We start from the raw sequence: 115,343 nt of genomic DNA, 5'->3' as shown, positions 1-115,343 counted from the left end.
CGTCCAGCCGGGCAAGATGTTCCTGGTCGACACCGCCGAGCACCGCATCATCGAGGACGACGAGATCAAGTCCGAGCTCGCCGCGGAGCACCCCTACGACGAGTGGCTCCACGCCGGTCTCGTACGCCTCGAGGACATCCCCGAGCGCGAGCACATCGTCCACACCCACGCGAGCGTGACTCGCCGCCAGCAGGTCTTCGGCTACACCGAGGAGGAGCTCCGGATCCTGCTCGCGCCGATGGCCAACACCGGCGCCGAGCCGATCGGGTCGATGGGCACCGACAGCCCGATCGCGGCGCTGAGCGACAAGCCGCGGATGCTGTTCGACTACTTCGCCCAGCTCTTCGCGCAGGTCACCAACCCGCCGCTGGACGCGATCCGCGAGGAGCTCGTCACCAGCCTCGCCGGCACCATCGGCGCCGAGTCCAACCTGCTCAACCCCGGTCCGGCGTCGTGCCGCCAGATCGTGCTGCCCTTCCCGGTCATCTCCAACGACGACCTGGCCAAGATCCGCCACATCAACCGTGACGGCGACATGCCGGGATTCGCGGTCCACGTCGTCCGCGGCCTCTATGAGGTCGACGGCGGTGCCGAGGCGCTCCGCACCCGCCTGGACGAGATCTCCGCCGAGGTCTCCCAGGCGATCGAGGACGGCGCCCGGATCATCGTGCTCTCCGACCGCCACTCCACCCAGGAGATGGCGCCGATCCCGTCTCTGCTGCTCACCGGCGCCGTCCACCACCACCTGGTCCGCGAGCGCACCCGCTCGCAGGTCGGCCTGCTGGTCGAGGCCGGCGACGTACGCGAGGTCCACCACGTCGCCCTGCTGATCGGCTACGGCGCGGCCGCGGTCAACCCCTACCTGGCGGTCGAGTCCGTCGAGGACCTCGCCTACGAGGGCTACTACGTGAAGGCCGACGCCGAGCAGGCGATGGCCAACACCATCAAGGCGCTCGGCAAGGGCGTCCTCAAGGTGATGTCGAAGATCGGCGTCTCCACGGTCGCCTCCTACACCGGCGCGCAGATCTTCGAGGCCGTCGGCCTGTCCAAGGAGGTCGTGGACCGCTACTTCACCGGCACCACCTCCAAGCTCGGCGGCGTCGGCCTCGACGTGATCGCCGAGGAGGTCGCCAAGCGCCACGCCACCGCCTACCCGCGCGACGGCGTCGCCAACGCCCACCGCGCGCTGCCCATCGGCGGCGAATACCAGTGGCGCCGCGAGGGCGAGCCGCACCTGTTCGACCCGGAGACCGTCTTCCGGCTCCAGCACGCGACCCGCACCGGCCGCTACGACGTGTTCAAGCAGTACACAGACCGCGTCAACGAGCAGTCCGAGCGGCTGATGACGCTGCGTGGCCTCTTCAAGCTCAAGAGCGCCGAGGAAATGGGCCGCCAGAAGGTCTCGATCGACGAGGTCGAGCCCGTGGAGGCGATCGTCAAGCGCTTCTCGACCGGCGCGATGTCGTACGGCTCGATCTCCAAGGAGGCTCACGAGACGCTCGCCGTCGCGATGAACATCCTGGGCGGCAAGTCCAACACCGGTGAGGGCGGCGAGGACCCGGAGCGTCTCTACGACCCCGAGCGTCGCTCGTCGATCAAGCAGGTCGCGTCGGGTCGCTTCGGCGTCACGAGCGAATACCTCACCAACGCCGACGACATCCAGATCAAGATGGCCCAGGGCGCCAAGCCCGGTGAGGGCGGTCAGCTGCCCGGCCACAAGGTCTACCCGTGGGTGGCCAAGACGCGTCACTCGACGCCGGGCGTGGGGCTCATCTCCCCGCCGCCGCACCACGACATCTACTCGATCGAGGATCTCGCCCAGCTGATCCACGACCTGAAGAACGCCAACCCGAGCGCTCGCGTCCACGTGAAGCTCGTGGCCGAGGTCGGCGTCGGCACCGTCGCCGCGGGCGTCTCCAAGGCCCACGCCGACGTGGTCCTGATCTCCGGTCACGACGGCGGCACCGGCGCCTCCCCGCTGACCTCGCTCAAGCACGCGGGCGGTCCCTGGGAGCTCGGCCTCGCCGAGGCGCAGCAGACGCTGCTCCTCAACGGCCTGCGCGACCGGATCGTGGTGCAGACCGACGGCCAGCTCAAGACCGGCCGCGACGTGGTCATCGCCGCGCTGCTCGGCGCCGAGGAGTTCGGCTTCGCCACCGCGCCGCTGGTCGTCTCCGGCTGCGTCATGATGCGGGTCTGCCACCTCGACACCTGCCCGGTCGGCGTCGCCACCCAGAACCCGGTCCTGCGCGAGCGGTTCACCGGCAAGGCGGAGTACGTCGTCAACTTCATGCGCTACGTCGCCGAGGAGGTCCGCGAGCTCCTCGCCGAGCTCGGCTTCCGGAGCATCGACGAGGCCGTCGGCCACGCCGAGGCGCTCGACGCCCGTGACGCGATCGACCACTGGAAGGCCTCCGGGCTCGACCTGTCGCCGATCTTCGCCCGGGTCGAGTCGCCGGAGCAGTTCGCCGACCAGGACCTCTACAACACCAAGGGCCAGGACCACGGCCTGGAGAAGTCTCTGGACGTCAAGGAGCTGGTGCCGCTCGCGGCTCCGGCGCTCGAGCGCGGCGAGCCCGTGCGCGCCCAGCTGCCGATCCGCAACGTCAACCGCACCGTCGGCACGATCCTCGGCCACGAGATCACCAAGCGCTACCGCGGTGAGGGCCTGCCCGAGGGCACGATCGACATCACCTTCACCGGCTCCGCGGGCCAGTCCTTCGGGGCCTTCATCCCGCGCGGGCTCACGCTCCGCCTCGAGGGTGACGCCAACGACTACGTCGGCAAGGGTCTCTCCGGCGGTCGCGTGGTGATCCGCCCGGAGCGTACGGCCGGGTTCAAGGCCGAGGAGCACATCATCGCCGGCAACACGCTGGCCTACGGCGCCACCAGCGGGCGGATCCACATCCGCGGTGGCGTGGGGGAGCGGGCCGCGGTCCGCAACTCCGGTGCCAGCATCGTCACCGAGGGTGTCGGCGACCACGGCTGCGAGTACATGACCGGTGGTCGTGTCGTCGTGCTCGGCCCGACCGGGCGCAACTTCGCCGCCGGTATGTCCGGCGGTATCGCCTGGGTCCTCGACTTCGCGGAGCAGCGGCTCAACGGCGAGCTGGTCGACGCCACCGGTGTCGAGGAGAAGTACGCCGGCGAGCTCGAGCAGCTCGTCCGCGACCACCTCGAGGAGACCGGCTCGGCCGTCGCCGAGGCGCTCCTGGCCGACTGGCCGAACTCTCTGACCCGCTTCACGCAGGTCATGCCCAGTGACTACAAGCGCGTGCTCGAAGCCCAGGAGGAGGCCCTCGAGGAGGGCCTCGACGAGGACGAGGCCGCTGCTCGGATTATGGAGGTACTTCATGGATGAGCTTGCGAAGTCCATGAAAATTCAGCACAGCATGGCTGACCTTGCCAAGTGGATGAAGGAGGCCAACTGTGGCTGACCCAAAGGGCTTTCTGAAGAACGGCCGTGAGGTCGCGACGCGTCGTCCCGTCGAGGAGCGGGTCAAGGACTGGCACGAGGTCTACCCCGGCAAGGTCGGCAAGACCCTGCTGCCGATCATCAACACCCAGGCCTCGCGCTGCATGGACTGCGGCATCCCGTTCTGCCACCAGGGCTGCCCGCTGGGCAACATCATCCCCGAGTGGAACGACCTGGTCTGGCGCAACGACTGGGAGGGCGCCTCGGAGCGCCTGCACGCGACCAACAACTTCCCGGAGTTCACCGGTCGTCTCTGCCCGGCTCCGTGCGAGGCCGCCTGCGTGCTGGGGATCAACCAGCCCGCGGTGACCATCAAGAACATCGAGGTCTCGATCATCGACAAGGCCTGGGACGCCGGCCACGTCAAGCCGCAGCCGCCCGAGTGGCTCTCCGGCAAGGCGGTCGCCGTCATCGGCTCCGGCCCTGCGGGCCTGGCCGCCGCCCAGCAGCTCACCCGGGCGGGCCACACCGTGGCCGTCTACGAGCGGGCCGACAAGATCGGCGGGCTGCTGCGCTACGGCATCCCGGAGTTCAAGATGGAGAAGTCGCAGGTCGACCAGCGCCTGGCGCAGATGCGTCGCGAGGGCACGGTCTTCCGTGCGGGCGTCGACGTCGGCACCGACATCACCGGCGCGCAGCTCCAGGACCGCTACGACGCCATCGTGCTGGCCAACGGCTCGACCGTCGGCCGCGACCTGCCGGTCCCCGGGCGCGAGCTCGACGGGATCCACCAGGCGATGGAGTACCTCCCGCAGGCCAACCGGGCCTCGCTCGGCGAGGCGGTCCCCGACCAGATCCTGGCCGAGGGCAAGCACGTCGTCATCATCGGTGGCGGTGACACCGGCGCCGACTGCCTCGGCACCGCGATCCGCCAGGGCGCGGAGTCGATCACCCAGCTCGAGATCATGCCGCGTCCGCCGGAGGACCGCCCCGAGGGCCAGCCGTGGCCGACCTACCCGATGACCTACCGGGTCGCGTCCGCGCACGAGGAGGGCGGCGAGCGGGTCTACTCCGTGTCCACCAAGGAGTTCCTCGGCACCGGGGACGGCCGCGTACGCGCGCTGCGGCTCGTCGAGGTCGAGTTCGTCGACGGCAAGCTGGTCGAGAAGGAGGGGACCGAGAAGGAGATCCCCGCCGACCTGGTACTGCTGGCGATGGGCTTCACCGGCCCGGAGAAGGATGGTCTCCTCACCCAGCTGGGTGTCGAGTACGACGCTCGCGGCAACGTCGCCCGCGACGACTCCTTCGCCACCTCCGTCCCCGGCGTGTACGTCGCCGGCGACGCGGGTCGCGGCCAGTCGCTGATCGTGTGGGCGATCGCCGAGGGCCGCGCCGCCGCGGCCGCGGTCGACACCTACCTCACCGGCTCGACCAACCTGCCCGCGCCGATCCGCCCGACGGACCGGCAGCTCACGGCCTGAGGCCGACGCACCGAGGCTGAGCACCCAGGCACAACGGCGTGCCGACCACTGGCCCGGCATCCCTTCGGGGGGTGCCGGGCCAGTCGGGTCTTCGGCCACAGGTTTGGGGCGAGGACCGGCGAGCGGGAGACTGGCGGCATGCCGGACGTACCTGCCGTCGCGAGCCCCCGCGAGTGCACGATCGCCGACGCGCTGGAGATCGTCGGGGACCGCTGGAGCCTGCTCGTCGTACGCGAGCTCTTCTACGACCAGCTCCGGTTCTCCCAGATCGCGCGCAACACCGGCGCGCCGCGCGACGTGCTCACCGTGCGGCTGCGCAAGCTGGTCGAGCACGGGGTGATCGCCCGGGAGCAGTACAGCGACCGTCCGGTCCGCTACGAGTACCGGCTCACCGCGGCCGGTCGTGCGCTCTCCCCGGTGCTGCTCACGCTCAAGCGCTGGGGGAGCGACCACGCCCGTCCAGGGGCCGATCCGGCCCCGTTCGTACACAGTTGTGGCGAGGAGTTTGTCGCACACGTGCATTGCCGCGCCTGTGGGGAGCCGCTAGCCGCCGGCGGCCTCACGCCGGGCCCAGCGCGACGCACCGACGGCTGACTCCGATCGGGCCGTAAACATTGGACGAACGGCCTGATCAGGACGTGGTCCGGGTGCTGGTTTGAACGATCCAGAGGGGTAGTCTGGGCTCCCGTGAGAAGAGCGAAGATCGTCTGCACCCTGGGCCCCGCCGTCGCGACGGAGCGTCGCATCCGCGAGCTCGTCTACGCAGGCATGGACGTGGCCCGGATGAACATGAGCCACGGTTCCCACGACGACCACTCCAGCAACTACGCGCTGGTGCGGGAGGCGGCTGCGGCGAGCGGGCACAGCGTCGGCATCTTCGCCGACCTGCAGGGGCCCAAGATCCGCCTCGAGCGCTTCGAGGAGGGGTCGGCCACCCTCCACCGGGGCCAGGCCTGGACGATCACCACCCGGGACGTGACCGGCACCGACAAGATCTGCGGGACGACCTACAAGGGTCTGCCGGGCGACGTGAAGGTCGGCGACCCGATCCTCATCGACGACGGCAAGCTGCGCCTGCGGGTCACCGCGGTCGACGACACCGACGTCCACACCGAGGTGCTGGTCGGCGGCCCGGTGTCGAACAACAAGGGCATCAACCTGCCCGGCGTCGCCGTCTCCGTGCCGGCCCTGTCCGAGAAGGACGAGGAGGACCTCCGGTTCGCGCTCCGGCTCGGCGTCGACATGGTCGCGCTCAGCTTCGTACGCAACGCGAAGGACTACGAGGACGTCCGCCGGATCATGGACGAGGAGGGGCGCGTCGTCCCGGTCATCGCCAAGATCGAGAAGCCGCAGGCGATCGACAACCTCGACGAGGTCATCGCCGCCTTCGACATGTTCATGGTCGCCCGCGGCGACCTCGGCGTGGAGTGCCCGCTCGAGGAGGTGCCGTTCCTGCAGAAGCGGATCATCGAGCTCGCCCGCCTCAACGCCAAGCCGGTCATCGTCGCCACCCAGATGCTCGACTCGATGATCTCCAACCCGGCGCCCACCCGCGCCGAGGCCAACGACGTCGCCAACGCCGTCCTCGACGGCGCCGACGCGGTGATGCTCTCCGCCGAGACGAGCGTCGGGGACTATCCGATCCACACCGTCGAGACCATGGCGCGCATCATCGCCGCCACCGAGCGTCACGCCTTCTCCCGCGACGGCTCCGCCGCCGCCGAGCTCAGCCGTATCGAGTGGGACCCGCACACCCGCTCCGGCGTCATCGCCAAGGCCGCCGCCGAGGTGGCCGACCGGGTCGACGCGAAATACCTCGTCGCCTTCACCACCTCCGGTGACTCCGCCCGCCGTCTCTCCCGGCTGCGCAACCCGATCCCGCTGCTCGCCTTCACTCCCTCCGATGCCGTACGCAGCCAGCTCGCGCTCAGCTGGGGCACCGAGACCTTCCGCACCGACGAGGTCGAGCACACCGACGAGATGGTCCGCCAGGTCGACGAGAACCTGCTCAAGCTGGGCCGCGTCGAGGAGGGCGAGCTCGTCGTCATCATCGCCGGCTCGCCTCCCGGCATCCCCGGCTCCACCAACGCCCTGCGCATCCACCGCATCGGCGACGCGATCAACGAAGTCGCGCCCGCCTACGAGCGGAAGGGTTAGGTCTTCGGCCCGATCAGTGCGTCGAGCGCCGCGACCGCGTCGCGGCGCGAGACGCTGATCGTCCGCCAGGAGGACTGGCGCCATGGGATGCCGACCAGATCGAGCGCCGCGGTGCACAGGTCGCGGATGTCGTCGGAGTGGTTGGTGAACTGCCAGCGGCCGTACTCGTAACGCTTCTTCTCACCGGCCACCACTCGGGTCGCCCAGTTCGACACGCGGCACCCGTCCGAATGGAACAGGCCACGGAGGAACGGACCGGGGTGGGCTGAGACGATCGCCTGCTGCCACGGCTCGAGAGTGATCTTGCGATCGTGCTTCCGGCCGGGGCCGTGTTGGGGGAAGAGGCAGGGCAGGTGCTGCCAGTTGAGCTGCACGTCCACACAGCCGATCTTCTTGACGAGGAATATGTTGCTGCCTGGCCTGATCCGACCGAGCAGGTCGACCACGTCGTTGATGATCCGGGGATAGGCCAGGTCGCAGGTGATGCGGAGGAAGTAGTAGCGAGCGGCCTTCGCGATATTGCCATCGCCGAGATAGAACCCGAGAAGAGCTGCGTACGCCTCCCCGTCGATCGGCAGTCCGTCGCATCGCGGACAGGTGCCTGGCCTGTTGCGGGGCTCGCTGTCTCGCCACGCCCGAATCGTGGATCGAGAAGCTCCCGTCGCCCGAGCGGTTGCGGAAAGGGATTCGCCCTTCTGAAGGAGTGCGAGGGCCTCGGCGCGAACGCGAGCGGCGTACATGGACTCAGTCTGCGCTCAAACGCCGACATTTCGGCGGAACACGTGAGCGAATTGGTGCCCCGGGTCGGATTCGAACCGACACTGGATGAGGTTTGAGCTCATGGCCTCTGCCGATTGGGCTACCGGGGCTCTTGCGGTGCGCAATGCACCCACCGCGAGACCACAACTTACCGGACCGTGGGCGGAATCACTGCACCGGGACGTGCCCGTGATGGCCTAGTCTGTGCTCGTGACGGAGAGCAACCCCAGCAGCACCCCGGAGACCCAGGCACGGCGTACGGTCGTCATCGCGGAGGACGAGGTCCTGATCAGGATGGACCTCAAGGAGATGCTCACCGAGGAGGGCTACGAGGTCGTCGGTGAGGCCGGCGACGGCAAGGCCGCGATCGAGCTCGCCACCGAGCACCGACCGGATCTGGTGATCCTCGACGTGAAGATGCCGGTGCTCGACGGGATCGCGGCCGCGGAGGCGATCGCCCGCGACCGGATCGCCCCGGTCGTCATGCTGACCGCGTTCTCCCAGCGTGATCTGGTGGAGCGGGCCCGCGACGCGGGGGCGATGGCCTACCTCGTCAAGCCGTTCAACATCACCGACCTGGTGCCCGCGATCGAGCTCGCGGTGAGCCGCTTCCAGGAGCTCGCCCAGCTCGAGAAGGAGGTCGCTGGCCTGACCGACCGGCTGGAGACCCGCAAGGCGGTCGACCGGGCCAAGGGGATCCTGCAGGAGGGGCTCACGCTGAGCGAGCCCGAGGCGTTCCGGTGGATCCAGAAGACCGCGATGGACCTGCGGCTGTCGATGCGTCAGGTCGCCGAGGGCGTCATCGAGCACGGCGTCAGCGGACCGCGTACCTGAATCCGTGTAAACGGCACGTCACAGATCGGTTGCGGTCTCAGATGAGAGTCAACCTGTGGCTTGTTCGTGGGTGAGGTCGGCCTAGACTGCCCGCGCGGATCCGGCTGACCGGCGTGTTCGGCTCGTGTCAGGGTCCGTCTTCAGGACACACAGGCAGGAGTACCCACGTGCGCAAGCGGCTCTACAGAGTCCTCGTCGCGCTCATCGGTGCGCTGATGGTGCTGTTGGTGGGGAGCGCGGGAGCCGCACAGGCGACCGCCACCCCACCGCCGGATGCCACCGCGATCCAGGTGACGCTTCAGGACGAGGCCAACAAGGATGCCCAAGGCAATCCGAAACCGATCTCGGGAGTGACCCTCGAGGTCAGCAAGGACGGCGAGAAGGCCGGCGAGGGCGTCACCGACGCCAAGGGTGTGGCGATCATCGTCGTCCAGGAGCTCGGCAAGTACACCGTGACCCTCGACGAGAAGACGCTCCCTGAAGGGACCGTCCTCGACGAGAGCACGAAGAACGAGGCCACCGTCCACGTACGCTTCCAGGGCCCCAACAACCGCGCGATCTTCCCGATCGGCGTCACTGCCGGTGAGAAGTCGAACTTCGGCAAGGATCTGGTCAAGAACCTGCGAGCAGGGATCGTGTTCGCCCTGGTCCTGTGCTTGGCCGGCCTCGGCTTCTCGCTGATCTTCGGCACGACCGGCCTGTCCAACTTCGCCCACGGTGAGCTGCTCACCTTCGGTGCGGTGATGGCCTGGACCTTCGATCAGATCTTCAAGACCGGAGCGCTGGCCTCGGTCTCCGTGCTCCTCGCCGGGATCATCGCGGTCGCCCTCGGTGGCCTCGGTGGCTACGTACAGGACAAGGTGATGTGGGGCCCGCTGCGCCGGCGCGGTACCGGCCTGATCGCGATGATGATCGTCTCGATCGGTCTGGCGATCTTCCTGCGCTACCTGTTCCAGTACTTCTACGGCTCCTCGACCCGCTCGCTGTCGCAGTACAGCGGCCAGCAGCGCGAGCAGCACTGGTACTACCTCGGTCTCTCGCTCGCCGACCGTGAGGCGATCATCGTCCTGATCTCGATCGTCACGATCATCGGGGTCTGCCTGTGGCTGGCCAAGAGCCGGATGGGCAAGGCGATGCGCGCGGTGTCGGACAACCCGGCGCTGGCCGCGTCCTCGGGCCTCCGGGTCGACAGCGTCATCACCAACGCGTGGGTGATCGGTGGAGCGTTGACCGCCCTGTCCGGTGTGCTCTACGCGATGCAGCTGCAGGTCAACAGCTTCATGGGTATGCGGATCCTGCTGGTCATCCTGGCCGCGGTCACCCTCGGTGGTCTCGGCACGATCTGGGGTGCCCTGGTCGGCTCCATGGTGATCGGGCTCGTCTACGAGCTCGGGCCGCTGTTCGGCGTACCCACGTCGATCAAGGAGATCGGCCCGCTGCTGATCATGATCGTGATCCTGCTGGTGCGGCCCCAGGGCATCCTGGGTCGTAAAGAGCGGCTCGGGTAGGAGAGACAATGGATATTCTCGACATTCTCCGGGCAGCGCTGCAGCAGGCGCTCGGCCCGCAGGCGATCGTCTTCGCCCTGGCCGCCATCGGCCTCAACATCCACTTCGGCTACACCGGGCTGCTCAACTTCGGCCAGGCCGGGTTCGTCGCGGTGGGTGCGTACGGTCTCGCCGTCTCCGTGGTCACCTTCGGTGCGCCGTTCTGGCTCGGCATCGTGATGTCGCTGGTGGCGCCGCTGGTGCTCGCCGTGATCCTGGGTGTGCCGACCCTGCGTCTGCGCGCCGACTATCTGGCGATCGTGACGATCGCCGCGGCCGAGGTGCTGCGCTTCGTCTTCGGCTCGGTGGAGATGAAGGACACCTTCGGCGGCTCCAACGGGCTCAACGGCTTCGCCCGGCCCTTCCAGCAGGCCAACCCCTACAGCAGCGGCATCGACCTGGGCATCATCTCGTTCGGCCGCAACGACCTGTGGTCCCTGACCGTGGGCTGGATCCTGGTCGCCCTGTGCTGCGTGCTCGTGTGGGCGCTCATGCGCAGCCCGTGGGGCCGCGTGCTCCGCTCGATCCGCGAGGACGAGGACGCTGTCCGCTCGCTGGGCAAGAACGTCTTCGCCTACAAGATGCAGGCCCTCGCGCTCGGTGGCGTCATCGGTGGTCTGGGCGGCATGTTCCTGGCGCTCAAGCAGGCCTCGGTCGTGCCGAGCGACTACTCGACCCTGATGACCTTCTACGCCTTCGCCGCGCTGCTCCTCGGTGGTGCTGCCCGGGTGATGGGTCCCGTCATCGGCTCGATCCTGTTCTGGTTCCTGATCGCAGGGCTAGGCTCGTTCTTCAGCCAGTCGGCTGGTGAAGGTGGCTGGATCCCGTCGGTGATCATGACCGACACCCAGGCCAGCGTGATCCGTTACATCGTGCTGGGTCTGGCCATCATGCTGCTGATGATCTTCCGACCCCAGGGGATCTTCGGCGACCGTAGGGAGATCGCGATCGATGGACGCTGAGATGACTGAGCAGACGAGCACGACCGGGCCCGCGGGCCTGGTCGGGGTGAGCACGGAGCCGGGCAGCAAGAAGCCCGACCCGATCGTGGTCGCCGACAACATCACGCGTACGTTCGGCGGACTGACCGCCGTCGACGTCGACCACGTCGAGATCCAGCGGGGCGCGATCACCGCGCTGATCGGCCCCAACGGCGCCGGCAAGACGACGTTCTTCAACCTGCTGACCGGCTTCGACCAGCCCAACAGCGGCTCCTGGACCCTGGACGGCAAGTCGCTCAAGGGCGTCGCTCCCTACAAGGTCGCCCGCCTCGGGATGGTGCGCACCTTCCAGCTGACCAAGGTGCTGGCCAAGCTCACCGTGATCGAGAACATGCGGCTGGGCGCCACCGGACAGAAGGGCGAGCGGTTCTGGGCCGCGCCGTTCAAGTTCCTGTGGGGCAAGCAGGAGGACGAGGTCACCAAGAAGGCCGACGAGCTGCTCGCCCGCTTCCTGCTCGACAAGAAGCGCGAGGACTTCGCCGGGTCGCTCTCCGGCGGCCAGCGCAAGCTGCTGGAGATGGCCCGCGCCCTCATGGTCGACCCCGAGCTGGTCATGCTCGACGAGCCGATGGCCGGTGTGAACCCGGCCCTCAAGCAGTCGCTGCTGGGCCACGTGAAGTCGCTGCGCGACGAGGGCCGTACGGTCCTCTTCGTCGAGCACGACATGGACATGGTCCGTGACATCTCCGACTGGGTCGTCGTGATGGCCCAGGGCAAGATCGTCGCGGAGGGCACGCCGGAGTCGGTCATGGCCGACCAGCGTGTCATCGACGCCTATCTCGGGGCTCACCACGACACCGACCTGAGCGAGCTCGACGAGGAGCGGCTCGAGGCCGAGGTCGAGGCAGAGATCGCCCAAGAGGAGGACGCGAAGTGACTTCCACCGATGCGGAGAAGTTCCGTGAGAAGCACCTGAGCGAGGCCGAGGGTGCGGTGCTCCGTGCCGACGGTCTCGTCGCCGGCTACCTGCCGGGGGTCAACATCCTCAACGACACCGACCTCTACTGCCAGCCCGGCGAGCTGGTCGGCATCATCGGTCCCAACGGCGCCGGCAAGTCGACGCTGCTCAAGGCGCTCTTCGGGCTGGTGAAGATCCACGAGGGATCGGTCAAGCTCAACGGCGAGGACATCACCGGCAAGCGTGCCGACGAGCTGGTCAGCCGCGGGATCGGTTTCGTCCCGCAGACCAACAACGTCTTCCCGAGCCTGACCATCGAGGAGAACCTCGAGATGGGCTGCTACCAGGCCCCGAAGAAGTTCGCCGAGCGGTTCGACTTCGTCACCGGGATCTTCCCGGCCCTCGGCGAGCGGCGCAAGCAGCGTGCCGGCGGGCTCTCCGGTGGTGAGCGGCAGATGGTGGCGATGGGCCGGGCGCTGATGATGGAGCCGTCGGTCCTGCTGCTGGACGAGCCCTCCGCGGGGCTCTCGCCGGTCATGCAGGACGAGGTCTTCGTCCAGACCCGCAAGATCAACAAGGCCGGCGTGTCGGTCGTGATGGTCGAGCAGAACGCCCGCCGCTGCCTGCAGATCTGCGACCGCGGCTACGTGCTCGACCAGGGCCGCAACGCCTACACGGGCGCGGGCCGCGAGCTGGCCGACGACCCGAAGGTGATCGAGCTCTACCTCGGCACCCTGGGCGCCAAGGAAGACTGACGGACCACGTCCTGAAAGAGCAGGGCCCCGGAGCGAATGCTCCGGGGCCCTGCTCGTTGTGTGCTCAGGCGACGGTGTGCGAGCGTCGCTGGGAGCGCCGGGCGGCGAGCAGCTCTCCGACGGCGCTGGACTGCTTCGGGCCGCGCTGCAGACGGGCGTGGTGGGGCAGGGCCCGGCCGAGAACGGTGAGTCGGGAACGTACGACAGCGGTCGGCGCCACCCGCATGACCGCCTGGGCTCCGAGACCGAGGCGGGCGAGGAACCGGTTGCCGTCACGGCCACCGGCGGAGGCCGCGGCTGCGATCGTCCTGATCCCGCGCTCCTCGGCGAAGGCGACGGCGGACTCCATCAGCATCCGGCCGACGCCGCGGCGGCGGAAGCTGGGAACGACATGGGGAGCGAAGATCTGCACCGTCGGCTCCAGGTTGAGCGGCCCGAAGGTGGTGGCACGCACGTAGACCGCGCCGACCGGCTCGCTGCCGGACTCCGCGACCAGCAGACGCTGGTCGGGCGAGGCCTCGGCACCGCGGATGATGGTCTCGAGATCGCTCAGCTGCTCCTGCGCGTCGGCCATCCGCAGCGAGTCCTGCCAGATGCCGAGGAGGAAGAGCGCGTCATCGGCCCGAGCCTCCCGCAACGTCACCGGCACCCTGGTCATCGAGTCCGTCCTCCATGGGCGCCGTGCGTACAGATCATCACAATTCCTCCACGATCGAGCCGGTTCCTGGCGGGAATCGGGTTTCCCGAGTGATCATGGGTCACCTCGGCCCCGATAATACGGAGCCGATCATGGCGGCAACCCAGGCAATGATGCCATGGGGGAGATGTAACGGAATGGTGAAAAGACAGTTCCCTCGGGTGATTCACAGACCTAGCGTCTCTAATGTGTCTCCGCAAGGTCCGACTCGAGCCGGGCCAGCCCATACGAAAGAGGGACTAAAGCAGTGAACTCATCATCCTCTACCTGGATGAAGCTGACCGCGGGCGCCGGCGCCTTGGCGCTCAGCTTCACCCTCGCCGCCTGCGGCGGCGAGACCGCTTCCGAGGAGCCGGAGAAGAAGGCTGCCGCTAAGGGCGACGGCACTCTCACCATCGGGCAGCTCCTCCCGCAGACCGGCAGCCTCGCGTTCCTCGGCCCGCCCGAGTTCGCCGGTTCCGACCTCGCGATCCAGGACATCAACGCCGCTGGTGGTGTGCTCGGCAAGGACGTCGTGTCCGTCGTGGCCGACTCCGGTGACACCACCTCCGCGATCGCCCCCACCGAGGCCGACAAGCTCATCGACGCCAAGTCCGATGTCATCATCGGCACCGCCTCCTCGGGCGTGTCGATGACCGTGATCGACAAGATCATGTCGTCGGGCACCGTGATGTTCTCCCCGGCCAACACCTCTACCGAGTTCGACGAGGGTGACTTCGCCAAGCCGGACCTCTACTTCCGCACGGCTCCGTCCGACATCCTGCAGGGCGCCGTCATGGCCAACCTGCTGCTCGAGGACAAGCGCACGAACGTCGCGATCCTGGCCCGCCAGGACGCTTACGGTGAGACGCTCGCCGAGGAGGTCAAGGCCAACCTCGAGGGTGCCGGCTCCAAGGTCGCCACCACGGCGTTCTACTCCGAGGACGCCACCTCGTTCGACGCCCAGATCAACGAGATCGCGGGCGCTGGCGCGGACGCGGTCGTCGTGATCGCGTTCGAGGAGACCAAGAAGCTCATCCCGCAGCTCATCGCCGCGGGTGTCGGCCCGGCCAAGCTGCCGACCTACTTCGTCGACGGCAACCTGTCGGACTACTCCAAGGACTTCACCAAGGGTGAGCTCAAGGGCGTCAAGGGCACCCTGCCCGGCGCCGAGACCACCGGTGACTTCAAGGAGCAGCTGCTCAAGGTCGACCCGAAGCTGACCGACTACTCCTACGCCGCCGAGTCCTACGACGCCACCATCGTCTCCGCGCTGGCGGCGGTCAAGGCCGAGAGCGACGCGGGTGAGGCCATCGCCAAGGAGATCGTCGAGATCACCACCGGCGGTGAGAAGTGCGAGACCTACGCCGACTGCGTCAAGCTCATCGAGGACGGCAAGGACATCGACTACGACGGCAAGTCCGGCCCGATCGAGCTCGGCGAGACCGGTAGCCCGACGGCCGCGTCGATCGGTATCTACCAGTACAACGAGAAGGCCACCTACGCGCCTGTCAAGTACATCGCTGGGGAGGTCTGAGCCCGAGCCTGTGATGCCTGCGACGAAGTCGCAGGCATCACAACGCGAGGGGATCGAGCGAGCGCAGCGGGTGAGCTTGCGAACCCGCGAAGCGGGTCGAGATCCACGCGCTGAGTGACATCACCACGAGAAGGGCCCTGGAGTGAACACGCTCCGGGGCCCTGTCGCGTACGTCCTCGGTTAGCCCTGCCCGTTGGCGATCAGCGCGCAGGTGATCCGCGAGGTGCAGACCCGCTTGCCGCGCTCGTCGGTGATCACGATCTCGTACGCCGCGGAGCTCCGTCCCAGGTGGATCGCGGTCGCGGTGCCGGTGACGATGCCGGAGGTCGCGGAGCGGTGGTGGGTGGCGTTGATGTCGACGCCGACCGCGATCTTGTCCAGGGAGTGGCCGTGGATCCCGGAGCCGATCGAGCCGAGGGTCTCGGCCAGGACGACCGATGCGCCGCCGTGGAGCAGGCCGTAGGGCTGGGTGTTGCCGTCGACCGGCATGGTGCCGACGACCTTCTCCGCAGAGATCTCGAGGATCTCGACGCCCATCTTCTCGTTGAGTGCGCCCGCGCCGTGGGGGAGCGATCCCACGAACTTCGCGATCTCCGTGGGGTCGGTGGTGTGGAATGCATCGGTCATGGATGCATGTTCGCACGCGGTGGTCCACCAGTTGGCCTCGGGTCGCAGGCTCGAATGTCGGTGGTCGTGGATAGAGTCGGACCGTGGCTGATGTGACGCGCGACCGACTGCTCCTTCTCGATGGGCACTCGCTGGCCTACCGGGCCTTCTTCGCCCTGCCGGTGGAGAACTTCTCGACCGTCACGGGGCAGAACACCAATGCCATCTACGGCTTCACCTCGATGCTGGTCAACGTGCTGCGCGACGAGACCCCGACGCATGTCGCGGTCGCCTTCGACCTGTCGCGGCAGACGTTCCGGCTGGAGGAGTACGCCGAATACAAGGCCAAGCGCAACAAGACGCCCGACGAGTTCAAGTCCCAGCTGCCGCTGATCCAGCGGCTGCTCGACGTGCTCCACATCCGCCACCTGTCGGTGGCCGGCTACGAGGCCGACGACATCATCGCGACCCTGGTGACCCAGGGGCTCGAGGCCGGGATGGAGGTGCTGATCCTCACCGGTGACCGCGACTCGCTCCAGCTGGTCACGGAGTCCTCGACCGTGCTCTACCCGATGCGCGGCGTCTCCGACCTGGCGCGGATGACGCCGGAGGCCGTCGAGGCGAAATACGGTGTGCCGCCCCACCGTTACCCCGAGCTGGCCGCTCTGGTGGGGGAGGACTCCGACAACCTGCCCGGCATCCCGGGCGTGGGCCCGAAGACCGCCGCGAAGTGGATCAACACCTACGACGGCCTCGACAACGTGATCACCCACGCCGACCAGATCAAGGGCAAGGCCGGCGACAACCTGCGCGCCCACCTCGGCGACGTGATGCGCAACCGACGGCTCAACGCGCTGGTGCGCGACCTGCCCCTCGAGGTCGGCCCGAAGGATCTCGGGCGGGTCGAGTGGGACCGGGCGGCCGCGCTGGAGCTCCTCGACGAGCTCGAGTTCCGCGGCGAGATCCGCACCCGGATCACCGACGTCCTCGCGCCGGAGGACGACGTCCCGGTCGACGACAGCGGGTTCGCCCTCGAGGGCGAGACGCTGGCTCCCGGCGCCGTGGCGGCATTCCTCGAGGAGCTCGGGACCACGCCCGTCGGTCTGCACGTGCGCGGAGCCTGGGGTTCTGGCACCGGCCGGGTGGACGGGTTCGGCTTCGCGACGCAGGAGCGGGCTGCGTACGTGGGGGTGGAGGGGTTCACGCCCGAGGACGAGGCGGCGCTGGCCGGCTGGCTCGCGGACGCGTCGAAGCCCAAGATCATGCACGACGCCAAGGGCCCCGAGCTGGCGATCGACGCCCACGGGTGGTCGCTGCGCGGGCTGGTGACCGACACCGCCCTGTCGGCCTACATCGTGGCGCCCGACCAGCGTTCCTACGACCTCGCCGACCTGACGCTGCGCTACCTCAAGCGCGAGCTCAAGCAGGAGGAGGACGCCGGCCAGGAGTCGCTCTTCGGCGATGACGAGATGGGCGGCGACGGGGTGGCGACGACCTCGATGCTCTACGCGCGGGCGGTGATCGACCTGGCCGCCGAGCTCGACTCCGCGGTCGAGGCCGCCGGCGGACACCGGCTGCTGTCCGAGGTGGAGCTTCCGCTGCTGCACCAGCTGGCCAGGATGGAGAAGACCGGGATCGCGGTAGACACCGAGCACCTCGACGCGCTGGAGCGCCACTTCGCCGGCCAGATGAAGCAGGCCGCCGACGAGGCCTACGGCGTGATCGGCAAGGAGATCAACCTCGGCTCGCCCAAGCAGCTGCAGGTCGTGCTCTTCGACGAGCTCGACATGCCGAAGACCAAGCGCACCAAGACCGGCTGGACCACCGACGCCGACGCGCTCCAGCAGCTCTACGTGAAGACCGAGCACCCGTTCCTGCTCGCCCTGCTGCGTCACCGTGACGTCACCCGGCTGCGGGTCACCATCGAGGGCCTGCTGAAGACCGTGCAGGACGACGGTCGGATCCACACCACCTTCAACCAGACCATCGCGGCCACCGGCCGGCTCTCCTCGACCGAGCCCAACCTGCAGAACATCCCGGTACGCACCGAGGAGGGCCGCGGGATCCGCAAGGGCTTCGTGGTGGGTGAGGGCAACGAGTCCCTGATGACGGCCGACTACTCCCAGATCGAGATGCGGATCATGGCGCATCTGTCCGAGGACGAGCTGCTCATCGAGGCGTTCCGCTCCGGGCGCGACTTCCACTCGATCACCGCCGCGCGGGTCTTCGGTGTCGATCCCGACGCGGTCTCCGTGGAGCAGCGGGCCAAGATCAAGGCGATGAACTACGGGCTCGCCTACGGCCTGTCCGCCTTCGGTCTCTCCCAGCAGCTCGGGATCGAGCCGAGCGAGGCGCGCGGGCTGATGGAGGAGTACTTCGAGACCTTCGGCGGCATCCGCGACTACCTGCGCAGCCTGGTCGAGGAGGCCCGGCGCACGGGCTATACCGAGACCATCATGGGCCGCCGCCGCTACCTGCCCGACCTGCTCTCCGACAACCGCCAGCGCCGCGAGACCGCCGAGCGGATGGCGCTCAACGCCCCCATCCAGGGCTCCGCCGCCGACCTGATCAAGGTCGCCATGCTGCGGGTCCAGGCCGCCATCGACGAGGCTGGTCTCGACTCCCGGATGTTGCTCCAGGTCCACGACGAGCTCGTCTTCGAGGTGGCCCCCGGCGAACGCGAGGCGCTCGAGGCACTCGTACGCGAACAGATGGGCTCCGCCGCCGACCTCAACGTCCCCCTCGACGTCTCCGTCGGCACCGGCCTGTCCTGGCACGAAGCCGCCCACTGACTCGCCGAGGCGTCACCCGCGTCGACCGAGACGGCAGTTGTGGCGTACGAATCGGTAGTTCTGTTGGCCGAATAGGCAGTTGTGGGCGACGAAACTCCACTTTCGTCGCCCACAACTGACGTCTCGGCCGACAGAACTGAGGTCTCGGCCGACGGAACTGACGTCTCGGTGTGGGTCAGTCGGTGGGGGCGGCGGTGGTGATGTCGTTCTCGCTGGCCCAGGCGCCGAGGTCGCGCTTGTCGATGGCGGCGGCCATGAGGTCGGGGAAGAGGTCGGGGGTGCAGGCGAAGGCGGGGATGCCGAGGTCTGCGAGTGCGGCGGCGTGGCCGGCGTCGTAGCTGGGAGCGCCGGAGTCGCTGAGGGCGAGGAGCGCGACCATGGTGGCTCCCGAGTCGGTGATCTCGCGGGAACGGCGCAGCATCTCCTCGCGGATCCCTCCCTCGTAGAGGTCGCTGATGAGGACCAGCACGGTCTCCTCGGGCTGCTCGATGAGGCTCTGGCAATAGGCGAGGGCACGGTTGATGTCGGTGCCGCCGCCGAGCTGTACGCCGAAGAGGACGTCCACGGGGTCGTCGAGGTCCTCGGTGAGGTCGATGATCTCGGTGTCGAAGGCGACGAGCTTGGTCTCGACCGAGCGGAGCGAGGCGAGGACGGCGCCGAAGACGCTGGAGTAGACGGCGGACTCGGCCATCGAGCCGGACTGGTCGATGCAGAGGATGATGCGTCGTTGCGTCTGCTGGGCCTTGCGGGCGTGGCCGACGAGGCGCTCGGGTACGACCGTGTGGTGCTCGGGCAGGTAGTGCTTGAGGTTGGCGGCGATCGTACGTCCCCAGTCGATGTCGGCGGGTCGCGGACGACGGGTGCGGGCGGCCCGGTTGAGGGCGCCGGTGACCGCCTGCACCGTCTGGGAGCGGAGCCGGGACTCGAGCTCGTCGGTGACGGTGCGTACGACGGCCCGGGCCGACTCACGACTGTGCTCGGGGATCACCCGGCCGAGGCCGATCAGGGTGGAGACCAGGTGGATGTCGGGCTGGACCGAGTCGAGCATCTCGGGCTCGGTGAGGAGCTGGTGGAGCCCGAGGCGGTCCATCGCGTCGCCCTGCATCACCTTCACGACCGAGGTCGGGAAGTAGGTGCGGATGTCGCCGAGCCACCGGGCGACCCGGGGAGCGGACCCGCCGAGCCCCGCGCTGCGGCCCTTCGGCTGCTCGCCGTAGAGCTGCTCGAGCGCCTCATCGCGGGCGCGGTCCTCGGCGGTCAGCGACATGGGCGTGCCGCCGGTGCCGGACCCCAGAGTCTCCTCGGCGTCGCCGCCGAGCACCAGGCGCCAGCGGGTGAGGCGGTCGCGTTCGGTGGTCATGCGAGCTCCAGCTGCAGCAGGTCGGCGACCCGCGCGGCGGCGGGCAGCGCGAGGTCGAGGTCGAGGTCGAGGGTGGCGGTGGTGTGGTGGAGGTCGGCGGCGGCGTCGAGGTTGCGTACGCGGCCCCCGATCTGGCGGCGCTCGGGCGACTGGAAGCGGGAGAAGGTGCGGCGCAGCAGCGGCAGCAGGTCCTCGAAGGTGGTCTCCGCAACGCTCGCGACCCACTCGTCGAGGAGGCGGAGGAGCTCGATCTCGTGGAGCAGGAGGAGCGCCTCGCCCTCGAGCAGCCCGTCCACCCAGGCAGCGGCATGCTCGGGGGAGGTGCCGCGGGAGAGCTGACGGCTGAGCCGCGCGGAGACGGTCCCGATGCTCACCTGCTCGGAGTCGAGGAGGATGCGGTTGACCCGCCCGGCGACCAGCCCGTGGACCTGATCGTCGGCGGCGAGCGCGACGAGCGCCTGCTCCCAGGTCGCCACCCACGCCGGAGCCGAGGACCCGGCGGGCGCCTCGCCGACCAGCGACACGCCGCGGTGGGCGGCGTCGAGCGCGCCCTTCATGGCGGCGGCCGCGTCGTCGTCGAGCGAGGTGCAGGCGGCCCGCAGCCCGGCGGCGGCGCGGAGCACCACGGTGTGGAGCACGCCGGCGACGACGGCGGTGTCGGAGCCGCGTACGTCCCCATACCTCTGGGTCCGCGCCAACGGCTCGATCGCCCGGAGCAGGGAGAGGGTGTCGTGCTGGTGGGCGGTGCGCTCGGCGAGGGCCGCAATCGCGGCCTCGAGTCCGGCCGGGAGGTCGGCGACCAGTGCCTGGTCGATGAGCTCGGCCAGGGGGCCGAGGTCGTCGGCCTTCGCGGCCCGCTCGGCGACGAGCCCCTCGGCCGCGGCGACCACGGTGGTGCCGTAGAGACCGGCCTCGACCAGGCGTACGGCGAACTCCGGCTGCCACTCGAGCGTCCACGCCTCCTTGAAGGTGCCCTTGGTGCCGCCACGGTCGGCCTCGGTGGCCCAGTGGATGCCGAGCAGCCGCAGCCGGTGGAGCAGCAGCGACCGCTCGCGCTGGGCGTCGCGGCGCAGGTCGAGCACCACGGTGGTCTCACTGGCGGACGGCTTGAGGCGGAGCCGCTTCTGCTGGCGGGCGAGATCCTGGGCGAGCGGCACCAGCGGCGCCGACTCGGGCACCTGGCCGAGCTCCTCGCCGACCACCAGCGTGCGCTCCACCAGCGCCAGCGGTAGCCGCGAACCCTCGCACAGCACCGCGACCGTGGCGTCCTGGAGCTCCTCGAGACCGGCCGACGGTCGGCCCCGGACCGCGGCGAGTGCCTCGGCGAGGCGTACGGCTTCCACGACCGTCGCGGGAGCCGCGGCCAGTCCCTCGGAACGGAGCACCCGGGCGACCCGGGTGAGCCAGCCGGGCACGACGTCGTCGGGGGTGCCGGCGTGCCAGTGGGCGTAGAGGTGCTGGTACCAGCCGGGGGACGTGACGCCGGCGCCGTAGCCGGAGTCAGCCGCGAGCCGGCCGGCGGTCCAGGGCGCCCAGGTGGCGGTGACCTTGATCCTCGGCAGTCCCTTGAGCAGCGCGTTGTCGTCGGCGACCTTCGGCCAGGCCGACGGGTGCAGGACCGGGGCATGGTAGGCGCCGCAGACCATCGCGACCCGCTCACGACCCTCACGTCTGGCCGCGCGCAGCACCTTGCGCATGTACGCCTCGCGCCGCTCGTTCTCGCGATCGACCGGATCCTCGGCGCGGATCTCCGCCATCGCCTCGCGGATCGCGGTGAACCGGCCCAGCGACGACTCGGCACGGTGCTCGACGGCGTCCTCCCAGAAACGCTCGGGATCGTCGTAGCCCGCTGCCCGGGCGAGCCGGGTGATCGGGTCCGAGCCCGCCGGGCGCGGCTCGGACCGCTCGTCCGTCACTTCCTCAGATGTTGCGCCCGGGGCCAGGACGTGCGTCGCCGGAAGGTCCGCGAAGCGGACGTCGACGCGATGCTCCAGCGCCCATCGCATCGCGACCCACTCCGGGGAGAAGAACGCGAACGGGTAGAACGCCGAGCGACGCGGCTCGTCGACCGCGTAGACCAGTGCTGCGACCGGCGGGACCAGGTCCGGGCCGCCGGCCAGCTCCAGCAGCGTGTCGAGCTCCGGTGGTCCCTCGATAACGACCAGATCGGGGGAGAGCTCCTCGAGCGCGGCCGCCACCGACCGGGCAGAGCCTGGCCCGTGGTGGCGTACGCCCAGGACCTCGAAGGCGCAGCTGCGCTCGGTCACACCAGCTCCCGGCAGGCGCGGTAGAGGTCGGCCCAGCTCGGGCGGTCGCGGACCACGGTGTCGAGGTACTCCTGCCACACGATCCGGTCCTGCACCGGATCCTTCACGACCGCGCCGACCAACCCGGCCGCGACGTCGTCGGCCCGCACCACGCCGTCGCCGAAGTGAGCCGCCAGCGCCACCCCGTTGGTCATCACCGAGATCGCCTCGGCGGTCGAGAGAGTGGCGGAGGGCGATTTCACCGACGTACGGCCGTCGGCGGTGACGCCCGAGCGGAGTTCACGGAAGATGGTGACCACTCGCTCGATCTCGGCCAGGTGGCTCAGGTCGGCGGGCAGCGCGAGCGAGGCACCGAGCTGCTCGACCCGGGTCCGCACGATCGACACCTCGTCGTCGAGGGTGTCCGGCAGCGGCAGCACGACCGTGTTGAAGCGCCGCTTGAGCGCGGAGGAGAGGTCGTTGACGCCCTTGTCACGGTTGTTCGCGGTCGCGATGACGTTGAACCCCTGCCGTGCCTGCACCTCGTCGTCGAGCTCGGGCAGCGGCAGCGTCTTCTCCGAGAGGATCGAGATGAGGCCGTCCTGGACGTCGGCGGGGATGCGGGTCAGCTCCTCGATGCGTACGAGTGCCCCGGTCTCCATCGCCCGCATCACCGGGCTCGGCACCAGCGCGGCCCGTGACGGGCCCTCGGCGAGGAGGCGAGCGTAGTTCCAGCCGTAGCGCAGCGATTCCTCGGGCGTGCCGGCGGTGCCCTGGACCACGAGCGTCGAGTCGCCTGAGATCGCCGCGGCCAGGTGCTCGCCCACCCAGGTCTTGGCCGTGCCGGGCACGCCGAGCAGCAGCAGCGCACGGTCGGTGGCCAGCGAGGCGACCGCGATCTCCATGAGACGGCGGGCGCCGACGTACTTCGCACTGATCGCTGTGCCGTCCGGCAGCTCGCCCCCGAGGAGGTAGGTGGTCACGGCCCACGGGGAGAGCCGCCACTGCGGCGGGCGGGGCCGACCGGTCTCGGCGTCGTGGGCGGCCAGAGCGGAGAGCTCGGCGGCGTAGGCGTCCTCGGCATGGGCGCGAAGAATGTCGGTCACTGGAAGGCCTCCGTGATGGCGTGGACGAGGGAGAGGTGCTGGATGAGCTGGTTGCGCTGCTTGGCGAGGGCGTCGGGCAGCCGGTGCAGGTCGGGCACGATCTCGGGCGGCATCCGCGCGGCCAGGGTGGCGACCGACCTGGTCAGCTCGCGTTCGCGGGCGGCAAGGAGATCCAGGATCGTACGGCTGAAGTCGAGGCTCCACGGCCCCGGGACGGCGCGGAGCCGGGCCGAGATGGTCGTCGCGCCCGATCCGGTTCCCGAGCCGGCGCCGGTGAGGAGCTGACGCAGCACGATCGCCTCCCGGTCGGCGTTCGGCACGATCTCGAGAAGCTCACCGCGGTGGACGTCGTCGACCAGCGCACGGGCCCAGACGGGGTCGCGACGGGCGATGACGGCGCTGATGATGCCGGCGCGGGCGTCGGGATCGGTGATCATCGGCCAGGTCGCAGCGGGGTCGCGTCCGGTCGCGTCGGTCCAGACCTCGAGCGGAGCACCCGCGGTCAGCTGTTGGAGCCAGTGGCCGCGCTGGGAGCGGCCCTTCGGCGCCTGGTCGAGCCCGTCGCGCGTCGCCGCGGCGTCGGCCTCGGCGGGCGGCGCGACGTGGAGCGTCCGGCGGACGATCCCGGTCACGCTGATGAGCGGACGGAGCAGCGCGCCGAGCCGCTGTCCGCGCGCCGAGCCGGGCAGGGCGTCGAGCAGGAGCCGGGCGGAGCCCCGCACGTCCGCGCTCCGGTCGTCGAGGGCGCGCTCCAGGAACGGCTCGTCCTCGGGGCTCAGGCCGGTCCGGAGCGTCTTGATCAGGGTGGCGCGGTCGGCGGCCTTCTCGCTCGCCCATGTCGACTCGAGCCGTTCGCGTGCGGCGGCCGGGTCGGCGGCCCGCAGCCGGGTCAGCATCTCTGCGCGAGCCGCGGTCGGCTCGCGGGCCCAGGCCGCGTCGTCGAGGGACCTCTCACCTGCGACAGCGGCCTGCGCCGAGGCGATCATCGGACGCCACCGGCGCCGGTTGGCCACCAACCAGGCGCCGCGTGCGTCGGCGGCCGCCAGCGCGTCGCGGTGCAGCTCGGGCCGGGTCAGCGCCTGGTCGAGCAGCCGGGGGAGCAGCCGCGACGGCACCCGGTAGCCGGCCGCGTTCGCACAGGCCAGCCAGTGGCCGAGGAGGTCGCCCCTCAGGTCCGCTCCACCGGGCGTCTGGTTGAGCACCAGCTCCAACAGCTGTACGCCACCAGCCGGTGCCACCGGCAGCCGGTCGGCCGGGGCCGCCGCCGGTGCGGACCCGGTGCGGAGCGGCCGCCCCGAGCGCACCATCGCTCCACCCAGCGCCGACGCGTCGAGCAGCGCGGTCTGCGCCGAAGGCCCGCGTCGATCCGGCATCGGCACCGTCTCGGGCGCCGTGGGCACGCCTCGCCGCGCCGTGCCGAGCAGCGCGGCTGCGGCAACGGCGTCCCACCACTCCTCGACCGTGCTCACAGCGCCACCAGCTCCCCATCGTCGGATCCTTCCTCGACCCCTGCCACGGTGAGCACCCGCAGCCCGGCGTCCTCGATCTCCCCGAACGCGGTCACCGGATGACCCCCGGTCAGCGCCAGCAGCCGCCACCAGGTCCCCGGCTCGCCGAGCAGCGGCACCTGGTGGCCGACGTCGTCCACGACGAACGGCTGCTCGTCGCCCTCGGGCACGGACGCGGCAACGCGGACCACGACCGGTGCCCGGTCGGCCCACGGGTTGCTCGCGCGGATGGCCGCGAGCGCCGCTCGCGCGCCGGCGAGATCGGTCGCGCTCCCGAGGTCGGAGGTGGCGGGAAGCGCTGCCGGCTCCGAGGCGAGCACGACCCTGCGCGGCGCATGGCCGGGATAGAAGCCGACCGATGCCTCCAGCCGGGCTCCGGCCAGCCGGGCGATCGGCAGCGGATTGCCGCCTGCCGCGAAGTCGAGGAGCAACGCGGTCTCGCCCGAGTCGGAGCGCAGCCACGTCCGCTGTTCGATCAGGTTGCCGCGTTCGTCGCGGTGCGCCCCCAGCACGGTCCACACGTCGGCATGCACCCCCGCCTCCAGGATCTGGGCGCTCGGCACCGCCCAGCCGATGACCACGCGCAGGTCGCCCTGGGTGTCGGCGTCGAGGGAGTCCCAGGACCGCCAGGCCTGGGCCGCGGTCCACCAGCGGCCGATCTCGATCAGCAGATGCTCGGCCCAGTCCTCACGCCGGTTGACCGCGACTGCCATCTCCCGGACTCGCTCGCCGAGCCCGGGCAGCTGTGCGTCGACCAGCCGGGAGGCGGCCGCGTCCCACCAGGCCCATGGCTGCGTCTTCGCGGTGGCGAGCCCGCCCCGCGCCAGGTCCTCCAACCACAGCACGAGGTCCTCGACGCCGCCGTCCATCAGCGCCCGGCGCTCGGCGGCCCGTCTCGCCTGAGCAGCCTTGTCCACCGGCTTGGCCGGGGCCGATGCGCGCTCGGCGGCACCCTCGGCACGAGCGGCACGCTGGGCGGCCCACTCCGAGGCGTACGCCTCCGGCTCGTCGACCTCGCCCACCTGCGCCTCGGCCCACAGCAACAGCAGCGCGATCGCGTGCTTGCACGGGAACTTCCGCGACGGGCACGAGCACTTGTAGGCGGGGCCGGTGAGGTCGACGCTCACCTGGTAGGGGTTCTTGCCCGAGCCCTGGCACTTGCCCCAGACGAGCACGTCGGTGGCGCCGGTCTCCGACCAGGGACCGGGGACGGCGAGCTTGCGGGCGGCGTTGAGCGACCCGGCGTCGGGGGCCGCCTTCTCCACGGCGTCGATTGACCAGCGAGGCATGATGCGCACATCTAAGCCTGCCGCGCCGACAGTTTGGTGAAATCGCAGGTCAGTCGCGGTTGGACGTCTGGTGGAGACGCCAGAAGGTGACGGTCAGGAGGACGGCCACGAGGACGGCGTCGATGCTGAGGACCGACCAGACGAGGCCCTCCACGGTGGTCTGCGTCGCGCCGACGGCGACGACCGCGGCGACGGCGATCCAGAGGAGGTACGCCGAGAGCCGGCTGCGCCGGGCCAGGACCGAGTAGACGAGGAGCTGGAGCACGGACAGCACCATGCCGAGGATCGCGAAGACCCAGAGCAGGCCCTCGATCTCGGCGTAGTCGGGACCGCCGATGAAGATCATCGCCAGCCAGGAAAGCAGCCAGGAGCCGGCGATCGCGCACGCGCCCAGACCGCCGACGAGGGCCAGCGACTTGACCAGCGCCGAGCGGCGACTCGCTTCTGCCGACATCGACGGGAACGCGATGATCACCACGAACTGCGGCAGGAACAGCACGGCCTTGGTGAGGATCAGGCCACCGGCGTACAGGCCGGAGACGTGGTCGGAGAGTACGTTGCGCGCGATCAGGATGTCGACGTTGGAGAGCGCGAAGAAGCCCAGCAGCGCGATCGAGCCGTGCAGCATCTCCAGGATGACGGGCTTGACGGGGCCGGGCCTCGCGTCGGCAGAGGCAGCAGCAACCGTACGCCGCCGCAGCACCCACCACCCGACGACCGCCGGCGCGAACTGGGCGAGCGCGACGCCGGCCATCGCGGCGCCCTCGGTCGGGCGTACCCACATCGCGGCAGTGGCGACCACCACGCGGGGGATGCCGAGGGCCAGGTAGACCATCGCCAGGTCGAGCCAGCGACGCTCGCCCTGCAGCACCCCGGCCTGGCCGCCCATGATCGTCAGCGGCACCGCACAGACCGCAACCAGCAGGGCCGGATAGATCGAGTCGAGCCGAAGCATCCGCCACACCAGTGGCGAAGCGGCGAGCATGACCACGCCGACCACGATGGCTGCGCGGTAGGTCGCCCGCAGCACCGTCTGCTCGATGGCGCGCTCCTGGCCGGGCGTCTCGGTGACCCGGCGCGAGGCCGTCGCCTGCATCCCGAGCTGGACCACGCCGACCACGAGGAGCAGCGACATCATCGACGCGACGCCGCCGTACTGTCCGGGGCCGAGGATCCGGGCGGCGATGATCTGGAACCCGTAGGTCGCGACGTTGGTGACCATGATGCAGACCGCGAGGAAGCCGCTGCTGCGGACGAGCGCCGACAGCCTGCGCCGGCGGGCGCTGGTCGGGCTGGCGGTCATCGTGGGCACCTGGAAAGCCTATGGTGCGGCAGGTCACATGCCGGCACCGGCATCCGCCCAGGATCGGAACTCGTTCGCCACAAGTGACGTCTCGGTCGCCAGAACTGACGTCTCGGCCTGCAGAACTGACGTCTCGGCTTAGGGTGGCGGCGTGAGCGAGCGGGTGGTGCCGACCTTGTGGGCGGGCGTGCTCGCGGTGCTGATGCTGGGGCCGGCGCTGGGGCCCGGCTTCGTGCTCACCTACGACATGGTGTGGGTGTCCGACCTCGCGCTGACCCGCGACGTGCTCGGGCTCGGGTCGGGGCTGCCGCGGGCGGTGCCCTCGGACGCGGTGGTCGCGGTGCTCGACGAGATCGTGCCGGGCCTGGTGCTGCAGAAGATCGTCCTCGTGGGGGCGCTCGTGCTCGCCGGGGCCGGGGCCGCGGAGGTGGTGCGCGACCGCTCGCTCACCGCCCGGCTGGCCGTGGTGAGTCTGACGGTCTGGAGCCCGTACGTCGCCGAGCGGCTCTGGATGGGCCACTGGCCGATGCTGCTGGCCTACGCCGCCGTCCCCTGGCTGGTGGTGGCCGGCCGCCGCTGGGCGGCGGGGGAGCGGGGCCCGGTGTGGATGCTGCCGGTGCTGCTCGCCGGGAGCCTGAGCGCGAGCGCGGGGATCGTCGCGGGGGCCGTGCTCCTCGCCACCGGTCTGCGCCGCGGCCGCCGGCCGGTCCTGCTGCTCGCCGCGGTGGTGGCGGTCAACGCGCCCTGGCTCGTCAGCGGCCTGACCCACGCCTCCGAGGCGGCGTCGGCCACCGGGTTCGACGTCTTCGCGCTGCGCGGCGACGCGCTGCCCGCCCCGCTGGCGGCGCTGTCGCTCGCCGGGATCTGGAACACGTCGGTCGTTCCGGCGAGCCGCGAGGGCTGGGCGGCCTGGGCGGCGTTGCTGCTCGTCATGGCGCTCGCTGTGGCCGGGCTCCGCCGGTGGTGGGCGTCGGACGGTCAGCGGGTGGCGATCCTGGCGCTGTGGGTCGCCGGCCTGGCGGTCGCGCTCGCCGGCTGGGCTGTGCCGGAGGCCCTCGACGCCCTCGCCCGGGACGTACCCGGCTTGGCGCTGCTCCGCGACAGCAGCCGTCTGCTCCCGCTCTGCCTGCCGCTGCTGGTCGTGACCGTCGCGGCGGGAGTCGACACCCTGACCGAGCGACTCCGCACAACGGCGCCCCGCTGGGCGGCCGCGATCGTCCTCGCGCTCACGCCGGTCGCCGTGCTCACCGACGCCGCCTGGGGCCTCGCGGGCGGGATCGGCACCGCCGACTACCCGCCCGCGTGGCACCACGCCCGCGGGGCGCTCGGCGAGGAGACCGCACCGGGGGACGTACTCGTCCTGCCGTGGTCCGCCTACCGCGCACCCTCGTGGAACGGCGGCCGTCCCGTGCTCGACCCGCTGCCGCGGATGCTGACCCGCGCGAGCATCGTGAACGGAGACCTGGTCATCGGCAGCACGGTGATCCCGGGGGAGGACCTGCGGACGGCGACGGTCTTCGACGAGCTCTCCAACACCGACGTCACGGGACAGGTCACCAACCTGCGACAGCTCGGGATCGGGTACGTCATCACCGACCGCTCCGCAGGCGACGCCCCACGGATCGCCGGCGAGATCGTCTATGAGGGCGGTGACCTGCTCGTGCAGCGACTGCCCGAACGCGACCACCGGACACCGGCGGCGAAGGCCGGTCCGGCGGTGATCGGGGCTTGGGTGGCGTACGGCCTGGCCTGGATCGGAGCCACAACGTCAACAGTTTTGCTACTGATCAGTATGGTTCGTCGGCAGACTGCTAAGGTTCGCGGCTAGGAGAGGGAGGTCACATATCCATGGGCAACATCATTGCCATCGTCGCCAGCATTCTTGTGGGCGGCGGAGTCGCCGCAGCGACCATCGTCGGAGTCGTCACCAGCAGCACGGACAACACCGTCGAGAATCCTCCGAGCGTCTCCGAGTCGACGGTTCAGTACGGCACCAACGACTGAACCCAGACCCAAGCGAAGGGGCCCGGCGGTGATCCGCCGGGCCCCTTCTCCATATAAGCAGTCAGTCCGCGCCGACCACGTGGCCCTGCAGGGCCGAGGCGAGCACGGCGTTGAAGTTGAGCTGGCTCTGCTCCCAGGTGTGCTTGCGGGCGTGCCAGCGGGCACCCTCGGCGAGCTCCTTGCGGCGGATCTCGTCGCCGAGCAGGTGGTCGAGCGCGGCCACGAACCCGGGCTGGTCGTCGACCAGCACGCCGGACTCGCCGTCGTCGATCGACTCGGTCGTCCCGCCGGCGTCGCGGAAGGCGACGGTCGGGGTGCCGTGCTGGGCGGCCTCGGTGACCACCAGGCCCCAGCCCTCCTTCAGCGAGGGAAGCGCCATCAGCCAGGAGCGCTCGTAGACGGCCTCCTTCAGCTCCTCCGAGACGTGCCCCAGCATCTCGACGAAGTCGCCGGCCCCCACCCGCGAGACGTACGCAGCCAGCTCGTCGGCCCACCAGCCGCCGCCCACGATGGTCAGCCGCAGGTCCGGGTAGGACGCCCGCAGCGCCACCACCGCGTCGACCGCGAGCTCGACCCGCTTGTGCGGCACCAGCCGTCCGACGACGCAGATCGAGGGGTGCTCGGTCTTGGCCGGCCGGTCGCTCAGCGCCGGCGCGGCACCGTTGTGCACGACCGCGACCCGGGCAGGGTCGACGCCGAGCGTGGCGAGCTCGGCCCGGGTGGCGCGGGAGACCGCGACGTACTGCTTGCGGCGGTAGAGCCGTGGCGCCAGCCACGATTCGACCCACCAGCCGATCCGTCCGGGCAGGCCCGGGTAGACCACCGGCCACTGCTCGCGGTGGACGTGGTGGACGAGCACCGTGACCGGCGCCCGGGTGCCGAGCGGCGTGAAGAACGGCAGCCCGTTCTGCACGTCGATGACCGCGTCGACGCGGCCGATCGGGCCCAGCCTTCCCAGGGCGAGCAGCAGCACGCCCCACAGGTAGATGCTGAGCTTGCCGCCGCGGCGTACGTAGCGGATGCCGTCGCGCTCCTCGTGGGCACGTGCGCCCGGGTAGGCCGCGGTGAAGACCGTCACCCGTGCTCCGGCGTCGACCAGCCCGGCGGTGATCTGGTGGAGGTAGTGCTCGGCCCCACCGGCCTCAGGGTTCTCAGAATCGCGCCAGCTGAACACGGCCACATGGGCGCCGTTCAGCCGCGCTCCCTCATTAGCGCGCAAAGTACGGTTGCTCCCCTGAATCTCGCAGTTCCCCGCTGCTGAGTGCTCCCTCCCCAGGGGCCACGCAGTTACTGGAGAGTAGGACATTTCGTGATCAAATGCACACCCGCTGGGGTAATCGGTTAGGGTTCCCGCCGTGCCGAACCTCCTCGACTCCCAGCGTGACGCCGCGGCCGGCCATGGCTGGAAGGCGACGCTGGGGCGCTCCGTACGTCTGTTCCGCGACTTTCGCGTCGAGCAGACCGACCCGGCACGCTTCTACACCGCCCTGGCCGCGGACTCCGTCGGCCAGCTCGCGCACTACACCGACGGTGAGACCCTGGACGGCACGGTGCTGCTCGACGTCGGCGGCGGCCCGGGCTACTTCCGCGACGCGTTCATGAACGCGGGCGCGACCTACCTGGCCCTGGATGCCGACGCCGGCGAGATGCAGGGCGCCGGCATCGTCGCCGAGGGCAGCATGCTCGGCGACGGGATGCGGCTTCCCGTCCGGACCGGGAGCGTCGACGCCTGCTACTCGTCCAACGTCCTCGAGCACGTGCCGACCCCGACGGCCATGCTCGACGAGATGCTCAGGGTCACCAAGCCCGGCGGCGTCGTCTTCTGCTCCTACACGCTGTGGTGGGGTCCCTGGGGCGGCCACGAGACCAGCCCGTGGCACCTGCTCGGCGGCCGCTACGCGCGCCGCCGCTACCTGCGCAAGCACGGCCACGAGCCCAAGAACAAGTTCGGCGAGTCGATGTACGCGGCGACCGCCGCCGCCGGCCTCCGCTGGGCGCGCGCCCAGCGCAGGGCGGGCAACGCCGAGATCCTGGCTGCGGTTCCGCGCTACCACCCTGCGTGGGCGGCGTGGCTGATGCGGGTCCCGGTGGTGAGGGAGGTGCTCTCGTGGAACCTCCTGCTCGTGCTGCGCAAGAGGTGACCCCGGAGCCGCCGTCGGCCACTTCACCCCTGCGGATCACCGCGTACGTCGCGATCCTGACCGCGATCACGTTCACCCAGGCCCCGGGCCGGATCGTCGCGGACACCAAGTTCGACCTGAGCGCCGATCCGTGGGCCTTCCTGTCCCGGGCGATGAACATGTGGGACGCCCAGGGCGCCTTCGGCCAGGTGCAGAACCAGGCGATCGGCTACCTGTGGCCGATGGGGCCCTTCTACGGCCTGGGCCAGCTGGCACACCTGCCCGAGTGGGTGATCCAGCGGCTGTGGTGGGCGCTGCTGCTCAACCTGGCCTTCCTCGGCGTCCTGATGGTCGCCCGGGAGCTGCGGCTCGGGCGGCCGTGGGCGCAGGTGGCGGGCGCCGCGGCGTACGTCCTGACACCGCGCGTGATGACCATCCTCGGCGCCAACTCGGTCGAGCTGTGGCCGACCGCGGTGGCGCCGTGGGTGCTGCTCGCGGTCATCCGGGCCAGCGGCACCACCACGACTAAGGACCTGGTGCGCTGGTGCGCGCTGGCCGCCCTCGCGGTCGCCTGCGCGGGCGGCGTCAACGCGACCGCGGTCTCGGCGGTGCTGGTCCCGGGTGTGGTCTTCCTGCTGACCCGCACCGGGATGCGGCGGTTCGCCGCGCTCGTCCTGTGGGGCGTGTTCACCATCCTCGCCACCCCGTGGTGGACGATCCCGCTGGTCCTCCAGGGCCGCTACATCCCGCCCTTCCTCGACTACATCGAGACCGCGGCGGTGACCGCCTCGACCACCGGTCTGCTGCCGACCCTGCTCGGCACCTCCGACTGGGTCGCCTACGCCGACCCGATCTACTACCCGGCCGGGCAGCTCCTGCACGCCACCCCCTACCTCGTCCTCGACGCCGCCGCCGTCGTCGCGATCGGGCTGGCCGGGCTCGCCGGGGTGGGCCGCGCCCGCCGCCACCCGGAGAGCAGGTTCCTCATCGGCTGCGTCCTGGCCGGCGCCGTCCTCGTCGGGATCGGCTACACCGGCGCGCTGGCCGGCTGGGGCGCCGAGTCGCGCCAGGACCTCGTCGACGGCGCGCTGGCCGCGGTCCGCAACAGCCACAAGTACGACGCCGTCCTCCGCCTCGGGCTCGCCGCCGGCGTCGTGCTCACCGTCGAGACCATCCTCTTCCGCGCCGGCCTGGCGCGCGCCTCGGGGACGAGCACGAAGGCCGCGCAGTGGCTGCGGACCGTGTTCGTCATCGCGGTGGCCGCCTCGCTGGCCGGGCTCGCGGTGCCCTGGGTGCGGGGCCAGGTGCCGCCGCCGGGGTCGATCGAGAACGTCCCCGGCTTCTGGACCGACGCGGCCGACCACCTCTCCGAGAACGACGACGGCGGGGTCACGCTCGTGGTCCCCGCGGCGCGGTTCGGCGACTACCTGTGGGGCAGCACCCACGACGAGGTCCTGCAGCCGTACGCCGACTCCCGCTGGGCCGTACGCGGCGTGGTGCCGCTGGCCGAGCCCGGCAACGTCGTCTGGCTCGACCGGGTCACCGAGGAGCTCGAGCGCGGCACCCCGAGCGCGGACCTCGCGCCGATGCTGGCCAAGGCCGGCGTCACCCGGCTGCTGGTGCGCAACGATCTCCACTGGGGCACGACCGGAGCCCCGCCGCCCTCGTTGGTGCACGCCACCCTCGACCAGTCGCCCGGGCTGACCCGGGAGGCGAGGTTCGGCGCCGACTTCGGCAACACCACCTACCACCGCGAGAAGGGCACCCGGGTGCTCGTCGACGGGGGACTGGCCGGTGAGTATCCCCCCATCGAGATCTATCGCGTCGACGGCGCGTCGGCCGGTGCGACGCTCATCCCCGCGAGGACGACCGTGATGGGCGACCCCGGCGAGCCCGCCAGCGGGGCCCAGGCGGTGCTGACCGCCGACGACACCCGGTCGGCCGAGGACGCCGAGACCCAGGCCGACGTCATCCTGACCGACGGTCAGCGGCGGCGAACGACGATCTTCTCCGGGGTCCGTGCCAACTCCTCCGCGACCCGCACCGCCGAGGAGGGCGTCGACTCCGACCAGCCCGAGAGCTTCCACCGCTACCTGGAGGACCAGGAGCGGTGGCAGAGCACCGTGGTCTGGCGCGGCGTCGAGGCCGTCGAGGCCTCCAGCTCCGCGGCTACGCCGACCGAGGTGCCGGTCGACCGCGGCCGGGCCCCCTCGGCCGCCCTGGACAGCGACCCCGACACCGCGTGGCGCACCGAGACCGGCTGGGGCCTCGAGCCCGAGGGCGCCTGGCTCCGGGTGCGGTTCGAGGACGAGGTCGACCTCGGCAAGGTCACCATCACGCTGCCCGACAACGTGGTCGGGGTCGAGCGGCTCGAGCTCGTCGCCGGCGCCCAGATGCGCAAGGTCTACGCCCCGCAACCGGGCGAGCAGGCGACGTACGACCTCACCGGGTTCAGCGCGCGCAACCTCACCATCACCGCCCGCGGCGCCACCGCCCACGGGCCCTGGGGGATCAGCGAGCTCGACATCGAGGGTGTCGAGGCGCAGCGCCTGGTCGCGCTCCCGGAGCCGCCGGAGGACGCCACGATCCGCAAGATCCGGCTCGGCCGCGACGCCGACCGCAGCGGCTGCATCGATCAGGGCGGGGTGCTCTACTGCGAGCCGTTCCTGGCCGGCACCGGCGACGACGGCGACCATCTCGACCGGCTGGTCACCCTCGCCCGCGGGCAGTCCTTCGACGTCAGCGGGACCGTGTCACTACGCCGCGACCACGACTACGCCGAGGCGGCCGCCGACCTCGCCGGCATCGACATCACCGCCCCGAGCCGCGGCGACATCGCCCAGTCGGCGCTCGCGATGGCCGACGGCGACGACGGCACCTCCTGGCGCGCTCCGTCGACCGACCCGGCGACGGTGACCCTCGGTCTGCCCGAGCGGCAGCGGATCAGGTCCCTGCGGCTCGTCGTGAACGAGGCCGCCGCGGTCAGCATCCCCACCGAGGTCGAGATCACCGACCTGCGCCGGCCCAAGCGCACGGTCACCCGGAAGGTCGACGAGGACGGCGACGTGGCTGTCCCTGACGGCTGGCGCACCGACCGGCTCCGCATCCGGATCACCGAGACCGACGCCGCCTACGACCAGCCCTCGAGCCTGGCCGACGCCACCGAGCTGCCTGCCGGTATCTCCGAGCTGCAGGTCAACGGCCGCTCGCTCGGCGACGGCCGGCTCCGGGCGGGCTGCGCCGACGGCCCGCACATCCGCGTGGGCGACCGGCTGCTGCGTACGTCGGTCGATGGGTCGCTCGCCGACCTGCTGCGCGGCGGCGAGGTGCCGCTGCGGGTCTGCGGCACCGCACCGCTCGCCCTGGCGGCCGGTGAGAACACGCTGCTCGCCGACCCGGCTCCGATCGCCTCGGGCTCCGCTTCGGCAGGTGGCGCCCTTCGGTTCGACAGCCTAGAGCTCAGCGCCGACGTGATCGCCGACGCCGAGCCGCCGGTGGCGGTCGAGGTCGAGCGGAACGAGCGCGACGCGGCGGTCTCGGCGACCGTCTCCGCCGAGACGTACGACCGGGTTCTCGTGCTCCCGCAGAACATCAACACCGGCGCCACCGCCACTCTCGACGGCAAGCCGCTGCGCGCCCAGCGGGTCGACGGCTGGCAGCAGGGCTGGATCGTGCCCGCCGGAGCCGGGGGAGAGGTACGTTTCGGCTTCGCGCCCGAGGGCACCTACCGTGCCGGGCTGCTCGCCGGCGCGGGCGGCGCGGCGCTGGTGCTGGCGCTCGCGCTGGCGACCTCGTGGCGCCGCCGCGGCACCCCGCCCAGCCTCGAGCTGTTCCCGGTGGCCGCGCCGTGGCGGTGGTACGACGGCGGGGTGCTGGTCCTCGTGGCCGGCCTGCTTGCCGGCTGGTGGGGTGCCCTGGCCGCCGTGGTCGCCTGGCTGCTGCCGCGCGTGACCGGCCGCCGGGGAGGGATCGTCCGTCTCGTGGCCGTCGGCTCCGGGGCCGCGCTGCTCGCCGGCGCGTTGGCCGTCGAGATCCTGCCGACCGCCTGGGAGCTGCCCTGGGACCCGCCCGCCTGGACGGCTCAGGCGCTCTCGCTGGCAGCGGTCGTGCTCGTGGCCGCCTCCGCCTCCGCGGGGCCGCGCTCCGAGGACACGGGTGCGCGTGACGACCTCAGCGAGGGGCGCCAGCCGCGCAGACGCATCACCCGGCGCTCGAACAAGGTGTAGGAGAGCGCCGCCAGCGGGATCGTGACCGCGACCGTCATACCCAGCACCGTCCAGAAGCGGTCGGCGAAGACCTCGAAGCCGAGGACCTCCTCCATGCCCATCACCAGGACGAACATGTGGATCGAGAAGATCCCGTAGGAGATCTCACCCAGGGCGCTGGGCACGGGCCTGGCCAGCCAGCGGCGGACCGGACCCTCGAGCTCGGGTCCGAAGACCAGCGGGAAGACGACACAGACTGCGACCGCGCCGTAGAGCAGGCACTTGAGTGCGGCCTCGGCCGGTGTCGGTGGGCCGGAGAGGCCCATCGGGCCGGTGATCGGCGTGCATGCAGCGACGAAGAGCCCCAGCGCCAGCAGCCACCAGCCGGCCAGGTCACGCGCGGCGGTGTCGAGGCGCCGACGCGTGCCGGGGTGGACGGAGCAGGCGGCGAGCGTCGTCCCGGCGAGGAACCAGGGGAGGTACGCAGGTAGCCACTCCGCCGCGAACGGCTGTGCGATCCAGGTGCGGGCGCCGGCCGCGAAGACCACGCCGCCGATCGAGAGCAGCAGCGAGACGACGAGCACTCGGCGAATGGCCAGGCGATTCCGCGGTGTCAGCAGCCGCACGACCAGCGGTAGAGCGAGGTAGAAGGCGACCTCGGTGCACAGGCTCCACATGTGTGCCAGGCCGTACGCGTGGGAGTTCTGGATGTAGATCTGCGTCAGCGTGAGATTGGCGATCCAGTCACCGAGATCGGCGTCGGAGTTCTCGGGGACGACGAGGAGGCAGACAGCGACGACCACCCAGTACAACGGCAGGATCCGCAGGGCCCGCTTCCACAGGTAGCGTCCGGTGCTGGGCGGCGGGGTGCCTTCGGCGGCGGCCGCGAACCACGGCCTGGCCAGCAGGAACCCGGAGATCACGAAGAACAGGGCGACGCCCAGATCGAAGTGGGCCAGCATCGCCCCGGTCCAGCCGCGCTCGTAGCGGCCGGTGTGGAAGCCGACGTGGGTCAGCACCACCATCAGCGCCCCGACTGCGCGCAGGGCGTCGAGCGTGAGGAACCGGCGGCTCATGAGCCATCCTCGTTCGTCGCTGAGATCGGGTCCCCGTACGGCACCACCTCGCCGACCTCGATGCCGCTCACACATGGCTTCGAGCCAGGCGTCAGGCTCTGGAAACCGACGGTGTCGAAGCGGCCCTCACCCGTGCGCAGGTAGAGGCTCCGGTATCCGGGTTCGATCTCGACGTCGTACGAGTGGTCCCCGGCCGTCACCCGCATCCGGCCCGCGTCCTCGGCACCGGCGGCGTAGCTGACGCGGATCCACCACCCCTCGCCATGGACGCCGCCGTCCAGGGCCACGTCAAGGGACGTCTGGCGCACTCGCATGGGGCACTGATCCCGGTTCGGTGTCGGATCGACCGCGCCCACGGATCGGCGTTCCGGATCGACGGCCGCCGGGCGGATGTGGCCCTTGTCGTCGACCACGAAGAGATGATTGGTGCTCGACCGCGGAAACTCCATCTTGTCGGCGAGCGGCCGGAGCACCCGGCTCACCTGGTTGTAGGGGTACGACGCGCCCCAGACCATCCACTGAGGCACCGGCCCGTCGGCCATCGGCAGCGGCTCGTCGACGTCGGCCAGGTCGGCACGGACCGTGTCGATGTAGCGCCGGGTGTTGTCGTCCGCGCGCCAGCCCTGGGCGTAGGAGTAGGACGAGAAGAGCCCCAGCGCCGCGACCACCGCGGTCGCGACCGCCACCCGGTTGGGCACGTCCAGGAACGGTGACGTACGCGTCGGGGTGAGCGTCTCCACCGCCCCGCGCAGCGGCAGCGTGGCCAGCGCGAGCGCCATCGCGGTGACCGCGATCGTGTCGGTGAGATAGCGGTAGGCGAGCGCGATGTCGGCGCCGACGGCGCCCGCCCGGATGGCGGTGATCAGCGCGATGTCGAGGACGAGGATGCCGCCGACGAGCCACCAGGCCCGCAGCGCCATCGAGCGGGTGCGGGCGAGCTCGTAGGTCAGCAGCACCAGCACGCCGACCGCGAGCACCGAGACCACTGCGCCGGGCTCGGCCCAACCGGCCGAGTTGCCCTCCAGCCAGGTCCAGCGCAGCGGCCCGCCGACCACGCCGGGTGCCCACGACTCGAACAGGAACCGCTGCGTGACCAGCGCGAACCCGTTGGCGTCGGAGCTGCCCGAGGCCTCCGACGACCGGGCGCCGAGGACGAGATACGCGACCACGGAGCCGATCGAGACGACCCCGTAGAGCAGCACGCCGGGCAGGTAGCGGCCCAGGAGCGTCCGCAGCCGGGTGAGGATGTCGCCGGTGGCGAACCAGCCCAGCGCCAGCACCGCGTACGGCCAGAACAGCAGCATCGCCTTCTCGCCGAAGGCGATCGCGGCCAGCGTGATGAGCATGGTCAGCAGCGCCCAGCCGAACCGCCGCGTACGCAGGTAGTTGAGGTGTGCCCACGACCCCCAGAAGATCGCGGCGAGGAACGGCAGCTGGGTGATCCCGGGGCCCCAGGACAGGAAGGCCGGCAGGCTGATCGAGGAGAACAGGAACAGGGCCAGCGGCGGCAGGATCCCGCGCCGCCTCCCGAATGCGGAGCAGAGGAACACCAGGGCGCCGAGGCTGGCGATCGCCTGCAGCACCAGCAGCTCGGCGGCGGGGTAGATCCAGGCGTACGGGTCGAGCGAGAAGTTCCAGGCCGTCAGCGCGAACGCTCCCGGCATCAGGTGGCCGGCGAAGCCGTGGAAGAGCAGGTCGGCGGAGAGCCCGTCCGACATCAGCTTCGACATGAAGTTGGCGTCGTCGAAGCGGTACCACGAGCCGCTCAGTGCCCAGGCGCGGAAGCCGAGCTGGACCACGATCAGGACGAGTGCGGCAACGACGACAGTTCGGGGCGTCGTCAGCACGCCGTCGGCAGCGGGCGCGTCAGCGGGCCCGCCGGTGTGCCCGGCAGCGGTGGTGGGGTGGGGGGAGGACACGAAGAGGAAGTGTCGCACAGCGGTTTGTGACCCGTTGCACACCTCTCCGGGTATTGCTGCTACGGTTCGCGGATCGAGGGGGGACCTGAGGCCTTGGGAGGGGCAAAAACATGCGAAGAGTGATTGGTTACGTCTTCTTGCTGGTCGGTGCGTTTGCACTGGTTGCTGCTGCGGTAGCCGGCTTCTGGGGCCGGGACGCCGCGGCGACCGTGCCGCTCAACGTCAACACCACGACCGTTCTGGACGGCACCGCCAGCGGCGCGCTGGCCAAGTCGGACACCCCGGTTCCGGTGAAGTACACCCGCACGACCGAGGCGGCCCCGAAGGACTCGACCGACGACGTGGTCGTCTTCGTCGAGGCCGGCTGCATCATGATCCAGGAGGGCGAGACGCCCCCGTGCGCCCGCGCCGAGGACGACGACCGCGTCGTGACCACGACCGAGCGTGCCTACGCCATGGACCGCAAGACCTCCGAGGTCGTCGAGGACCAGGCCGAGTACGTCGGTGAGGAGCGCGCCGTCGCGGGCATGACCGGCCTGGCCGGCAAGTTCCCGTTCGACACCCAGCGCCACGACTACAACTACTGGGACGACACGCTCGGCACGACCGTGATCGCCAAGTACATCGACGACGTCGACGTCGAGGGCGTGAAGACCTACCAGTTCGAGGTCTCCGCCTCCTCCGACGACGAGATCCTGTCCAAGGGCGAGGACGGCGAGCCGAACACCGACGACGACGTCCGTGGCTCCTACGAGGCCACCCAGACGATCTACGTCGAGCCGACCACCGGTTCCTACATCGACCAGAGCGCGACCCAGAAGATGGTGACCAGCAGCGGCATGGTGCTGATCGACGCGGAGATGAGCTACACCGACGAGACCGTCTCCAACAACGCCGAGGACGCCGAGGCCAACATCTCCAAGCTCAACCTGATCGGCACCTGGATCCCCGTCGGCGGCGTCGTCGTCGGCCTGATCCTCCTGCTGATCGGCCTGTGGCTGACCCTGCGCGGCCGCAAGCCCAACGGTGGCTCGCACGCCGCCACCGACGACCGCACGCTGGTGGACGCCTAAACCAGATCGGCACCGAAGATCGCGGTCCCGGGGGTCAACAGCCCCCGGGTCCGCGACCAGCCACCCCAGATCCTTTCGTGGTCCTCGGGCCACTCGGGCTCGACCAGGTCGGTGATCCGGAACCCGGCACCGGCCAGCAGCGACACCCAGTCTCCGAGGGTGCGGTGGTGCTCGACGTACGACACCTCGCCGGTCTCGTCGTCGACCTCGACGTAAGGGGTGCGGTCCCAGTAGGACTGCGCGGCGATCAGGCCCTCGGGGCCGGGGTCGTCGGGGAACATCCACCGCGTGGGGTGGGTGATCGAGAACGCGAAGCGGCCGCCCGGCCGCAGGACGCGGGCGGTCTCGGCGATCGCGTGGCCGATGTCGCTGACGAACTGCAGCGCTCCGAAGGAGCAGAACACCACGTCGAAGGAGCGGTCGGCGAAGGGCAGGTCGGTCGCGGTGGCCTGGACGGCGGGTACGACGACACCGGTCTGCTCGTCGAGGCGACGGGAGTGCTGGAGTTGGCGCCCGGACAGGTCCAGCCCGATCGCGCGCCCGCCCCGGGTGTTCACCCACCGCGAGCACTGGCACGCTCCGGAGCCGAGCTCGAGGACGTCCTTGCCGGCGACGTCGCCGAGGACGCCGAGGTCGGCCTCGGTCAGTCCCTCGGGGCCCCAGACGAACCCGGCGTTGCCGAGGAAGGGTCCGTGGGTGGCCTGGTACTCGTCGGCGTACCGGTCCCAGTCGGGGCCGTTCGCGCGGCGTGACTCGGCCTCGCTGACCGTGCGTCGCTCCGCTCGGACGACGGGGCCGGTGGTGTCGAGGGTCTCGATCGCGCCGAAGGGATCGATGGGCGCCTCCGGTCGAACGACCGGGCTGATGGCTTGGTCCACCTCTACAGCGTATGCCTCCCGGCCTGAAGGTGGGAATGCGGCGACCGCGACAGTTGGACGGGGCCTGTGCGTGGAGCGTAGGCTAAGAAACTGCGTCTGAAGTCTGCCCAGGTCCCGGACCGAGCGGACCGTGGCTTGCCGTCTCAAAGGCTGAGCGGCCGACCCGACTCCAGCCGTACGACGACGATATCTGTCCACCCAAGGAAACCACCTCCCTTATGACGAGCACGCTCAACATTCCTCTTCCTGACTACGACGCGCCTCAGGTCGCGATCAACGACATCGGGTCGGAAGAGGACTTCCTCGCCGCGATCGACGAGACCATCAAGTACTTCAACGACGGCGACATCGTGGACGGTGTCATCGTCAAGGTCGACCGGGACGAGGTCCTGCTCGACATCGGTTACAAGACCGAAGGTGTCATCCCGTCGCGCGAGCTCTCGATCAAGCACGACGTCGACCCGTCCGAGGTTGTCGAGGTCGGCGACAAGGTCGAGGCCCTGGTGCTCCAGAAGGAGGACAAGGAAGGCCGCCTGATCCTGTCCAAGAAGCGTGCGCAGTACGAGCGCGCCTGGGGCACGATCGAGCAGGTCAAGGAGGAGGACGGCGTCGTCGAGGGCGCGGTCATCGAGGTCGTCAAGGGTGGTCTCATCCTGGACATCGGCCTGCGTGGCTTCCTCCCCGCCTCGCTGGTGGAGATGCGTCGCGTCCGCGACCTGCAGCCGTACGTCGGCCAGACCCTCGAGGCCAAGATCATCGAGCTCGACAAGAACCGCAACAACGTGGTCCTGTCGCGCCGTGCCTGGCTCGAGCAGACCCAGTCCGAGGTTCGCCACGGCTTCCTGACCCAGCTCCAGAAGGGTCAGATCCGCAAGGGTGTCGTCTCCTCGATCGTCAACTTCGGTGCGTTCGTGGACCTCGGCGGCGTCGACGGTCTCGTCCACGTCTCCGAGCTGTCCTGGAAGCACATCGACCACCCGTCCGAGGTCGTCACCGTCGGTGACGAGGTCACCGTCGAGGTTCTCGACGTGGACATGGACCGCGAGCGCGTCTCCCTGTCGCTGAAGGCGACCCAGGAGGACCCGTGGCAGCACTTCGCCCGCACCCACCAGATCGGCCAGATCGTCCCGGGTAAGGTCACCAAGCTGGTGCCGTTCGGTTCGTTCGTCCGCGTCGAGGAGGGCATCGAGGGCCTCGTCCACATCTCCGAGCTGGCCGAGCGCCACGTGGAGATCCCGGAGCAGGTCGTCCAGGTCAACGACGACGTCATGGTCAAGATCATCGACATCGACCTCGAGCGTCGCCGGATCTCGCTCTCGCTCAAGCAGGCCAACGAGACGGTCACCTCGACCGACGTCGAGGAGTTCGACCCGACGCTCTACGGCATGCCGGCGACCTACGACGAGCAGGGCAACTACATCTACCCCGAGGGCTTCGACCCGGAGACCGGCGAGTGGCTCGAGGGCTTCGACGAGCAGCGCGCGAAGTGGGAGGAGCAGTACGCTCAGGCCCACGCTCGCTGGGAGGCCCACATCAAGCAGCAGCAGGAGGCCGCCGAGAAGGCTGCCGAGGCCGGCGAGGCCACCTCCTACTCCTCGGGTGGCTCGGTCGACGAGACCGTTTCCGAGGACGAGGGCGGCTCCCTCGCCTCCGACGAGGCGCTCCAGGCGCTTCGCGAGAAGCTGACCGGCGGTCAGTGAACTCGTGAGCTGATGCTCTGAAAACGTACGAATGCCCGGCCCCTCATCAGGGGCCGGGCATTCGGCTTCTCTAGGGCCACCTGGTCGCTGGCAAGAAGTCCGGGTCGATGGCGTGGGACCGAGGAGCGGCCTTGGGGCGGTCGCCGTGGACGACGGCGAAGGTGGCGTAGGTGGCGAGGCCGAACAGTGCGATGAGGATCAGTGCGGTGGTCATGGCAGTAATTCTTCGCTACCAGGCATTCCTGCCACATTGGCAGAAATGCCTAAGTTGCGCGATTTCCTGCCAACTGGCACCCTTCTGAGGTGCTTAGGAACGTCGCTGCGGTGATCTGGGACGGTGTCGCCCCCTTCGAGTTCGGTGCGGTCTGCGAGGCCTTCGCCATCGACCGGCGCGACGACGGGGTGCCCTACCTCGACTTCGCCGTGTGTGCGCCGACAGCCGGGATGGTGCGCACCAACCTCGGGTTCAAGGTCGAGGCGCCCAACGGCCTGGAGCGCCTCGAGGAGGCCGACCTGATCGCCATCCCGGCCTTCGGCGGCCCCAGCGGCACCCTGCCCGTGGAGGTGAAGGACGCGCTGCTGCGCGCGCACGCGCGCGGAGCCCGGTTCCTCACCGCCTGCTCCGGCGCCTTCGCGCTGGGGGAGGCGGGCCTGCTCGACGGGATCGAGTGCACGACCCACTGGAAGTACGCCACCGAGCTGCAGCGCCGCTTCCCGGCGTCGAAGGTCGTCCCCGAGGTGCTCTACGTCGACACCGGCCAGGTCGTCACCAGCGCCGGCACCGCCTCCGTGCTCGACGCCGCGCTGCACATCTGGCGCCAGGAGTACGGCGCGGCGGTCGCCTCCGCCGTCGCCCGCCGGATGGTCGTCCCGCCGCAGCGCGACGGGGGACAGGCACAGTTCATCTCGCACCCCGTTCCCGAGCCCGACGCGGAGACGCTGGGACCCCTGCTCGCCTGGATCTCGTCCCACCTCCACGAGGAGCTCGACGTGGACTCGCTCGCCCGGCAGGTGCTGATGTCGCCGCGTACGTTCGCTCGCAGGTTCCGCGCCGAGACCGGGGCCACGCCCTATGCCTGGATCACCGCGCAGCGGGTCCGCCGGGCCGAGGAGCTGCTGGAGCGCACCGAGCGGTCGGTGGAGTGGATCGCGGGCGAGGTCGGGTTCGGCAACGCCGCGGCTCTGCGCCACCACTTCACCCGGGTGCGGGGTCTCTCGCCCCAGGCCTACCGGCGCCGGTTCGCCTGCGGGGAGCCGGCCAGCGCCTAGTAGGTTGACGCCCATGCGCGTAGGACTCACCGGCGGGATCGCCTCGGGGAAGAGCACGGTGTCGGATCTGCTGGCCGGGTTCGGGGCGGTGATCGTCGACTCGGACAAGATCGCCCGGGAGGTCGTCGAGCCCGGCACGCCCGGGCTCGCTGCGGTCGTCGAGGAGTTCGGGCCGTCGGTGCTGACCGAGACCGGCGAGCTGGACCGGGCCAAGGTCGGGGAGATCGTCTTCGCCGACGAGGGCGCCCGTGCCCGGCTCAACGCGATCGTGCACCCGCTGGTCGGGGCGCGCTCCGCGGAGCTCGAGGAGGCGGGGCGGTCGGCGGGCAAGCTGGTCGTCAACGACATCCCGCTGCTGGTCGAGGCGGGCTACGCGCCGTTCTTCGACGAGGTGATCGTCGTCGACGTGCCGGTCGAGACCCAGGTCGAGCGCGCGGTTGCGCGCGGGATGACCGAGGCCGACGCCCGCTCCCGCATCTCCGCGCAGGCGAGTCGCGAGGAGCGGCTCGCGGTCGCGACGTACGTGATCGACAACACCGGCACCCTCGACGACCTGCGGAAGCGGGTGCGCGAGATCTACGACTCACTCGCCTGAACGTGTTGATGGGTGGGGGTTGCTGACATACTCGGCCGCGTGACTGGGGGCAAGCACACCGATTCAGAGGATCTTCCGCGTCGTTCGAGGCGTTGGATGAGGCCGGTGGTCGCCGGTGCCGTCCTGGCGCTGGCGGCCGGTGCAGGCGCGGCAGCCGTGACCGTCGGGATGCCGACGAGGTCCGAGGTCGAGCCGAACCGGCCGGCCGCCGCCACCACGAAGGCCGACCCGACGAAGGACACCACGCCGCTTCCGTGGGGCCCCACGCGCGGTGAGCTGGCCACCGCCCGCGAGCTCGTCGCGGGCTGGGACGAGAAGCAGCTCGCCGGGCAGGTGATCGTCGGCCGCTACCACGGCACCGACCCGGCCAAGGCGGCCAAGATGGTCCGCAAGCTCCACCTCGCCGGCGTCAGCGTGACCGGCGAGAACGTCGTCGACGAGGCGCAGGTGCGCGAGACGACCGCAGCGGTCTCCCGCGCGGTCGCGGCCGACGGCCGGACGTTCCCCGCGGTGATCGGCGTCGACCAGGAGGGCGGCGTGGTCTCCCACCTGCGCGGCGTGGCCACCGAGTTCCCGGAGTTCGCGCGCGCCGGCGACGCCATCGAGACGAAGCCGCGCAAGGGCGTCGCGGCGACGACAGAGGCGGCGCGGACGACGGCGCTCGAGCTGCGCGACCTGGGTTTCACCTGGGCGTTCGCGCCGGTCGCCGACGTGACCGTCGGCGCGACCGACCCGACGATCGGGTCGCGCTCGCCGAGCGAGGACCCGCGGGTGGCGGCCACGGCGGTCTCCGCCGCGGTGCAGGGCTACAACGAGGCCGGTCTGGTCTCCACCACCAAGCACTTCCCGGGCCACGGCGCCGTTACCGGCGACACCCACCTCGGGTTGCAGGAGCTCGACTTCGGCATGAAGAAGCTCAAGCGGCGCGACCTGGTGCCGTTCGACGCCGCGGTCGACGCCGGAGCGCCGGCCGTCATGATCAGCCACGTCGACGTCAAGGCCGTGGCTCCCGGGAAGCCGGCCAGCATGGCGGCCCCGATCTACGACCTGCTCCGCGACGACCTCGACTTCGACGGCATCGCCGTCACCGACTCGCTCGGGATGGGCGCGGTCACGACCACCACCAAGAAGCCGTCGGTCGCGGCCCTCGAGGCCGGTGCCGACCTGCTGCTGATGCCGGCCAACTCCAAGGCCGCCCACCGCAGCGTCGTCAAGGCCCTGCGCTCCGGTCGCCTCGACCGCGACCGTGTCGAGGACGCGGCCGCGAAGGTCGTCGCCATGCAGCTGTGGCAGCAGCGCACTGCTGGTGCGGTGCCGGTGCCCGGTGACGTACGTGAGCGGGCGGAGCAGGCCTCCAGGGGGCTCTCCGAGGCGGCCTCCGACGGCTGACGGCCTCGCCGGACGGTTCCGTGGCACCATCGGGGCATGAGCGTGGTGCTGCACGTCGACCTGGACCAGTTCATCGCGGCGGTGGAGGTCCTACGGCGGCCCGAGCTCGCCGGGAAGCCGGTGATCGTGGGCGGTCGCGGCGACCCGACCGAGCGGGCGGTGGTCTCGACGGCCTCCTACGAGGCTCGGGCGCACGGGGTCGGATCCGGGATGCCGCTGCGGCTGGCCGTCCGGAAGTGCCCCGACGCCGTGCTGCTGCCGGTCGACCACGCCGCCTACGACAAGGCCTCCGCCGGCGTCATGGACACCCTGCGGTCGCTGGAGTGGGGCGGGGTGCCGGTGCTGGTCGAGGTCCTCGGCTGGGACGAGGCGTTCCTCGGACCCGGCCCCGGCCACGGTGACCTCGGCGATCCCGCGGCCTTCGCCCAGGACGTACGCGACGTGGTGCTCGAACGCACCCAGCTGCGCAGCGGGGTCGGTGTCGGCGACAACAAGCTCCAGGCGAAGCTCGCCACCGGGTTCGCCAAGCAACGGGTCGACGGTGCGGTCGCGCGGGAGGCGGGCGCGGGCGGCCACGAGCCCGGGCCCGGGGGACAGCTGCGGGGGACCGGCGTCTACCGGATCACCCACGAGACCTGGGACGCCGAGATGGGTCATCGCCCGACCGACGCGCTGTGGGGGATCGGGGCGAAGACCGCGAAGCGGCTGTCCGGGCTCGGGATCGAGACCGTCGCCGACCTCGGCGCGGCCTCGGCGGAGCGTCTGGCCGCGGAGATCGGCCCGACGACCGGCCCGTGGCTGCGTCGCCTGGGCCGTGGCGCCGAAAGCAGCCCGGTGGACCCTGCGCCGTGGGTAGCCCGGGGTCATGGCCACGAGGAGACCTTCCAGCAGGACCTGATCGAGTGGCCCGACGTCGTCGCCGCCACCCGCCGGCTGTGCGGCGAGTGCCTCGCCGACGTGGTCAAGGAGGGACGCCCGGTGACCCGGGTCGAGATCAAGGTGCGGTTCAAGCCGTTCTTCACGGTCACCCGCGGCCACAAGCTCTCCGAGCCCACCCTCGACGCCGACCGCCTCGCCGACGAGGCGGTGGCGCTCCTCGATCGCGTCGAGAAGGACCGCCCGATCCGGCTGATCGGCGTACGTCTCGAGATGGCCCCGCCGCCCGGAGGCTACTGACCGCCGAGGCGTCACCCCGGTCGGCCGAGTTGGCACCGCGCAGCCGACTCGGACGACGCGAGAGACGCCTCGGGCGACCGGACAGACGTCTCGACACAGAAAGACTCGGCGCCCCCGAAGGGACGCCGAGTCAGGTAGTTGGGATCAGGCCGCCAGGTCAGGGTCTGCGAAGCGGCGGAGCTTCTGCAGCGCCTCACGCTCCAACTGGCGTACGCGCTCGGCGGAGATGCCGTGCTTGACGCCGATGTCGGCGAGCTTGTGCTGACGACCGTCGGTGAGCCCGTAGCGGGAGCGGACGATGTCGGCGGAACGCTCGTCGAGCTGGCCGACCAGCGAGTTGAGCCGCTCGCGCGACTCGACGTCGATGATGTCGGTGTCGGGGCTCGGCGCCGACTCCTGGGCCATCAGGTCACCCAGCGAGGTGTCGCCGTCCTCGTCGATCGGGGTGTCGAGCGAGACGTGGTCACGCCCCCAGGAGAGCAGGTCGAGGACCCGGTCGATGTCCATGCCGAGCTCGGCGGCGATCTCCTCCGGCTCCGGGTCACGGCCGAGCTGGCGCTCCAGGGTGCGGCGGGCGCCGCCGACCTGGTTGAGCTCCTCGACGACGTGGACCGGCAGCCGGACCACACGCGCCTGCTGCGCGATGCCGCGGGTGATCGCCTGGCGCACCCACCACGTCGCGTACGTGGAGAACTTGTAGCCCTTGGTGTAGTCGAACTTCTCAACGGCCCGGATCAGGCCGGTATTTCCTTCCTGGATCAGGTCGAGCATCGGCATCTGCGCGCGGCCGTACTTTCGCGCGATGGACACCACCAGACGCAGGTTGGCGTTGATGAACTCGCGGGTGGCGCGGTGGCCCTCCTCGGCCAGCCACTCCAGCTCGGCTCGGGTGGCTCCACCGGGTGCCTTCTTGCGGCCGACGCGGCCCTCGGCCAAGAGGTGCTCGGCCATCAGGCCGGCCTCGATCGCCTTGGACAGCTCAACCTCTTTGGCAGCATCCAGGAGCTCGTTACGGGCGATCTCGTCGAGATACAGCCCGACGCTGTCACGGCCCTCGATCTCTCGGGTGGCGGTTGCGGTGCGTGTCGCCATGGGAACCTCCTCACGGTGAGGTTTGTGGCCTCACGGTGTTTCAACGCTTCGCCCCTCCCAGGTGTTCCCTGGTAGAGCGCCTTGTCATCGATCCGTCTTCGATCTCTTGTCCGGTTCGACGTACGCCGCGGGCGATAAGTTGCATCGCGAGGTGAATCTCAGGGGTTTCTCATGGAGTACCCCGAGATCCCCGTCGATATGCCCTGAGAACGCCTAGGAAGAGGTCACCTGGTCGATCATCCAGGCAAGGCTGAACGCCCGGTCCTCCCACGCCTTGTAGCGTCCCGAGACTCCTCCATGTCCGGCCGCCATCTCCGTCTTCAGGAGTACGTCACCGGGATTCTCCGCCGTGGCACGCAGCTTGGCGACCCATTTCGCGGGCTCGACGTAGAGCACGCGGGTGTCGTTGATGCTGGTTTCGGCCAGGATCGGCGGGTAGTGCTGGGCGGTGACGTTCGTGTAGGGGTCGTAGGAGGCCATGTAGTCGTAGGTCTCCTTGTCGGCCTCCGGGTTGCCCCACTCGTCGTACTCGGTGACGGTCAGCGGCAAGGAGGCGTCGAGCATCGTGGTCAGCGCGTCCACGAAGGGCACGGCGGCGACGACGGCGCCCACGGCGTCGGGTGCCTGGTTGGCGACCGCGCCCATCAGCAGCCCGCCGGCGCTGCCACCCTCGGCGATGATCTTGCTCGGCGTCGACCAGCCCGACTCGGCGAGGTGGCGGGCGCAGGCGATGTAGTCGGAGAAGGTGTTCTGCTTCTTCAGCATCTTCCCGTCGTCGTACCACGCCCGGCCCATCTCGCCGCCGCCGCGGACGTGCGCGATCGCGAACCCGATCCCACGGTCGAGCAGGCTCAGTCGCGGGATCGAGAAGTAGGGGTCCATGCTGGCTTCGTAGGAGCCGTAGGCGTAGAGCAGCACCGGCATCGGCCCCTGCTCGTGGAGACCCTTCTTCGCCACGATCGAGATCGGCACCCGTACGCCGTCGGGCGCGGTCGCCCACAGCCGGTGCTCCTCGTAGTCGTCCCGGTCGTAGCCACCGAGGACCGGGGCCTGCTTGCGCAGGGTCAGCTCGCGGCTGCGTACGTCGTAGTCGTAGACGGAGGACGGGGTGCGCATCGTGGTGTAGCCGAGGCGGACGATCGGGGTCTCGAAGGTGGGGTTGGAGCCGGAGCCGATCGTGTAGAGCTCGTCGTCGAACTTCACCAGGTAGTCGTCGGAGACGCCGTCCTCGCCGAGCTCCAGGATGCGGAGCTGGGTCAGGCCCTCGCTGCGCTGGTGCACCACCAGGTGGCCGGCGAAGGCGTCGACGTCCTCCAGGCGTACGCCGGGGGTGTGTGGGATCAGCGGACGCCACTCCGAGCGCGGGGTCGGGGCGATCGGCGCCGTGGCGATCTCGAAGTCGGGACCCGAGGCGTTGTGGGTGACCAGGAAGACGTCCTCGCCGGCGATGGTGGCGTGCTCCACCGAGTATTCGACGCCCTCCTCGCGGGCCGCGAAGACCTGCCAGCCGGCGTCGGGGTCGTCGAAGTCGAGGAACCGGTATTCGGCCGTGATCTTCGCGGCGGTGCCGATGAACATGAACCGGTCGGACTTGGTGCGCCCCACGCCGACCCAGAACCGGTCGTCGGTCTCGTGGAAGACCAGCTCGTCCTCGCTCTGCGGGGTTCCGAGGCGGTGGCACCAGATCTTGTCGGCGCGCCAGGACTCGTCGGCGGTGGTGTAGTAGAGCGCCGACGAGTCGCGGTCCCAGGTGGCGCCGCCGTGGACGTTGGTGAGCTCGTCGTCGAGCAGCTCGCCGGTGGTGAGGTCCTTGACGCGTACGGTGTAGCGCTCGTCGCCGGTGACGTCGGTCGCGTAGGCGAGCAGCGTGGTCGACGGGCTGACGGTGGACCCGCCCAGGCTGAAGAAGTCGTGGCCCTCGGCGAGTGCGTCGAGGTCGAGCAGCACCTCCTCGCCGGGGAGCGCGGGCTGGTCGTGGGTGACGTCGGCCGGCGTCGGGGGAGTCCAGTCGTCGGGGTCGGTGGCCTTCACCCGGCAGCTGGCGCCGTACTGCTTCCCCTCGAAGCTGCGGCCGTAGTACCAGTAGCCGCGCGACCGCGTCGGGACGCTCAGGTCGGTCTCGAGGGTGCGTGCCTTGATCTCCTCGAAGATCTGCGAGCGCAGGTCGGCGAGGTGGTCGGTCTGCTCCTTGGTGTAGGCGTTCTCGGCCTCGATATAGGCGATGACCTCGGGGTTCTCCTTGTCGCGCAGCCACTCGTAGTCATCGGTCCGGGTCAGGCCGTGGAACTGCTTGGACGAGGGCTTCTTCGGTGCGACGGGGAACTCTGCAGACATGAACGAGACCCTATCCCCGCGCCCCTCGGACACCCGAGCGCGCCTCGAGGATGGCAGGCTGAGTCATCGCACGGCGCTATCGCACAACCGGGTCGCTTGGCGCGATACCGCACTCAAGCGCCGGGACGGCGAGGACAGGCGAGCCAGCGGCGGGGAGCGGCTCAGGGCTCGCTGTAGGGCTGCAGGTCGGGGTCGTCGGCGGCGTAGGAGCGCACCGGGCCGGCAGGCGTCTCGGCGGTCTCGAAGCGCACGGTCACCACCCCGCGCCCCGAGCCCCAGACCCAGCCGCGGCCCATCTCCGCGTGGACGACGTCCATCCCGGCCGCCCAGGTCGGCCGCCGCGACGGCTCGGGCAGCGGGAGCTCGGGCTCGGTGTCCTCGTCGGCGTCCTCCCCGAAGAGGTCCTCCTGGATCCAGTCGGCGAGACCGGAGACGCCGACCCCGAGAAGGCGTACGCCGCCGGCCGTCTCGCCCGCCGTGAACAGCTCGCCGAGCAGGGTCCTGGCCAGGCGGGCGATGGTGCTGGCCTGGTCGGTGGGGGCGGGGAGCGTCGCGGAGCGGTTGATGGTGGTGAAGTCGTAGAGCCGGACCTTGATCGTGATGGTGCGGCCCGAGAGGCCGTTCTTCTTCAGCCGGGCGGCCACCTCGCTGGCCTGCCGGGTGAGGATCTGCTCCATCAGCGGCCGGTCGGTCAGGTCGGTGTCGTAGGTGCCCTCCACGCTGACCGACTTGGCCTCGCGCTCGGGTTCCACGCGCCGGTCGTCCTGGGCCCTGGCCAGCTTGTAGAGGTTGGTGCCGTGGGACTTGCCCACGAGGCGTACGAGCTCCTCGACGCTGACCTGCTCCAGATCGGCGACCGTGTGGATGCCGGCGCGGCGCAGGCGCTCGGTGGTGGCGGGGCCCACGCCGGGGATCACCTTCACGTTCATCGGTCGGAGCAGGTCGAGCTCGGTGCCGGGGGCCACCACGACCAGTCCGTCGGGCTTGTCCAGGTCGCTGGCGATCTTGGCGATGAACTTCGAGCTCGCCAGGCCGACGCTGGCGGTCAGCCCGCCGGTGATCTCGGCGACCTCGGCACGGATCCGGGCCGCGGTCTCGGTCACCGTGCCGACCTCGAGGTCGGGGAGGTCCGCGGCGGCGAGATCGACGAAGGCCTCGTCGAGGGAGAGCGGCTCGACCAGCGGGGACAGGTCACGCAGGATCCCGAAGACCTGCTCGCTGACCTTCTTGTACGCAGGGAAGCGGGGGTAGAGGAAGGCGGCGTGACCGCACAGCGCCCGGGCTTCACGGGTCGACATCGCGGAGCGGACCCCGAAGGTCCTGGCCTCGTAGGAGGCGGTGCTGACCACGCCGCGGCCGCTGATGCCGCCCACGACCACCGGCTTACCGCGCAGCGACGGCTTGTCGCGCTGCTCGACCGACGCGTAGAACGCGTCGAGGTCGAGGTGCATCACCGACGCGTGCGGTCTCATGGTGGCAACCTATCGGGCAGCGGGGACAGCCTCTCCTGGACCGATGCTCCGGGCCGTTGACCATCCACAACAAGCATTCGAACACGGGTTGTGCACAGGTGCGGATATTGACGGCGAGACTGTCGGTCGTCGCGGGGAGCGTGGTCCGCATGACCACGAAACTCTCCATCGCCCGTCCCGAGGACGTCCTCGCCGCCGTTCCCATCCTGCTCGGGTTCCAGCCCGAGAAGTCGATCGTGATGCTCACCTTCGGCGGTGAGCATCAGGTCCACGGCAGGATCGACCTCCCGCCTCCGGGCGAGGTCGAGGGCTGCCTCGACAGCCTGCTCCTGCCCGCCGTGCGTCACCAGGTGCGCGGCGTCCTGCTCGTCCTCTATGACAGCGGCCCGCGCTTCGGCCTGAAGATCGCCCGCCGTCTCGTCGAGAGGCTGGCCGAGTGCGACATCGAGCTGATCGGCTGCCTGCGGGTGCAGGACGGCCGCTGGTTCGACCCGCTCGGCTTCCACGGCGTGCCCGACGAGGGTGTCCCGTTCGACGTCGGCGCCCACCCGTTCCGCGCGCAGGCCGTCTACGACGGGCACATGGTGCGCCGCTCCCGCACCGAGCTGGCCGACTCGATCGCCTCGGTCCCTGCGGCCGTCGCCGAGACCGAGGTGGCGCTGGAGCAGGCGTCCGCGATGAAGGTCTACGAGGTCGGTCGGCTGGTCGACGACGCGATCGCCGGGACGGTGCTGTCGGCGGGCCAGGTCGCCTCCCTGCTGCTCGCGCTGCGCGACCCGCAGCGGCGCGACGCCGCCTGGGGCGGGATGACCCGGGAGGAGGCCAGGGCACACGTGCGCCTGTGGACCGATGTCGTACGCCGCAGCCCCGACGACCACGTCGCCCACCCGGCCGCCGTGCTGGCCTTCGCCGCCTGGCTGGGTGGTGACGGCGCCCTCGCGTGGTGTGCGCTCGACAGATGCTTCGCGAGCGACCAGCACCACGGCCTCGGGATGCTGGTCGCCCACATGCTCGAGGGCGCGGTTCCTCCCACGGCCTGGGAGGAGGCGCTCGGCCAGCCGGCTCAGTCGTTGCGGTAGCGCAGCCGCTTCCACCGGCGACTCAGCTCCGAGCGCGGGTCGACCCACGCGTTGCGGGTCACCACGACGTACGTCAGGGGTGCCCCGACCTCCCGGAACGCCTGCCGCGCGGCGGCGAGCCAGCGGAGGTCGACGTCCTCGATCTCCAGGCCGCCGGGGCGGGTCAGCCACACGATCGGGTCGGGCACGCCGGCGCGGCGACGCATGCTGTGGATGATGTCTGCGCGCAGCCACTGGTCGGTGGGCTCGTCCTCGCGATGGGCGTGGACGACCTCCTTGCCGCCGGGGATGCCGAGGTGGACGAGCGCCAGGAACGATCTCCGGTGCTCGGTGGCGGTGTGGTCCAGCACGGCGCGTCTCAGCCGCTTCTCGAGGACGGGCGAGAGCGGCTCGTGCAGCCCTTCGACGGACGTCTCGGACACGGCGGACGGGGCAGTCATGGAGGCCATGCGCCTAGCGTGCAACGGATGCTGGATCGGCGCGACCCGCTATCCACAGGCATGACCAGGTGGATCACGGCGATATGAGGCAGGATGTCCCTTATGCCTTCGCTCCACATCACCGGCGACGAGGCCGCCGACAAGCTGCTCTCCGAAGATCCGTTCGCGCTGCTGCTGGGCATGGCCCTGGATCAGCAGTACCGGATGGAGGATGCGTTCAAGGGAGGTCACAAGCTGGTGACCCGACTCGGCCATCTGGATCCCGCCAAGATCGCCGACATGGATCCCGACGAGTTCAAGGCGATCGCCTCGACGCCGCCGGCGATCCACCGGTTCCCCGGCTCGATGTCGGCGAAGGTGCAGGGGATCGCTGCGATCGTCACCACCGAATACGGCGGCGACGTCACCCGGCTGTGGACCGAGGCCACCAGCGGCAAGGACCTGCTCAAGCGGATCCAGGCGCTCCCGGGCTTCGGGAAGCAGAAGGCGCAGATCTTCGTCTCGCTGCTCGCCAAGCAGTTGGGCGTCCGGCCCGAGGGCTGGGAGGAGGCCGTCGGCGACTACGCGCTCGATGGTTACCGTTCTGTGGCTGACGTCGTCGACGTTGCGTCGTTGCAGAAGGTGCGTGACTACAAACAGCAGAAGAAGGCCGCAGCCAAAGCTGCCGGATGAGTTCCGGATGAGTTGAGGTGGACACGAGCCCCGGATGGGGACTGTTCACCACCACCGTGGCAGAATGAATCTGCGGCTCTTGACGACCCCGGGCCCTGCCGCGCCCAAACTGAGTTTTTGATAAGTCTCGACCAAGTTCGACGGAGAGGTGTTCGTGTCCTCGAACGCGCGCAAGATACCCGCTGAGGTACTCGCCCACCCTGCCGTGAAGGCACTGATCGACCAGGCCAAGCCGACCGGACGTGTGAGCCCCGACCAGGTCCGCCAGGCCAGCGAGGATGCTGCGGTCGAGCCCAGGCACCTCAAGGCACTGCTCGGTCACCTGAGCACGCTCGGCATCTCGGTGGACCTCGGCACTGCGGTCACCGGCCGCGCCGCTGCGGCGACGACCTCGACCCGGAAGACGACCACCGCCAAGGCGCCGGCGAAGAAGGCTGCGGCCAAGAAGGTCGCTGCCGAGACCGAGAAGCCGGCTGAGAAGCCTGCCAAGAAGGCCGCGGCGAAGAAGGCGGACGAGTCCGAGCCCAAGAAGACGACCGAGATCGACGAGGACGGCGAGGAGATCGTCCTCGAGGACGTGGATGTCGACGTCGATGACGTCGACGAGATCGACGTCGACGACTCGGACGACGACGACACCGACGACGAGGAGACCACCCTCGTCCAGATCGGTCCCGACGGCAAGAAGGTCCTGCCCGACATCTCCGACGAGCAGTTCGAGAAGGACGTCGCCTCCGATCCCACGATCAAGGAGGACGAGAAGGAGGCCGAGAAGCAGAGCTTCGTCGTCTCCACCTCCGACGACACCGACGAGCCCGAGCAGACCGTCATGGTCGCCGGCGCGACCGCAGACCCGGTCAAGGACTACCTCAAGCAGATCGGCAAGGTCCCGCTGCTCAACGCCGAGATGGAGGTCGAGCTCGCCAAGCGGATCGAGGCCGGTCTCTTCGCGGAGGAGAAGCTCGGCAAGGGCGGCAAGATCACCCCGAAGATCCTCGACGAGCTTGAGTGGATCGCCGAGGACGGCAAGCGCGCGAAGAACCACCTCCTCGAGGCCAACCTCCGACTGGTGGTCTCGCTGGCCAAGCGCTACACCGGCCGCGGCATGCTCTTCCTCGACCTGATCCAGGAGGGCAACCTCGGTCTGATCCGTGCGGTCGAGAAGTTCGACTACACCAAGGGCTACAAGTTCTCGACCTACGCGACCTGGTGGATCCGTCAGGCCATCACCCGCGCGATGGCCGACCAGGCTCGCACCATCCGTATCCCGGTGCACATGGTCGAGGTCATCAACAAGCTGGCCCGTGTGCAGCGCCAGATGCTCCAGGACCTGGGCCGCGAGCCCACCCCGGAGGAGCTGGCCAAGGAGCTCGACATGACCCCCGAGAAGGTCATCGAGGTCCAGAAGTACGGCCGCGAGCCGATCTCGCTGCACACCCCGCTGGGCGAGGACGGCGACTCCGAGTTCGGCGACCTGATCGAGGACTCCGAGGCGATCGTCCCGGCCGACGCGGTCTCGTTCACGCTCCTTCAGGAGCAGCTGCACGCGGTGCTCGACACGCTCTCCGAGCGTGAGGCCGGCGTCGTGAGCATGCGCTTCGGCCTGACCGACGGTCAGCCGAAGACTTTAGACGAGATCGGCAAGGTCTACGGGGTCACCCGTGAGCGCATCCGCCAGATCGAGTCCAAGACGATGTCGAAGCTGCGACACCCGTCGCGTTCGCAAGTGCTGCGTGACTATCTCGACTGACCCCCGTTAGTCACACCGAACGCCTTCCCGGATGTCTGGGAGGGCGTTCGCCATTTCTGCAGATTCGCCCGCCACAGGCGCAGATTCGGCTAGGTTGCACGGGTCAGGTGTTCCTCCCCAGGAGGTCTTCTCGTGCCTTTCCATCCCCCACGTCTACAACGGCCGGCCCTGATGGCGGCCGGAGCCCTGCTCGGCGGACTGCTCGTCGCGGTCCCGATCACCGCGGTGGCCTCGGCGGCCGAGCCCGACTGGAAGGCCTGTCTGGTGGGCTCCACCGACCGGCAGACGGTGTTCGAGCGGGCGGCCGAGACCAGCGGTGTGCCGGCCGACGTGCTGCTCGCGGTCTCCCACATGGAGTCGCGCTGGGACGCCCACGGCGCGGCCCCGAGCACCTCCGGCGGCTACGGGCCGATGCACCTCACCGACCTCCCGGCCCTGGCGACAGACACCGAGGCCCATCCCGACCCGCTCGGCAAGGGCGACGGCTCCCACCAGTCCCGCACCGCTCACCAGCGCGAGGAGGCGATCCGGCTGGGTGAGGTCGAGACGCTGCGTACGGCCAACGACATCACCGGGATCCCGGTCTCCGACCTGCGTGAGGACGCGGTCGCCAACATCTGCGGCGGTGCGGCCGTGCTGGCCGACTACCAGGAGGCCGCGGGCGGCGCCGCGACCCTGGCCGACTGGAGCGCAGCCGTCGGCCGCTACAGCGGGGCCGCCGACGAGGGGACCGCACTCAAGTTCGCGCGTCAGGTGTTCGCGACGTTGAGCTCGGGGGAGTCGCGTACGACCAACGACGGGCACCGGGTGACGCTGGCCGCGAAGCCGGTCGCCGCCAGCGAGGAGGCCGTCGGACGGCTCGGCCTCGCCGATCCCAGCACCGAAGAGGCCGTCGAGTGTCCGGCGGTGCTCGGCTGCGAGTCGCTGCCGGCGCCGTACGAGCAGACCGGCGACACGATCGGTGACTACGGCAACCACGACCTCGGCAACCGGCCCGTGGAAGGCTCGATCGACTACATCGTCATCCACGACACCGAGACCTCCTACGACGGCACCGTGCGGCTGGTGCAGGACCCGAACTACCTCGGCTGGCACTACACGCTGCGCTCGGTGGACGGTCACATCGCTCACCACATCCCGGGCAAGGACGTCGGCTGGCACGCCGGCAACTGGTACGTCAACAGCCACTCGATCGGGCTGGAGCACGAGGGCTACGCCGCGAACGGCGCCTGGTACACCGAAGCGATGTACCAGACCTCGGCCACCCTGGTCGGCTACCTGGCCATGAAGTACGGCGTCCCGCTCGACCGCGCCCACATCATCGGCCACGACCAGGTCCAGGGCGTCGCGCCGGCCAACGTCGCCGGCATGCACTGGGACCCGGGCCCCTACTGGGACTGGAACCACTACTTCGACCTGCTCGGGGCCCCGATCAAGGCCGACCGGCGCTCGCGCAGCGAGATCTGGACGGTCGCCCCTGACTTCGACGCCAACACCGGCAACGTGATGACCGGCTGCACCGGGGCGGGCGTGCCGTGCCCGAGCGACCGCGGCACCAACTTCGTCAACGTCTACTCCGCACCCTCCGCCGACGCGCCGCTGCTCGCCGACACCGTTGTCGGCGGCTCGGCCCGGGTCTCCAACTGGGGCCCGCGCCTCGCGGCCGGGCAGAAGGTCGTCGTCAACGACCGGACCCGCGACGACTGGTGGGGCGTCTGGTTCGGCGGCAAGCAGGGCTGGATCCAGAACCCCGACGGCGTACTCCTTCCGTCCGACGGCCAGGTCGTCACGCCGAAGCCCGGCACCACCGCCAAGGTCTACGGCACCGCCTATCCCACGGAGCCCAGCGACTATCCCGCCGGCGTGACACCGCGGAAGATCGCGCCGCTGCAGTACACGATCCCCGCAGGTCAGACGTACGTCCTCGCTGACGCCGAGATCCCGACCGACTACTACAAGGCCAACAACTTCAACTGCGCCACCGTCGACGGAGTCCCCGACTGCATCGTGATCAGCGGCGGCACGACCTACTACCAGATCTGGTTCAACCACCGGATCGCGTACGTCATGGCCGACGACGTGACGGTCACGGACGGCTGAGCGCGCCCGGCGGGGGGAACGGCCGGGCTCAGGTCAGGAACAGGCCCACCACCCAGGTGATGGTGGCGAGGGTGGCGGCGGTGGCGTCGATCAGGATGAACAGGCCGATCGCCTTCATGGCGTTCCAGGTGGAGGCCCGGGCCTCGCCGGCGTCGCCGCCGTGGCGGCGCAGCTCGGCGAGGAAGACGCCGAGGGGGAAGCCGACGAAGACGCCGACGACCGGGATGACGAAGAAGCCGACGACGGCCAGGATCGCGCCGACGATCTGGGTGGACAGCGGCATCCCGGAGTCCTTGAGGCGCTTGCCGGGGATGGCGTACTTGGTGATCAGTCCGATCGCGATGAACGCGGCGGAGATGCCGAAGATCACCCACCCGGTGGGCTCTCCCAGCCAGATGGCCCAGCCGAGGATCGCGGCGGCGACGAGGAGCGCGCCGCCGGGTAGGACCGGGACGATGATGCCGGCGATGCCGAAGGCGATGACCAGCGCGACGAGGACTTCGACGAGACTCACGGAGCGAACCCTAGCCTCGTCGCGCCGAAAAGACGCCGGAGGCCCGGACCGTCGTGGTCCGGGCCTCCGGGGAGTAGGTGGGTGGGGTCAGTTCTTCTCGGTGAGCTTGTGGGTCTCGTCGGTGATCGAGCTCGCGATCTCCTTGAGCTTCTCACCGTGCTCGCGGGCGTGGTGGGCGCAGAACAGCAGTTCGCCGCCGGAGTGGAGCTCCGCGCGTACGTAGGCCTGCGCTCCGCACCGGTCGCAACGGTCCTCGGACGTGAGCGGCGAGCTGGTGGCAACGGCAGTGGTCACATCGGCCTCATTTCTGATCATGATTGCGCCGGGATAACGTACGTGAGTCCTGGATGATTCCCTAGATCGCTAGCGTTTCCTCGCGGACTCTTACCTCCGTCGCACCTCTAATCCTTGCAGTTGTCGCTCCGGGTCGGGGATCCGGGTTGGACCTACCCCACGGGACATCGCTGTCCGTGACAGACATTCTTACCTGTCGACCGACCATTTCGTGCATCGAAACCCGCAAGTTCCGCGTAACGGACCGATCACGACGTACGCGTGCCGCCCGATTGCGCCGGGGCCGCTTGCCGCGTGCCTGCGTGAGTCCCGGGCGTGTCGCACGGTAGATTTCATCTGAGGAAATCCCCCACGCAGCGCCCCAAGCAACAACGCAGCAGCGCAGTACAGCCAGGAGCCGATCATCTCTGACAACACCTACAACGCCGCGCACCTCCTCGTCCTCGAGGGCCTGGAGGCGGTTCGCAAGCGTCCCGGTATGTACATCGGCTCGACCGATACCCGCGGCCTCATGCACTGCCTGTGGGAGATCATCGACAACGGTGTCGACGAGGCGCTGGCGGGAGTCGCCGGCCACGTCGAGGTGACGATGCACGCCGACGGCTCGGTGGAGGTCTACGACGACGGTCGCGGCATCCCGACCGACAAGGAGCCCCGCACCGGGCTCCCGGGCGTCGAGGTGGTCGCGACCAAGCTGCACGCGGGCGGCAAGTTCGGCGGTGGCTCCTACAACGCGACCGGCGGTCTGCACGGTGTCGGTCTCTCGGTCGTCAACGCGCTCTCCAGCCGGATGGACATCGACGTCGACCGCTCGCCGGCCCAGCAGGGGATGTCGTTCCGCCGCGGCGTGCCCGGGGTGTTCGACGGCGACGGCCCGACGGCCGCGTTCACGCCGCAGAGCGGCCTGAGTCGCAAGGGGAAGCGGGTCGCCAAGGGCAAGACCGGCACCCGGATCCGGTTCTGGCCCGACAAGCAGATCTTCACCAAGGACGCGCGCTTCGAGCTCGAAGGGCTGCTCGGCCGCGCCCGGCAGACGAGCTTCATCGTGCCCGGGCTCGAGCTGGTCATCCGCGACCTGTCGGGTCCGGAGAAGATCGAGGAGAAGTTCCGCCACGACGGTGGCATCGCCGAGTTCGTGGACTTCCTGGCCAAGGACGAGCCGGTCAGCGGCGTACTCCGGCTGCAGGGGTCGGACACCTTCACCGAGACCGTGCCGATGCTCGACGACGCCGGCCACATGACCCCGCAGGACGTCGAGCGCGAGCTCGGTGTCGACATCGCGGTGCGGTGGGGGAGCGGCTACGACACCGAGATCCGCTCCTTCGTCAACGTGATCGCCACCCCGAAGGGCGGCACCCACGTCAGCGGCTTCGAGAACGCGCTGACCAAGACGTTCAACGACGCCATGCGCGCGGCCAAGGTGCTCAAGGTCAACGACAAGGACATCGTCAAGGAGGACGTCCTCGAGGGCCTGACCGCGGTCGTGACCGTGCGCCTGGCCGAGCCCCAGTTCGAGGGCCAGACCAAGGAGATCCTCGGCACCCCGGCAGCCCGCAGCGTGGTGCGCAAGGTCGTCGCCGCCGAGATGAAGACGTTCCTCACCGAGTCGCGCGGCGCCCAGAAGCAGCAGGCCAAACTGGTGATGGAGAAGGTGTACGCCGCCTCCAAGACCCGTCTCTCGCTGCGTCAGCAGAAGGAGAACCAGCGGCGCAAGAACGCGCTGGAGTCCTCCGCGCTGCCCTCGAAGCTCGCCGACTGCCGCACCACCGACGACCGTGCCGAGCTCTTCATCGTCGAGGGCGACTCCGCGCTCGGCACCGCCAAGGTGGCCCGCAACTCGGAGTTCCAGGCGCTGCTGCCGATCCGCGGCAAGATCCTCAACGTCCAGAAGGCCTCGGTCGGCGACATGCTGAAGAACGCCGAGTGCTCCTCGATCATCCAGGTGGTCGGCACCGGCACCGGGCGCAGCTTCGACCTCGACGCGGCCCGCTACGGCAAGATCATCTTCATGGCCGACGCCGACTCCGACGGCGCTCACATCCGTACGCTGCTGGCGACCCTGTTCTTCAAGTACATGCCCGAGCTGATCGCCGCCGGCAAGGTCTACACCGCGGTCCCGCCGCTGCACCGGATCGAGATCTCCAACCCGAAGAAGGGGATGGAGAAGTACATCTACACCTACTCCGACCCGGAGCTGCAGCGGAAGCTCGCCGAGCTGAAGAAGAAGAACGTCACCTGGAAGGACCCGGTGCAGCGCTACAAGGGTCTGGGTGAGATGGACGCCGACCAGCTGGCCGAGACCACGATGGACCCCCGTCACCGGACGCTGCGCCGGCTGACGCTGGACGACGCCGACGAGGCCGCGGCGGTCTTCGACCTGCTGATGGGCTCCGATGTGGCTCCGCGCAAGGAGTTCATCGTCGCCGGGGGCGGTCAGCTCTCCGAAGACGACCTGGACTTCTGATGGATCAGAAGGCTGCACGCACGGCGGCGACCAAGGCGTTCAAGGCCGGCGGCATGCCGCTGCGCAAGGGCCACCACCGGCTCGGCGACCCCAAGAGCGACGACATCGTCTGGTACATCGACCTGCGCGCCCAGGGCGCCGGACCGTCCGCGCCGCTGCGCTTCGAGATCGGCTGCTGGGTCGCCGCCCTCGGCCACCCGGAGCCCGAAGGCGGCCCGGTCGACTGCCCGCTGCTGCTGGACCGGCCGGTCGCGGCGACCACGCCCGCCGAGATGGGTGAGGAGGTCGACGAGCTCGTCGGTCTGGTTGGCGACCTGGACTCCGTCGGGGCCCTGCGCGAGGCACTGGCGGACGGAGCGCTCGGGCGGCCGTTGGTCGACCAGTCGCTGCGTACGTTCCTGGACGGGTAGCGTCCTCGACATGCCTCAGCGCTGCGCCAGCAGCGCGAAGAGATCGCCGACCTCGCCGAGGTGGCCGAGCTTGTCGGGGTTGAGGACGTTGTGCATGCGGACGATCCGGTCGCCGTCGACGTCGAGCGCGATGACGCCGAGCAGGGCGCCGTCGGCGCCGCGGGTGAGCATCGCCGGCTGACCGTTGGCGTGGGAGAGCTCCAGACGTACGCCGAAGCGCTCGCCCTGACGCATGAGCCCGAGCAGGAAGCGGGCGACGGCGACGGCGCCGAGCATCGGCTTCTGGATCGCCGGAGCCCGGCCGCCACCGTCGGCGACGAACACGACGTCGTCGGCCAGCAGCCGCTCCAGGCCGCTGACGTCGCTCGTCGACAGCGCGGCGACGAACTGGGAGGCCAGCTGGTCGCGACGCTCGGGTGAGGGCTCGAAGCGGGGCGTGCCGTCGGCGATCCGCTTGCGGGCACGGGTGAAGATCTGGCGGCAGTTGGTCGCGCTCTTGTCGACGACCGGGGCGATGTCCTCGTAGTCGTAGGCCATCACCTCGCGCAGCACGAACACCGCGCGCTCGACCGGCGTGAGCGACTCCAGCAGGACGAGGAAAGCGGTGCTGACGGTCTCGTCCAGCTCGAGGCGGTGGCTCGGGTCCTCGTCGGAGATCAGGATCGGCTCGGGCAGCCAGGGCCCGACGTACTGCTCGCGGCGGTGGCGTGCCGAGCGGAGGGTGTCGATGGCGATCCGGGTGGTGACGGTGGTGGCGTACGCATCCAGGTTGTCGATCTCGCCCGACTCCTGCGTGCTGCGGTGCATCCGCAGGAACGCCTCCTGCACGATGTCCTCCGCCTCGGCGACGCTGCCGAGCATCCGGTAGGCGATCGAGAACATCAGCGGGCGAAGCCCGTCATGGGCGCTTGCGAGGTCCACGGTCGCAGGACCTTACGCCAGCTGTCACAGCAGCGCATGCCGTTTCGTCGGTGGGGTCGACAACGACGAAAGGAACAGGAAATGCGCATCTTCATCGCAGGCGGAACCGGCGCAGTCGGCATCAGGACGGTGCCGCTGCTCGTGGCCGCCGGACACGAGGTGTACGGCTCGACCCGTCGTGACGCGGGGTGCGAGGCCCTGGCCCGGATGGGCGCGACCGGGATCGTGATGGACCCGCTGGACGCGCAGAGCGTCCGGGACGCCGTGGCCAAGGCCGAGCCCGAGGTCGTCGTCCACCAGCTCACCGCGCTGAGCGGGATGACCGGGAACATGAAGAAGTGGGACCAGGAGTTCGCGATGACCAACCGGCTGCGTACCGAGGGCACCGACCACCTGCTCGCGGCCGCTCGGGAGGTCGGCGCGCGCCGGTTCGTCGCGCAGAGCTACGGCGGCGGCTGGACCTACGAGCGCACCGGCGGCTGGGTCAAGGACGAGAGCAGTCCGCTCATCGACGACCCCGGCAAGGAGGCCCGGCGATCCCTGGCGGCGATCCGTCACCTCGAACACGCGGTCACCGCTGCCACCGACCCTTCGACAAGCTCAGGACACCGCCTCGAGGGCCTGGTGCTGCGGTACGGCAACTTCTACGGTCCGGGCAACGCGGCGTCGCGGGAGGGCACCATCGGCGAGCTGCTGCGCGCCGGGAAGCTGCCGGTGGTCGGCGGTGGCACCGGGGTGTGGTCGTTCGTGCACATCGATGACGTCGGCTCCGCGACCGCCGCGGCGGTCGAGGGTGGTGAGCCCGGGGTCTACAACATCGTCGACGACGAGCCGGCGCCGGTGAACCAGTGGATGCCGTTCCTGGCCGAGCAGGTCGGTGGCCGGAACCCGATGCGGCTCCCGGCCTGGATCGCCCGGCCGCTGATCGGCGAGTTCGGGGTCGCGATGATGACCTCCGTGCGCGGCTCCTCCAACGCCAAGGCGAAGCGGGAGCTCGGCTGGACGCCGTCGTACGCCACCTGGCGCGAGGGCTTCCGGACCGGGATCGGCTGACGGCGCGCTGAGGTGGTTATGGTGGCGCGGTGAAGATGATCGCGTTGCAGGACGAGTGGTGGCCGGAGATGACCTGCTTCGGGTGTGGGCCGGCCAACGCGGAGGGTCTCCAGCTGAAGAGCTACCCGCAGCTGGACGGGAGCGTGACCGCGACCTTCCAGCCGTGGCCGCAGCACGACAACGGCGGCGGGTTCCTCAACGGCGGGATCATCGCGACCCTGCTCGACTGCCACAGCGCCGCCGCGGTGCACCAGGAGGCGTTCCTCAACGGCTGGATGCCGGCCGAGGGGGAGTCGCTCGCCTATGTGACGGCCGGGATCGACGTACGCTACCGCCGGCCGGCTCCGCTGCGGGAGCCGGTGACCCTCGTCGCGTCCACCAAGGACGCCGGCGAGGACCAGATCACCTCGCTGGTGCGGCTGGAGTGGGACGGGAAGGTCCGCGCCGAGGGCGAGGCGCTCTGGAAGCGGTGGCGCCCGCGCAGCTAGCAGATCGGCAGAAGCAGGAACGGCCCCCAACCACGTCGGGGGCCGTTCCTCGTCACATCAGTCGAGCAGCTCGGTCACGGTGCCGGCGGCCACCGTGCGCCCGCCCTCGCGGACCGCGAAACCGAGGCCGACCTCCATCGCGATCGGCTTCTCCAGCTCCACCCCGAGCTCGATCGTGTCGCCGGGCATGACCAGGGCGATGTCACCCAGGTCGATCCCGCCGGGCACGTCCGTGGTCCGGAAGTAGAACTGCGGCCGGTAGTCCGCGGCGAACGGCGTGTGCCGCCCGCCCTCGGCCGTGGTCAGCGCGTGCAGGTTCGCCCGGAACCTCCGGTGCGGACGTACGCTGCCCGGCAGTGCCACCACCTGGCCGCGACGTACCTCGTCGCGCTTGACGCCACGCAGCAGCACCGCCGCGTTGTCGCCCGCCTCGGCGGACTCCAGCGACTTGCCGAACGTCTCCATGCCGATCGCCGTGCTGGTGATCGTCGTGCCGAGGCCCACGACCTCGACGGCGTCGCCGACCTTCAGCGAGCCACGCTCGACGGCACCGGTGACGACCGTGCCGCGGCCGGTGATGGTCACGACGTTCTCGATCGGCATCAGGAACGGCTCGCCGAGCTCACGCTCCGGAACCGGCACGTAGTCGTCGATCGCGTCGAGCAGGTCGCCGATCGCGGCGGTCCACTCCGGGTCGCCCTCGAGCGCCTTCAGGCCGGAGACCCGGACGACAGGCACGTCGTCGCCGGGGAACCCGTACTCGGAGAGGAGGTCGCGGACCTCCAGCTCGACCAGGTCGAGCAGCTCCGGGTCGTCGACGGTGTCGGCCTTGTTGAGCGCCACCACCAGGTACGGCACACCCACCCGGCGCGCGAGCAGCACGTGCTCCCGCGTCTGCGGCATGGCGCCGTCCTGGGCGGAGACGACCAGGATGGCGGCGTCGACCTGGGCGGCGCCGGTGATCATGTTCTTCACGTAGTCGGCGTGCCCGGGCATGTCCACGTGCGCGTAATGCCGGGTGGCGGTCTCGTACTCGACGTGCGAGATGTTGATCGTGATCCCGCGCTGGAGCTCCTCCGGGGCACGGTCGATGCCGTCGAAGGCGATGAAGCGGTTCACGTCAGGGGCGCGCTCCGCGAGCACCTTGGTGATCGCGGCGGTCAGCGTCGTCTTGCCGTGGTCGACGTGACCCATCGTCCCGATGTTGAGGTGCGGCTTGGTCCGCACGAACTGGCTCTTGGCCATGAGAGTTCCTTGTGTGTCAGAAGATTTCGGGGTGAGCCAGGACCCTCCGGCAAGCCCTCACAGCGCTGTCACCGCGGTGAGGGGGCCGGTGCGGGCGACCCTCCTCCGCGGGTCCTGCGAGACAGGAGGAGGGTCAGCTTCGAGCGCCGGTGCAATCGACTGACGGAGCCCACGCGAGAGCGCCCGTCAGGCTGGTGCCTGACAGGTGGTGCTCGGAAACCACGCGGAACATGTGCATCACGGTAGGTGTCAACACAGACACCCGCAATGTAATTCCCGGCTAGCGCGCCTCCAACCGGACGACGACGGACTTCGAGGTGGGGGTGCGGCTGCCGTCGGCGTAGGAGTCGAGCGGGATGAGGACGTTCGTCTCCGGGAAGTACGCCGCGGCGGACCCGCGAGGGGTGCCGTAGGCGACGACGCGGAACCCCTCGGCGCGGCGCTCGCCGTCGGCCCACACCGAGACGATGTCGACGGTGGCGCCGTCGGCGATGCCGAGCTCACGGAGGTCGTCGGGGTTGACGAAGACGACGTGGCGGCCGCCCTTGATGCCGCGGTAGCGGTCGTTGTAGCCGTAGACGGTGGTGTTGAACTGATCGTGGGACCGGAGCGTCTGCAGCAGCAGGTGGCCCGGGGGAGCGGAGATCGCGGTCAGCGGGTTGGCGGTGACCCGGGCGCGGCCGGTGGCAGTGTTGAAGGTGCGGGAGTCGCGGGGACCGTTGGGCAGGGCGAAGCCGCCGGGCGTCTTCAGCCGGGCCTCGAAGTCCTCGAACCCGGGCACCACCGCGGAGATGTGCCAGCGGATCCGGGAGTAGTCGATGCCCATCGTGGCCCAGTCGATGCCCTTGTCCGAGCCGAAAAGGGCGTCGCCGATCGCGCAGATGATGCCGACCTCGCTGCGCAGCTCCTTCGATCCCGGGAGCAGGCGGCCGTAGGAGGCGTGGACCATGCCCATCGAGTCCTCGACGGTGACGTACTGCTCCCGGCCGCCGGTCTCGTCGCGCTCGGTGCGGCCAAGGCAGGGCAGGATCAAAGCCTCACGGCCGTGGTGGAGGTGGCTGCGGTTGAGCTTCGTGGAGATCTGGACGGTGAGGCCGACGCCGGCGAGCGCCGCGGTCGTGACGGCGGTGTCGGGCGTCGCGGCAGCGAAGTTGCCACCGAGGGCGAGGAAGACGTCGACGGCGCCGTCGCGCATCGCCTCGATCGCGGCAACCACGTCGTAGCCCTCCTCGCGCGGCGGGGTGATGCCGAACTCGTCACGGACGGCGTCGAGGAACCACGCCGGCGGCTTCTCCCAGATGCCCATCGTGCGGTCGCCCTGCACGTTGGAGTGGCCACGGACCGGGCACGCGCCGGCGCCGGGCTTGCCGATGTTGCCGCGCAGCAGGAGGAACGAGGCGATCTCGCGGATGGTGGCGACCGAGTTCTTGTGCTGGGTCAGGCCCATCGCCCAGCACACGATGATGCGCTCGCGGCTCTCGACCAGGTCGGCCAGCGACTCGATCTCCTCACGGGAGATGCCGCTCAACCGGGTGATCTCGTCCCACTCCATCGCCGCCCACGCCTGCGCCGCGACCTCGAAGCCGTCGGTGTGCTCCTCCAGGAACGCGTGGTCGACGGCGTCGCGCTCGACGAGGACCTTGTTGATCCCGGCGAACAGGGCAAGGTCGCCGTTGACCTGGACCGGCACGTGGAGGTCGGCGAGCTTGGTGCCGACGCCGGTGACGCCGCGTACGGTCTGGGGGTTGCGGAACCGGCCGAGCCCAGCCTCGCGGAGCGGGTTGACCGACACCACCTTCGCGCCGTGCTCCTTGGCGGACTCGAGCGCGGTGAGCATCCTCGGGTGGTTGGTGCCCGGGTTCTGGCCGACCACGAAGATCAGGTCGGAGTGCTCGGCCAGGTCGTCGTAGGTGACGGTGCCCTTGCCGATGCCGATCACCTCGCCGAGGGCGGTGCCGCTGGACTCGTGGCACATGTTGGAGCAGTCGGGGAGGTTGTTGGTGCCGAGCTGGCGGGCGAGCAGCTGGTAGACGAACGCGGCCTCGTTGGACGCTCGCCCGGAGGTGTAGAAGACCGAGCGGTCGGGGGCGGTGGACCGCATCCGGTCGGCGATCAGGCCGATCGCGTCGGCCCACGAGATGGGGGAGTAGTGGGTCTCGCCGGGGCCGATGTACATCGGCTCGGTCAGCCGGCCCTGCGACTCCAGCCAGTGGTCGTCGCGCTCGTCGAGGGAGGCGACCGAGTGAGCCGCGAAGAAGTCGCGGTCGACCCGCTTGCGGGTCGCCTCCCACGCCACCGCCTTGGCGCCGTTCTCGCAGAACTCCGCCGCCTTGCGGTGGTCGGGGTCGGGCCAGGCGCAGGAGGGGCAGTCGAAGCCGCCGACCTGGTTGACCTTGAGCAGGGTCTGCAGGCTGCGCCGCGGACCCATCTCGCGCAGCGCGTACTCCATCGAGTGCGCCACCCCGGGGATCCCGACCGCGGCCGTCTCCGGCTCGCTGACGCGGAGGGTGGGCTCGGGCAGGTCTGCGGGGAGTTCGGTGCTCACCCTCCGCAGGCTACTCCGTGGCGATCGCCTTGAGGACGTCTTCCCTCCCGGCGCGGATGGCCGGGAGGAGGGCGGCCAGGACACCGACGACCACCGCGATCCCGAGGAAGACGGCCAGCTGGTCGAGCGGCACCCACAGGCTGGTCAGGTCGTCGCGCAACGCGTCGCGCAGCAGGACCCCGAAGAGCACCCCGAGGGCGAGCCCGAGCACGGCGCCGAGCACCGCGATCGTCACCGACTCCAGGGTGATCATCCGGCGCAGCTGGCCGCGGGAGAGGCCGATGGCGCGCAGCAGGCCGATCTCACGGGTGCGCTCGATGACGCTGAGGCCGAGGGTGTTGACGATGCCGATCACCGCGATCACGATCGCCAGCGCGAGCAGGCCATAGATCATGTAGAGCAGCTGGTTGACCTGACCCTTGATCGACTCCGCGAACTCGTCCTTGTCCTGTACGGCGACCACCGGCCGGTCCTCGACGAGCTTGTCGAGGCGATCGTGGACGACGGCGGGATCGGCGCCGCGCGCGAGCACGATGCTGAGCGAGGCGTCCTCCCGCGGCACCTTGGCCGCCACGAGGTCCTCGATGCGTACGGTGATCTCTCCGGTCACCTGGCTCTCCGCGATGATCCCGCTGATCTGCGGGTGGAGCTGGCGGCCGCTGCGCACGGTGAGGTCGATGCGGTCACCGAGCCGCCACTTGTGCTCCTTGGCGACCTCGTCGGTGACCAGCACCTGGCCGGGCTTCACGTCGTCGCTGCCCTCGAGCACCTCGAGGTCGTAGATCTTCGACAGGTGCTCGTCGACGCCGAAGAGGAACGCCGCCTCGTTCTTCTTGGGGTTCTGCAGGTCCAGCTTGCCGACGACGGCCTGGGCGATCTGCGAACGGGAGACGGTCGCGACGCCCTCGACCGTCTCCATCTCGTCTCCGATCGACGTCGGGAACGGGGTGAAGGTCGGGCTCTGCACGACCAGGTCGGGCTTGAACTGCTCCTCGACGACGTCGGTGATCGAGGCGTTCATCGAGGCGGCGAGCACCCCGATCAGGGAGACCAGGGCCAGCCCGATCATCAGCGCCGAGGCGGTCGCGCCGGTGCGCCGCGGGTCGCGCATCGCGTTCTGCCCGGCCAGCTTGCCGGTCATCCCGAAGACCGTCCCCGAGACCGTACGCAGCGCCGCCAGCACCGGGCGGCCCAGGAACGCACTGATCCAGGCGACCGAGAGGATCGAGACCCCGGCCCCGACACCCACCCACAGCGCCGGGCTGGTCGGCACGTCGAACCCGCCGGGCAGGCTGATCTCGGGGATCCCGATCCGCGGCATCGCCGCGAGCACCAGGCCGACCGCGAGCAGGACGAGCCCGACCGACGTACGCAGGACGGCGGATCTGACCGGAGGCTGGGTGTCCTCGCGCATGGCGGCGACCGGCGGCACCTTGGCGGCCCGGCGGGAGGGAAGGAGGGCGGCGGCGAGCGTGACGCAGACGCCGACGGCGTAGGAGATCCAGATCGTGCGCGGGGTGAGGACGAGGACGTCGGAGGCGATCTCCAGCCCCGCCTGGCGGAAGGCGGCGGCCAGGCCGTGGGCGAGCCCCCAGCCGGCGAGGACGCCGATGGTGGCCGCGACCAGCGCCATCACCAGCGCCTCGAACAGCACCGAGGTGGTGATCTGGCGGCGGGAGGCGCCCAGGGCGCGCAGCAGCGCCAGCTGGCGAGAGCGCTGCGCGATCAGGATCGAGAAGGTGTTGACGATGATGAAGGCGCCGACGATCACGGCGATCACCGCGAAGACGATCAGGAAGACCGAGATCACGTCGAGGAAGTCGCCGATGGCGTCCTCCGACTCGGCGACCACCTTGTCGCCGGTGACGGCCTCGAAGCCCTTCGGGAGCACCGTGTTCGCGGCCGCGGCCAGCTCCTTCTGGCTCACCCCGTCGGCGGCGGTCAGCGAGACCGCGGAGTAGACGTCCTTGCCCTCGGTGAACAGGTTCTGGGCACCGGCGGTGCTGAAGACGAGCAGCTGCGCGCCGGCGGTGCCGCCGCCGTTGAAGGCGGCGATGCCGGTGAGGGTGACCCTGCGCTTGGTCTCGCCCTGCGGCGCGATCAGGGTGACGCTGTCGCCGACCCGGTAGCCGGCCTTCTCCGCGGTGCCCTCGTCGAGGACGATCTCCTTCTGGGTGTCTGCCCACCGCCCCTCGTGGAGCTCGAGCATCGGCTCGCCGAGGAGGTTGGGGGAGCCGGTGTGGTTGAAGGCCAGCGTCGGAGCACCCGAGCTGCTGACCAGCTTGTCGTCGGTGTCGAGGACGTAGAGCCCCGCACCCTGGACGACGCCGTCGGCGCGGGCGACCTCAGGCAGCGTACGCAGCCTCTCGATGGCCTCCGGCCGCAGCATGGCCGCGCTGCCACCGCCGGGCCGGGCGGCCGCCTCGGTCGCGGTGGCGCTGTTGGTCGGGCGCACCTGGCCGTCGGGCGTGGACCCGTTGATGATGCCGGAGAAGGTGCGGTCGAGCCCGTGCGAGAAGGTGAGTACGCCGGCCAGGAAGGCGACGCCCAGCACGATCGCGAGCGTCGACATGAGCAGGCGTACCTTGTGTGCTGCGAGGTTGCGCAGCGTCAGCCGGAGCACCTCAAACGCCCTCACCGATCGGAGCCAAGCCCATCGCCCGGGACTGCAGGTCGGACATGTGGCCGAGGATCTCCTCGCGGCTCGGCTTGGCGAGCTCGTCGACGATCCGGCCGTCGGCGAGGAAGACCACGCGGTCGCAGTAGGAGGCCGCGACCGGGTCGTGGGAGACCATGACGATGGTCTGGCCGAGGTCGTCGACGCTGCGGCGCAGGAAGTCGAGGACCTGTGCGGCGGAGGTGGAGTCGAGGTTGCCGGTCGGCTCGTCGGCGAAGACGATGTCGGGCTTGGAGACCAGCGCGCGGGCGCAGGCGACCCGCTGCTGCTGTCCGCCGGAGAGCTCGCTCGGCTTGTGCTTCAGCCGCGGCCGCAGGTCGACCGTGTCGATGACCTGGTCGAACCATCCCGGGTCCGGCTTCTTCCGGGCCAGGGAGAGCGGCAGCAGGATGTTCTCCTGCGCGGTCAGCGTCGGCACCAGGTTGAACGCCTGGAACACGAACCCGATCTTGTCGCGTCGCAGCGCGGTGAGGCGGCGGTCGCGCAGCTTCCCGAGCTTGCGACCGCCGACGATCACCTCACCGGTCGTGGGCTTGTCGAGCGCGGCCAGGCAGTGCATCAGCGTCGACTTGCCCGAGCCGCTGGGGCCCATGATGGCGGTGAACTGCCCGGCATAGAGGTCCAGGCTCACACCGTCGAGCGCGCGGACCTCCGCAGCGCCCTTGCCGTAGGTCTTGCGCAGGTCGATCGCCTGGGCGGCGATCTCGAGTCGGTCTGCGTCGGTCACGACCCCAACTCTGGCTCACCCATGGTGAGCGCGCATCGGGGTTTCTACCGATTGTCGTAGATCTCGACCCGCTTCGCGGGTTCGCAGGCTCAGATCTTCTGGTTGAGCAGACCCGTGTCGACGTCGTAGATGAACCCACCGACCTTGACGTCCTCGGGGACGAACGGGTGCGAGCGGACCTTGGCGACATCCTCGGCGAGCGCGCGGACCTGGTCGTCGACGACGACGGTCAGGTCGAGCCAGGAGGCGTCCTGGCCGGCGGACTCGGCGAGCTTGGTGCGCAGCTCGGCCTCGGTGTTGGAGGCGACCGCACAGCGGGTGTGAGGCACGATCAGGATGCGCTTGACGTTGAGGAGGTGCACGCCGAGCACGAGCGCCTCCATCGCCTGCGGGGTCACCCGGCCGCCGGGGTTGCGGAAGATCTTGGCGTCGCCGAGGCCCAGGCCCAGCAGGGCGAGCGGCTCGATGCGGGAGTCCATGCAGGTCACGATGGCGACGCCGGCGTGGGCGACGCCGTCGAAGCCTCCGTTGTCGAACTTCTCGGCATATTCACGGTTCGCGGCAAGCAGGTCATCGAAATCGGCCATGGGGTCAAGGTAGTCGATATCGCGGCGACGACTTCGGGCTGTGTCAGATAGCGTGCGCGATGTGATCGACGCCCTACTCGAGCCCAGCGACCTGCCCCACCGGCTGCCCCGCTTCGCGGACATCTCGATCGACGACTACGGCCCGGCGATCGAGCACGGGATGGCCGAACAGCTGGCGGCGCTGACCACGATCACCTCCTCCGGCGAGGAGCCGACGTTCGAGAACACCCTCGTCGCCCTGGAGCGCTCCGGGGAGACGCTGGACCGGGTGCTGCGGGTCTTCTTCGCACAGCTCTCCGCGGACTCCACCGACGCGCTGGAGGAGCTCCACACGGCGTACGCTCCGCGGCTGGCGGCCCACCACGACGCGATGCTCCTCGACGACGCGCTCTTCGCGCGGGTGAACGCGGTCTACGAGAAGCGGGACGAGCTGGAGGGCGAGGACCGCTACCTCGTCGAGCGCTACCAGCGCGACTTCGTGCTCGCCGGCGCTGCGCTTGGGGAATCGGAGAAGGCGCGGCTGCGCCAGCTCAACCAGGAGATCTCGGCGCTGGAGGCGGCCTTCTCACAGGCCTCGCAGGCCGACTCCAACGACCTCGCGGTCGTCGTCGACAGCGTCGAGGAGCTCGCCGGGCTGACGCCGGGCGAGATCTCCGCGGCCGCGGCGGCTGCCGAGGGTCGGGGCCTGCCGGGCAAATACCTGATCACGCTGACCCTGTTCACCGCCCACCCCTACCTGTCCGTGCTGGAGAACCGCGAGCTCCGGCAGCGGCTGTTCGAGGCGCAGCTCGCGCGCGGGTCGCGCGGCAACGACAACGACACCCGCTCCATCGCGCTCGACGCGCTTCGGCTGCGGGCCGAGAAGGCGCAGCTGCTCGGGTTCGACAGCTACGCGGGCCTGGTGACGGCCGACAACACGGCCGGCACGCCCAAGGCCGTCCGCGACATGCTCGAGCGGCTGGCCGCGCCGGCGGCGCGCAACGCGCGGGCCGAGCAGGCCGCGCTGGAGGCTTCGGCGGGTGGGCCGATAGAGGCGTGGGACTGGCCCTACTACGCGGAGAAGGTCCGGGCCTCCGAGTACGACGTCGACCTGGCCGTCCTGCGGCCGTGGTTCGAGGCCGACCGGGTGCTGCGCGACGGCGTCTTCTTCGCCGCCGGCCGGCTCTACGGGCTGACCTTCGAGGAGCGCCCCGACCTGCAGGGCTACCACCCGGACGTACGCGTCTTCGAGGTCTCCCGCGACGGCGAGCCGATCGGGCTCTACCTGCTCGACCTCTACACCCGCGACTCGAAGAAGGGCGGTGCCTGGATGAACTCCTACGTCACCGCCAACACGCTGCTGGGCGAACCGTCGGCGATCGTGACCAACAACCTCAACGTGCCCAAGCCGGCACCGGGGGAGCCGACGCTGCTGACGTTCGACGAGGTCAACACCCTGTTCCACGAGTTCGGGCACGCGCTCCACGGGCTGCTGGCGCGGGCGACCTACCCGCGGTTCGCGGCGACGGCGGTCTACCGCGACTTCGTGGAGTACCCCTCCCAGGTCAACGAGATGTGGATGCTGTGGCCCGAGGTGCTCGCCAACTACGCGGTGCACTACGAGACCGGCGAGCCGATCCCCGCCGACGTGCTCGGCAAGCTCGAGGCGTCGTCGACGTTCAACGAGGGGTTCGCGACCTCCGAATACCTGGCGGCCGCGCTCATCGATCTGGCCTGGCACGAGCTGGGGCCGGGCGACGTACCCACCTCGCGGGAAGCGGTGGGAGAGTTCGAGGCGGCCGCGCTCGCGGCGGTCGGTCTGGACAACCCGGCGGTGCGACCGCGCTACTACACGGCCTACTTCAAGCACATCTTCGGCGGTTACGCCTCGGCCTACTACTCCTACATCTGGTCGGAGGTCCTCGACGCCGACACGGTCGCCTGGTTCAAGGAGAACGGCGGCCTGACCAGGGAGAACGGCGAGGCGTACGTCCGCTACGTGATCGGCATCGGTGGCACTCGTGACCCGCTGGAGTCCTACGCGGAGTGGCGCGGCCGACCGGCCCCGATCGCTCCGCTGCTGGAGCGCCGCGGCCTGGCCTGAGGCGATCAGAAGCCCCCTTGTCAACCATGCGGTTGACAAGGGGGCTTTCTTGCGCTTTCCTTTTAATCAACCAATCGGTTGACTACTGAGGGTGGTGGGGAAGATGACGGTGATCATGCAGGCGGTGGTGTCGGTCGACGGGTTCATCGGCTACGAGGACGACATGCCGGGGCACCTTTTCGACTGGTACAACAACGGCGACGTCGAGGTGCTCGGCGGTGCCGGCCGGATCTCGAAGGCGTCGTGGGACTACGTACGCGACTTCTGGGAGACCTCGACGACGATGGTGATCGGGCGTCATCTCTTCGACATCACCAACGGGTGGGAGGGCCGGCCGCCGACCGGCGAGCACGTGGTGGTCGTCAGCCACCGGCCCAAGCCGGAGGGCTGGCATCCGGAGGCCAGCTATCACTTCGCGACCTCGGTCCAGGCGGGCATCGCCAAGGCGAAGGAGCTGGCGGGCGGCACGCCGATCGGGCTGTGCGCCGGCGACGTCGCGGTCAGGCGCTCGCCGCGGGACTGGTCGACGAGATCCAGCTCGATGTCGCGCCTCTCCTCATCGGCAGGGGGAAGCCGTTCTTCGGGACGTACGCGGACTCGGTGCTGCTCAGCGATCCCGAGGTGGTCCAGGGCGACCGGGTGACCCATCTGCGATACCGCGTCGAGGGCCCGGCCGACCCTGGCCACAAGGCCTGGGAGGCCTGAGGGTCAGCGGTCCCGCGGGTCCGCCGGGCCTGCCCAGCTGGACTGGGGGTCGCTGGCGGGGAAGGTCTCCTCCTCGGTCTCGTCCTGGCGGTCGCGCTCTTCGCCTTCCTCCTCGACCCGCTCCGGGGTGGGGAAGGGGATCGGGGCCTCGGTGCTCTCGTCAGCGCCGGTCTCGGGGTCCTTCGTTTCCTTCTCGACCATGGTTCTGCTCCCATCTGAGGACTTCGAGGGTTGTCGTTCGATGCCGTTCGGCATCCACTGTGCCACGCGTAGGTGACGTCAGGATCTGCTCAGCGCGTCCCGGACGCGGTCGACGATGGAGTGGAACGGCATCGTGGCGAGCTGCTTGGGCACCGATCCCGCGGAGCCGGGGTGAGGATGGGTCGGTGCGACCATCTCGGCCGCGGAGAGCCGCTTGCCCATCGTGTGGCGGGCGGCCTCGTCGAGCGTCGCCAGGAGCAGCGGGAACTCGACACGCTCCTCCTCCTCGGCGTGCTGATCGACCGCGATCTGGAAGATCGGGAAGCTCTCGTCGAACTCCGGACTGTCGACGCCGACCTCCTCGAGGCGGGCCAGCATCTCGCTGGCCTCCTTCTCGTCGGCGTTGAGCGCCTTGGTCAGCGTCTCGCCGCCGTGGACGGCCGCGACCGGGTGGACGACGAGCTCCTCGGCGGTCTCGTGCACGGCGAGCAGGACGCGCAGGTCGTCGAACGCCTGGCGCTTGGCCGCGCCCTCGGAGTTGCCGACGGTCGCGCAGAGCTGCCGGATGCCGGCGTGCTGGTGCAGCAGGATCCTGACCACGTCGCCCTCGGGGAGCTCGGAGGCCCTCTTGAGGTCTTCGGTCACGTGGGACATGGATGTGCTCCTCACTCAGGGGTCTGGGTGGACGTCAGCCCTGGTACCCGCGGCGTGTTGTGGGCATACACCTGTCCAAGTGACCGCGGATCTGAGAGGGTTCAGGTGTGATGAGGGTGGGGGTTGTGCGGGTTGCAGTGGTCAGTCCGCAGGAAGTTGTGATGCGCGGGCTGACGACGATGCTCGCGGACTTTCCCGACCGCGTGGTCGTGACCGCGCTGCCGTCGGTCCGCAGCAAGGCGCCGGGAGTCGACGTGATCCTCTACGACACCCTCGGTCTGCACCTGACCGACGGCTCGGAGCTCACGCACATCCTGGAGGAGACCGACGCCAAGGTCTTGATCTTCAGCCGCGACATGCGCCCCGACCTTCGGGCCAAGGCCTACTCGCTGGGCGCGCCGGCGTGGGTGTCGATGAGTGTGCACGCCGGTGAGCTCGTACGCGCCATCGAGCTGACCGCCGCCGGCGAGACGCTCGGGGAGCGCGATGACCGGCTCGGCATGGTCGCCGGACTCACCACGCGCGAGGTCGAAGTGCTGGCCCTGATCACCCAAGGACTGTCCAACAAGGACATCGCCGAGAAGCTCGTCGTGAGCGTGAACACGCTGAAGAGCCACATCCGGCAGGCCTACCGCAAGATCGAGGTCAACACCCGCAGCCAGGCGGTCAGCTGGGCGATCACCCACGGATTCGCTCCGCCTGACGAGAATTCCGTGGAGTCCGGTGCATCCGTGGGTGCCCGGATGGTTACCGATACCGTATCGACAGAGCAGTCTGGGTGACTTCCCCCTACCTTCGGGATCGGGGAGTGACACCACGACTGTGCTGTCGGTGCCGCGGTCCCGGTAACGGACCGGGACCGCGGTTCTAACCCTCAGGGGTGAGTGTGCTGTGGGGGTTGAGCTCACCCCTGGGGGCCATTTCTCCCCTCGATCCTGTCATTCGGGCCGGTTTGCGCGACAGACTCGAGGCATGCACAGCACACAGGACGCACCGCTTCTGGCTCCCCGTCAGCGGGAGGATCTGGTCGTACGCCACCTCCCGGTGGCGCGCTCCCTGGCTGCCCGCTACTCGGGTCGTGGCATCGAGGTCGATGATCTCCGCCAGGCCGCGCGGATGGGTCTGGTGAAGGCTGCGCGCCGCTACGACCCCACGCAAGGTGCGTTCCTGAGCTATGCCGTCCCGATGGCCAAGGGCGAGGTGCGCCGCTGCTTCCGCGACCTCTCCCGCTGCGTACGTCCTCAGCTGGTGGAGAACGACGAGGACGGGTCGCTCGTGGAGCAGGTCGGTGAGCTCGACCCCGGCTTCGATGATGCCGAGGCTCGGGTGATGGTGGGGGCAGCCCTGCAGGAGCTCGACGAGACCGAGCTCCTGGTGCTGCGGCTGCGCTACGCCGAAGGTCTCACCCAGAGCGAGATCGGCGAGAGGATCGGCGCCACGCAGGCGCAGGTCTCGCGTACGCTCGCGCGGATCCTCCGTCGGATGCGAGTCGCCGTCGCCGCGTAGCGGGCGACCGTCGTGGGTACCGGTCGACCATGAGTACTCCAGCCGTCATCTTCACCGTGATCGGGGTGATCGTCGTCCTGGTCGGCATCGCGGCCTGGCTCTACGACGCCCGCCGGAACAAGCGCGTCGCCGATGACGCGGAGCGCTTCGATCAGCCCAGAAGGTCGCGATGGCCGAGAAGGAGGAGTTGAGATGCCGCAGCGTGCCTGGAGCAAGAAGCGAGAACGACAGTACGAGCACATCAAGAAGGGTCTGCTCGACCGCGGCGAGAGCGAGGACACCGCTGAGGAGATCGCGGCTCGCACGGTGAACAAGGAGCGTGCCCGTGAGGGCGAGTCCCGCGAGAGCAGCCGTACGTCGACCCAGGACATCTCCTCGGGGCGTCGTGGAGGCTTGCGTAGTCACCGGGGGGCTGGTGGGCGGACCAAGGCTCAGTTGTACGAAGAGGCCAAGGACAAGAACGTCAAGGGGCGTTCGAAGATGAGCAAGGCTGAGCTGGAGAAGGCTGTCGGTCGGTAGGTTTGTACGTGGGGCTGTGGGCGCCGCCGACCCTTTCTCTGAGGGAAAACTTGGCTGCCTATCGGGGCGGCGGCCCGGGTGTGGCGCAGCAGATGAAGTTGTTTCGCTGGCCGCGAAAGTGGGGGTTGACCTGGGAAAATAGGTTCCCGAAGGGGTGGTTCCGGAGTAGAATCGGACTCATCACAGCACACCCCTTGAAGGCGGAAAAGCGATGAGTCTCGGGAGCGGGATCGACCACTGGGGCACCAACCCCGGCGACCTCGTCGACGCTGCCCTGACCGCTATCGAGTCCTCGGTCCAGGACCTGCTGTCGAGTGATCCGGCCTACTGGCGGACCGGGCAGAAGAAGGACCTCCTCGAGCGGCTCGAGAAGCTGCAGGCCCAGCAGGCGGCGTTGAAGCTCCGGGTGCTCGCTGTTGCGGGTGATATCGCCGAGGAGACCGGCGCGAAGGACGCCTCCGCGTGGATGCGGACCGAGTTGCTGGTCGACAAGGCGGTCGCGCGTGCCCAGGTCAGGCTGGCAGCCGGGGGCGAGAAGTACGACCTCGTCGCTGCTGGCATGGCCGAGGGCGAGGTCTCGCAGGACAAGGCGCGGGTGATCATCAAGGCGCTCGATGCGATCGAGGCCGACCCGGCCGCCAGTCGCGAAGACCTGGTCCTGGCCGAGAAGCTGCTGGTGGACTACGCCACCCGGTTGACGGCGAACGAGTTGAGGATCGTCGGGAAGCGGATCCTGGCTGAGATCGACCCCGAGCGGTTCGAGCAGGCCGAGGCGAAGGCGTTGCTGCGGGAGGAAGAGCGGGCGCAGCGGCGCACGTTCTTCCAATCGCGGGACAACGGCGACGGCACCATCGACATCCACGCAAGGGTCTCCCGCGCCATCGGGGTCCGGCTCCGCACCATCCTCGACTCGCTGGCCCAGCCCCGGAAGCTCTCGGCCGAGGACGAGGGCGCGAAGGCGCCGTATGACCGGCTCCTGGGGCAGGCGTTCGGCCGGGTGATCGAGACCTACGACATGGAGAACCTGCCCCGTCACGGCGGGCATGGCACGACGGTGTTCATCACCATGACCCTGGACCAGCTGCGTGCCGACCTCGGCACCGCCGCACTGGGGTTCGATGGTGAGAAGATCACCGCAGCCGAGGCCCGTCGGATGGCGTGCGACGCCGACCTCGTTCCGGTGGTGCTGGGCACCGACTCGGAGATCCTCGACTTCGGTCGCACGGCCCGGTTGGCGCATCCGATCCAACACCGGGCACTCCGGCTACGCGACAAGTGCTGCCAAGCCGAGGACTGCGACGCACCAGCCGCATGGACCGAAGCCCATCACCTGAAACCGTGGTCCGAAGGCGGGCGAACCGACCTCGCCAACATGGTCCTGCTCTGCTCACGTGACCATCGCCGGATCCACGACCCCAACTATGGCTATGAGCGCCTGTCGGACGGTCGGATCCGGTTCACCCGGCGTACCTGAGCACTGCCTTCCCCACTGGCGCGGAGTGTTCCCCACATTGGGGTCGGTTTCCCCTGCTCCGGAGCGTGGGGAACTACTCCGCGGGTGGGGAAGTGTTCTCAGCGGTGGCGAGAACCATTCCGGCGGGTCCCAAGCCCGTGCCAAACGCGAATCTCGCGCCAAACTGCGTCCGCCGAGAACACCCTCCGTAACGGGTCGGCGGCCGCCAGCCCAAGAGCTGGCAGCCGCCGAACGACGAACAACGAGACGAGGCCTACGGATGCGGCCGCGACACGTAAGCCGTCGAGGTGCGCTCGAGATCCTCACCCATCGACGGCGTGGTGCGAGCGCGGTGGTCCCCGGCATGGCCGAACGGGAGTGTCATCGTGCTCATCCGGTCACGCGCCATGCCGACGGTCACGCTGGCGCTGTCGCGGAGGGTCTCGTAGGTTGCGGCGGGGTAGCGGCCGACGATGTAGCCGGCCAGGCCGCCCAGCGCGAAGGTGAAGAGGCTTCGTTTCGTCCTCACTTCTTGCCACCTACCTTCTTCCAGCGCGCCTTCTTCCCACCGGATTTGAACTTCCGCAGCAGGGCGTCGGTGCCCTTCTTGCGGATGACGGTGGTGGCGACGGTCATGGCGACGGGGAGGAGGAAGGCGGCGACGGCCGCGATCCGCTTGCCCCACGACGACTCCTGCCACTTGGTCTTGGGGGTGCCATTCCACAGCGAACGCTGGGCGGTGTCGTCACGCTCGCCGGTGATCGTTGAGTACGTCATGCCAGATCTCCTTGTGTCGGGGTCGGCTTTCGGGTCCCGTACCCGTGGCGGGTGCGGGTCATGCGGCGATTCCCACGTCGTCGAGCTGAGCACGGAGCTCGTCGATGATCCTGGTCAGAATGCGGGAGACCTGGGTCTGGGTGACCCCGATGGCCTCGCCGATCTCCGCCTGGCTGCGGTCCTCGAGGAAGCGGAGCTTCACCACGAGCTGGTCGCGCGGGCACAGCGAGTGGATGGCCTGCTCCAGCGCGAGACGGGTCTCGCAGTCGGCGAGCCCGCCGTCGATGCCGGGAAGCATGTCGCCGATGGTCGCCTCGCCGGAGGACTGGGAGTCGTTGGGGCGCAGCGGGGCGTCCAGCGAGGAGGGGGTGAAGCAGCCGCGGGCATCGAGGGCCTCGCGTACCTTCTGCTCGGGGACGTCGGCGATCTCGGCCAGCTTCGAGGTGGGGAGATTGCCTCGCTCGGAGCCGATCCGCAGCAGCGTGCTCTGCAGCTCCTGGATGGGACGCGGGGGACGCACGGTCCAGCCGTGGTCACGGAACCAGCGCTTCACCTCACCCCGGATGGTGGGTACCGCATAGGTGAGGAAGTCGTCGGCACGGTCGGGGTGGAAACTCTTCGCGGCTCGGACCAGGGCGATGTACGCCACCTGCTCGAGGTCGGCACGGGGGATGCCTCGGCCGGTGTAGCGGTGAGCGATCGAACGGGCGACCGCTGCGTTGAGCAGGATCACCTCTTCGATGAGCCGGTCCTGCTCCTCACCTTCGGCGTTGTGTGCGTCGGCCAACAGCTCAGAGGTCAGACGCTGGCGCTCGGCTCGGGGAAGGTCTGTCTCGAAAGTTGTCGTCGTCATGTGTAGGTAGTGCCCGGGAGAAGCGGTTCCCAACGGCTTCGCCGTGAAGTTCACCCTCGTGGGTGTGGGTCTCGGACGGCACAACCACCCCTACGGGTGGGAAGTCGGCCGACCGGACTGTGGCGGGTGGTGGCGGGTACCGATGCCGTTGAACGGACAGACCGCCTCTGAGAGGAGCACCATGAACGCATCGTTCGGAACGAACGGTCTCGACGGCAGGGTGGCGCTGGTGACCGGCGCCGGAAGCGGACTGGGAAGAGCGACGAGCAAGGTGCTCAGCGTCTCCGGAGCGTACGTCGTCGTCAGCGACAGGGATCCGGCAGCCGCGAAGGAGACCGTCGAGATGATCCGTGGGGAGCCGCGGCGGGGTGAGACGGAGGCCGTCGACCTGGACGTCACCTCACCCACTGCCGCCGACGAGACGGTCGCGGACCTCTCGGAGCGGTTCGGGGCCCGGTTCGACCTCCTGGTCAACAACGCCGGCACCGACCGCGGCTCGGACCTCGTCGACATCGAGGACGACCAGTGGCACGACGTCTTCGGGGTCAACGTCGACGGCCCGATGCGGCTCTCCCGTGCTTTCGTACGTCACCGGCTGGCGCTCGAGGACGGCCCGACCCAGCCCGTGGCCGACATCGTCAGCATCGCTTCGATCAGCGCCTTGACGGTGGGGGCGGGTGCCGCTGCGTACAACTCCTCCAAGGCGGCGCTGCTCAAGCTCACCGAGGTGATGCAGACCGAGGCGCGCGAGCGGGAGTGGCCGGTGCGGGTCAGCGCGATCAACCCCGCGGCGATGGCCACGCCGATGATGGACCAGTGGGGGCTGCCGCCGGAGCGGATGATGGACCCGACGATCGTGGCGGAGCTGATCCGGTTCGCGGTCACGCTTCCCGAGGGGGCGTGCCTGCAGAGCGCCGTCGTGATGCTGCGCAACGAGGGCTATCCGCGATGAACGACTGGGAAGAGTCATTGCGTGGTGCGCGGGTGGTGGTCACCGGCGGGGCCGGGTTCGTCGGCTCCTGGCTGAGCGAACGCCTCCTCGACGCCGGGGCCGAGGTCTGGATCGTCGACAACCTGCTCACCGGCTCGGCCGACAAGATCGAGCACCTCTTCGGCCGCCCGGGCTTCGCGATCACGATCGCCGACGCCAGCCACGCGATCCCCGATCCCGGCGGGGTCGACCTGGTGATGCACCTGGCCTGCCCGGCCTCTCCGGTGCACTATCAGCGGTTGCCTCTGGAGACGCTCCGGGTGGCGAGCGAGGGTACGGTCAACGCGCTCGAGCTGGCTGACCGCCACAACGCCCGGTTCGTGCTCACCTCCACCTCCGAGGTCTACGGGGAGCCCGAGGTGCACCCGCAGCGCGAGGAGTACTGGGGCCACGTCAACCCGATCGGCGTACGCAGCGTCTACGACGAGGGCAAGCGGTTCGCCGAGGCGACCACGATGGCCTACGCCCGCGAACGAGGCGTCGACGTCGGGGTGGCACGCCTGTTCAACACCTACGGCCCGCGGATGAGCCTGGACGACGGCCGGGTCGTGCCCACCTTCCTGGGCCAGGCCCTGAGCGGGGCCCCGCTGACGGTCGCCGGTGACGGCTCGCAGACTCGGTCGCTGTGCTGGGTCGAGGACACGGTCGAGGGCCTGCTACGGCTCGCCTGCGCCGACGTGGCCGGTCCGGTCAACATCGGCAACGACCAGGAGGTCACCATGCTCGAACTGGCGCGCCTGGTCATCGAGCTGACCGGCTCCGAGTCGAGCATCCATCATGTCGCGCTGCCCGCCGACGACCCGCACGTACGCCGCCCCGACCTGACCCGCGCCCGGCTGCTGCTCGGCTGGGAGCCGGAGATGTCCCTGGAGGAGGGGCTCAAGCGGACGGCGCGGTGGCGCGAGGAGGTCGATGCCGCGCCGACAGCAGGCGAAGCGCCGCATCACTGACCTCGTCGACACTCAGGCGCAGGAGCGCCGGGTCCGGGACGGAGGCGTGCGGGTCGCCGGGGCGGTCGCCATGCCAGAGCGCGATGTGCGGTCCCGGTGGCGGACCCCAGGTGGAGGGCGGTGTCGGTCCGAGCAGGACCACCGACGGCGTACCCAGCGCGGACGCGAGATGGGCGATGCCGGTGTCGCCGCAGACGATCAGCCGGGCGGCGCTGACCAGGGAGGCCAGCGCCATCAGGTCGGTCTCGCCAGCCAGGTTCGCCTCGGGCGGGAGGCCGGCGCGGGAGCGTACGTCCTCGGCGAGGTCGCGCTCGGCGGGGGAGCCGGTGACCAGGACGGGGGCGCCGGTCAGCGTCATCCGGGTGGCGACGGCGGCGAAGCGGTCCGCCGGCCAGCGGCGGCTGCCGGAGGCGGCGCCCGGATGGACGAGGATCGCGTCCGGGACGGGTGGGGGCTCCGGATCGGGCGGCGGGATGCGGACGTCGTCCGGCTCCGGGTCGCCACCGAGGGTCTCGGCGAGCAGCCGGCACCAGCGATGGCGCTCGTGCTCGGCTGGATCCCAGGCGGGGCCACCGGGCTCGTCGAAGCCGATCAGCCGCCGGGGGCCGAGGACCCGGAGCAGGTCGCGGGAGGCGGGGCCGTTGCCGTGCAGGTCGATGGCGACATCCGGGGGAGGACCCGTCCAGGCGACCGGATCCAGCTCCTCGGTGGCGATCACCTGGTCGGCGATCGCGGCGAGCGTGATCAGCCGGGTCTGCGCCGCGGGCGCGGCCAGCACGATGCGGTGCCGCGGCAGCGCCCGGCGGAGCATGCGCAGTGCGGGCACCCCGGTGAGCAGGTCACCGAGGCCGAGTGCGCGATAGACGAGCGCCGTCCTCATCAGACCGGGCCCCATCAGACCGGGATCGCCCTCGCGGTCTCGATCAGCGAGGTGGTCGAGTGGCCGTCGTGGAAGGGCACCACGACCGTACGCCCACCCCAGGTCGCCAGCAGGTCGCTCTCGGGGAGGTCGTCCTCGGAGTAGTCCCCGCCCTTGACCCAGATGTCGGGCCGGAGCTCGGCGAGCACATGCGTCGGGGTGTCCTCGTCGAAGACGACCACGTCGTCGACGCAGTCGAGCGCGGCCAGCAGCCGGGCGCGGTCGCGTTCGGGGACGAGCGGGCGGTCCTCACCCTTGAGCCGGCGCACGGAGTCGTCGGAGTTGAGGCAGACGACCAGGCGGTCGCCGAGCCTCCGCGCGGCCTGCAAGGTGGCGACGTGGCCGGCGTGGAGGAGGTCGAAGCAGCCGCCGGTGGCCACGAGCGTACGTTCCCTGGTCCGCCGCGGGACGGGGGCGAACGTGGCGGCGCCGCCCGAGGCCACGAAGTCGCCGGCCGCCTCGACGGCGGTCTTCACCGCGGCCTCGGTCCCCGCCGTGCCGGTGAGGCTCGCCGTCACCGTGGCCGCGAAGCGGTCGCCGGCCCCGCAGGTGTCGTGGGGACCGACGCGGCGGGCGGGGACCGGCAGCGGTGCCGCCGAGCCCTCGGCCAGGACGGCGCCCTCCGAGCCCAGCGTGACGCAGACGGCTCGGGCTCGCCAGGCGTCCACCAGCGCGGCCGCGTGCTCGCTCGCCCCGGTGCCGGCCTGGCCGGCGAAGGCGGCAGCTTCGGCCCGGTTGGGGGTGGCGAGGCGTACGCCGGGGACAGGGGCCGCCCCACGCGGATGCGGGTCCCAGACGACCGGGGTCGAAGTGGTCGCGATCACGCTGCTCAGTGCCTGGCGGAGGTTGTCCACGCTCGTCATGCCCTGGCCGTAGTCGGAGACGAGCACCGCGTCGGCCATGCCGATCGCGTCGAGTGCAGCGGGTGGGACGGGCTCGATCGGGCCGCAGCCGCCCTCGTCCAGCCGGGCCACCGGCCGCTGGTCGGCGATGATCCGGCGCTTGACCGGGGTGGTGCCGTCCTGGGGGACGGCGAGGATCTTGATCCCGGCCTCGCTGCACAGGTCGTGGATCCGCGAGCCCGCCGCGTCGGCTGCCAGCGCGGTCACCAGGACGACGTCGTGACCGTCGGCGGCGGCGAGGGCCGCGGCCAGCCCGGCCCCGCCGGGACGGAGCCGTTCCCGCGGGTCGTCGATGACCGGCGCGTCCGCCTCCGGCAGCCGGCGGCGTACGTCCCCGGTGACGTCCACGTCGAGCAGGATGTCTCCGACCACGACCATCCGAATGCTCATCGGAGCACCTCCAGGTCCTCCGTCGAGAGCCGCGCCGGCTCGCCGACGCCGAGCTCGCGGTCGAAGGCGGCGCACATGATGTGCAGTGCGACCAGGTGCATCTCCTGCACGGTGGCGGTGTAGCGGGCGTCGACGGAGCAGTGCTCGTCGGAGAGGTCCGCCAGCGGGTTGGGAGCCGGGCCGGTCATCGACCAGACCTGCAGCCCAGCCCGGCGACCGCGCCGGGCGGCGGCGAGGAGGTTGCCGCTGCGGCCGCTGGTGGACATCAGCATCAGGATGTCGCCCGGGCGGCCGTGCGCCTCGACCTGGCGGGCGAAGAGCTCCTCGGGCGGGTAGTCGTTGCCGATGGCGGTCAGGCTGGAGGTCTCGGCGGAGAGACAGATCGCCGAGAACGGCGCGCGGTCCTCGCGGTATCGGCCGACCAGCTCGGCGGTGAGGTGCTGGGCCTGGGCGGCGCTGCCGCCGTTGCCCGCGGCGAGGAGCCGGGCGCCGCCCTCGAGCACGGGCGCGAGGCGTACGCCCCAGTCGTCGGCGACATCGACGCAGCCGTCGAACCTGCGCAGTGTCTGGCTCAGCTCGGCGAGGTGCTCGTGAGCGCACGGGGTTGTCATCGGACTGCCTCCTTCGCATCGATGGTTCGGGTGGATCGGGCAGGTCGGGTGACCCGCTCGTAGAGCTCCTCGGTGGCGGCCAGGACGTGGCGCCAGTCGTAGCGCTCGACGGCGCGCCGCCGGCCGGCCTCGCCGTAGCGCCGCCGTCGCTCGGGGTCGCGCATCAGGGCCGCGAGGACGCGCGCCAGGTCGGCCGGCTTCCGCGGTCTCACCAGGTCGCCGGTGACGCCCGGGACCACGGTGTCGAGGAGCCCGCCGACGGCCGTGCCGACCACCGGCCGGCCGCAGGCCATCGCCTCGACCGGCACGATCCCGAACGGCTCGTACCAGGGCACGCTGACCACGGCGTCGCTGCTGCGGATCAGGTCGGGCACGTCGTCGCGGTCGACGCTGCCGAGGAAGGTCGTGCGGGAGGCGACGCGGTGGCGTTCGGCGATCTGACGCAGCCGCTGCGCCTCAGGGTCGGCGCCGAGGTCCCTGCGCGACGGGCCGCCCGCGATGACCAGCTCGGCGTCGAGCCCCTCGTCGTGGACGAGGTGGGCGAAGGCCTCGATCGCGTTGCCGAACCCCTTGCGGGGGACCATCCGGCCCAGGACGAGCAGTTGCAGCCGGTCGGCCAGCCGGCCCGGGCCGGGCCGGAACAGGTCAGTGTCGACCCCGCAGGGGATGATCGTCGCGCGGCCGTCGGGCAGGCCGAGCCGGCGGAGCTCACGGACCTCGTCGGTGCAGGTCGCGATGACCGCGTCGGCCTCGGCGCACAGCCGGCGCTCGTGCCCGATCCGCTCGGGCGGGCTGGTGTCGGCGCTGCCCTGCTGGCGACGCTTGACCGACCCGAGGGCGTGGAAGGACTGCACCAGCGGCACGCGCTGCTCGCGTACGCCGGGGAGCGAGGCCAGGCCGCTCATCCAGAAGTGGGCGTGGACCAGGTCGGGCGGCTCGACAAGCCACGCCTCCTGCAGGCGCCTGGCCAGCTCGGGGATGTAGGGGAGGAGGTCGTCCTTGGCCACCTCGGCCGGCGGCCCGGCAGGGACGTGCTCGACCACGTAGCCGTCCGTCCGCACGCGTGCCGGCGTCGCGAGGTCGTCGCGTCTGGTGTAGACGGTCACCTCGTGGCCGTTACGGGCCAGGCCTGTTGCCAGGGCCGCGACGTGGACGTTCTGTCCGCCGGCGTCCTCCCGGCCGAGGGCGGCGAGCGGGTTGGCATGTTCAGAGACGAGTGCGACGCGCATCAGCGGCTCCTTCCCACGGGTTCGGATGGACGTACGCCGAGGGTGCCGAGCGCGGTGACGACATCGTCCGTCGTGACACCGCTCAGGCACGGGTGTCCGGGCACGGGGCACTCGCGGGCGCGGGTGTCGCGGCACGGAGCGTGCTGGTCGCCGAGGAGCACCCGGTCGACGCCGTAGGGCGCCCAGCGCTCGGCGCTGATCGTGGGGGCGTAGAGCGAGACCACCGGGGTGCCGACCGCGGCGGCCAGATGCGCGGGACCGGTGTTGCCGACCACCACCGCCTCGGCGTGGCGGAGGACTCCGGCGAGCTCGCCGAGTCCGAGCGTGCCGCCCAGGTCGGTGCCGCTCGCACCGGCGACGTACGCGGTCAGCGGACGTTCGTCGGTGCCGCCGGTGACGACGGCACCGAGGCCGAGGCTGCTCAGGTGCTCGCACAGGTCGCGGTACCGGTCCGCCGGCCAGGCGCGTGCGGGCGCGGAGGTGCCGGGGTGCAGGACGACGTACGGCACCGGGAGGTCCGTCGGAGCCGCGAGACCGCGGACCGCCAGCCGGCCGTCGTCGCCGTCGGGGAGCCGGCCGCCGCAGGCGATGGCGACCGCGAGCGCACGCTCGGGCTCGGGGATGTCCTCCTCGACGCGCACCCGGTGGTCGAGCAGCGAGCCGGGGTAGTCGGTGCTCACCGCGGCCAGCCGCGCGATCCCGGCGAGCCTCAGCACGAGCGCGGTGGGAAGCGGCGACTGGTGGAAGCTGGTGAGGATCACGGCGCGGTCGAACATCCCGGCCTCGACGCGTTTGCGGAGCAGGTCGACCTCGTCGGGATCGACCGGCGGCGGGTCGGCGAGGATCCACGGCGCCTCCCAGCACAACACCTCGTCGACGCCCGGCAGCAGCCCGGCGGCCTCGCGGCCGAGCGGGCCGCACAGCATCGTCACGTGGTCGCTGGTCGCGGCCATCGCACGCACCGCCGGACCGGCGAGGAGCACGTCGCCCATCGAGTCCAGGCGTACGACGAGGGTCCTCACCACACGCCTCCCAGCATCAGGTCGACGGCCTGGGCGAGGCCGGCCGCGGTGCGTGGCGCGGCGGCGTCGACCTCCTCGCGACGGGTCTGCAGCGTGGGGACGAGGCAGCCGCTGACGCCGGCGTTCCTCGCGGCCTCCATGTCGCTGCCGATGTCGCCCACCATGACCGTGCGGTCGGGGTGCACGCCGGTGCTGGCGAGTGCGCGTTTGATCAGGTCAGGTCCGGGCTTGCGGCAGCCGCAGCGGTCGTCGGGGGAGTGCGGGCAGCGCAGCACCGCCTCGAACGGGCCCAGCAGCTCGGCGACCCGCTCGTCGACCGCGTCGGCCTGCTCCTCGCTGATAAGGCCGCGGCCGATGCCGGACTGGTTGGTCACGACCATCAGCCGGACCCCCTCCGCCCGGAGCCGGTCGAGGGCCTCGCGGACACCGGGGAGCGGTCGCACCAGGTCGGGGTCGCCGTTGTAGGGCACGTCCTCGATCAGGGTGCCGTCGCGGTCGAGCAGGACCAGCTCCGGGACACCTCGCCACGGCGTCGCGCCGTGGTGGAGACGTACGCCGCGCAGCAGGTGCCACGTCGCCGCCGCCGGGATCGCGGCGCTGGTGAGCAGCATCCGCCGGATCTCGCCGGGAGTCCTCGGGCCGGGCGCGATGCGGTGACGGGCGAGCTCGGCGGTGCCCGCGAGCCAACCCACGGCGCCGGTCAGGGCGATCCGGCGACGCCGGGACAGCAGGCCGGCGACCGCCAGCGCACCGGCGGCGGTGGTCGCCAGGTGCGCCTTCCGGCGCCCCTCGGGCGCCTTCGCGCGCTCGTGCCAGCCCGGTCCGTGGACCGCCCGCATCAGGATGTCGTCGGCGTTGCCGGCCTGGGCCCGCAGGCTCGCCCAGTCGTCGGAGGGCCGCACCGGGTGGGTCACGTGGCGGCTGCCGGTGACGATCCGGCCACGTTCGGCGCCGAGGCGCAGGGCGAGATCGGCGTCCTCGCGGAAGGCACGCTGGAAGCGCTCGTCGAACCCGCCCACGGCGGCGATCCGGTCGCGGCGGTAGCTCATGTCGGCGGTGATCCACGTCGACGTCTCCAGGCCCGCGGTGCCGCGCTCCCAGTCCGTGGGGCGACGATCCTCGGGAAGCGGGACGGTGAGTCGTCCCTGGCTGCCGACGATCTCCTGCTCGGGATAGTCCTCGAGCAGGCGCAGGTCGGCGATGAGGTCGCGGTACCAGGACGCGTCCGGCACCACGTCGTCGTCGAGGAACGAGACCCAGGGCGTACGCGTGTGCCGCCAGCCGATGTTGCGCGCACGGGCCGGACCGCCGCCTCCGCTGCGGACGACCTCGACGTCGATCGGCCGGTCGCCGACGGTCAGTTCGTCGCCGTCGGCACGGTCGTCGACCACGATCACGGGATGGTGCAGCGGCACCGTCTGGCTCGCCAGCGCGTCCAGCAGCACCCCCAGGCTCGGCCGGCCGACGGTCGGGATGACGATGGTGGTGTCGATGGTCATCAGAACGTCCTCGCGCGGCGTACGACGAACGGGCCGATGGCGAGCAGGTCGATCGGCGCCGACCCGAAGCACTCCAACGCGTCCCGAGGCGAGTCGACCATCGGCCGGCCCGCGGTGTTGAGGCTGGTGTTGATCACCACGGGCAGCCCGGTCCGGGCCTCGAACTCGGCCAGCATCCGCGCCGCCAGCGGCTCGTCCTGCGAATCGACCGTCTGCACCCGGGCGGTGCCGTCGACGTGGGTCACCGCCGGGATCAGCGCGTGCCACTCCGCGGCGACGTCGTGGACGAAGAGCATGTAGGGCGAGGGCAGCGGCCCACGCTCGAAGATGTCGGCGGCGCGCTCGGCGAGCACCATCGGCGCCACCGGCCGGAACTGCTCGCGGCCCTTGACATCGTTGATCCGCTCGAGATTCTCCTGGCGTCCGGGATGGGCGAGCAGCGATCGGTGCCCGAGGGCGCGCGGGCCGAACTCGCTGCGTCCCTGGAACCACGCCACGATCCCGTTGTCGGCCAGGGTCTCGGCCACGGTCGCGGCCAGGTCGCCGGGGCGTTCGTACGCCACCCGGGCCGTACGCAGCACCGACTCGATCTCGTCCTCGGACCACTCGCGTCCCAGGTCGGCGCCCGGCATGGGCTCGAGGCGGTCGCCGTTGTCGGCGGCGAGCTGCAGCGCGGCGCCGAGCGCCGTGCCGGCGTCGCCGGCGGCCGGCTGCACCCAGACGTTCTCGTAGCCGCTGCGCTCGACCAGCACGGTGTTGGCGACACAGTTGAGCGCCACCCCGCCGGCGAGGGTCAGGTGGGTGCCGCCGGTCTGCCCACGCAGCCACCGGGCCAGCTCGACCAGCACCTCCTCGAAGCGCAGCTGCACGCTGGCTGCCAGGTCGGCGTGGTCGGCGGTCCAGTCCTCGCCGGGCCGCAGCCGTGGCGCCAGGGCGGCCCAGTCGATCGGCTCGGTGACGAACCCGCCGTCGCCGGTCAGCCGGATCCGCTCGGTCAGCTCGTCGATCCGGTGCCCGCTGGATGCGAGCGGCTTGCCGTAGGAGGCGAGCGCCATCACCTTGTACTCGTCGTTGGCGCGCAAGAACCCCAGGTGCTCGGTGAGCTCCTCGAAGACCAGGCCGAGCGAGTGCGGGAGGTCCTGGGTGCGCAGGGTCGTCAGAGCCCCGTCCGCGTCGTAGCGTCCGGCGAGATGGCTGTGCCGCTCGCCGCGGCCGTCCAGGACCAGCACGTCGCTGCCCTCGGCGACGAACGGCGAAGCCAGCGCCGCGGAGGCGGCATGGGCGACGTGGTGCGGCACGAAGCGTACGTCGGCCCGGTCGAGCCCCGGCAGCAGGGTGGTCAGGAAGTCGGGTGCGTGCGTGGCGTACGCCTGGCGAAGGCTGTCCCACGGGTCGTGCAGCCCCATGTCGGCCGCCGGCCGAGCCAGGGAGCAGTCGTAGGAGTAGGCCACCGCGTCCAGGTCGCCGGGCTCGAGGCCAGCCTCCTCGAGGCACCATCGGATGGCGTGGTCGGGGAGCTCCCACGCCGCGAACGGCACCGGCCGGTGGCCGTGCTTGCGGCGGGAGAACCGCTCCTCCTCGGTGGCCGCGACCGTCCTGCCGTCGACGACGAGCGCGGCGCTGGGGTCGTGGAAGAGGGCGTTGACGCCAAGGACCTTCATCAGTGCTGCCTTCCGGACCGGATAGGGATGCGAAGTGATCTCCGAGTACCCGAGGCGAAGCGCTTTGAGTCGCGTCGTCGCGGAACTTCTCCGGCCCGGCCGCATCACCGAAGGTGCTCCCGGGCACCGATGTGGAATGAGAATCCTGATCTGGCACGTGCACGGCTCCTGGACGACGGCGTTCGTGCACGGTCGCCACGACTACCTCCTCCCGACGACCCCCGACCGCGGCCCCGACGGACTCGGCCGAGCCAGGACCTGGGACTGGCCCGCGGCCGCCCGCGAGGTGAGCAGCGACTCCCTCGCCGACGAGGACGTCGACGTCGTCGTCCTGCAGCGTCCGCACGAGGTCGAGCTGGCCGAGCGATGGCTCGGCGGGCGGCGGCCGGGCCGTGACGTACCTGCGATCTTCCTGGAGCACAACACCCCGGCCGGCGCGGTCCCCGACACCCGCCACCCGATGGCGGGCGGCGACATCCCGATCGTGCACGTCACCGGCTTCAACGACCTGCTCTGGGACTGTGGCGGCACCCCGACGACCGTGATCGAGCACGGCATCGTCGACCCCGGCCGCCGCTACACCGGCGACATCGAGCGTGCCGGTGTGGTCGTCAACGATCCGGTACGCCGAGGCCGCTCGGTCGGCGCCGACCTGCTGCCGGCGCTGGCCGAGGGCGTCGGCGCGGATGTCTTCGGCATGCGCGTCGAGCGGCTGCCGGCGTACCAGGGGCTGCGGACGTACGAGAACCTGTCTCAGCAGGACCTCCACGACCACCTCCCGCGGCGACGCGTCTACGTCCACCTCAACCGCTGGACCTCGCTCGGCCTCTCCCTGATCGAGGCGATGCACCTCGGCATGCCGGTCGTCGCCCTGGCGACCACCGAGACCCCGCTCGCGGTGCCGCACGAGGCCGGCTTCGTCACCACCCGCCGCGACGAGATCGTCCCGGCCGTACGTCACCTGATGAAGGATCCCGACGTCGCCGAGGAGGCCGGGCTCATCGGGCGACGGCACGCCCGGAAGCGCTACGGCCTCGACCGGTTCCTCGACGAGTGGGACGACGTGCTCCGCTGGGTCGCCAGCGCCAGCGGCGGGTGACCCGGGGCCGGCCTGGGTACGGGAGGTAAAGCCCTGACCCCGACCGAAGGACCGCTATGACCGACACGCCGAGCCCCGGCGCCTCCCAGCAGACCGAGTGGCTGACCACCTCGGGCGGTGTGCGCCTCCGTGAGACCGACAAGTCCCTCAAGGCGGGCGAGCGCGGCCCGACCCTGCTCCAGGACCACCATCTTCGCGAGAAGATCACCCACTTCGACCACGAGCGGATCCCCGAACGCGTCGTCCACGCCCGCGGAGCCGGCGCGCACGGCACCTTCACCGCGTACGGGACCGCCGAGACCGTCACCAGTGCCGGGTTCCTCGCCGAGGGCCGGCAGACGCCCGTCTTCGTGCGGTTCTCCACGGTGCTGGGCTCGCGCGGCAGCGCGGACACGGTGCGCGACACCCGCGGGTTCGCGACGAAGTTCTACACCGAGGAGGGCACCTTCGACCTCGTCGGCAACAACATCCCGGTCTTCTTCATCCAGGACGGCATCAAGTTCCCCGACGTCATCCACGCCGGCAAGCCGCACCCCGACCGCGAGATCCCGCAGGCGCAGTCGGCGCACGACACCTTCTGGGACTTCGTCTCGCTGCACACCGAGGCCCAGCACCACACCCTGTGGAACATGTCGGACCGCGGCATCTCCCGCTCCTACCGGATGATGGAGGGCTTCGGTGTCCACACCTTCCGGCTCGTCAACGCCGCGGGGGAGACGAGCCTGGCCAAGTTCCACTGGAAGCCCAAGCTCGGAGTGCACGGCCTGCTCTGGGAGGAGGCCCAGATGCTCGGCGGCTTCGACCCCGACTTCCACCGCCGCGATCTCGCCGACGCGATCGAGGCCGGCGCCTACCCGGAGTGGGAGCTGGGCATCCAGGTCTTCCCGGACACCCCCGAGCAGACGTACGAGGGCATCGACCTGCTCGACCCGACCAAGCTGGTCCCTGAGGAGATCGCCCCGGTGCAGCGGATCGGCCGCCTCGTCCTGGACCGGAACCCGGCCAACTTCTTCGCCGAGACCGAGCAGGTCGCGTTCCACGTCGGCAACCTGGTGCCGGGTATCGACGTCACCGACGACGCCCTGATGCAGGCCCGGCTCTTCTCGTACGTCGACACCCAGCTGACCCGGCTCGGCGGCCCGAACTTCAACCAGATCCCGGTCAACCGGCCGCACGCGCCGGTCAACGACATGCTGCGCGACGGGTGCCACCAGGGCGACGTGCACCAGGGAGTGGCGCCCTACCACCCCAACTCGCTCGACGGCGGCTGCCCGTTCCTGGCCGGCGACCCGGAGGGCGCCTTCCTGGACAACCCGGTGACGGTGCCCGAGACCGTCAAGCAGCGGACGCAGCCGGCCTCGTTCGACGACCACTTCAGCCAGGCGCGGCTGTTCTGGCTGTCGATGACACCGGTGGAGAAGCAGCACATCGTCGCGGCGTACTCCTTCGAGCTGGGCAAGGTCCATGAGCCGGAGATCCGGGAGCGCCAGCTCCAGTGCCTGGCCGAGATCGCGCCGGACCTGTGCGGCGGTGTCGCCACCGCCCTCGGCCTGCCGGCGCCCGAGCCGACCGGTGAGCTCGCCGACCCGGAGCCGAGCCCGGCGCTGTCGATGCTCGGCGGCACCTACCCGCCCGACGGCCGGGTCGTCGGGATCGTCGTCGGCCCGGACAGCCCGGCCGACGAGGTCGACGGGCTGTGCGCGGCGCTCCGCGGCTCGAAGATGACGCCGCTGCTGATCGCCCCGACGGCCGCGCCGCTCGGCGGCGACCTGGAGGTGCAGCGTACGTTCTCCACCGCTCGCTCCGTCGAGTTCGACGCGCTCGTGGTCGCCGACGGCGCCGCCACGGTCGCCTCGGACCCGCACGTGATGCTGCTGGTCGAGGAGATCTTCCGGCACGGCAAGGCGCTGCTGGCGTGGGGCGACGGGGCCGAGGCCGTCGCGACCGCCGGGATCGCGGTCCCGGCACCAGGTGTCAAGGCCGAGGAGTCCGGCTCGCTCGTCGCCGCCGAGCTACCCGACCTCCTCGGCGCCCACCGGTCCTGGGAGAGGTTCGCGCTCTCCTGAGCCCGAATCCGCAGGTTCAGCGCGGACACGAGGGTTTGCGGGCCCGCAGGCTGGGTACCGAGGGGGCTGCAAGGGAGAGAGAACTCATGAGGAGTGATCCGCATGACCACGAAGAGCGTTGAGACCGGAGCTGTCACGGGCACCCCTGACAAGGACTACAACCTCATCTGGTTCACCGAGGCATGCCTCGACAACGCGCTGCGTCTGGAGACCTACATCGAGGACGCGCGCCGCTCGAAGGACAGCGACCTGGAAGACCTGTTCGTCCGCGCGCAGGCCAACTCCGTGCAAGGAGCCGAGGAAGCGAAGGCCCTGCTCCGCAGCCGCTTGGACGACAAGGTCTGAGCATCCCCCGCAACAACTACACACCGAGGTGAGATCGAATGGCAACAATTCTTTGGCTGATCGCGGCAGTCCTGGTGATCGCTGGCATCGTGTCGCTGGTTCGCGGCCAAATCCTGTGGGGAGCGGTCCTCATCGTGGTCGGTCTGTTGGTCGGCCCCGGTGGGGTGAGCATCTTCACGTAGACACCGTGCGGCCCGGTGCCCCGAGGGCCCCGGGCCGCGCGGCGTCTGGTGTGAAGCCCGGTGCCAAGTGCAACGAAAGGACCGACCATGGGTAAGTGCGTCACGTGCGGCAACGACTACGACGAGAGCTTCGAGGTCACGACGGCCTCGGGTGAGCACCATGTGTTCGACTCGATCGAGTGTGCGGTGGCGGTGATCGCGCCGGTGTGCGTCAACTGCGGCATCCGCATCCTGGGGCACGGGGTGCAGAACGAGGAGCACGTCTTCTGCTGTGCCCACTGCGCCCACGCGGTGGGGGTGACGGGCGTGAGCGACCGGGTCACCAGCGGCTCCTGACGGGAGCCACCATGACCCGCGATCTCGCCGCGGACCTGCTCCGGCACGGCTACCACGCGATCCCCGACGCCCGGAGGCGTGCCGGCGACCCGCCGGTCTGCCCGGTCAAGCTGCTCGGGAGCGATGCCCTGGTCGTGAGCGGTCCTGCCTCCGTACGCCGCTTCTACGATCCCGCGCTCATCCGCCGCACCGGTGCGGTGCCGGCCCCGCTGGCAGCCCTGCTCTTCGGCCGTGGCGCCGTCCACGGTCTCGACGGGGAGGAGCACCTGCAGCGCAAGGCCCACTTCCTCGAATTGCTCGACGACGCGGACACGACCCTGCAAGACCTCGTACGCCGCCACCTGGGCGCGGCCCTCCGGGAGCGTCACGGGGAGACGGTGAGCGTGTTCGGCCTGCTGGCCGAGGTCTACGGCCGCGCGGTCCTCGAGTGGGCCGGCATCTCCGTGCGCGACCCCGGCAAGGTCGGGAAGCGGCTCGCCGCGATCGTCGACGGCTTCGGGATCGCGGGGCCGTCCTACGCGACCGCCTGGGCAGCCCGGCTGTGGGCGAACCGCTGGGCGCGGGGACTGATCCGGGAGGCGCGGTCGGCCGCCTCGACGGCCCCGTCGCCGCCACCGTCGACACCTGTGGAGACCATCGCCTCGTGGCGCGACCCGCACGGCGACCTGCTGCCGGTCCCGGTGGCCGCGATCGAGCTGCTCAACGTCCTGCGTCCCGCCGTCGCGGTGGCCTACCTCGGCACCTTCGCCGTCCAGTCCCTCGACGACGAGCCGCGGCTGCGGCCGGGTCTCGCCGAGGAGGCGTCGAAGCGGCATGCCTTCACCCAGGAGGTACGCCGCCTCTTCCCGTTCGTGCCGGCGCTCGCCGGCGTCGCGCGGCAGGATGCCGACTGGGACGGCCAGATGGTCTCTCCCGGACAGCGGGTCGTCCTCGACGTGCCCGGGACCAACCTGGACCCGGGCACCTGGTCCGCGCCGTACACCTTCTCCGCCGAGCGGTTCGTCGGCCGGGACGTCGACGCGTTCGAGCTCGTCCCGCAGGGCGGGGGAGACCCGGCCGAGGGTCACCGGTGTCCCGGCGAGCCCGCCACGATCGCGATGATCTCCGCCACCGTCGAGGTCTTCGCGACCGCCACCTGGAGCGTGGTCGGGCGCGGGAGCACCTATCCGCGGATCCCGGCTCGCGAGCGGCTGCGGATCCGGACCGGGTAGGCCGGATCGGGTGGGTCAGCGGCGCTCGGCGAACCGCAGAGCGCTGTGGTGCTCGTGGGCCAGCCGGCGCAGGCACAGCAGGAACTCCCCGAGGACGACCTGGCCCAGGACCATCTGCTCCATCATCGTCTCGCGGTCCTGGCCGGCGTCGATCTGGTCGAGCTCGTAGGCGGCGATCGCGTCGACGAGGGGGAGATAGGCCGCAGCGCCCTCGGGGTCGGTGGACAGACCGCTGTCGAGGATGACCTTGATGATGTCGGCCAGGTGGTCGCGCTCAGGCGCGTCGGGCCTCACCTTCGTCCATCCCGCCTGGTCGACGATCTGGTCGGCGAGCGCCCGGGTGTGGTCGTCGCGGGACGCCGGCACCGCCGTCTCGACGCGGAGCGCGTCGCAGGCCTTGCCGAACATGTCGTGGACCGTCGCGCTGCGGTCCTGCGTCGCGTCGACCAGAGCTTTGAGCGCGCCGACCGGCACCGCGCCGACGTCGCGCAGCACGCGGAGCAGGCGCAGGCGGCGTACGTGCCGGTCGTCGTAGTCGGCCAGACGCTCGGAGAGCTTCCGGCCGGGGGAGAGGAGGCCCTCGCGTACGTAGTACTTGATCGTCGCGACACTCACGCCGGTCAAGTCGGCGAGCTCGGAGATCCGCATCGTTCCTCCGTGGAAACTGGTTGACAGCCGTGCTGGATAGGAGCACTATCCTAGATTAGATACTGTCGCTATCCAGTCAGGGGGACCGAATGTCGAAGATCGCCCGGGCCTATCGCGAGGCTCCGAAGAACGTCCCGGTCGGCGTCATCCCAGGACACGGCGTGGCCGATGCCGGCACCGACGAGGTCATCGTCTTCCTGATCGGGATGCGCATCCATCGTTGGCACAAGCTGCGCAGCTGGCTCCCGGTCTTCGTCGGGATGCCGAGGATGCTCGCCGAGCTCGCCAAGAACCCCGAGCTCGGGCTGCTCTCGGCGCGCAGCTACTGGTCGGGCCGGGTGCTGATGTCGGTGCAGTACTGGCGCAGCGTCGAGGACCTGGGCCGGTTCGCCAAGGACCCGTCGCTCACGCACGCTCCCGCGTGGGCCGCCTTCAACCGGCGCGCCGCCTCGACCGGCGACGTCGGGATCTGGCACGAGACCTACCGGGTCCCGGCCGACCAGGTCGAGGCGCTCTACGGCAACATGCCGGCCTTCGGCCTCGGAGCCGCGCTCGGCGTGGTCGAGCGGGCATCCGGGCGGCGGAACGCGACCCATGAGCGGATGGGCTCCACCCGTCCGGAGTACGTCGAGACCTCCTAGAGCGCGGTGACGGTCTCGCTCGGCGACAGCGCCCGGGTAGGCGCGCCCCGCAGCAGCAACACGGAGAGCACTGCCGCGATCCCGGCGCAGACGGCGGCGCCGGCGAAGACGGTGTGCTCCTGGGCGATGGCGGCGCCGATGAGCAGGTCCTGATACTCCGCGCACATGCCGCCGCCGGTGCACACCGACGACAGCGAAGGCAGGTCCGCCTGGGCGGCGTAGTAGCTACGCAGGCCGATCGTGGTCAGTGCCGAGATGCCGACCAGCATGCCGACCATCCGGGCCACCACGGTGAACGAGGTGGTCAGGCCGTGCATCGACTGCTCGGTGGTCGCCAGGATCGCGGCGTTGACCGGGGCCAGGGCGAGACCGAAGCCAAGGCCGCCGGTCACGAGCACGACCGTCGCCGACACCGAGCGCAGCGCCTCGGCGTCCCAGCGGGCCATGAAGACGAACGCCGCCGCCGCCAGCAGCATCCCGCCGCCCGCGATCACCCCGGCAGGCAGTCGCCGGGTGAGGAAGCCGCCCAGGACCGCACCCACCGGCAGCGCGACCAGGAACTCCAGCAGCACCAGGGCCGCCTTCAACTGGCTGTCGCCGTAGATCGTGGTGCGGGCGAAGAGCGGCACGTCGATCAGCGCGGCCACCAGCGCCGCGCCGACGAAGAACGAGATCAGCACCGAGCCCCACGCCGGCATCCGGGCGAACGCTCCGCGCGGCACGATCGGGTCCTGCGCACGGCGCAGGTGGAAGACGAAGCCGAGCAGCGCCAGCCCGCCCGCGACCAGATACCAGACCCCCTGGTCGGAGAAGACCGCCACCTCGGGATCGGCGGTCGCGAAGGCCAGGATCACCCCGGCCAGGGCGATCGAGAGCAGCAGCGCACCGAGGAGGTCGACCTCGGCGGTGATCCGGCCTAGCACGCGGCGTACGCCGGGCCGCAGGCCCCACTTCAGCAAGAAGCCCGATGTGGCGATGATCGTGACCAGGCCCAGCGGGGTCAGCCAGCGGGTCGACCCGGCCGCGGGCACGTAGAGCGCGCCCCAGGTCAGGTCCTGGACGAGGGCGGCGGGCTCGATGGCCAGGAGCACGAATGCCACGCCGGCGACCAGCAGGAGCAGCAGCGCGACCAGGTCCGGCCGGGTGGACCGGGCCAGCGCAGGGTCCGAGCGGCCCAGCCGCCGGATCGCGACCGCCAGCACGACGCCGACGGCGAGGTTGAGCAGGAAGATCGCGCGCCAGTCGGCGACCGCGAGCACGCCCGCGCCGATCAGCGGGCCGAGCACGGAGCCGAGCTCCTGGACCGCCGAGACCAGGCCGAGCGGGACCCCGCGGCGCTCGGCCGGGTAGAGCGCCGCGACCAGGGCGAGGGTCGCGGGCACCAGCGCGCCGCCGCCCAGCCCCTGGAAGAACCGGCCGACCACCATCGCCGCCAGGTCCCACGACAGCGCGGTCAGGAACGAGCCGAAGGCGAAGACCACCAGCCCGCCGACGAGCACCGGCAGGTGCCCGAGCAGGTCGGCGAGCCGCCCGATGAGCGGCAGCACCGCCACGTAGCCCAGCAGGAACCCCGAGATCAGCGGAGCGGCCCGCTGGAGCTCCTCGATCGAGAGCCCGACGCCCGCCATCATGTCCGGCAGCGCCAGCACGACGACGTAGGTGTCCGCGGCGGCGAACGCCACCGCGATCGCGGCGAGCCAGAGGACGGCCCTCACGGCTTGGCGATCTCCTTCTCGACGCCGTACTCGGTGATGTCGATCGTGTAGGAGTACGCCGCCTCGCCCTCACCGCTGAAGCGGCCCTCGATGGTGGCCTCGGTGAGCTCGTCGGAGTCGTTGATGATGTAGGTGACGTCGAAGTCGCCGGAGGCACCGGCGAGGATCTTCTGGACCGCCGTGCCCGGGAGCGTGCCGGTGTAGGTCGAGAGGATCTCGTCGTTGTCGGCGCCTCCGCGCACGGACTTGCCGATCTTGACGTCCTCGGTCGCCGCGAGCAACGAGGAGATGCCGGTCTCGGGCGCGATCAGCGCAGCCGGGTCGGGCACGCCGTAGTCGGCCGGGTCGAGCTCCTGGAACTCGGTCGTGAACGGCAGCTTCGCGTGGACGACCCCGTCGACCGAGACCACCTCGACCTGCGCCTCGGTGCCCATCACCGGGACGGTCAGCGTGCCCTCGAAGGCGGGCTCGCGGGTCAGGGTCCCGGTCGCCGCCTTCAGCGTGGTGATGCCCCCGGGCAGGTCGTCGGAGGCGATTGAGAAGTTGATCCCGCTGGTCTCGTCGAGATGGCTCTCCGCCGCCTCGAGCACCTGCTTCGGCGTACGCCCCCTGGCCGGGTCGTCCTCACCGCAGGAGGTCATCACGAGAAGCGCGGCCAGGAGGGCGACGAGAGCGAATGCGAGGCGGGGCAGGCTCAGGGGCATGCGGGTCAGAATGCCACGCCTGGCAACCCTTCGGGTGCCCAGGTGGCCTCATCGGTGATGAGATGTCCGTTCCTCGATCCACGTCATCACCGGGGTGGCGAGGATTCCGTGGATCAGGACCGAGGCGACGACGGTGAAGGCGATGGTGGACCACAGCCAGTCGTCGGCCAAGGACGCATCCTCCCCGGCGGCGTACGCGACGTAGTAGAGCGACCCGATGCCACGGACTCCGAAGAAGGCCGCCGCCCACCGCTGATGCCGGGTGAGGGCGGTCTCGCCGTGCTGTCGACCCGGCCAGGGAGCCAGGGCCAGGATCCCGGCCGCCGGGCGCACCACCAGGATCAGCGCCAGCCCGATCGCGATGCCGCGCCAGTCGAGCGCCTCGAGCAGGCCGCGGGTGAGCGCGATGCCGAGGACGAGCAGCACGAAGAGCGTCAGCAGCCGTTCGAGCCGCTCGGCCACCTCGTGCATGGCGGCGTGGTAGTCGTGCGAGCGCTCGGCAGAACGGAAGGAGATGGCGCAGAAGAAGACTGACAGGAAGCCGTAGCCGCCGAGGACCTCGCCGACGCCGTACGACGCGATCAGCGCCGCCAGGGCGAGCAGCGACTCACCCCGCTCGGCGACGCGCAGAGCCCGGTTGCTTGACCGGAAGGCGACGTAGGCCAGCGCCTTCCCGACCAGCGCGCCGGCGAAGACGCCGATCACGACCTTCGCCACCACGTAGAAGCCGACCCACTCCAGGGCCCAGCCCGACACGGCACCCTCGGTGGCGAGCAGGATCGCGACGTACACGAAGGGGAAGGCCAGGCCGTCGTTCAGGCCGGCCTCCGAGGTGAGCGTGAAGCGGACCTCGTCGACCTCGTCGACGTCGCGGTCCCCGGTCTGCGGGCCGGCGACCTGGACGTCGGAGGCCAGCACCGGATCGGTGGGCGCGAGTGCCGCGCCCAGGAGGATCGCCACCGCGGGCGCGAGCCCGGCGGCCCAGCCGAGGACGGCGACGACCGCGATGGTGACGGGCATCCCGATCACCAGCAGCCGCCAGGTCGGCGACCACGTGCCCCAGGTCGCGCGATCACGGAGCACGAGCGGCCGGTCGAGGGCCAGGCCGACGCCCATCAGCGCCACGATGACGACCACCTCCGTGGTGTGCTCGATCGCGGCACGGTTGGCGTGCGGGTCCAGGGGCAGGCCGTCGGGGAGCGGGGTGAGCCCGATCAGCATGCCGACCCCGACCAGCACCATCGGCGCCGAGATCGCCCATCGGTGCAGAAGGTCGGGCAGCACGATCGCCAGCAGCAGGCTGGCTCCCGCCACGACGTAGACGAGGTCCGCGGTCATGCCCCCTCCGTCCCCGAGCTATCGCTCTGAACGCTCGGCGTTGACCGGGCGCGGGGTCTCCAGGCACCGCCGGATGGTGGTGACGATGCTGCCGGCGGTGAAGAGCTCGTCGTCGGGGGAGTCGCTCACACGTACGTCATGGATCCTGGCGACCAGCGCGGACAGGGCTTCCTGCGCATCCGCCCTGACCTCCGGGTCGACGGTCCGTACGTCTCCGGACTGCACCACGTCCGCGAGCGCGAGCAGGGCATGCGCCGTGTGCGGCCGCAGCTCGGGGCCGAGCCCGACGTGCTCGTTCTCCGCCCGCTCCTCCTCTTCGAGGAGCTGGGTGAGCTCCTCGACCAGGAAGCACACCCTCTCGACGCTGGCCGCCTGCTCGAGCTGTCGTTCCAGGCGGTTCCGGTGGGGCTCCCGACGCCTGTTGGCGCGGGATGCTTCGACGACGAGCTGTCGTGCGGCACGCATGTTCTGCACCGCCGGCGCCAGCTCTGCTCGGTGTTCGCTCCATTCGTTCTCGGTCGGTGGCCGGTCCCCGCGCAGAGCGTGCGCGAGCCGCCGGAGCTGGACGAGCACCTCCGCACGTACGTCGCTGATCGCCCGCTCCAACGGCGCGAGCGGAAGCTGCGGGAAGAGCACTGTCATCAGGACGCCGATCGCGGCCCCGATCAGGGTGAGTCCACCGAAGGCGCTCACGAACGCCACCGGCTCCTTGGTTCCGATGATCAGGACGAACAGGGCCGCTGTCGGAACCCAGTGGCCGGTGTCGTCGAGCCAGCTCCAGGTGCCCACGATCGTCCCCACCGCGATCACCAGCGCCACCGTCGCGGGGCTGGGCGAGAGCACCGCCCCGACGGCCAGGGCGATCGCCGAACCCAGCCAGATGCTGACGATGCTCTGGATGGACTTGCGCACCGAGCCCATCACGGTCGCGGACATCGCCACCACGGCGCCCAGGGGTGCGTAGTACGGGAACTCGCCCGCCGGCCCCGGGAAGACGGCGCCGACCCAGAAGGCGATGGCGCCGGCAGCCCCTGTCGTCAGCGTGGGCCCCCACGGAAGCCGGCGGATCCGTGCGGCCACCGTCGACCGAGACGTCACCCGAGGACACCTCGCGCAGGCTCGACCGCCCGCGTCGCCACAGCGACGGATGCGAAGGCGACGGTCATGGCATCCTCCCCCTGCGGTGGCGGCCGGCTTCGTGCGGACCACCGACCGGTACCCGCGGAGTGCCGTTTCCTAACCTCCGCTGCGCTGAGGGTGCGGATGCTCACCGAGGTAGCTCGGTGAGCAGACGGCGACGCCTACCCGGCAGAGACCGGGAACGTGTGCGCGACCGGCCCGGCGACGGCGTCGATGGGTTGCTCCAGCGGCACCCCGGAGCCGTCCCGGCGCGGGTCGATCTCGGGCAGGTCGATCGGCGCCCCGGAGGCGGCCGCAGCGAGCGGGGGAGCGGCGCCGACCCACGCGAAGACGAGGGTGTCCTCGCCCTTGAGATACCGGTGCGCGCGTACGCCGCCGGTGGCCCGGCCCTTGGCCGGGAACTCGCTGAACGGCGTGGTCTTCACGCTGCCGGTCTCGGTCCCGGGAAGCGCGGAGGACGACCCGGCCACGGTGACGACCGCGGCCCCCTCGGGGGCGTCGGGGGAGACGACGCCGAAGAAGACGACCTTGGAGCCGTGGGCCATCCGGACGCCGGCCATGCCGCCGGCGCTGCGGCCCTGCGGCCGCACCGTGTCGGCCGGGAAGTGGAGCAATTGGGCGTCAGAGGTGACGAAGACCAGCGACTCGTTGCCGGTGCGCAGCTGGGCCGCGCCGACCACCTCGTCGCCGTCAGCGAGCTTGATGACCTCCCACTCGTCCTTGTTGAGCAGCACCTCGGGGTTGACCCGCTTCACGACACCGAGCTTGGTGCCGAGCGCGAGGCCAGGACCGTCGGTGGCCAGCGTGGTGAGCGCCAGCGCGCGCTCGTCGGACTCGAGCGAGAGCAGCGCGGAGAGCGGCAGGCCGCCGGACAGGTTCGGGTCGCCGTGGGTCGGCGGCATCGCCGGCAGGTCGAGCACCCCGAGGCGTACGAGGCGACCGCGGGAGGTGAGCACGCCGATCTGCCCGCGCGCGGTCGCCGGGACCACCGAGACGATCACGTCGTGGTTGGCCCGCGCCGAGCCGGTCGTGAAGGGCTCGGCGTCGGAGGAGCGGGCCAGCAGCCCGGTCGAGGAGAGCAGCGCGAAGCACGGGTCGTCGGCGACCTCGAGGCTCATCGCCTCCAGCGCCGGGGTCCCGGCCGAGGCCAGCAGGACGGTGCGTCGCGGGGTGCCGAACGTCTTGGCCACCTCGCCGAGCTCGTCGGAGACGACCTTCCGGAGCATGTCGTCGTCGCCGAGGATCGAGTCGAGGTACTCGATGGTGGCAAGGAGGTCGTCGCGCTCCTTCTCCAGCTCGATCTTGGAGAACTTCGTCAGCCGGCGCAGCGCCATGTCGAGGATGTACTCCGCCTGGGCCTGGCTCAGGTCGAAGACGGTCATCAGCCGCTCCTTCGCCTCGCCGGCGTTCTCCGAGGAGCGGATCAGCTGGATGACCTCGTCGATGTCGAGGATCGCGATCAGGAGCCCGTCGACCAGGTGGAGCCGGTCGGCGGCCTTGTCGCGACGGAACTGGGAGCGGCGGCGGACGACGTCGTAGCGGTGGCCGAGGAAGACCTCGAGCAGCTCCTTGAGGCCGAGGGTGCGCGGCTGGCCGTCGACGAGCGCGACGTTGTTGATCCCGAAGGAGTCCTCCAGCGGCGTCATCTTGTAGAGCTGCTCGAGGACGGCCTCGGGCACGAACCCGTTCTTGACCTCGATCACCAGGCGGGTGCCGTGCTCGCGGTCGGTGAGGTCCTTGAGGTCGGCGATGCCCTGGATCTTCTTGGACTGCACCAGCGTCTTGACGCGCTCGATGATCTTCTCGGTGCCGATGTTGAACGGCAGCTCGGTGATCACGATGCCCTTGCGGCGCCCGAACGGCTCGATCCGCGTGGTGGCGCGGATCTTGAAGGAGCCCCGGCCGGTCTCGTACGCATCCCGGATCCCGTCCAGGCCGACGATGGTGCCGCCGGTGGGGAGGTCGGGGCCGGGGATGAACTTCATCAGCGTGTCGAGCTCGGCGCCCGGGTGCTTGATCAGGTGGCGCGCGGCAGCGATGACCTCGACCAGGTTGTGCGGGGCCATGTTGGTGGCCATACCGACCGCGATGCCCGTGGCGCCGTTGACCAGCAGGTTGGGGATCGCCGCGGGGAGCACGCTCGGCTCCATCTCCCGCGAGTCGTAGTTGGGCCGGAAGTCGACCGTGTCTTCCTTGATGTCGTCGGTCATCGCCAGCGCCGCCGGACCCATCCGGGCCTCGGTGTAACGCATCGCCGCGGCCGGGTCGTCGCCGCCAGGGGAGCCGAAGTTGCCGTGGCCGTCGATCATCGGCAGCCGCATCGCCCACGGCTGCGCCATCCGGACCAGGGCATCGTAAATCGCACCGTCACCGTGCGGGTGCAGCTTGCCCATCACCTCGCCGACGATGCGCGCACACTTCACGTGGCCACGGTCGGGACGTACGCCCATGTCGTTCATCGTGAACAGGATCCGGCGCTGCACGGGCTTGAGGCCGTCGCGGGCGTCGGGCAGAGCCCGGGAGTAGATGACGGAGTAGGAGTACTCCAGGAATGAGGACCGCATCTCGTCCCCGATGTCGGTGTCGAGGATGTGCTCCTCGAAGTCGTCGGGTACGTCCTGCTTGGTCTTGCCGCGTGCCATAAGGGGCATTGTCTCGAATCCCTGTGCGAACGCGACACCGGGCTCGCCGACTGCGCCGATTTCGGCTGCGATCCGAGGCACGCAGCCCTTTCGTACGCCGCGCATCCGCGTACATTGGCTGTGTAGGTCAATCCGTCCAGGAGTCACCGGTTCAACGCACATGGAGGTGCTTGAAGATGGCTGTCACCCAGATCGAGCTCGAGAACGAGCTGCTTGCGGAGGTCCAGCGGATCTCCGGCGCGACCACGCCCCAGGAGGCGGTCGAGTTCGCCGTGCGCGAGCTCGTCATCCGCAACCACGAGGGCGACGCTCCCAAGCACGCCCAGAAGCTGGCGCGGAACTGGGACTACGACGGCTGGCGGGTGCTCAACGAGCGCGACCGCGCCAACGCCGTACGTCACTGATCGAGCACCAGGTCCAGGAGCCCGGGGAACCGGCGGTCGAACTCGTCGCGCATGAGCCGGTTCATCCGCCGGTTGCCCTCGTCGCGCTGCTCGAGGAGACCGGCTTCGACGAGGGACCTGAAGTGATGGGTCAGCGTCGACTTGCCCACGGGGAGGTCGAACTGACCGCACGCGATCGTCCACGGATCGGCTGCGGCCAGCTGCCGGAGGATCGAGCGCCGTACGGGGTCGCCGACCGCGTCGAGGGCGCGCTGGAGCTCGGAGTCGGCTGCCGGGCGGCGGGAATCGGTTGACATGTTCGATCTCCGTCGTACAAGGTTGGGATGTTCGATCACTGTCGAACATAGTCGATCGGAGGGAACTCTGGCATGCCCGACCAGCAGAAGGTGGACGAGCTCAAGAGGCGGCTGACGCCGTACGGGGTGTGGACGGGTTCGCGGCAGTGGACAGATCTCGGCCGGGCGCGCGAGGTCGCGGCCGAGGTGGAGAGCCTTGGGTACGGCGCGATCTGGGTCGGGTCGTCCTCGATGCCGTTCACGGTGCACGAGGCCCTGCTCGCAGGCAGCACCGACCTGCTCGTCGTCACCGGGATCGTCAGCATCTGGGAGAACCCTGCCGCCGCGGTGGCGGCCCGCTACGCAGAGCTCGACGCGACGTACGGGAGCCGGTTCGTGCTCGGTCTGGGCAACAGCCATGCTCAGCAGGTGGGCGAGCAGACGTACGTCAAGCCGTACAGCCGAACCGTCGCCTACCTCGACGAGCTCGACGGTGCGGGCACGGTCCCCGAGGAGGGCCGGCTCCTGGCCGCCCTCCGCCCGCGCATGCTCGGTCTCGCCGGCAGCCGCACGGCAGGCGCGCACCCCTACCTGATGCCGCCGGAGCACACCGCGCACGCACGGGCCGTGCTCGGGGCGGGGCCCCTGCTGGCTGCCGAGCAGAAGGTGGTCCTCGAGACCGACCCGGCACGCGCCCGCGCCGTCGCGCGGGAGCGCCTGTCGATGTACCTCGGGCTGCCCAACTACACCAACGCACTGCTGGACTACGGCCTCGTGCCGGAGGACTTCGAGGGCGAGGGCAGCGACCGCTGGGTGGACCTGGGCGCCGCCTGGGGCGAGGAGGAGGCGGTGCGGGCGCGTCTGCATGCCCACCGCGACGCAGGAGCGGACCACGTGCTGGTCCAGGTGCTCACCGAGCGGGGCCTCTCCGATCTGCCGCTGCCCGAGTGGCGCAGGCTTGCGAGCGCTCTCCAGCTCACGTGACGATCCGGCAGGGCTCGCCATGAGCGTCGACCTGGGACCAACCGCTAGATTTCTCTCGTGACCGCGCAGCAGACCCCGCCGTACCCCTCCCACTGGGAGGCGGACGTGCTGCTGCGCGACGGGCGGACGGCACACATCAGGCCGATCAGGTCGGCGGACAAGGACCTGCTGGTCGACTTCTACGACCACCGGGTCAGCGACGAGTCGAAGTACTACCGCTTCTTCTCGCCGATGCCGCACCTGTCGGCCCGGGACGTCGCGCGCTTCACCGAGGTCGACCACAAGGACCGGGTCGCCTTCATCCTCACGCTCCGCGGCCGGATGATCGCGGTCGGGCGCTACGACGTGGTCAAACCGGGCGAGGCCGAGGTCGCCTTCCTGGTCGAGGACGACTACCAGGGCCGCGGCATCGCGCAGATCCTGCTCGAGCACCTCGCCCAGGCGGGGCGCGAGCGCGGGGTCACCAAGTTCACCGCCGACGTGCTCCCCGACAACGCCCGGATGATCCAGACCTTCCGTGACGCCGGCTACAAGGTGGCCAGCGTCTACGAGGACGGGGTCATCTCGCTGCAGTTCTCGATCGACGTGACCGACACCGCCGTCGGCCGCCTCGCCCTGCGCGAGCACGAGGCGGAGGCGGCCTCGATCCACCGCTTCTTCAACCCGCGCTCGGTCGCGGTCATCGGGGCCAGCCGGCGGCAGGAGACCGTCGGCCAGGCGCTCGTACGCAACCTGGTGATCGGCGACTTCACCGGCCGCGTCTACATGGTCAACCCCAGCTCCAGCGCGGTCAGCGGCATGCCGGCCTACAAGAGCGTCCAGGACATCCCCGACGACGTCGACGTGGCGATCGTCGCGGTGCCCGCCGACGCCGTGCAGGACGTCGTGCTCGACTGCGCCGCCAAGGGCGTGCACGGTCTCGTGGTCATCTCCAGCGGCTTCGCCGAGACCGGCGAGGAGGGCCGCCAGCGGCAGCGCCGGCTGGTCAACCTGTCCCGCTCCTACGGGCTCCGCCTGATCGGGCCCAACGCGCTCGGCGTCATCAACACCGACCCGCAGGTCAGGATCAACGCCAGCCTCGCGCCGACGATGCCGCCGCGCGGTCGTGCGGGCTTCTTCTGCCAGTCGGGTGCGCTCGGCTCCGCGATCCTGGAGAAGGTCAACAACCGCGGTCTGGGCCTGTCGACGTTCGTCAGCGCCGGGAACCGCGCCGACGTCTCCGGCAACGACCTGCTCCAGTACTGGGAGGAGGACGCCTCGACCGAGGTCGTGATGATGTACCTCGAGTCGATCGGTAACCCGCGGAAGTTCTCCCGCATCGCCCGCCGCGTCTCCCAGCGCAAGCCGATCGTCGCGGTCCGCTCGGGCCGCACCACCCAGGGTGTCCCGATGGGCCACGCGGTCCGCAAGATCAGCGCCCCGCCGGCGGCGGTCGACGCGATGTTCCGCCAGGCCGGGATCATCCAGGTCGACACCCTGGACGAGATGTTCGACGTCGCCCAGCTCCTGGCCCACCAGCCGCTCCCGCGCGGTCGGCGCGTGGCCATCGTCGGCAACTCCGACGCCCTGGGCCTGCTCGCCGCCGATGCCGCGGTCTCGGTGGGGCTCCAGGTCAACAAGCAGGTCCCGCTGCCGACCGAGCCGAGCGCCGAGGACTTCGAGGACGCGCTCGACGCGGCCATCGACGACCCCGAGGTCGACGCGGTGATCTCGGTCTACATCCCGCCGCTCAACGTCTCCGGCGAGGAGATCGCCAACGTGCTCGCCGCGGTCGGCGAGCAGTCCGACAAGCCGCTGGTGACCAGCTTCCTCGGTGCCGAGGGTGTCCCCGAGCTGCTCCGCGTCCCCGACGTCGCCGGGTCGACCGCCGGTCGCGGCTCGGTGCCGTCCTACTCGTCGGTGGAGTCGGCCGTACGCGCCCTGGCCAAGGTCGTGGAGTACGCCGTGTGGCTGCGCACCGCCGACGGCGAGACGCCGTGGTTCAGCGCCGAGGAGTGCGACCCGCGCACGGCGCGCAAGATCGTCACCGACGTGCTCGCCGCGCGCCCCTCGGGTGGCGAGCTGAGCCGCGAGGACCTGACGATGGTGCTGGCTGCGTACGGGATCAAGCTGTGGAACACCCACCGGGTCACCACCCTCGAGGAGGCGATCGCCGCCGCCGAGGACCTCGGCTGGGACGTCGTGCTCAAGGCGACCGTGGAGAGCGTCCGGGAGCGGCCCGACCAGGCCCACGTCGTACGCAACATCGACGACGTCGACGAGATGACCGAGGCCTGGGAGCTGATCACCAGCCGGATCCCGCCCGAGACCGGCGGGTTCGCCGTGCAGCGCACCGCGCCGCCGGGCGTCCCGGTCGCGATCCGCTCGATGGAGGACCCGCTGTTCGGGCCGGTGGTCTCCTTCGGCATCGCCGGCCCGATCACCGAGCTGCTCGCCGACCGCGCCTACCGCATCCCACCGCTGTCCCAGCGCGACGCCGCCTCGATGGTGCGCGAGATCAAGGCTGCGCCCATGCTCTTCGGCTACCGCGGCGGCGACATGGTCGACGTCGACGAGATCGAGCGGCTCGTCCTCAAGGTCGCCCAGCTGCAGAACGACCTGCCCCAGATCTCCTCGCTCGACCTGTCCCTGGTGCTCGTCGGCCTGGAGTACTCCGCCGTCCTGACCGCCACCGCCCGGGTCGACCTGGTCGCCGATCCGCGCTCCGACTGGTTCGTACGCCGCCTCAACCCGGCGGTGGGCGACACCCTTCCTGGCTAGGCGTGGAAGGATGGGTGGCATGAGCACCCGCACCGAGGATCTCGACCGCGCCGACGACCTGCGCGCCGAGATCGACCGCACCGGCTACTACCCCGAGGTGGTGGCCGACTGTGTCGCCTCCGCCGTGGCGGGGGAGAAGGTGTCCTCCTTCTTCCTCCACCACGAGCCGACGTTCGACCGTGACGAGGTGCGCCGCCACCTCTCCGTGCTGGTGCTGACCCCGACGCGGCTGATCCTGGCCCACACCGACGAGCACGCCGGCGACGACCTGCTGCCGGAGCCCTACACCTCGACGTCGACCGAGGCCGTACGCATCGACTCGGTCAACTCCGTGGTGGTGACCCGGATGATCACCAACCCGACCAAGGGGTCCAGCAAGCCGGCCGAGGTCGTCATGACCATCGGCTGGGGCGGCGTGAACCGGGTCGACCTGGAGCCCGCGGGCTGCTCCGACCCCAACTGCGACGCCGACCACGGCTACACCGGCGTCCTCACCCCCGACGACTTCTCGCTCCGCGTCTCGGCTGCTGCCGACGGTCACGACTCGGTCGACCGCCTGCTCTCCTTCGCGGAATCGCTCTCGGCTCGCACCCACAGCCGGTGAGCGTCGGTGACCGGGTTTCTCGCCCCCGCCTACGGGGAGCGCTCACTGGGTGATGTCCTGCCGGCGGTCGCCGCCGCCATGGACATCCCTTTGGGCACCTCCGAAGCGAGGTCCGGTCTCGAGCTGCCCTCGGCGGCTGCGTACGTCGTCTTCCTGGTCGACGGGATGGGCACCAACCTGCTGCGCCGCTATGCGCACGCGGCACCGTTCCTGGCGTCGCTGAGCGAGGACCAGGAGGCCGGCACGGCCGGCGTGCCGTCGACCACCGCGACCAGCCTCACCTCGTTCGGCACCGGGCTGACGCCCGGCGGTCACGGTCTGGTCGGCTACACCTCCCGGGTCCCCGGCACCGATCACCTGCTCAACGCGCTGCAGTGGCGCAAGGACGTCGACCCGGTCGAGTGGCAGCCCAACCAGACCGTCTTCCAGCGGCTGGGCGAGGCCGGGGTGCCGGTCACGGTGATCAACAAGCGGGTCTTCGGCGGCTCCGGGTTGACCATCGCCGCCCACCGGGGCGCGGAGTTCGTCGGCGCCGACCGGGTGGGGGAGCGGATCGCGTCGGCGGTCGCGCTCTCGCGGGTGCCGGGATCGCTGACCTATCTCTACGACGGCGATCTCGACTGGACCGGCCACAAGTACGGTGTCGCCTCCTCGCCCTGGCTGCAGCAGCTCTCGATGATCGACGCCGAGGCCGAGCAGCTGCGTGACGCCCTGGACCCGTCCGTACGTCTCCTGGTGCTCGCCGACCACGGCATGGTCGACTCGCCGGCCGCGTCCCGCACCGACATCGACGACTTCCCCGAGCTCCGCGACGGCGTCGCCCTGGTCGGCGGCGAGGCCCGCTTCCGCCATCTCTACTGCTCGCGCGGCGCGGTCGACGACGTGGTCGCGACCTGGTCGGAGAAGCTGGGCGACAAAGCCGATGTGATGACCCGGGAGGACGCCATCCGGCGCGGCTGGTTCGGGCCGGTCACGCCGTCGGTGCTGCCGCGGCTCGGCGACGTCATCGTCGCCTCCCACGGCGAGCACGCCGTGGTCTCGACGAGCCTGTTCCAGTACGAGACGACGCTGGTCGGGCTGCACGGGTCGCTGACGCCCGACGAGATGCTCATCCCGCTCCTGGTCTCCTAGGGGAATGAAACCCGCTTCTAATGGTTACAACCTATGTATCCGTTAGGGACGACTCGCCGGTGTCCGGCGGGAAGGGGTTTGTCGTGGGTGTGCACAGAGTCGAGGGCCGGCGATGACCGGGCACTACGCGCAGGTCGCGTTCACGCCGCTGGTGACCGACCACCAGGAGATCCACGGGAGCGCCGCCGCGTACACCCGGATGGCGGAGACGGGCGGCGAGCCGGACCGGATCGGCAGGGGAGAGGCGGCATTCATCACCTCGCGTGACAGCTTCTTCCTGGCGACCGTCAGCGAGACCGGATGGCCCTACATGCAGCACCGCGGCGGGCCGCCCGGGTTCCTGAAGGTCATCGACGAGACCACGCTGGGGTTCGCCGACTTCCGCGGCAACCGCCAGTACATCACCCGCGGGAACCTCGACCACGACGAGCGGGTCTCGCTGTTCCTGATCGACTACCAGCTGCAGGCGAGGATGAAGATCTTCGGTCGCGCGCGGGTCGTCGAGCCCGAGGACGACCCCGGGCTGGTCGAGGCACTGACTCCGGCCGGGAGCTCGGCGCGGGTCGAGCGTGCGATCCTGATCGACGTCGAGGCGTACGACTGGAACTGCAAGCAGCACATCCCGCAGCTGGTGCCCCTGGCGGCCGCGCGGCACACCGTCGCTCAGCTGACGGAGCGGATCAGCGAGCTCGAGGCGCAGCTGGCTGCCGCGCCTGGCGGTGTAACGACCCAAACCTAGACTGACCATTAGGACGGACGAGGAGATCGATGACGGAGGAGGCGGCCGTGGAGGTGCCCGTGCTGTACCCCGCCCAGCCCCGGGCCGTACGCCTCATGAACACGATCTGGGCCGACCGAAGGGGCGTGCACGACTCCCTGGAGACGGTGGCGCACCTCGAGGCCTGGGCCGAGGACGCGGGATTCGGGCGCCATGAGGACCTGAACGAGCACGACCTCGCCCGGGCCCGGGCCCTGCGCGACGCCCTGCGCCGGCTGGCCGCCGACGTGACCGCCGACGACCGGCCGCACAGCGTCTCGGAAGGACTGAGCACGGAGACCGCGCTCGCGGTGCTCAACGAGTTCGTGTCCCACTGTGCGCCCGCCCTGCGCCACGGCGCTCAGGGCGTCCTCGAGCGGGAGTGGCTCACCGACGGCTCCGGCCTGCAGCGGGAGCTGAACCTGGTGGCGTTGGAGGGGTCCGAGGTGCTGGCCGAGCCTGCGCCCCACGAGCTGAGGGCGTGCGGCGGCCCGGGCTGCGTCCTGTACTTCGTCCGCGACCACCCCCGGAGGGAGTGGTGCTCCGCGGGCTGTGGCAACCGGGCCCGGGTCGCGCGCCACTATCGGCGGAACACGTCCAGCCAGCAGGGTCCTGCCACGAGCCGCCGTTCAGCACACTAGGCTTCCGCGAGTGGCTGAGCTGACCTTCTGGACCGGGACGATGGACGCAGGGAAGTCGACCCTCGCGCTGCAGACCAACCACAACCACGCGGCTCGCGGCAGGATGGGACTCATCTTCACCGCTCATGACCGCTCCGGCGAGGCGGTGGTCACCTCCCGGCTGGGTCTGACCCACGACGCGATCGAGGTCACCGACGACTTCGACTTCTGGCGCCACGCCGTCGACGCGCTGACCCACGGCGCCCGGATCGACTACCTGATCTGCGACGAGGCGCAGTTCTACACGCCCGAGCAGATCGAGGCGCTGGCCAAGATCGTCGACGAACTGCAGATCGACGTGTTCTGCTTCGGCATCCTCACCGACTTCCGCACCCGCCTCTTCCCGGGTGCCGCCCGTCTGGTCGAGCTCGCGGACCGTACGGAGGTGCTGCAGGTCGAGGCGCTGTGCTGGTGCGGCAAGCGGGCCACCCACAACGCCCGGGTCGAGGACGGCGTCATGGTCACCGAGGGTGACCAGGTCGTCGTCGGCGACACCGATGACGCACCCAGCGCGGTCTCCTACGAGGTCCTCTGCCGCCAGCACCACCGCCGCCGCCTCACCGCGGCCCGGGCACAGTCCGTCTCCCTGGTGCCCGAGCCCCTGCCGTTCGGCTGACGCGCCACGCTGGTCGAGCCGCCGGAGCCGCTAGGCGGAGGCGTGTCGAGACCAACACGGTCCCATCGCGCTCGATTCGACCGTGTTGGTCTCGACACGCTCGGCCGCAGGCGGCCTCGCGGCTCGACCAGCGGGGTCAGCGGTTGAGGGTGGGCATGTCGACCGCGGCGTACTTGGTCCCGACGGGCGCGTTCTGGGTGTCGAGCTGGACGCCGGGGCGGCCGTTCTCGACGACGTAGGTCGCGCGGGTGGAGATCGGGGCGCCCCGGCGCTCGACGTACGGCACGACCCGGAAGTCGGTGGAGAGCTCGTCGGGCGTGACCTTGACGCGTACGTAGCCACGCTGGCTGTTGAAGAACTTCAGGTGGTCGTTGGCCCGCAGCAGGGTCTCGCCGCCGGTGGTCATGTCGGCGCCGTCGCCGCCGCTGGAGATCGAGGTGCCGACGAACTCGCTGCCGACGACGGCCGACTCGGGGTCGTCGTAGTCGGCCAGCAGGTTGCTGGCGTAGTTGTGGTGCCGGTCGCCGGTGATGACGACGAGGTTCTCGATGCCGCTGGTGCGGGCGCCCTCGAGGAGCCGGTTGCGGTTGGCGATGTAGCCGTCCCACGGGTCCATGTAGAGCGTCTTGGCCTCGGTGTCGTCGAGGTCGGTCTCGGCCATCGGCGCCTGGTTGGCGAGCACCTGCCAGCGAGCGGACGACTGCCGCCAGTTGCGCTGCAGCCACCGCTCCTGCTCGAAGCCCATCATCGAGCGCGACGGTTCGTAGATGTCGGGCGTCAGCTCCCGGCTCGCCGGGTCGCTGCCGTCGCCGTAGGCCTGGTCGTCGCGGTACTGCCGGGTGTCGAGCACGTTGAAGTCGACCAGGTCGCCGTAACGCAGGTTCCGGTAGATCTGCATGTCCGGGCCGTCAGGCAGCGCGCTGGCGCGGAACGGCAGGTGCTCGTAGTAGGCCTGGAAGGCAGCCGTACGCCGCGGCATCCAGAGCTCGCCCTGCGACTGGCTCCGCTCCTCGGGGATCTCGTCGGCCCAGTTGTTCTCGACCTCGTGGTCGTCGGGGGCGACCACGAACGCGTGCGACTGGTGGGCGGCCATCAGGTCCGGGTCCGACTTGTAGAGCCCGTACTGCTGGCGGTAGCGCGCCAGGTCGAGGGTCTCGCCGGACAGCGAGGGGTCGACGGTGGTCCGGCGCCAGTTGTTCTCGGGGGTGACACCCGACTCGTACAGGTAGTCGCCCAGGTGGAAGACGACGTCGACGTCCTCGTCGGCGAGGTGCTGGTAGGCGGTGTAGAAGCCGTGGCTGTAGAGCGCGCACGAGGCGAACGCGAAGCTCATCGTCGACAGCGAGGAGCCGTACGCAGGTGCGGTCCGGGTGTGGCCGGTCTGGCTGACCTCGCCGGCTGCCATGAAGCGGTACCAGTAGTCGCGTCCGGGGCGCAGACCCCAGACCTCGGGGTGGACCGAGTGCCCGAAGTTCGGGGTGGCGGTGACGGTGCCCGACTTCACGACCTTGCGGAAGAGCGGGTCCTCGGCGACCTGCCAGCGGACCTTGACCGGCTCCTGCGGCATGCCGCCGCGGCCGTCGGCGGCGAGCGGCTCGGGGGCGAGGCGGGTCCAGAGGACCACGGAGTTGGGGAGCGGGTCGCCGGAGGCGACGCCCATGGTGAACGGGTAGCCGGAGAGCACGGTGGTGTTCTTGACGGACACGGCGTCGGCGGGGATCGAGCCGGTGCCGAGCAGCATCGCGGCGGAAGCGGCGAAGCCGGTCGAGGCCGTGCCGGAGATGAGGGAGCGTCGGCTCAGCGATTCGGGCAGGAGCATCGGGGGCCTCCGAGAAAGGTGGAAGTGCGTGCCTCCACTCACCCCATCGGCGGTGCGTGAACGCCGACCGACCCCTGCCCGACTCTGGTCGGTCGGCTCCCCGACGCATCACGGACCGGCTGATGGCCGGTCCGTGAACGTGGTCAGACGAGTCGGAGCTAGTCCTGCTTGCCGCCGCCGAACATGATCTCGTCCCAGCTCGGGACCGAGGCGCGCTTGCGGCGCGAGGACGACTTCTTGGCAGGCTTCTGCGGAGCTTCCTCGGCGGGCTCGGGCTCGGCCGGGGTCGCCGCTGCCGCGGGCTCGGCGGCGGGCTCCGCCGGGACCGGCGCCTGCTTCTCGGTCGGCGTCTCATCGCCCAGGAACGCCTCGAGCGGGGTGTCGACGTCGACCGGTGCCGGCTTCGCGGCCTTGGCCTCCTGGACCGGCTTGGGAGCCGGGGGAGGGGTCGCCGGAGCGGCCGGGGCCTTCGCACGGCGCCGGCGGGCGGCGAGCATGTCGTCGGTCACCGGCTCCGGCTCGGGAGCGGGCGCCTCGAGCTTCTCGCCGGTCAGCCAGCGGGCGTCGTCGTTGTCGAGCTCGACGTAGTTGCCGGGAGCGTCGTAGGTCAGCTCGGCGATGCCGGAGCGCTCGGGGGTCTCGTACTCACCGGTGAGCTTCCAGCGGCCGTCGGGGCGCCGGTAGGAGTCCCAGTTGACCGAGTCGGGGTCGGCGTACATCGTCTGGAAGTGGGCGCTGACCGCCTCGCCCAGGGTGCGGGCGGTGCTGGCGGCCTCGCCGGGC

Annotated in this window: 99 protein-coding genes, 1 tRNA gene and 1 pseudogene (2 of these 101 only partly in view); 53 read left to right on the top strand and 48 right to left on the bottom strand. The window is 70.4% G+C overall.

Annotation, left to right across the window (positions count from 1 at the left end):
* From gltB to pyk, 4 genes are all read left to right on the top strand, one after another.
* On the top strand, positions 1-3,361 hold the 3' portion of the coding sequence (gltB, locus tag G5C66_RS01610; protein WP_165109034.1) for a glutamate synthase large subunit. The gene continues 1,196 nt to the left of window position 1, outside the view; only the last 3,361 of its 4,557 coding nucleotides appear in the window; the start codon falls outside the window, past its left edge; it ends in the stop codon at positions 3,359-3,361.
* 68 nt (positions 3,362-3,429) lie between these two features.
* Positions 3,430-4,896, top strand: a complete 1,467-nt coding sequence (locus G5C66_RS01605) for a glutamate synthase small subunit (protein ID WP_165109031.1) — start codon at positions 3,430-3,432, stop codon at positions 4,894-4,896.
* A gap of 138 nt (positions 4,897-5,034) precedes the next feature.
* Positions 5,035-5,490 (top strand): winged helix-turn-helix transcriptional regulator, encoded by a 456-nt coding sequence (locus G5C66_RS01600; RefSeq protein WP_165109029.1) that lies wholly within the window; start codon positions 5,035-5,037, stop codon positions 5,488-5,490.
* 93 nt (positions 5,491-5,583) lie between these two features.
* Entirely contained in the window at positions 5,584-7,053 is a 1,470-nt protein-coding gene (pyk, locus tag G5C66_RS01595) for a pyruvate kinase (RefSeq protein ID WP_165109027.1), read from the top strand.
* Here the strand turns inward: pyk and G5C66_RS01590 are convergent.
* Positions 7,050-7,793: a helix-turn-helix domain-containing protein gene (locus tag G5C66_RS01590; RefSeq protein WP_165109025.1), complete on the bottom strand. Its 744-nt coding sequence runs from the start codon at positions 7,791-7,793 to the stop codon at positions 7,050-7,052. The genes pyk and G5C66_RS01590 overlap by 4 nt on opposite strands.
* A 52-nt stretch (positions 7,794-7,845) precedes the next feature.
* Positions 7,846-7,922, bottom strand: a tRNA-Leu gene (locus G5C66_RS01585).
* A gap of 184 nt (positions 7,923-8,106) precedes the next feature.
* Here G5C66_RS01585 and G5C66_RS01580 point away from each other — a divergent pair.
* The 5 genes from G5C66_RS01580 to G5C66_RS01560 all read left to right on the top strand — a co-directional run bounded on the left by G5C66_RS01580 (position 8,107) and on the right by G5C66_RS01560 (position 12,847).
* A complete protein-coding gene (locus G5C66_RS01580; protein WP_206443621.1) occupies positions 8,107-8,646 on the top strand; it encodes an ANTAR domain-containing response regulator in 540 nt (179 codons plus the stop codon).
* Between the two features lie 167 nt (positions 8,647-8,813).
* Complete coding sequence (locus G5C66_RS01575) at positions 8,814-10,154, top strand: branched-chain amino acid ABC transporter permease (protein WP_165109023.1); 1,341 nt, start codon at positions 8,814-8,816, stop codon at positions 10,152-10,154.
* 8 nt (positions 10,155-10,162) lie between these two features.
* The gene (locus G5C66_RS01570; RefSeq protein ID WP_165109021.1) at positions 10,163-11,155 is read left to right on the top strand and encodes a branched-chain amino acid ABC transporter permease; all 993 of its coding nucleotides are present in this window, start codon (positions 10,163-10,165) and stop codon (positions 11,153-11,155) included.
* 1 nt (position 11,156) lies between these two features.
* Positions 11,157-12,071: an ABC transporter ATP-binding protein gene (locus G5C66_RS01565; RefSeq protein WP_241248116.1), complete on the top strand. Its 915-nt coding sequence runs from the start codon at positions 11,157-11,159 to the stop codon at positions 12,069-12,071.
* Positions 12,068-12,847 (top strand): ATP-binding cassette domain-containing protein, encoded by a 780-nt coding sequence (locus G5C66_RS01560; protein WP_165109017.1) that lies wholly within the window; start codon positions 12,068-12,070, stop codon positions 12,845-12,847. The genes G5C66_RS01565 and G5C66_RS01560 overlap by 4 nt, the downstream gene beginning before the upstream one ends.
* 64 nt (positions 12,848-12,911) lie before the next feature.
* Here G5C66_RS01560 and G5C66_RS01555 read toward each other — a convergent pair whose 3' ends face one another.
* On the bottom strand, positions 12,912-13,505 hold the full coding sequence (locus G5C66_RS01555; protein WP_165109015.1) for a GNAT family N-acetyltransferase: 594 nt from the start codon (positions 13,503-13,505) through the stop codon (positions 12,912-12,914).
* 310 nt (positions 13,506-13,815) lie between these two features.
* On the opposite strand from G5C66_RS01555, the gene G5C66_RS01550 reads away from it, so the two are divergent.
* Entirely contained in the window at positions 13,816-15,060 is a 1,245-nt protein-coding gene (locus tag G5C66_RS01550) for an ABC transporter substrate-binding protein (protein WP_206443577.1), read from the top strand.
* 180 nt (positions 15,061-15,240) lie between these two features.
* On the opposite strand, the gene G5C66_RS01545 is transcribed toward G5C66_RS01550, so the two are convergent.
* Complete coding sequence (locus G5C66_RS01545; protein WP_165109011.1) at positions 15,241-15,687, bottom strand: hotdog fold thioesterase; 447 nt, start codon at positions 15,685-15,687, stop codon at positions 15,241-15,243.
* An 83-nt stretch (positions 15,688-15,770) separates the two neighbouring features.
* Between G5C66_RS01545 and polA the strand changes: the two genes are divergently transcribed.
* Positions 15,771-18,458, top strand: coding sequence for a DNA polymerase I (gene polA, locus G5C66_RS01540; RefSeq protein WP_165109009.1), 2,688 nt, complete (start codon positions 15,771-15,773; stop codon positions 18,456-18,458).
* A gap of 175 nt (positions 18,459-18,633) precedes the next feature.
* Here polA and G5C66_RS01535 read toward each other — a convergent pair whose 3' ends face one another.
* From G5C66_RS01535 to G5C66_RS01510, 6 genes are read right to left on the bottom strand one after another with little or no spacing between them, the layout of a single operon-like run.
* Positions 18,634-19,818, bottom strand: coding sequence for a vWA domain-containing protein (locus G5C66_RS01535; protein WP_165109007.1), 1,185 nt, complete (start codon positions 19,816-19,818; stop codon positions 18,634-18,636).
* Positions 19,815-22,085 carry a DUF5682 family protein gene (locus tag G5C66_RS01530; RefSeq protein WP_165109006.1) on the bottom strand — a complete coding sequence of 757 codons (2,271 nt, stop codon included), beginning with the start codon at positions 22,083-22,085 and terminating at the stop codon, positions 19,815-19,817. Before G5C66_RS01530 ends, G5C66_RS01535 begins: the two co-directional genes overlap by 4 nt.
* A complete protein-coding gene (locus G5C66_RS01525; protein WP_165109004.1) occupies positions 22,082-23,170 on the bottom strand; it encodes an AAA family ATPase in 1,089 nt (362 codons plus the stop codon). Before G5C66_RS01525 ends, G5C66_RS01530 begins: the two co-directional genes overlap by 4 nt.
* Positions 23,167-24,639, bottom strand: a complete 1,473-nt coding sequence (locus G5C66_RS01520) for a DUF5691 domain-containing protein (RefSeq protein WP_165109002.1) — start codon at positions 24,637-24,639, stop codon at positions 23,167-23,169. Before G5C66_RS01520 ends, G5C66_RS01525 begins: the two co-directional genes overlap by 4 nt.
* Positions 24,636-25,967 (bottom strand): SWIM zinc finger family protein, encoded by a 1,332-nt coding sequence (locus G5C66_RS01515; protein WP_165109000.1) that lies wholly within the window; start codon positions 25,965-25,967, stop codon positions 24,636-24,638. The genes G5C66_RS01520 and G5C66_RS01515 overlap by 4 nt, the downstream gene beginning before the upstream one ends.
* A gap of 49 nt (positions 25,968-26,016) precedes the next feature.
* Positions 26,017-27,270 (bottom strand): lipopolysaccharide biosynthesis protein, encoded by a 1,254-nt coding sequence (locus G5C66_RS01510; protein ID WP_165109293.1) that lies wholly within the window; start codon positions 27,268-27,270, stop codon positions 26,017-26,019.
* A gap of 151 nt (positions 27,271-27,421) precedes the next feature.
* Here G5C66_RS01510 and G5C66_RS01505 point away from each other — a divergent pair, with 151 nt between their 5' ends.
* Both G5C66_RS01505 and G5C66_RS01500 read left to right on the top strand, forming a co-directional pair.
* Positions 27,422-29,098, top strand: coding sequence for an MmpA family trehalose lipid delivery protein (locus G5C66_RS01505; RefSeq protein WP_165108998.1), 1,677 nt, complete (start codon positions 27,422-27,424; stop codon positions 29,096-29,098).
* A gap of 20 nt (positions 29,099-29,118) precedes the next feature.
* The gene (locus G5C66_RS01500; RefSeq protein WP_160024268.1) at positions 29,119-29,274 is read left to right on the top strand and encodes a hypothetical protein; all 156 of its coding nucleotides are present in this window, start codon (positions 29,119-29,121) and stop codon (positions 29,272-29,274) included.
* 61 nt (positions 29,275-29,335) lie between these two features.
* On the opposite strand, the gene G5C66_RS01495 is transcribed toward G5C66_RS01500, so the two are convergent.
* Positions 29,336-30,454, bottom strand: coding sequence for a glycosyltransferase family 4 protein (locus G5C66_RS01495; RefSeq protein ID WP_338144031.1), 1,119 nt, complete (start codon positions 30,452-30,454; stop codon positions 29,336-29,338).
* A gap of 175 nt (positions 30,455-30,629) precedes the next feature.
* Here G5C66_RS01495 and G5C66_RS01490 point away from each other — a divergent pair, with 175 nt between their 5' ends.
* Entirely contained in the window at positions 30,630-31,415 is a 786-nt protein-coding gene (locus tag G5C66_RS01490) for a methyltransferase domain-containing protein (protein WP_165108994.1), read from the top strand.
* Positions 31,334-34,588, top strand: a pseudogene (locus G5C66_RS27015) (alpha-(1->3)-arabinofuranosyltransferase domain-containing protein); the annotation flags it as partial. The gene G5C66_RS01490 and the pseudogene G5C66_RS27015, both read left to right, overlap by 82 nt.
* A gap of 887 nt (positions 34,589-35,475) precedes the next feature.
* Here the strand turns inward: G5C66_RS27015 and G5C66_RS25710 are convergent.
* Both G5C66_RS25710 and G5C66_RS01475 read right to left on the bottom strand, forming a co-directional pair.
* A complete protein-coding gene (locus tag G5C66_RS25710; RefSeq protein ID WP_165108990.1) occupies positions 35,476-36,675 on the bottom strand; it encodes an acyltransferase family protein in 1,200 nt (399 codons plus the stop codon).
* Entirely contained in the window at positions 36,672-38,594 is a 1,923-nt protein-coding gene (locus G5C66_RS01475; protein WP_165108988.1) for a hypothetical protein, read from the bottom strand. The genes G5C66_RS25710 and G5C66_RS01475 overlap by 4 nt, the downstream gene beginning before the upstream one ends.
* A 110-nt stretch (positions 38,595-38,704) precedes the next feature.
* On the opposite strand from G5C66_RS01475, the gene pgfA reads away from it, so the two are divergent.
* Complete coding sequence (pgfA, locus tag G5C66_RS01470; RefSeq protein ID WP_165108986.1) at positions 38,705-39,667, top strand: cell envelope lipid trafficking protein PgfA; 963 nt, start codon at positions 38,705-38,707, stop codon at positions 39,665-39,667.
* Here the strand turns inward: pgfA and G5C66_RS01465 are convergent.
* On the bottom strand, positions 39,664-40,545 hold the full coding sequence (locus G5C66_RS01465; protein WP_338144030.1) for a class I SAM-dependent methyltransferase: 882 nt from the start codon (positions 40,543-40,545) through the stop codon (positions 39,664-39,666). The two genes, pgfA and G5C66_RS01465, sit on opposite strands and share 4 nt — an antisense overlap.
* A gap of 218 nt (positions 40,546-40,763) precedes the next feature.
* On the opposite strand from G5C66_RS01465, the gene rpsA reads away from it, so the two are divergent.
* Positions 40,764-42,245 carry a 30S ribosomal protein S1 gene (rpsA, locus tag G5C66_RS01460; protein WP_165108984.1) on the top strand — a complete coding sequence of 494 codons (1,482 nt, stop codon included), beginning with the start codon at positions 40,764-40,766 and terminating at the stop codon, positions 42,243-42,245.
* 70 nt (positions 42,246-42,315) lie between these two features.
* Here the strand turns inward: rpsA and G5C66_RS01455 are convergent, their stop codons facing one another.
* The gene (locus tag G5C66_RS01455; RefSeq protein WP_165108982.1) at positions 42,316-42,459 is read right to left on the bottom strand and encodes a hypothetical protein; all 144 of its coding nucleotides are present in this window, start codon (positions 42,457-42,459) and stop codon (positions 42,316-42,318) included.
* An 89-nt stretch (positions 42,460-42,548) separates the two neighbouring features.
* On the opposite strand from G5C66_RS01455, the gene G5C66_RS26690 reads away from it, so the two are divergent.
* The 4 genes from G5C66_RS26690 to G5C66_RS01435 all read left to right on the top strand — a co-directional run bounded on the left by G5C66_RS26690 (position 42,549) and on the right by G5C66_RS01435 (position 46,674).
* A complete protein-coding gene (locus G5C66_RS26690; RefSeq protein ID WP_165108980.1) occupies positions 42,549-43,514 on the top strand; it encodes a helix-turn-helix domain-containing protein in 966 nt (321 codons plus the stop codon).
* A 13-nt stretch (positions 43,515-43,527) separates the two neighbouring features.
* Complete coding sequence (gene coaE / locus G5C66_RS01445) at positions 43,528-44,109, top strand: dephospho-CoA kinase (RefSeq protein ID WP_165108978.1); 582 nt, start codon at positions 43,528-43,530, stop codon at positions 44,107-44,109.
* Between the two features lie 96 nt (positions 44,110-44,205).
* Positions 44,206-45,498, top strand: coding sequence for a glycoside hydrolase family 3 N-terminal domain-containing protein (locus tag G5C66_RS01440; RefSeq protein WP_206443576.1), 1,293 nt, complete (start codon positions 44,206-44,208; stop codon positions 45,496-45,498).
* A 36-nt stretch (positions 45,499-45,534) separates the two neighbouring features.
* On the top strand, positions 45,535-46,674 hold the full coding sequence (locus G5C66_RS01435; protein ID WP_165108974.1) for a DNA polymerase IV: 1,140 nt from the start codon (positions 45,535-45,537) through the stop codon (positions 46,672-46,674).
* Positions 46,675-46,818: 144 nt separating this feature from the next.
* On the opposite strand, the gene G5C66_RS01430 is transcribed toward G5C66_RS01435, so the two are convergent.
* From G5C66_RS01430 to G5C66_RS01420, 3 genes are all read right to left on the bottom strand, one after another.
* A complete protein-coding gene (locus G5C66_RS01430; protein WP_165108972.1) occupies positions 46,819-47,766 on the bottom strand; it encodes a sigma-70 family RNA polymerase sigma factor in 948 nt (315 codons plus the stop codon).
* Positions 47,767-47,979: 213 nt separating this feature from the next.
* Positions 47,980-50,100 (bottom strand): S9 family peptidase, encoded by a 2,121-nt coding sequence (locus tag G5C66_RS01425; protein ID WP_165108970.1) that lies wholly within the window; start codon positions 50,098-50,100, stop codon positions 47,980-47,982.
* Positions 50,101-50,261: 161 nt separating this feature from the next.
* Positions 50,262-51,572 (bottom strand): DNA polymerase IV, encoded by a 1,311-nt coding sequence (locus G5C66_RS01420; RefSeq protein ID WP_165108968.1) that lies wholly within the window; start codon positions 51,570-51,572, stop codon positions 50,262-50,264.
* Between the two features lie 149 nt (positions 51,573-51,721).
* On the opposite strand from G5C66_RS01420, the gene G5C66_RS01415 reads away from it, so the two are divergent.
* Positions 51,722-52,651: a DUF4192 domain-containing protein gene (locus tag G5C66_RS01415; RefSeq protein WP_165108966.1), complete on the top strand. Its 930-nt coding sequence runs from the start codon at positions 51,722-51,724 to the stop codon at positions 52,649-52,651.
* On the opposite strand, the gene G5C66_RS01410 is transcribed toward G5C66_RS01415, so the two are convergent.
* Positions 52,636-53,100 carry a hypothetical protein gene (locus G5C66_RS01410; protein WP_241248114.1) on the bottom strand — a complete coding sequence of 155 codons (465 nt, stop codon included), beginning with the start codon at positions 53,098-53,100 and terminating at the stop codon, positions 52,636-52,638. The two genes, G5C66_RS01415 and G5C66_RS01410, sit on opposite strands and share 16 nt — an antisense overlap.
* A gap of 84 nt (positions 53,101-53,184) precedes the next feature.
* Between G5C66_RS01410 and G5C66_RS01405 the strand changes: the two genes are divergently transcribed.
* From G5C66_RS01405 to G5C66_RS01395, 3 genes are all read left to right on the top strand, one after another.
* On the top strand, positions 53,185-53,763 hold the full coding sequence (locus tag G5C66_RS01405) for an HhH-GPD-type base excision DNA repair protein (protein WP_165108964.1): 579 nt from the start codon (positions 53,185-53,187) through the stop codon (positions 53,761-53,763).
* A gap of 148 nt (positions 53,764-53,911) precedes the next feature.
* Positions 53,912-55,513, top strand: a complete 1,602-nt coding sequence (locus G5C66_RS01400; RefSeq protein ID WP_165108962.1) for an RNA polymerase sigma factor — start codon at positions 53,912-53,914, stop codon at positions 55,511-55,513.
* 132 nt (positions 55,514-55,645) lie between these two features.
* Positions 55,646-57,613: an N-acetylmuramoyl-L-alanine amidase gene (locus G5C66_RS01395; RefSeq protein WP_338144029.1), complete on the top strand. Its 1,968-nt coding sequence runs from the start codon at positions 55,646-55,648 to the stop codon at positions 57,611-57,613.
* 28 nt (positions 57,614-57,641) lie between these two features.
* Here the strand turns inward: G5C66_RS01395 and G5C66_RS01390 are convergent, their stop codons facing one another.
* Both G5C66_RS01390 and G5C66_RS01385 read right to left on the bottom strand, forming a co-directional pair.
* On the bottom strand, positions 57,642-58,127 hold the full coding sequence (locus G5C66_RS01390) for a DUF456 family protein (protein WP_165108960.1): 486 nt from the start codon (positions 58,125-58,127) through the stop codon (positions 57,642-57,644).
* Positions 58,128-58,214: 87 nt separating this feature from the next.
* The gene (locus G5C66_RS01385; RefSeq protein ID WP_008361825.1) at positions 58,215-58,442 is read right to left on the bottom strand and encodes a DUF7455 domain-containing protein; all 228 of its coding nucleotides are present in this window, start codon (positions 58,440-58,442) and stop codon (positions 58,215-58,217) included.
* A gap of 457 nt (positions 58,443-58,899) precedes the next feature.
* Here G5C66_RS01385 and G5C66_RS01380 point away from each other — a divergent pair, with 457 nt between their 5' ends.
* Both G5C66_RS01380 and G5C66_RS01375 read left to right on the top strand, forming a co-directional pair.
* Positions 58,900-60,885, top strand: a complete 1,986-nt coding sequence (locus G5C66_RS01380) for a DNA gyrase/topoisomerase IV subunit B (protein ID WP_165108958.1) — start codon at positions 58,900-58,902, stop codon at positions 60,883-60,885.
* On the top strand, positions 60,885-61,295 hold the full coding sequence (locus tag G5C66_RS01375) for a hypothetical protein (RefSeq protein ID WP_165108956.1): 411 nt from the start codon (positions 60,885-60,887) through the stop codon (positions 61,293-61,295). The genes G5C66_RS01380 and G5C66_RS01375 overlap by 1 nt, the downstream gene beginning before the upstream one ends.
* Before the next feature lie 15 nt (positions 61,296-61,310).
* On the opposite strand, the gene G5C66_RS01370 is transcribed toward G5C66_RS01375, so the two are convergent.
* On the bottom strand, positions 61,311-62,216 hold the full coding sequence (locus G5C66_RS01370) for an RNA polymerase sigma-70 factor (protein WP_165108954.1): 906 nt from the start codon (positions 62,214-62,216) through the stop codon (positions 61,311-61,313).
* A gap of 81 nt (positions 62,217-62,297) precedes the next feature.
* Here G5C66_RS01370 and G5C66_RS01365 point away from each other — a divergent pair, with 81 nt between their 5' ends.
* Together G5C66_RS01365 and G5C66_RS01360 are read left to right on the top strand one after the other, a co-directional pair.
* A complete protein-coding gene (locus G5C66_RS01365) occupies positions 62,298-63,269 on the top strand; it encodes an NAD-dependent epimerase/dehydratase family protein (protein ID WP_165108952.1) in 972 nt (323 codons plus the stop codon).
* A gap of 35 nt (positions 63,270-63,304) precedes the next feature.
* Entirely contained in the window at positions 63,305-63,757 is a 453-nt protein-coding gene (locus G5C66_RS01360; RefSeq protein ID WP_206443613.1) for a PaaI family thioesterase, read from the top strand.
* A 57-nt stretch (positions 63,758-63,814) separates the two neighbouring features.
* On the opposite strand, the gene tuf is transcribed toward G5C66_RS01360, so the two are convergent.
* The 5 genes from tuf to G5C66_RS01335 all read right to left on the bottom strand — a co-directional run bounded on the left by tuf (position 63,815) and on the right by G5C66_RS01335 (position 71,538).
* Complete coding sequence (gene tuf / locus G5C66_RS01355; RefSeq protein WP_165108948.1) at positions 63,815-65,002, bottom strand: elongation factor Tu; 1,188 nt, start codon at positions 65,000-65,002, stop codon at positions 63,815-63,817.
* Positions 65,003-65,282: 280 nt separating this feature from the next.
* Complete coding sequence (locus G5C66_RS01350; protein WP_165108946.1) at positions 65,283-67,547, bottom strand: FdhF/YdeP family oxidoreductase; 2,265 nt, start codon at positions 67,545-67,547, stop codon at positions 65,283-65,285.
* A 10-nt stretch (positions 67,548-67,557) separates the two neighbouring features.
* Complete coding sequence (locus tag G5C66_RS01345) at positions 67,558-70,185, bottom strand: ABC transporter permease (RefSeq protein ID WP_338144028.1); 2,628 nt, start codon at positions 70,183-70,185, stop codon at positions 67,558-67,560.
* Positions 70,172-70,951: an ATP-binding cassette domain-containing protein gene (locus tag G5C66_RS01340; protein WP_165108944.1), complete on the bottom strand. Its 780-nt coding sequence runs from the start codon at positions 70,949-70,951 to the stop codon at positions 70,172-70,174. Before G5C66_RS01340 ends, G5C66_RS01345 begins: the two co-directional genes overlap by 14 nt.
* An 89-nt stretch (positions 70,952-71,040) precedes the next feature.
* Positions 71,041-71,538, bottom strand: coding sequence for a beta-class carbonic anhydrase (locus tag G5C66_RS01335; protein WP_165108942.1), 498 nt, complete (start codon positions 71,536-71,538; stop codon positions 71,041-71,043).
* A gap of 61 nt (positions 71,539-71,599) precedes the next feature.
* Here G5C66_RS01335 and G5C66_RS01330 point away from each other — a divergent pair, with 61 nt between their 5' ends.
* Both G5C66_RS01330 and G5C66_RS01325 read left to right on the top strand, forming a co-directional pair.
* Entirely contained in the window at positions 71,600-73,621 is a 2,022-nt protein-coding gene (locus G5C66_RS01330) for a M3 family metallopeptidase (RefSeq protein ID WP_165108940.1), read from the top strand.
* Positions 73,622-73,724: 103 nt separating this feature from the next.
* Positions 73,725-74,264 carry a dihydrofolate reductase family protein gene (locus tag G5C66_RS01325; protein WP_241248113.1) on the top strand — a complete coding sequence of 180 codons (540 nt, stop codon included), beginning with the start codon at positions 73,725-73,727 and terminating at the stop codon, positions 74,262-74,264.
* A gap of 65 nt (positions 74,265-74,329) precedes the next feature.
* Here the strand turns inward: G5C66_RS01325 and G5C66_RS01320 are convergent, their stop codons facing one another.
* Together G5C66_RS01320 and G5C66_RS01315 are read right to left on the bottom strand one after the other, a co-directional pair.
* A complete protein-coding gene (locus G5C66_RS01320) occupies positions 74,330-74,527 on the bottom strand; it encodes a hypothetical protein (RefSeq protein WP_165108938.1) in 198 nt (65 codons plus the stop codon).
* A 78-nt stretch (positions 74,528-74,605) separates the two neighbouring features.
* Complete coding sequence (locus G5C66_RS01315; RefSeq protein WP_165108936.1) at positions 74,606-75,181, bottom strand: hemerythrin domain-containing protein; 576 nt, start codon at positions 75,179-75,181, stop codon at positions 74,606-74,608.
* Positions 75,182-75,342: 161 nt separating this feature from the next.
* Between G5C66_RS01315 and G5C66_RS01310 the strand changes: the two genes are divergently transcribed.
* From G5C66_RS01310 to G5C66_RS01290, 5 genes are all read left to right on the top strand, one after another.
* A complete protein-coding gene (locus G5C66_RS01310; protein WP_241248112.1) occupies positions 75,343-75,963 on the top strand; it encodes a response regulator transcription factor in 621 nt (206 codons plus the stop codon).
* Between the two features lie 190 nt (positions 75,964-76,153).
* Positions 76,154-76,687, top strand: a complete 534-nt coding sequence (locus G5C66_RS01305; protein ID WP_165108932.1) for a sigma-70 family RNA polymerase sigma factor — start codon at positions 76,154-76,156, stop codon at positions 76,685-76,687.
* Between the two features lie 29 nt (positions 76,688-76,716).
* Positions 76,717-76,878 (top strand): hypothetical protein, encoded by a 162-nt coding sequence (locus G5C66_RS01300; RefSeq protein ID WP_165108930.1) that lies wholly within the window; start codon positions 76,717-76,719, stop codon positions 76,876-76,878.
* A 1-nt stretch (position 76,879) separates the two neighbouring features.
* Positions 76,880-77,206, top strand: a complete 327-nt coding sequence (locus G5C66_RS01295) for a plasmid stabilization protein (RefSeq protein WP_165108928.1) — start codon at positions 76,880-76,882, stop codon at positions 77,204-77,206.
* Between the two features lie 211 nt (positions 77,207-77,417).
* Complete coding sequence (locus tag G5C66_RS01290; protein WP_165108926.1) at positions 77,418-78,680, top strand: HNH endonuclease signature motif containing protein; 1,263 nt, start codon at positions 77,418-77,420, stop codon at positions 78,678-78,680.
* Positions 78,681-78,933: 253 nt separating this feature from the next.
* On the opposite strand, the gene G5C66_RS01285 is transcribed toward G5C66_RS01290, so the two are convergent.
* The 3 genes from G5C66_RS01285 to G5C66_RS01275 are packed head-to-tail and all read right to left on the bottom strand — an operon-like array spanning position 78,934 to position 80,289.
* Positions 78,934-79,188 carry a hypothetical protein gene (locus tag G5C66_RS01285; RefSeq protein WP_165108924.1) on the bottom strand — a complete coding sequence of 85 codons (255 nt, stop codon included), beginning with the start codon at positions 79,186-79,188 and terminating at the stop codon, positions 78,934-78,936.
* Positions 79,185-79,436 (bottom strand): hypothetical protein, encoded by a 252-nt coding sequence (locus tag G5C66_RS01280; RefSeq protein WP_165108922.1) that lies wholly within the window; start codon positions 79,434-79,436, stop codon positions 79,185-79,187. Before G5C66_RS01280 ends, G5C66_RS01285 begins: the two co-directional genes overlap by 4 nt.
* Positions 79,437-79,494: 58 nt before the next feature.
* The gene (locus G5C66_RS01275) at positions 79,495-80,289 is read right to left on the bottom strand and encodes a sigma-70 family RNA polymerase sigma factor (RefSeq protein ID WP_165108920.1); all 795 of its coding nucleotides are present in this window, start codon (positions 80,287-80,289) and stop codon (positions 79,495-79,497) included.
* Between the two features lie 181 nt (positions 80,290-80,470).
* On the opposite strand from G5C66_RS01275, the gene G5C66_RS01270 reads away from it, so the two are divergent.
* Together G5C66_RS01270 and G5C66_RS01265 are read left to right on the top strand one after the other, a co-directional pair.
* Positions 80,471-81,241: an SDR family oxidoreductase gene (locus G5C66_RS01270; protein WP_165108918.1), complete on the top strand. Its 771-nt coding sequence runs from the start codon at positions 80,471-80,473 to the stop codon at positions 81,239-81,241.
* Positions 81,238-82,230 carry a UDP-glucuronic acid decarboxylase family protein gene (locus tag G5C66_RS01265; protein WP_165108916.1) on the top strand — a complete coding sequence of 331 codons (993 nt, stop codon included), beginning with the start codon at positions 81,238-81,240 and terminating at the stop codon, positions 82,228-82,230. Before G5C66_RS01270 ends, G5C66_RS01265 begins: the two co-directional genes overlap by 4 nt.
* On the opposite strand, the gene G5C66_RS01260 is transcribed toward G5C66_RS01265, so the two are convergent.
* From G5C66_RS01260 to G5C66_RS01230, 7 genes are read right to left on the bottom strand one after another with little or no spacing between them, the layout of a single operon-like run.
* Positions 82,160-83,110, bottom strand: a complete 951-nt coding sequence (locus tag G5C66_RS01260; RefSeq protein WP_165108914.1) for a glycosyltransferase family 9 protein — start codon at positions 83,108-83,110, stop codon at positions 82,160-82,162. The two genes, G5C66_RS01265 and G5C66_RS01260, sit on opposite strands and share 71 nt — an antisense overlap.
* 14 nt (positions 83,111-83,124) lie before the next feature.
* Positions 83,125-84,441 carry a D-glycero-beta-D-manno-heptose 1-phosphate adenylyltransferase gene (gene rfaE2, locus G5C66_RS01255; RefSeq protein ID WP_165108912.1) on the bottom strand — a complete coding sequence of 439 codons (1,317 nt, stop codon included), beginning with the start codon at positions 84,439-84,441 and terminating at the stop codon, positions 83,125-83,127.
* Complete coding sequence (locus tag G5C66_RS01250) at positions 84,438-85,052, bottom strand: D-sedoheptulose-7-phosphate isomerase (RefSeq protein ID WP_165108910.1); 615 nt, start codon at positions 85,050-85,052, stop codon at positions 84,438-84,440. The genes rfaE2 and G5C66_RS01250 overlap by 4 nt, the downstream gene beginning before the upstream one ends.
* Positions 85,049-86,281: a glycosyltransferase gene (locus G5C66_RS01245; protein ID WP_165108908.1), complete on the bottom strand. Its 1,233-nt coding sequence runs from the start codon at positions 86,279-86,281 to the stop codon at positions 85,049-85,051. Before G5C66_RS01245 ends, G5C66_RS01250 begins: the two co-directional genes overlap by 4 nt.
* A complete protein-coding gene (locus G5C66_RS01240) occupies positions 86,281-87,303 on the bottom strand; it encodes a glycosyltransferase family 9 protein (protein ID WP_165108906.1) in 1,023 nt (340 codons plus the stop codon). The genes G5C66_RS01245 and G5C66_RS01240 overlap by 1 nt, the downstream gene beginning before the upstream one ends.
* A complete protein-coding gene (locus tag G5C66_RS01235) occupies positions 87,300-88,802 on the bottom strand; it encodes an HAD-IIIA family hydrolase (protein ID WP_165108904.1) in 1,503 nt (500 codons plus the stop codon). Before G5C66_RS01235 ends, G5C66_RS01240 begins: the two co-directional genes overlap by 4 nt.
* Positions 88,802-90,463: a carbamoyltransferase family protein gene (locus tag G5C66_RS01230; protein ID WP_165108902.1), complete on the bottom strand. Its 1,662-nt coding sequence runs from the start codon at positions 90,461-90,463 to the stop codon at positions 88,802-88,804. The genes G5C66_RS01235 and G5C66_RS01230 overlap by 1 nt, the downstream gene beginning before the upstream one ends.
* Positions 90,464-90,599: 136 nt before the next feature.
* Here G5C66_RS01230 and G5C66_RS01225 point away from each other — a divergent pair, with 136 nt between their 5' ends.
* The 6 genes from G5C66_RS01225 (at position 90,600) to G5C66_RS01200 (ending at position 95,702) form a co-directional block, all read left to right on the top strand.
* Positions 90,600-91,562, top strand: coding sequence for a glycosyltransferase (locus G5C66_RS01225; RefSeq protein WP_165108900.1), 963 nt, complete (start codon positions 90,600-90,602; stop codon positions 91,560-91,562).
* Positions 91,563-91,618: 56 nt separating this feature from the next.
* Positions 91,619-93,628 (top strand): catalase, encoded by a 2,010-nt coding sequence (locus tag G5C66_RS01220; RefSeq protein WP_165108898.1) that lies wholly within the window; start codon positions 91,619-91,621, stop codon positions 93,626-93,628.
* A 102-nt stretch (positions 93,629-93,730) separates the two neighbouring features.
* Positions 93,731-93,973 (top strand): hypothetical protein, encoded by a 243-nt coding sequence (locus G5C66_RS01215; protein ID WP_165108896.1) that lies wholly within the window; start codon positions 93,731-93,733, stop codon positions 93,971-93,973.
* A gap of 38 nt (positions 93,974-94,011) precedes the next feature.
* Positions 94,012-94,155, top strand: a complete 144-nt coding sequence (locus G5C66_RS01210) for a GPGG-motif small membrane protein (protein ID WP_165108894.1) — start codon at positions 94,012-94,014, stop codon at positions 94,153-94,155.
* 87 nt (positions 94,156-94,242) lie between these two features.
* Positions 94,243-94,491: a hypothetical protein gene (locus G5C66_RS01205; RefSeq protein ID WP_165108892.1), complete on the top strand. Its 249-nt coding sequence runs from the start codon at positions 94,243-94,245 to the stop codon at positions 94,489-94,491.
* Between the two features lie 11 nt (positions 94,492-94,502).
* Positions 94,503-95,702, top strand: coding sequence for a cytochrome P450 (locus G5C66_RS01200; RefSeq protein WP_165108890.1), 1,200 nt, complete (start codon positions 94,503-94,505; stop codon positions 95,700-95,702).
* 15 nt (positions 95,703-95,717) lie between these two features.
* On the opposite strand, the gene G5C66_RS01195 is transcribed toward G5C66_RS01200, so the two are convergent.
* Positions 95,718-96,350, bottom strand: coding sequence for a MerR family transcriptional regulator (locus tag G5C66_RS01195; protein ID WP_165108888.1), 633 nt, complete (start codon positions 96,348-96,350; stop codon positions 95,718-95,720).
* An 89-nt stretch (positions 96,351-96,439) separates the two neighbouring features.
* Between G5C66_RS01195 and G5C66_RS01190 the strand changes: the two genes are divergently transcribed.
* Positions 96,440-96,991: a DUF4188 domain-containing protein gene (locus G5C66_RS01190; RefSeq protein ID WP_165108886.1), complete on the top strand. Its 552-nt coding sequence runs from the start codon at positions 96,440-96,442 to the stop codon at positions 96,989-96,991.
* On the opposite strand, the gene G5C66_RS01185 is transcribed toward G5C66_RS01190, so the two are convergent.
* The 5 genes from G5C66_RS01185 to G5C66_RS01165 form a co-directional block, all read right to left on the bottom strand.
* The gene (locus G5C66_RS01185) at positions 96,988-98,706 is read right to left on the bottom strand and encodes an MFS transporter (RefSeq protein WP_338144027.1); all 1,719 of its coding nucleotides are present in this window, start codon (positions 98,704-98,706) and stop codon (positions 96,988-96,990) included. The genes G5C66_RS01190 and G5C66_RS01185 overlap by 4 nt on opposite strands.
* Positions 98,703-99,410 carry an LppX_LprAFG lipoprotein gene (locus G5C66_RS01180; protein ID WP_165108884.1) on the bottom strand — a complete coding sequence of 236 codons (708 nt, stop codon included), beginning with the start codon at positions 99,408-99,410 and terminating at the stop codon, positions 98,703-98,705. Before G5C66_RS01180 ends, G5C66_RS01185 begins: the two co-directional genes overlap by 4 nt.
* A 48-nt stretch (positions 99,411-99,458) precedes the next feature.
* Entirely contained in the window at positions 99,459-100,748 is a 1,290-nt protein-coding gene (locus G5C66_RS01175) for a cation:proton antiporter (protein ID WP_165108882.1), read from the bottom strand.
* Positions 100,749-100,766: 18 nt separating this feature from the next.
* Complete coding sequence (locus G5C66_RS01170; RefSeq protein WP_165108880.1) at positions 100,767-101,846, bottom strand: FUSC family protein; 1,080 nt, start codon at positions 101,844-101,846, stop codon at positions 100,767-100,769.
* 203 nt (positions 101,847-102,049) lie between these two features.
* Complete coding sequence (locus tag G5C66_RS01165) at positions 102,050-104,530, bottom strand: DNA gyrase/topoisomerase IV subunit A (RefSeq protein ID WP_165108878.1); 2,481 nt, start codon at positions 104,528-104,530, stop codon at positions 102,050-102,052.
* 176 nt (positions 104,531-104,706) lie between these two features.
* On the opposite strand from G5C66_RS01165, the gene G5C66_RS01160 reads away from it, so the two are divergent.
* Positions 104,707-104,934 carry a type II toxin-antitoxin system VapB family antitoxin gene (locus G5C66_RS01160; RefSeq protein WP_165108876.1) on the top strand — a complete coding sequence of 76 codons (228 nt, stop codon included), beginning with the start codon at positions 104,707-104,709 and terminating at the stop codon, positions 104,932-104,934.
* On the opposite strand, the gene G5C66_RS01155 is transcribed toward G5C66_RS01160, so the two are convergent.
* Positions 104,928-105,230, bottom strand: a complete 303-nt coding sequence (locus G5C66_RS01155) for an ArsR/SmtB family transcription factor (protein WP_165108874.1) — start codon at positions 105,228-105,230, stop codon at positions 104,928-104,930. The genes G5C66_RS01160 and G5C66_RS01155 overlap by 7 nt on opposite strands.
* A 72-nt stretch (positions 105,231-105,302) precedes the next feature.
* Between G5C66_RS01155 and G5C66_RS01150 the strand changes: the two genes are divergently transcribed.
* From G5C66_RS01150 to G5C66_RS01120, 7 genes are all read left to right on the top strand, one after another.
* Positions 105,303-106,193, top strand: a complete 891-nt coding sequence (locus G5C66_RS01150) for a TIGR03620 family F420-dependent LLM class oxidoreductase (protein WP_165108872.1) — start codon at positions 105,303-105,305, stop codon at positions 106,191-106,193.
* A 57-nt stretch (positions 106,194-106,250) separates the two neighbouring features.
* Entirely contained in the window at positions 106,251-108,953 is a 2,703-nt protein-coding gene (locus G5C66_RS01145) for a GNAT family N-acetyltransferase (RefSeq protein ID WP_165108870.1), read from the top strand.
* Positions 108,954-108,972: 19 nt separating this feature from the next.
* Positions 108,973-109,557: a DUF5998 family protein gene (locus G5C66_RS01140; protein WP_165108868.1), complete on the top strand. Its 585-nt coding sequence runs from the start codon at positions 108,973-108,975 to the stop codon at positions 109,555-109,557.
* 6 nt (positions 109,558-109,563) lie between these two features.
* The gene (locus G5C66_RS01135; protein WP_165108866.1) at positions 109,564-110,688 is read left to right on the top strand and encodes an alkaline phosphatase family protein; all 1,125 of its coding nucleotides are present in this window, start codon (positions 109,564-109,566) and stop codon (positions 110,686-110,688) included.
* A gap of 112 nt (positions 110,689-110,800) precedes the next feature.
* Complete coding sequence (locus tag G5C66_RS01130; protein WP_165108864.1) at positions 110,801-111,427, top strand: pyridoxamine 5'-phosphate oxidase family protein; 627 nt, start codon at positions 110,801-110,803, stop codon at positions 111,425-111,427.
* A gap of 29 nt (positions 111,428-111,456) precedes the next feature.
* Positions 111,457-112,086 carry a CGNR zinc finger domain-containing protein gene (locus tag G5C66_RS01125; RefSeq protein WP_165108862.1) on the top strand — a complete coding sequence of 210 codons (630 nt, stop codon included), beginning with the start codon at positions 111,457-111,459 and terminating at the stop codon, positions 112,084-112,086.
* A gap of 10 nt (positions 112,087-112,096) precedes the next feature.
* Complete coding sequence (locus G5C66_RS01120; RefSeq protein ID WP_165108860.1) at positions 112,097-112,741, top strand: thymidine kinase; 645 nt, start codon at positions 112,097-112,099, stop codon at positions 112,739-112,741.
* A 136-nt stretch (positions 112,742-112,877) separates the two neighbouring features.
* Here the strand turns inward: G5C66_RS01120 and G5C66_RS01115 are convergent, their stop codons facing one another.
* Both G5C66_RS01115 and sepH read right to left on the bottom strand, forming a co-directional pair.
* On the bottom strand, positions 112,878-114,560 hold the full coding sequence (locus G5C66_RS01115) for an alkaline phosphatase D family protein (RefSeq protein WP_165108858.1): 1,683 nt from the start codon (positions 114,558-114,560) through the stop codon (positions 112,878-112,880).
* Between the two features lie 158 nt (positions 114,561-114,718).
* Positions 114,719-115,343, bottom strand: partial view of a septation protein SepH gene (gene sepH, locus G5C66_RS01110; RefSeq protein WP_277602063.1) — the 3' portion only. It continues 404 nt past the right edge of the window; the window shows 625 of its 1,029 coding nt (coding positions 405-1,029); its start codon lies beyond the right edge, outside the window; the stop codon is at positions 114,719-114,721.

It is taken from the genome of Nocardioides turkmenicus (genome assembly GCF_011045035.1).
Taxonomy (GTDB): Bacteria; Actinomycetota; Actinomycetes; order Propionibacteriales; family Nocardioidaceae; genus Nocardioides; species Nocardioides turkmenicus.
Note: the sequence above shows the minus strand (reverse complement) of the source record. Positions and strands in the feature narration are given on the sequence as shown.

Coding starts and splice junctions, on each gene's coding strand:
- G5C66_RS01600 (WP_165109029.1), top strand. CDS start 5,035: ATGCCGGACGTACCTGCCGTCGCGAGCCCCCGCGAGTGCACGATCGCC.
- G5C66_RS01590 (WP_165109025.1), bottom strand. CDS start 7,793: ATGTACGCCGCTCGCGTTCGCGCCGAGGCCCTCGCACTCCTTCAGAAG.
- G5C66_RS01580 (WP_206443621.1), top strand. CDS start 8,107: ATGGACCTCAAGGAGATGCTCACCGAGGAGGGCTACGAGGTCGTCGGT.
- G5C66_RS01570 (WP_165109021.1), top strand. CDS start 10,163: ATGGATATTCTCGACATTCTCCGGGCAGCGCTGCAGCAGGCGCTCGGC.
- G5C66_RS01565 (WP_241248116.1), top strand. CDS start 11,157: ATGACTGAGCAGACGAGCACGACCGGGCCCGCGGGCCTGGTCGGGGTG.
- G5C66_RS01555 (WP_165109015.1), bottom strand. CDS start 13,505: ATGACCAGGGTGCCGGTGACGTTGCGGGAGGCTCGGGCCGATGACGCG.
- G5C66_RS01550 (WP_206443577.1), top strand. CDS start 13,816: ATGAAGCTGACCGCGGGCGCCGGCGCCTTGGCGCTCAGCTTCACCCTC.
- G5C66_RS01545 (WP_165109011.1), bottom strand. CDS start 15,687: ATGACCGATGCATTCCACACCACCGACCCCACGGAGATCGCGAAGTTC.
- G5C66_RS01535 (WP_165109007.1), bottom strand. CDS start 19,818: ATGACCACCGAACGCGACCGCCTCACCCGCTGGCGCCTGGTGCTCGGC.
- G5C66_RS01515 (WP_165109000.1), bottom strand. CDS start 25,967: ATGCCTCGCTGGTCAATCGACGCCGTGGAGAAGGCGGCCCCCGACGCC.
- G5C66_RS01510 (WP_165109293.1), bottom strand. CDS start 27,270: ATGACCGCCAGCCCGACCAGCGCCCGCCGGCGCAGGCTGTCGGCGCTC.
- G5C66_RS01500 (WP_160024268.1), top strand. CDS start 29,119: ATGGGCAACATCATTGCCATCGTCGCCAGCATTCTTGTGGGCGGCGGA.
- G5C66_RS25710 (WP_165108990.1), bottom strand. CDS start 36,675: ATGAGCCGCCGGTTCCTCACGCTCGACGCCCTGCGCGCAGTCGGGGCG.
- pgfA (WP_165108986.1), top strand. CDS start 38,705: ATGCGAAGAGTGATTGGTTACGTCTTCTTGCTGGTCGGTGCGTTTGCA.
- rpsA (WP_165108984.1), top strand. CDS start 40,764: ATGACGAGCACGCTCAACATTCCTCTTCCTGACTACGACGCGCCTCAG.
- G5C66_RS01455 (WP_165108982.1), bottom strand. CDS start 42,459: ATGACCACCGCACTGATCCTCATCGCACTGTTCGGCCTCGCCACCTAC.
- coaE (WP_165108978.1), top strand. CDS start 43,528: ATGCGCGTAGGACTCACCGGCGGGATCGCCTCGGGGAAGAGCACGGTG.
- G5C66_RS01440 (WP_206443576.1), top strand. CDS start 44,206: ATGAGGCCGGTGGTCGCCGGTGCCGTCCTGGCGCTGGCGGCCGGTGCA.
- G5C66_RS01435 (WP_165108974.1), top strand. CDS start 45,535: ATGAGCGTGGTGCTGCACGTCGACCTGGACCAGTTCATCGCGGCGGTG.
- G5C66_RS01430 (WP_165108972.1), bottom strand. CDS start 47,766: ATGGCGACACGCACCGCAACCGCCACCCGAGAGATCGAGGGCCGTGAC.
- G5C66_RS01425 (WP_165108970.1), bottom strand. CDS start 50,100: ATGTCTGCAGAGTTCCCCGTCGCACCGAAGAAGCCCTCGTCCAAGCAG.
- G5C66_RS01420 (WP_165108968.1), bottom strand. CDS start 51,572: ATGAGACCGCACGCGTCGGTGATGCACCTCGACCTCGACGCGTTCTAC.
- G5C66_RS01415 (WP_165108966.1), top strand. CDS start 51,722: ATGACCACGAAACTCTCCATCGCCCGTCCCGAGGACGTCCTCGCCGCC.
- G5C66_RS01410 (WP_241248114.1), bottom strand. CDS start 53,100: ATGGCCTCCATGACTGCCCCGTCCGCCGTGTCCGAGACGTCCGTCGAA.
- G5C66_RS01405 (WP_165108964.1), top strand. CDS start 53,185: ATGTCCCTTATGCCTTCGCTCCACATCACCGGCGACGAGGCCGCCGAC.
- G5C66_RS01385 (WP_008361825.1), bottom strand. CDS start 58,442: ATGATCAGAAATGAGGCCGATGTGACCACTGCCGTTGCCACCAGCTCG.
- G5C66_RS01380 (WP_165108958.1), top strand. CDS start 58,900: ATGTACATCGGCTCGACCGATACCCGCGGCCTCATGCACTGCCTGTGG.
- G5C66_RS01375 (WP_165108956.1), top strand. CDS start 60,885: ATGGATCAGAAGGCTGCACGCACGGCGGCGACCAAGGCGTTCAAGGCC.
- G5C66_RS01365 (WP_165108952.1), top strand. CDS start 62,298: ATGCGCATCTTCATCGCAGGCGGAACCGGCGCAGTCGGCATCAGGACG.
- G5C66_RS01360 (WP_206443613.1), top strand. CDS start 63,305: ATGATCGCGTTGCAGGACGAGTGGTGGCCGGAGATGACCTGCTTCGGG.
- tuf (WP_165108948.1), bottom strand. CDS start 65,002: ATGGCCAAGAGCCAGTTCGTGCGGACCAAGCCGCACCTCAACATCGGG.
- G5C66_RS01335 (WP_165108942.1), bottom strand. CDS start 71,538: ATGGCCGATTTCGATGACCTGCTTGCCGCGAACCGTGAATATGCCGAG.
- G5C66_RS01325 (WP_241248113.1), top strand. CDS start 73,725: ATGACGGTGATCATGCAGGCGGTGGTGTCGGTCGACGGGTTCATCGGC.
- G5C66_RS01320 (WP_165108938.1), bottom strand. CDS start 74,527: ATGGTCGAGAAGGAAACGAAGGACCCCGAGACCGGCGCTGACGAGAGC.
- G5C66_RS01315 (WP_165108936.1), bottom strand. CDS start 75,181: ATGTCCCACGTGACCGAAGACCTCAAGAGGGCCTCCGAGCTCCCCGAG.
- G5C66_RS01310 (WP_241248112.1), top strand. CDS start 75,343: ATGCGCGGGCTGACGACGATGCTCGCGGACTTTCCCGACCGCGTGGTC.
- G5C66_RS01305 (WP_165108932.1), top strand. CDS start 76,154: ATGCACAGCACACAGGACGCACCGCTTCTGGCTCCCCGTCAGCGGGAG.
- G5C66_RS01300 (WP_165108930.1), top strand. CDS start 76,717: ATGAGTACTCCAGCCGTCATCTTCACCGTGATCGGGGTGATCGTCGTC.
- G5C66_RS01295 (WP_165108928.1), top strand. CDS start 76,880: ATGCCGCAGCGTGCCTGGAGCAAGAAGCGAGAACGACAGTACGAGCAC.
- G5C66_RS01290 (WP_165108926.1), top strand. CDS start 77,418: ATGAGTCTCGGGAGCGGGATCGACCACTGGGGCACCAACCCCGGCGAC.
- G5C66_RS01280 (WP_165108922.1), bottom strand. CDS start 79,436: ATGACGTACTCAACGATCACCGGCGAGCGTGACGACACCGCCCAGCGT.
- G5C66_RS01275 (WP_165108920.1), bottom strand. CDS start 80,289: ATGACGACGACAACTTTCGAGACAGACCTTCCCCGAGCCGAGCGCCAG.
- G5C66_RS01270 (WP_165108918.1), top strand. CDS start 80,471: ATGAACGCATCGTTCGGAACGAACGGTCTCGACGGCAGGGTGGCGCTG.
- G5C66_RS01265 (WP_165108916.1), top strand. CDS start 81,238: ATGAACGACTGGGAAGAGTCATTGCGTGGTGCGCGGGTGGTGGTCACC.
- G5C66_RS01260 (WP_165108914.1), bottom strand. CDS start 83,110: ATGAGGACGGCGCTCGTCTATCGCGCACTCGGCCTCGGTGACCTGCTC.
- rfaE2 (WP_165108912.1), bottom strand. CDS start 84,441: ATGAGCATTCGGATGGTCGTGGTCGGAGACATCCTGCTCGACGTGGAC.
- G5C66_RS01250 (WP_165108910.1), bottom strand. CDS start 85,052: ATGACAACCCCGTGCGCTCACGAGCACCTCGCCGAGCTGAGCCAGACA.
- G5C66_RS01245 (WP_165108908.1), bottom strand. CDS start 86,281: ATGCGCGTCGCACTCGTCTCTGAACATGCCAACCCGCTCGCCGCCCTC.
- G5C66_RS01235 (WP_165108904.1), bottom strand. CDS start 88,802: ATGACCATCGACACCACCATCGTCATCCCGACCGTCGGCCGGCCGAGC.
- G5C66_RS01230 (WP_165108902.1), bottom strand. CDS start 90,463: ATGAAGGTCCTTGGCGTCAACGCCCTCTTCCACGACCCCAGCGCCGCG.
- G5C66_RS01225 (WP_165108900.1), top strand. CDS start 90,600: ATGAGAATCCTGATCTGGCACGTGCACGGCTCCTGGACGACGGCGTTC.
- G5C66_RS01220 (WP_165108898.1), top strand. CDS start 91,619: ATGACCGACACGCCGAGCCCCGGCGCCTCCCAGCAGACCGAGTGGCTG.
- G5C66_RS01215 (WP_165108896.1), top strand. CDS start 93,731: ATGACCACGAAGAGCGTTGAGACCGGAGCTGTCACGGGCACCCCTGAC.
- G5C66_RS01210 (WP_165108894.1), top strand. CDS start 94,012: ATGGCAACAATTCTTTGGCTGATCGCGGCAGTCCTGGTGATCGCTGGC.
- G5C66_RS01205 (WP_165108892.1), top strand. CDS start 94,243: ATGGGTAAGTGCGTCACGTGCGGCAACGACTACGACGAGAGCTTCGAG.
- G5C66_RS01200 (WP_165108890.1), top strand. CDS start 94,503: ATGACCCGCGATCTCGCCGCGGACCTGCTCCGGCACGGCTACCACGCG.
- G5C66_RS01195 (WP_165108888.1), bottom strand. CDS start 96,350: ATGCGGATCTCCGAGCTCGCCGACTTGACCGGCGTGAGTGTCGCGACG.
- G5C66_RS01190 (WP_165108886.1), top strand. CDS start 96,440: ATGTCGAAGATCGCCCGGGCCTATCGCGAGGCTCCGAAGAACGTCCCG.
- G5C66_RS01180 (WP_165108884.1), bottom strand. CDS start 99,410: ATGCCCCTGAGCCTGCCCCGCCTCGCATTCGCTCTCGTCGCCCTCCTG.
- G5C66_RS01175 (WP_165108882.1), bottom strand. CDS start 100,748: ATGACCGCGGACCTCGTCTACGTCGTGGCGGGAGCCAGCCTGCTGCTG.
- G5C66_RS01165 (WP_165108878.1), bottom strand. CDS start 104,530: ATGGCACGCGGCAAGACCAAGCAGGACGTACCCGACGACTTCGAGGAG.
- G5C66_RS01160 (WP_165108876.1), top strand. CDS start 104,707: ATGGCTGTCACCCAGATCGAGCTCGAGAACGAGCTGCTTGCGGAGGTC.
- G5C66_RS01155 (WP_165108874.1), bottom strand. CDS start 105,230: ATGTCAACCGATTCCCGCCGCCCGGCAGCCGACTCCGAGCTCCAGCGC.
- G5C66_RS01150 (WP_165108872.1), top strand. CDS start 105,303: ATGCCCGACCAGCAGAAGGTGGACGAGCTCAAGAGGCGGCTGACGCCG.
- G5C66_RS01140 (WP_165108868.1), top strand. CDS start 108,973: ATGAGCACCCGCACCGAGGATCTCGACCGCGCCGACGACCTGCGCGCC.
- G5C66_RS01130 (WP_165108864.1), top strand. CDS start 110,801: ATGACCGGGCACTACGCGCAGGTCGCGTTCACGCCGCTGGTGACCGAC.
- G5C66_RS01125 (WP_165108862.1), top strand. CDS start 111,457: ATGACGGAGGAGGCGGCCGTGGAGGTGCCCGTGCTGTACCCCGCCCAG.
- G5C66_RS01115 (WP_165108858.1), bottom strand. CDS start 114,560: ATGCTCCTGCCCGAATCGCTGAGCCGACGCTCCCTCATCTCCGGCACG.